Origin of the sequence: Cellulomonas iranensis NBRC 101100 = JCM 18110 (assembly GCF_001552375.1) — a bacterium.
GTDB classification, from domain to species: Bacteria; Actinomycetota; Actinomycetes; order Actinomycetales; family Cellulomonadaceae; genus Cellulomonas; species Cellulomonas iranensis.
In genome coordinates, this window is record NZ_BCRB01000001.1 from 1 (window position 1) to 103,775 (window position 103,775).

The 103,775-nt window shown below is 75.3% G+C and carries 90 protein-coding genes, 2 tRNA genes, 1 other RNA gene and 1 pseudogene; 57 read left to right on the top strand and 37 right to left on the bottom strand.

Translation table 11 applies throughout. The features are described 5' to 3' along the window. Positions 1-26 precede the first annotated feature (26 nt). The 3 genes from CS2_RS00005 to CS2_RS00015 form a co-directional block, all read right to left on the bottom strand. A complete protein-coding gene (locus CS2_RS00005) occupies positions 27-3,857 on the bottom strand; it encodes a multifunctional oxoglutarate decarboxylase/oxoglutarate dehydrogenase thiamine pyrophosphate-binding subunit/dihydrolipoyllysine-residue succinyltransferase subunit (RefSeq protein ID WP_070318363.1) in 3,831 nt (1,276 codons plus the stop codon). A gap of 197 nt (positions 3,858-4,054) precedes the next feature. Next, a complete protein-coding gene (locus CS2_RS00010) occupies positions 4,055-5,143 on the bottom strand; it encodes a HAMP domain-containing sensor histidine kinase (RefSeq protein WP_046527918.1) in 1,089 nt (362 codons plus the stop codon). Continuing rightward, entirely contained in the window at positions 5,140-5,889 is a 750-nt protein-coding gene (locus tag CS2_RS00015) for a response regulator transcription factor (protein WP_046527919.1), read from the bottom strand. Before CS2_RS00015 ends, CS2_RS00010 begins: the two co-directional genes overlap by 4 nt. 294 nt (positions 5,890-6,183) lie before the next feature. Between CS2_RS00015 and CS2_RS00020 the strand changes: the two genes are divergently transcribed. From CS2_RS00020 to CS2_RS00030, 3 genes are all read left to right on the top strand, one after another. Then, positions 6,184-7,503: a hemolysin family protein gene (locus tag CS2_RS00020; protein WP_206119950.1), complete on the top strand. Its 1,320-nt coding sequence runs from the start codon at positions 6,184-6,186 to the stop codon at positions 7,501-7,503. After that, positions 7,503-8,546, top strand: a complete 1,044-nt coding sequence (locus CS2_RS00025; RefSeq protein WP_046527920.1) for a hemolysin family protein — start codon at positions 7,503-7,505, stop codon at positions 8,544-8,546. The genes CS2_RS00020 and CS2_RS00025 overlap by 1 nt, the downstream gene beginning before the upstream one ends. A gap of 244 nt (positions 8,547-8,790) precedes the next feature. After that, entirely contained in the window at positions 8,791-9,624 is an 834-nt protein-coding gene (locus tag CS2_RS00030; RefSeq protein WP_134851091.1) for a M15 family metallopeptidase, read from the top strand. A 210-nt stretch (positions 9,625-9,834) separates the two neighbouring features. Here the strand turns inward: CS2_RS00030 and CS2_RS00035 are convergent, their stop codons facing one another. Beyond that, on the bottom strand, positions 9,835-10,743 hold the full coding sequence (locus CS2_RS00035; RefSeq protein WP_070318364.1) for an aldose 1-epimerase family protein: 909 nt from the start codon (positions 10,741-10,743) through the stop codon (positions 9,835-9,837). 265 nt (positions 10,744-11,008) lie between these two features. Between CS2_RS00035 and CS2_RS00040 the strand changes: the two genes are divergently transcribed. The 7 genes from CS2_RS00040 to CS2_RS00070 all read left to right on the top strand — a co-directional run bounded on the left by CS2_RS00040 (position 11,009) and on the right by CS2_RS00070 (position 15,647). Continuing rightward, complete coding sequence (locus CS2_RS00040) at positions 11,009-12,232, top strand: TadA family conjugal transfer-associated ATPase (RefSeq protein ID WP_070318365.1); 1,224 nt, start codon at positions 11,009-11,011, stop codon at positions 12,230-12,232. 2 nt (positions 12,233-12,234) lie between these two features. Continuing rightward, entirely contained in the window at positions 12,235-13,095 is an 861-nt protein-coding gene (locus tag CS2_RS00045) for a type II secretion system F family protein (protein ID WP_070318366.1), read from the top strand. Next, positions 13,092-14,021, top strand: coding sequence for a type II secretion system F family protein (locus tag CS2_RS00050; protein ID WP_070318367.1), 930 nt, complete (start codon positions 13,092-13,094; stop codon positions 14,019-14,021). Before CS2_RS00045 ends, CS2_RS00050 begins: the two co-directional genes overlap by 4 nt. Positions 14,022-14,084: 63 nt before the next feature. Further along, positions 14,085-14,297, top strand: coding sequence for a hypothetical protein (locus CS2_RS00055; protein ID WP_082739544.1), 213 nt, complete (start codon positions 14,085-14,087; stop codon positions 14,295-14,297). Between the two features lie 32 nt (positions 14,298-14,329). Next, the gene (locus tag CS2_RS00060) at positions 14,330-14,680 is read left to right on the top strand and encodes a TadE/TadG family type IV pilus assembly protein (protein WP_233421011.1); all 351 of its coding nucleotides are present in this window, start codon (positions 14,330-14,332) and stop codon (positions 14,678-14,680) included. After that, complete coding sequence (locus CS2_RS00065; protein WP_082739546.1) at positions 14,677-15,171, top strand: pilus assembly protein TadE; 495 nt, start codon at positions 14,677-14,679, stop codon at positions 15,169-15,171. Before CS2_RS00060 ends, CS2_RS00065 begins: the two co-directional genes overlap by 4 nt. Before the next feature lie 59 nt (positions 15,172-15,230). Continuing rightward, a complete protein-coding gene (locus tag CS2_RS00070; RefSeq protein WP_070318420.1) occupies positions 15,231-15,647 on the top strand; it encodes a pilus assembly protein TadG-related protein in 417 nt (138 codons plus the stop codon). 14 nt (positions 15,648-15,661) lie between these two features. On the opposite strand, the gene CS2_RS00075 is transcribed toward CS2_RS00070, so the two are convergent. Then, entirely contained in the window at positions 15,662-16,249 is a 588-nt protein-coding gene (locus tag CS2_RS00075; protein WP_070318368.1) for a TetR/AcrR family transcriptional regulator, read from the bottom strand. A gap of 173 nt (positions 16,250-16,422) precedes the next feature. On the opposite strand from CS2_RS00075, the gene CS2_RS00080 reads away from it, so the two are divergent. The 9 genes from CS2_RS00080 to CS2_RS00120 all read left to right on the top strand — a co-directional run bounded on the left by CS2_RS00080 (position 16,423) and on the right by CS2_RS00120 (position 25,412). Next, complete coding sequence (locus tag CS2_RS00080; protein WP_070318369.1) at positions 16,423-17,220, top strand: SDR family NAD(P)-dependent oxidoreductase; 798 nt, start codon at positions 16,423-16,425, stop codon at positions 17,218-17,220. A gap of 36 nt (positions 17,221-17,256) precedes the next feature. Further along, positions 17,257-18,144, top strand: coding sequence for a VOC family protein (locus CS2_RS00085; protein WP_070318370.1), 888 nt, complete (start codon positions 17,257-17,259; stop codon positions 18,142-18,144). After that, positions 18,141-19,754: an FAD-binding oxidoreductase gene (locus tag CS2_RS00090; protein WP_070318371.1), complete on the top strand. Its 1,614-nt coding sequence runs from the start codon at positions 18,141-18,143 to the stop codon at positions 19,752-19,754. Before CS2_RS00085 ends, CS2_RS00090 begins: the two co-directional genes overlap by 4 nt. Next, complete coding sequence (locus CS2_RS00095; RefSeq protein WP_070318372.1) at positions 19,729-20,961, top strand: acyltransferase family protein; 1,233 nt, start codon at positions 19,729-19,731, stop codon at positions 20,959-20,961. Before CS2_RS00090 ends, CS2_RS00095 begins: the two co-directional genes overlap by 26 nt. A 2-nt stretch (positions 20,962-20,963) precedes the next feature. Further along, positions 20,964-22,103, top strand: coding sequence for a sedoheptulose 7-phosphate cyclase (locus CS2_RS00100; protein ID WP_070318373.1), 1,140 nt, complete (start codon positions 20,964-20,966; stop codon positions 22,101-22,103). A gap of 41 nt (positions 22,104-22,144) precedes the next feature. After that, positions 22,145-22,837 carry a cupin domain-containing protein gene (locus CS2_RS00105; protein WP_169798606.1) on the top strand — a complete coding sequence of 231 codons (693 nt, stop codon included), beginning with the start codon at positions 22,145-22,147 and terminating at the stop codon, positions 22,835-22,837. Beyond that, entirely contained in the window at positions 22,834-23,187 is a 354-nt protein-coding gene (locus CS2_RS00110; protein ID WP_070318375.1) for a pirin family protein, read from the top strand. The genes CS2_RS00105 and CS2_RS00110 overlap by 4 nt, the downstream gene beginning before the upstream one ends. Continuing rightward, a complete protein-coding gene (locus CS2_RS00115) occupies positions 23,177-24,418 on the top strand; it encodes an MFS transporter (RefSeq protein ID WP_070318376.1) in 1,242 nt (413 codons plus the stop codon). Before CS2_RS00110 ends, CS2_RS00115 begins: the two co-directional genes overlap by 11 nt. 103 nt (positions 24,419-24,521) lie before the next feature. Beyond that, positions 24,522-25,412, top strand: a complete 891-nt coding sequence (locus tag CS2_RS00120) for a universal stress protein (RefSeq protein WP_070318377.1) — start codon at positions 24,522-24,524, stop codon at positions 25,410-25,412. Between the two features lie 13 nt (positions 25,413-25,425). Here CS2_RS00120 and CS2_RS18675 read toward each other — a convergent pair whose 3' ends face one another. Then, positions 25,426-25,593: a hypothetical protein gene (locus CS2_RS18675; protein WP_156441924.1), complete on the bottom strand. Its 168-nt coding sequence runs from the start codon at positions 25,591-25,593 to the stop codon at positions 25,426-25,428. Positions 25,594-25,674: 81 nt separating this feature from the next. Between CS2_RS18675 and prfB the strand changes: the two genes are divergently transcribed. The 6 genes from prfB to CS2_RS00150 all read left to right on the top strand — a co-directional run bounded on the left by prfB (position 25,675) and on the right by CS2_RS00150 (position 32,546). Beyond that, positions 25,675-26,790, top strand: a complete 1,116-nt coding sequence (gene prfB / locus CS2_RS00125; protein WP_070318378.1) for a peptide chain release factor 2 — start codon at positions 25,675-25,677, stop codon at positions 26,788-26,790. A gap of 188 nt (positions 26,791-26,978) precedes the next feature. After that, positions 26,979-27,668, top strand: a complete 690-nt coding sequence (ftsE, locus tag CS2_RS00130; RefSeq protein WP_046527935.1) for a cell division ATP-binding protein FtsE — start codon at positions 26,979-26,981, stop codon at positions 27,666-27,668. A gap of 12 nt (positions 27,669-27,680) precedes the next feature. Further along, on the top strand, positions 27,681-28,595 hold the full coding sequence (ftsX, locus tag CS2_RS00135; protein ID WP_046527936.1) for a permease-like cell division protein FtsX: 915 nt from the start codon (positions 27,681-27,683) through the stop codon (positions 28,593-28,595). A 2-nt stretch (positions 28,596-28,597) separates the two neighbouring features. After that, on the top strand, positions 28,598-30,016 hold the full coding sequence (locus CS2_RS00140) for a M23 family metallopeptidase (RefSeq protein ID WP_070318379.1): 1,419 nt from the start codon (positions 28,598-28,600) through the stop codon (positions 30,014-30,016). 137 nt (positions 30,017-30,153) lie between these two features. Next, the gene (gene smpB / locus CS2_RS00145; RefSeq protein ID WP_082131306.1) at positions 30,154-30,630 is read left to right on the top strand and encodes an SsrA-binding protein SmpB; all 477 of its coding nucleotides are present in this window, start codon (positions 30,154-30,156) and stop codon (positions 30,628-30,630) included. Next, positions 30,627-32,546, top strand: a complete 1,920-nt coding sequence (locus CS2_RS00150; RefSeq protein ID WP_070318380.1) for a DUF2207 domain-containing protein — start codon at positions 30,627-30,629, stop codon at positions 32,544-32,546. Before smpB ends, CS2_RS00150 begins: the two co-directional genes overlap by 4 nt. Positions 32,547-32,590: 44 nt before the next feature. On the opposite strand, the gene CS2_RS00155 is transcribed toward CS2_RS00150, so the two are convergent. Next, positions 32,591-33,940: an NAD(P)/FAD-dependent oxidoreductase gene (locus CS2_RS00155; protein WP_070318381.1), complete on the bottom strand. Its 1,350-nt coding sequence runs from the start codon at positions 33,938-33,940 to the stop codon at positions 32,591-32,593. Positions 33,941-34,160: 220 nt separating this feature from the next. Between CS2_RS00155 and CS2_RS00160 the strand changes: the two genes are divergently transcribed. Continuing rightward, on the top strand, positions 34,161-34,394 hold the full coding sequence (locus tag CS2_RS00160; protein WP_070318382.1) for a DUF6480 family protein: 234 nt from the start codon (positions 34,161-34,163) through the stop codon (positions 34,392-34,394). 301 nt (positions 34,395-34,695) lie between these two features. Beyond that, positions 34,696-35,478 (top strand): YwiC-like family protein, encoded by a 783-nt coding sequence (locus CS2_RS00165; protein ID WP_082739548.1) that lies wholly within the window; start codon positions 34,696-34,698, stop codon positions 35,476-35,478. On the opposite strand, the gene CS2_RS00170 is transcribed toward CS2_RS00165, so the two are convergent. Further along, the gene (locus CS2_RS00170; RefSeq protein ID WP_156441925.1) at positions 35,450-36,220 is read right to left on the bottom strand and encodes a hypothetical protein; all 771 of its coding nucleotides are present in this window, start codon (positions 36,218-36,220) and stop codon (positions 35,450-35,452) included. The genes CS2_RS00165 and CS2_RS00170 overlap by 29 nt on opposite strands. A gap of 97 nt (positions 36,221-36,317) precedes the next feature. Further along, positions 36,318-37,379: an ATP-dependent DNA ligase gene (locus tag CS2_RS00175; protein WP_070318384.1), complete on the bottom strand. Its 1,062-nt coding sequence runs from the start codon at positions 37,377-37,379 to the stop codon at positions 36,318-36,320. A 127-nt stretch (positions 37,380-37,506) separates the two neighbouring features. Here CS2_RS00175 and CS2_RS00180 point away from each other — a divergent pair, with 127 nt between their 5' ends. Beyond that, entirely contained in the window at positions 37,507-38,112 is a 606-nt protein-coding gene (locus tag CS2_RS00180) for a hypothetical protein (RefSeq protein WP_070318385.1), read from the top strand. Between the two features lie 100 nt (positions 38,113-38,212). Here the strand turns inward: CS2_RS00180 and CS2_RS00185 are convergent, their stop codons facing one another. Further along, a complete protein-coding gene (locus CS2_RS00185; protein ID WP_070318386.1) occupies positions 38,213-38,896 on the bottom strand; it encodes a hypothetical protein in 684 nt (227 codons plus the stop codon). A gap of 203 nt (positions 38,897-39,099) precedes the next feature. On the opposite strand from CS2_RS00185, the gene ssrA reads away from it, so the two are divergent. Continuing rightward, positions 39,100-39,466, top strand: a transfer-messenger RNA (tmRNA) gene (gene ssrA / locus CS2_RS00190). Positions 39,467-39,826: 360 nt separating this feature from the next. Here the strand turns inward: ssrA and CS2_RS00195 are convergent. The 3 genes from CS2_RS00195 to CS2_RS00205 form a co-directional block, all read right to left on the bottom strand. Next, the gene (locus tag CS2_RS00195; RefSeq protein WP_070318387.1) at positions 39,827-42,187 is read right to left on the bottom strand and encodes a hypothetical protein; all 2,361 of its coding nucleotides are present in this window, start codon (positions 42,185-42,187) and stop codon (positions 39,827-39,829) included. Positions 42,188-42,210: 23 nt separating this feature from the next. Beyond that, positions 42,211-42,282 (bottom strand) — tRNA-Asp (locus CS2_RS00200). Between the two features lie 5 nt (positions 42,283-42,287). Then, positions 42,288-42,359 (bottom strand) — tRNA-Arg (locus tag CS2_RS00205). A 551-nt stretch (positions 42,360-42,910) separates the two neighbouring features. Between CS2_RS00205 and CS2_RS00210 the strand changes: the two genes are divergently transcribed. Then, a complete protein-coding gene (locus CS2_RS00210) occupies positions 42,911-44,125 on the top strand; it encodes an amidohydrolase family protein (RefSeq protein ID WP_046527953.1) in 1,215 nt (404 codons plus the stop codon). 25 nt (positions 44,126-44,150) lie between these two features. Here the strand turns inward: CS2_RS00210 and CS2_RS00215 are convergent, their stop codons facing one another. After that, on the bottom strand, positions 44,151-45,116 hold the full coding sequence (locus CS2_RS00215; RefSeq protein WP_070318388.1) for a GGDEF domain-containing protein: 966 nt from the start codon (positions 45,114-45,116) through the stop codon (positions 44,151-44,153). A 192-nt stretch (positions 45,117-45,308) separates the two neighbouring features. Then, positions 45,309-46,319 (bottom strand): NADP-dependent oxidoreductase, encoded by a 1,011-nt coding sequence (locus tag CS2_RS00220; protein ID WP_070318389.1) that lies wholly within the window; start codon positions 46,317-46,319, stop codon positions 45,309-45,311. 442 nt (positions 46,320-46,761) lie between these two features. Here CS2_RS00220 and CS2_RS00225 point away from each other — a divergent pair, with 442 nt between their 5' ends. The 9 genes from CS2_RS00225 (at position 46,762) to CS2_RS00260 (ending at position 58,573) form a co-directional block, all read left to right on the top strand. Further along, positions 46,762-47,856 carry a response regulator gene (locus CS2_RS00225; protein WP_070318390.1) on the top strand — a complete coding sequence of 365 codons (1,095 nt, stop codon included), beginning with the start codon at positions 46,762-46,764 and terminating at the stop codon, positions 47,854-47,856. Continuing rightward, entirely contained in the window at positions 47,853-48,830 is a 978-nt protein-coding gene (locus tag CS2_RS00230; RefSeq protein WP_070318391.1) for an ATP-grasp domain-containing protein, read from the top strand. Before CS2_RS00225 ends, CS2_RS00230 begins: the two co-directional genes overlap by 4 nt. Continuing rightward, positions 48,827-49,555, top strand: coding sequence for a PHP domain-containing protein (locus CS2_RS00235; protein ID WP_070318392.1), 729 nt, complete (start codon positions 48,827-48,829; stop codon positions 49,553-49,555). Before CS2_RS00230 ends, CS2_RS00235 begins: the two co-directional genes overlap by 4 nt. Further along, entirely contained in the window at positions 49,552-51,042 is a 1,491-nt protein-coding gene (locus tag CS2_RS00240) for a glycosyltransferase family 2 protein (protein ID WP_070318393.1), read from the top strand. Before CS2_RS00235 ends, CS2_RS00240 begins: the two co-directional genes overlap by 4 nt. Then, entirely contained in the window at positions 51,039-51,212 is a 174-nt protein-coding gene (locus CS2_RS18680) for a hypothetical protein (RefSeq protein WP_156441926.1), read from the top strand. The genes CS2_RS00240 and CS2_RS18680 overlap by 4 nt, the downstream gene beginning before the upstream one ends. Continuing rightward, complete coding sequence (locus tag CS2_RS00245; protein ID WP_082739550.1) at positions 51,209-53,047, top strand: sensor histidine kinase; 1,839 nt, start codon at positions 51,209-51,211, stop codon at positions 53,045-53,047. The genes CS2_RS18680 and CS2_RS00245 overlap by 4 nt, the downstream gene beginning before the upstream one ends. Positions 53,048-53,105: 58 nt before the next feature. Further along, positions 53,106-54,683, top strand: a complete 1,578-nt coding sequence (locus tag CS2_RS00250) for a glycoside hydrolase family 43 protein (protein WP_233421012.1) — start codon at positions 53,106-53,108, stop codon at positions 54,681-54,683. Between the two features lie 184 nt (positions 54,684-54,867). After that, a complete protein-coding gene (locus CS2_RS00255; RefSeq protein ID WP_070318423.1) occupies positions 54,868-56,973 on the top strand; it encodes a family 43 glycosylhydrolase in 2,106 nt (701 codons plus the stop codon). 118 nt (positions 56,974-57,091) lie between these two features. Next, complete coding sequence (locus CS2_RS00260) at positions 57,092-58,573, top strand: glycoside hydrolase family 10 protein (RefSeq protein ID WP_070318394.1); 1,482 nt, start codon at positions 57,092-57,094, stop codon at positions 58,571-58,573. A gap of 100 nt (positions 58,574-58,673) precedes the next feature. Here CS2_RS00260 and CS2_RS00265 read toward each other — a convergent pair whose 3' ends face one another. From CS2_RS00265 to CS2_RS00290, 6 genes are all read right to left on the bottom strand, one after another. Continuing rightward, on the bottom strand, positions 58,674-59,654 hold the full coding sequence (locus tag CS2_RS00265; protein ID WP_082739566.1) for a DUF2891 family protein: 981 nt from the start codon (positions 59,652-59,654) through the stop codon (positions 58,674-58,676). A 20-nt stretch (positions 59,655-59,674) separates the two neighbouring features. Continuing rightward, complete coding sequence (locus CS2_RS00270) at positions 59,675-60,115, bottom strand: DoxX family protein (RefSeq protein ID WP_070318396.1); 441 nt, start codon at positions 60,113-60,115, stop codon at positions 59,675-59,677. Between the two features lie 148 nt (positions 60,116-60,263). After that, a complete protein-coding gene (locus CS2_RS00275) occupies positions 60,264-62,186 on the bottom strand; it encodes a glycoside hydrolase family 127 protein (protein ID WP_082739554.1) in 1,923 nt (640 codons plus the stop codon). A gap of 64 nt (positions 62,187-62,250) precedes the next feature. Next, the gene (locus tag CS2_RS00280; RefSeq protein ID WP_046527961.1) at positions 62,251-63,069 is read right to left on the bottom strand and encodes a carbohydrate ABC transporter permease; all 819 of its coding nucleotides are present in this window, start codon (positions 63,067-63,069) and stop codon (positions 62,251-62,253) included. Further along, a complete protein-coding gene (locus tag CS2_RS00285) occupies positions 63,066-64,007 on the bottom strand; it encodes a carbohydrate ABC transporter permease (protein ID WP_070318397.1) in 942 nt (313 codons plus the stop codon). Before CS2_RS00285 ends, CS2_RS00280 begins: the two co-directional genes overlap by 4 nt. Positions 64,008-64,077: 70 nt before the next feature. After that, a complete protein-coding gene (locus CS2_RS00290) occupies positions 64,078-65,373 on the bottom strand; it encodes a sugar ABC transporter substrate-binding protein (protein ID WP_070318398.1) in 1,296 nt (431 codons plus the stop codon). Positions 65,374-65,676: 303 nt separating this feature from the next. Between CS2_RS00290 and CS2_RS00295 the strand changes: the two genes are divergently transcribed. The 4 genes and pseudogenes from CS2_RS00295 to CS2_RS00310 all read left to right on the top strand — a co-directional run bounded on the left by CS2_RS00295 (position 65,677) and on the right by CS2_RS00310 (position 72,116). Next, positions 65,677-66,696, top strand: a complete 1,020-nt coding sequence (locus CS2_RS00295; protein WP_070318399.1) for a LacI family DNA-binding transcriptional regulator — start codon at positions 65,677-65,679, stop codon at positions 66,694-66,696. A gap of 50 nt (positions 66,697-66,746) precedes the next feature. Beyond that, positions 66,747-67,871: a 23S rRNA (uracil(747)-C(5))-methyltransferase RlmC gene (gene rlmC / locus CS2_RS00300; protein ID WP_070318400.1), complete on the top strand. Its 1,125-nt coding sequence runs from the start codon at positions 66,747-66,749 to the stop codon at positions 67,869-67,871. Positions 67,872-67,993: 122 nt separating this feature from the next. After that, positions 67,994-69,490, top strand: coding sequence for a 3' terminal RNA ribose 2'-O-methyltransferase Hen1 (locus CS2_RS00305; RefSeq protein ID WP_070318401.1), 1,497 nt, complete (start codon positions 67,994-67,996; stop codon positions 69,488-69,490). Positions 69,491-69,494: 4 nt separating this feature from the next. Beyond that, positions 69,495-72,116: pseudogene (locus CS2_RS00310) on the top strand (polynucleotide kinase-phosphatase). 81 nt (positions 72,117-72,197) lie between these two features. Here CS2_RS00310 and CS2_RS00315 read toward each other — a convergent pair. After that, on the bottom strand, positions 72,198-73,232 hold the full coding sequence (locus CS2_RS00315) for an LLM class flavin-dependent oxidoreductase (RefSeq protein WP_070318402.1): 1,035 nt from the start codon (positions 73,230-73,232) through the stop codon (positions 72,198-72,200). A 118-nt stretch (positions 73,233-73,350) separates the two neighbouring features. Between CS2_RS00315 and CS2_RS00320 the strand changes: the two genes are divergently transcribed. Continuing rightward, positions 73,351-74,091 carry an alpha/beta fold hydrolase gene (locus CS2_RS00320; protein WP_070318403.1) on the top strand — a complete coding sequence of 247 codons (741 nt, stop codon included), beginning with the start codon at positions 73,351-73,353 and terminating at the stop codon, positions 74,089-74,091. A 25-nt stretch (positions 74,092-74,116) separates the two neighbouring features. Here the strand turns inward: CS2_RS00320 and CS2_RS00325 are convergent, their stop codons facing one another. Then, on the bottom strand, positions 74,117-75,547 hold the full coding sequence (locus CS2_RS00325; RefSeq protein WP_070318404.1) for an NYN domain-containing protein: 1,431 nt from the start codon (positions 75,545-75,547) through the stop codon (positions 74,117-74,119). A gap of 75 nt (positions 75,548-75,622) precedes the next feature. Between CS2_RS00325 and CS2_RS00330 the strand changes: the two genes are divergently transcribed. Both CS2_RS00330 and CS2_RS00335 read left to right on the top strand, forming a co-directional pair. Next, the gene (locus tag CS2_RS00330) at positions 75,623-77,218 is read left to right on the top strand and encodes a PP2C family protein-serine/threonine phosphatase (protein ID WP_070318405.1); all 1,596 of its coding nucleotides are present in this window, start codon (positions 75,623-75,625) and stop codon (positions 77,216-77,218) included. Further along, positions 77,215-79,140 (top strand): threonine/serine exporter family protein, encoded by a 1,926-nt coding sequence (locus CS2_RS00335; protein WP_070318406.1) that lies wholly within the window; start codon positions 77,215-77,217, stop codon positions 79,138-79,140. Before CS2_RS00330 ends, CS2_RS00335 begins: the two co-directional genes overlap by 4 nt. Positions 79,141-79,146: 6 nt before the next feature. Here CS2_RS00335 and CS2_RS00340 read toward each other — a convergent pair whose 3' ends face one another. The 4 genes from CS2_RS00340 to CS2_RS00355 are packed head-to-tail and all read right to left on the bottom strand — an operon-like array spanning position 79,147 to position 83,026. Beyond that, complete coding sequence (locus tag CS2_RS00340; RefSeq protein WP_046527971.1) at positions 79,147-79,815, bottom strand: hypothetical protein; 669 nt, start codon at positions 79,813-79,815, stop codon at positions 79,147-79,149. A 40-nt stretch (positions 79,816-79,855) separates the two neighbouring features. Continuing rightward, positions 79,856-80,764 (bottom strand): ABC transporter permease, encoded by a 909-nt coding sequence (locus CS2_RS00345; RefSeq protein ID WP_082739557.1) that lies wholly within the window; start codon positions 80,762-80,764, stop codon positions 79,856-79,858. After that, positions 80,751-81,719 carry an ABC transporter ATP-binding protein gene (locus tag CS2_RS00350; RefSeq protein ID WP_201775249.1) on the bottom strand — a complete coding sequence of 323 codons (969 nt, stop codon included), beginning with the start codon at positions 81,717-81,719 and terminating at the stop codon, positions 80,751-80,753. The genes CS2_RS00345 and CS2_RS00350 overlap by 14 nt, the downstream gene beginning before the upstream one ends. A gap of 47 nt (positions 81,720-81,766) precedes the next feature. Next, positions 81,767-83,026 carry a LolA family protein gene (locus CS2_RS00355; RefSeq protein WP_070318407.1) on the bottom strand — a complete coding sequence of 420 codons (1,260 nt, stop codon included), beginning with the start codon at positions 83,024-83,026 and terminating at the stop codon, positions 81,767-81,769. 83 nt (positions 83,027-83,109) lie between these two features. On the opposite strand from CS2_RS00355, the gene CS2_RS00360 reads away from it, so the two are divergent. The 4 genes from CS2_RS00360 to CS2_RS00375 all read left to right on the top strand — a co-directional run bounded on the left by CS2_RS00360 (position 83,110) and on the right by CS2_RS00375 (position 86,810). Further along, positions 83,110-83,769, top strand: a complete 660-nt coding sequence (locus CS2_RS00360; RefSeq protein ID WP_070318408.1) for a response regulator transcription factor — start codon at positions 83,110-83,112, stop codon at positions 83,767-83,769. Beyond that, positions 83,766-85,166: a HAMP domain-containing sensor histidine kinase gene (locus tag CS2_RS00365; RefSeq protein WP_070318409.1), complete on the top strand. Its 1,401-nt coding sequence runs from the start codon at positions 83,766-83,768 to the stop codon at positions 85,164-85,166. Before CS2_RS00360 ends, CS2_RS00365 begins: the two co-directional genes overlap by 4 nt. A 67-nt stretch (positions 85,167-85,233) precedes the next feature. Then, on the top strand, positions 85,234-86,037 hold the full coding sequence (locus CS2_RS00370) for an alpha/beta fold hydrolase (RefSeq protein WP_143320409.1): 804 nt from the start codon (positions 85,234-85,236) through the stop codon (positions 86,035-86,037). Continuing rightward, complete coding sequence (locus tag CS2_RS00375) at positions 86,034-86,810, top strand: esterase/lipase family protein (RefSeq protein ID WP_156441927.1); 777 nt, start codon at positions 86,034-86,036, stop codon at positions 86,808-86,810. The genes CS2_RS00370 and CS2_RS00375 overlap by 4 nt, the downstream gene beginning before the upstream one ends. Positions 86,811-86,823: 13 nt before the next feature. On the opposite strand, the gene CS2_RS00380 is transcribed toward CS2_RS00375, so the two are convergent. From CS2_RS00380 to CS2_RS00410, 7 genes are all read right to left on the bottom strand, one after another. Next, a complete protein-coding gene (locus CS2_RS00380; protein ID WP_070318410.1) occupies positions 86,824-88,326 on the bottom strand; it encodes a DHA2 family efflux MFS transporter permease subunit in 1,503 nt (500 codons plus the stop codon). Between the two features lie 294 nt (positions 88,327-88,620). Beyond that, entirely contained in the window at positions 88,621-89,355 is a 735-nt protein-coding gene (gene mtnN / locus CS2_RS00385; protein ID WP_046530412.1) for a 5'-methylthioadenosine/S-adenosylhomocysteine nucleosidase, read from the bottom strand. Further along, on the bottom strand, positions 89,352-89,804 hold the full coding sequence (locus tag CS2_RS00390; RefSeq protein WP_046527977.1) for an S-ribosylhomocysteine lyase: 453 nt from the start codon (positions 89,802-89,804) through the stop codon (positions 89,352-89,354). Before CS2_RS00390 ends, mtnN begins: the two co-directional genes overlap by 4 nt. Before the next feature lie 77 nt (positions 89,805-89,881). Beyond that, entirely contained in the window at positions 89,882-90,772 is an 891-nt protein-coding gene (locus CS2_RS00395) for an NAD(P)H-hydrate dehydratase (protein WP_070318411.1), read from the bottom strand. Next, positions 90,765-91,502, bottom strand: coding sequence for a histidine phosphatase family protein (locus tag CS2_RS00400; protein ID WP_046527979.1), 738 nt, complete (start codon positions 91,500-91,502; stop codon positions 90,765-90,767). Before CS2_RS00400 ends, CS2_RS00395 begins: the two co-directional genes overlap by 8 nt. Further along, complete coding sequence (locus CS2_RS00405) at positions 91,499-91,741, bottom strand: hypothetical protein (RefSeq protein WP_070318412.1); 243 nt, start codon at positions 91,739-91,741, stop codon at positions 91,499-91,501. The genes CS2_RS00400 and CS2_RS00405 overlap by 4 nt, the downstream gene beginning before the upstream one ends. A 123-nt stretch (positions 91,742-91,864) precedes the next feature. Further along, positions 91,865-92,815 (bottom strand): DNA-3-methyladenine glycosylase family protein, encoded by a 951-nt coding sequence (locus CS2_RS00410; protein ID WP_233421013.1) that lies wholly within the window; start codon positions 92,813-92,815, stop codon positions 91,865-91,867. 75 nt (positions 92,816-92,890) lie between these two features. On the opposite strand from CS2_RS00410, the gene CS2_RS00415 reads away from it, so the two are divergent. Next, entirely contained in the window at positions 92,891-93,259 is a 369-nt protein-coding gene (locus CS2_RS00415) for an STAS domain-containing protein (protein WP_206119947.1), read from the top strand. Positions 93,260-93,263: 4 nt separating this feature from the next. On the opposite strand, the gene CS2_RS00420 is transcribed toward CS2_RS00415, so the two are convergent. Beyond that, positions 93,264-93,638 (bottom strand): RNA-binding S4 domain-containing protein, encoded by a 375-nt coding sequence (locus CS2_RS00420; protein WP_046527981.1) that lies wholly within the window; start codon positions 93,636-93,638, stop codon positions 93,264-93,266. Positions 93,639-93,876: 238 nt separating this feature from the next. On the opposite strand from CS2_RS00420, the gene CS2_RS00425 reads away from it, so the two are divergent. Further along, entirely contained in the window at positions 93,877-95,085 is a 1,209-nt protein-coding gene (locus CS2_RS00425; protein ID WP_082739561.1) for a cellulose binding domain-containing protein, read from the top strand. Between the two features lie 195 nt (positions 95,086-95,280). Here the strand turns inward: CS2_RS00425 and pgi are convergent, their stop codons facing one another. After that, positions 95,281-96,963, bottom strand: coding sequence for a glucose-6-phosphate isomerase (gene pgi, locus CS2_RS00430; protein WP_046527983.1), 1,683 nt, complete (start codon positions 96,961-96,963; stop codon positions 95,281-95,283). A gap of 116 nt (positions 96,964-97,079) precedes the next feature. Here pgi and CS2_RS00435 point away from each other — a divergent pair, with 116 nt between their 5' ends. Further along, positions 97,080-97,424, top strand: coding sequence for a hypothetical protein (locus tag CS2_RS00435; RefSeq protein ID WP_046530415.1), 345 nt, complete (start codon positions 97,080-97,082; stop codon positions 97,422-97,424). Here CS2_RS00435 and CS2_RS00440 read toward each other — a convergent pair. Continuing rightward, the gene (locus tag CS2_RS00440; protein WP_070318414.1) at positions 97,411-98,694 is read right to left on the bottom strand and encodes a pectate lyase; all 1,284 of its coding nucleotides are present in this window, start codon (positions 98,692-98,694) and stop codon (positions 97,411-97,413) included. The genes CS2_RS00435 and CS2_RS00440 overlap by 14 nt on opposite strands. Before the next feature lie 180 nt (positions 98,695-98,874). On the opposite strand from CS2_RS00440, the gene CS2_RS00445 reads away from it, so the two are divergent. The 4 genes from CS2_RS00445 (at position 98,875) to CS2_RS00460 (ending at position 103,696) form a co-directional block, all read left to right on the top strand. Beyond that, on the top strand, positions 98,875-99,828 hold the full coding sequence (locus CS2_RS00445) for a PfkB family carbohydrate kinase (RefSeq protein WP_070318428.1): 954 nt from the start codon (positions 98,875-98,877) through the stop codon (positions 99,826-99,828). A 219-nt stretch (positions 99,829-100,047) separates the two neighbouring features. Further along, positions 100,048-101,226 (top strand): ROK family transcriptional regulator, encoded by a 1,179-nt coding sequence (locus CS2_RS00450; protein WP_070318415.1) that lies wholly within the window; start codon positions 100,048-100,050, stop codon positions 101,224-101,226. Positions 101,227-101,359: 133 nt separating this feature from the next. After that, positions 101,360-102,646, top strand: coding sequence for an extracellular solute-binding protein (locus CS2_RS00455; RefSeq protein WP_046527986.1), 1,287 nt, complete (start codon positions 101,360-101,362; stop codon positions 102,644-102,646). Between the two features lie 96 nt (positions 102,647-102,742). Further along, the gene (locus CS2_RS00460; RefSeq protein WP_070318416.1) at positions 102,743-103,696 is read left to right on the top strand and encodes a carbohydrate ABC transporter permease; all 954 of its coding nucleotides are present in this window, start codon (positions 102,743-102,745) and stop codon (positions 103,694-103,696) included. Positions 103,697-103,775: the final 79 nt, after the last annotated feature.

Consider the following 103,775-nt stretch of genomic DNA (forward strand, 5'->3'; position numbering starts at 1 on the left):
CGTCCGCACGGGGGCCGAGGGGGCCGTCAGCGGCGGAAGGCCGCCTCGACGAGCTCCTTCTGCTCCACCGCGTGCTTCTTGGCCGAGCCCGCGGCCGGCGACGCCGACTCGGGCCGCGACACGACGCTCACCGGGCGCTCGACGACCTGCGGCAGGTGCGTCGACACGAACGTCCACGGGCCCTGGTTGCGCGGCTCGTCCTGCACCCAGACCAGCTCGGCGCCGTCGAACGGCGCGAGCGCGTCGCGCAGCGCGTCGGGCTCGAGCGGGTACAGCTGCTCGAGGCGCACGATCGCGGTCTGCTGGTCGCCCGACTGCACGCGGTGCGCCAGCAGGTCCCAGTAGACCTTGCCCGAGCACAGCAGCACACGGGTCACCTGGTCGGCCTTGGCCGACGCGAGGTCGTCGCCGATCACGGTGCGGAACGTGCCGGACGTGAAGTCCTCGACCGACGACGTCGCTGCCTTGAGCCGCAGCATCGACTTCGGCGTGAACACCACGAGCGGGCGGCGCGGGCGCTGGTACGCCTGACGGCGCAGCAGGTGGAAGTGCGACGCGGGCGTCGACGGCTGCGCGATCGTCATGTTGTCCTCGGCCGCGAGCTGCAGGAACCGTTCGATGCGCGCCGACGAGTGGTCGGGGCCCTGGCCCTCGTAGCCGTGGGGGAGCAGCAGCACGACCGACGAGCGCTGCGCCCACTTCTGCTCGGCCGACGAGATGAACTCGTCGATGACCGTCTGCGCGCCGTTGACGAAGTCGCCGAACTGCGCCTCCCACAGCACGAGCGCGTCGGGGCGCTCGACCGAGTAGCCGTACTCGAACCCGAGGGCCGCGTACTCCGAGAGCGACGAGTCGTACACCCAGAACTTCGCCTGGTCGGCCGACAGGTACAGCAGCGGCGTCCACTCGGCGCCCGTCTCCCGGTCGTGCAGCACGGCGTGCCGCTGCACGAAGGTCCCGCGGCGCGAGTCCTGCCCGGCCAGCCGCACGGGGGTGCCCTCGACGAGCAGCGAGCCGAACGCGAGGATCTCGCCGTAGCCCCAGTCGATCGCGCCCTCGCGGCTCATCTGCTCGCGCTTGGCGAGCAGCTGCGCCAGCTTCGGGTGCACCGTGAAGCCCTCGGGCGGGCTCACGTGCGCCTGGCCGATGCGCTGCAGCACCGACGCCGGCACGGCGGTCTGCCAGCCGACCATGACGCCCGCGTCCTCGTGCTGCGACTCGGGCCGCTCGAGGCCGGCGACGGTCTCGCTGTCCGCCGCGGGCGGCGTCCAGCCGTCCTCGCGGGTCTCGGTGAACACCCGCTCGAGCTGCGACTGGTAGTCGCGCAGCGCCTGCTCGGCCTCCTCGAGCGTGATGTCGCCGCGGGCCACGAGCGTCTCGGTGTACGCCTTGCGCACCGAGCGCTTGGCCTCGATGAGGTTGTACATCAGCGGCTGCGTCATCGACGGGTCGTCGCCCTCGTTGTGCCCGCGGCGGCGGTAGCAGACGAGGTCGATGATGACGTCGCGGTCGAACTGCTCGCGGTACTCGAACGCGAGCTCGGCGACCCGCACGACGGCCTCGGGGTCGTCGCCGTTGACGTGGAAGATCGGGACCTGCAGGCCCTTGGCCACGTCGGTCGCGTACTGCGAGGACCGCGACGACGACGGGCCGGTGGTGAACCCGACCTGGTTGTTGACGATGACGTGGATCGTGCCGCCCGTGCGGTACCCGCGCAGCTGCGCGAGGTTGAGCGTCTCGAACACCACGCCCTGGCCCGCGAAGGCCGCGTCGCCGTGGATGAGGATCGGCAGCACCGAGAAGCCGTCGCCGCCGAGGTCGATGCGGTCCTGCTTGGCGCGCACGATGCCCTCGAGCACCGGGTCGACGGCCTCGAGGTGCGACGGGTTGGCCGCGAGGTACACCGCGGTCGTCGCACCGGACTCGGCCGTGAACACGCCCTCGGTGCCGAGGTGGTACTTCACGTCGCCCGAGCCCTGCACCGACTTCGGGTCCTGGTTGCCCTCGAACTCGCTGAAGATCTGCCCGTACGACTTGCCGGCGATGTTCGCGAGCACGTTGAGCCGGCCGCGGTGCGCCATGCCGATGCCGACCTCGTCGAGCCCGCCGTTCGCGGCGCGCGACAGGATCGCGTCGAGCAGCGGGATGAGCGACTCGCCGCCCTCGAGCGAGAACCGCTTCTGCCCGACGTACTTGGTCTGCAGGAACGTCTCGAACGCCTCGGCGGCGTTGAGGCGCCGCAGGATGCGCAGCTGGTCCTCGCGCGGCGTGCGCGCGTACCCGGACTCCAGGCGCTCCTGCAGCCAGCGGCGCTGCCGCGGGTCCTGCAGGTGCATGTACTCGGCGCCGACCGTGCGGCAGTACGAGTCGCGCAGCAGGCCGAGGACGTCGCGCAGCGTGGCGCGCGTCTTGCCGGTGAACCCGCCCGTGGGGAACGTGCGGTCCAGGTCCCACAGCGTCAGGCCGTGGTTCTGCACGTCCAGGTCGGGGTGCTTGCGCTGGCGGTACGCGAGCGGGTCGGTGTCCGCCATGAGGTGCCCGCGCGAGCGGTAGGCGTGGATGAGCTCGGCGATGCGGGCCGGCTTGATCGCCTCGGCGTCCGGGTCGTGGTTCGCGTCCCGCACCCAGCGCACGGGCTCGTACGGCACCCGCAGCGCCGCGAACACGCGGTCGTAGAAGCCGTCCTCGCCCAGCAGCTTGCGCCCGAGGATCCGCAGGAAGTCGCCGGACTGCGCGCCCTGGATGATGCGGTGGTCGTAGGTCGACGTGATCGTCAGGACCTTCGAGACGCCCATGCGGTTGAGCTGCTCGTCCGACGTGCCCGCGAACTCGGCGGGGTAGTCCATCGCGCCGACGCCGACGATCGTGCCCTGGCCCTGCATGAGGCGCGGCACCGAGTGCACGGTGCCGATCGTGCCGGGGTTGGTCAGCGAGATCGTCGTGCCGGCGAAGTCGTCGACCGTGAGCTTGGCGTTGCGCGCGCGCCGCACGACGTCCTCGTAGGCCGTCCAGAACTGCGCGAAGTCGAGCGTCTCGGCCTTCTTGATCGACGGCACGAGGAGCTGGCGCGTGCCGTCCGGCTTGGCCAGGTCGATCGCGAGGCCCAGGTTGACGTGCGCGGGCTGCAGCACGCCCGGCTTGCCGTCGACGAGCGTGTAGGCCGCGTTCATGGCGGGCATCTCGCCGACGGCCTCGACGAGCGCGAAGCCGATGAGGTGCGTGAACGAGACCTTGCCGCCGCGGCCGCGCGCGAGGTGGTTGTTGATGACGATGCGGTTGTCGACCATGAGCTTGGCCGGGACGGCGCGCACCGAGGTCGCGGTCGGGACCTCGAGCGACGCCTCCATGTTGGTGACCACGCGGGCCGCGGGGCCGCGCAGCTTCTGCACGTCGTCGACGGGCTGCACGCCGTCGCCGGCGGAGCGGCGGGTCGCGACCTCGGCGTAGGGCGCGGTCGCGGGCTGCGCGGTCGCGACGGGCGAGGGACCCGTGGGCACCTCGGGCCGGGCGGGGGCCGCGGGCGCGTTCGCCGCCGCGGCCGGAGCGGGTGCGGCGGGAGCGGGTGCGGCGGTCGCCGGGTCGGACCCGCCCGTGGCGGCGTCCCCCGGCGGGGTGGCGGCCCCCTGACCCGGCGGCGTCGTCGCCGCGTCGGTCGTCCCGCCCGTCGTCGGGGCGGTGCTCGCGTCGCCGTTCGAGCCGGTGGACGACGTCTCGGGCTTGTAGCCCTCGAAGAAGTCCCACCAGGCCGGATCCACCGCGTTGCGGTCCTTCCGGTACTGCTCGTACAGCTCGTCGACGAGCCACTCGTTCGCGCCGAAGTCGGCACGGGGGGAGTCGGACTGCGCGTTCTGCGTCACGCTGGGATCGCCCACTTCCGGTGCGCGGTACCGGACCGCGCCGTCGCCAGTTCTGTTGATGACAACACTACGTGGTCGCCTGGGTCCCAGGCCCCTTGCGGACCGTGCGTGGCGGTATCTGCGCAGCCTCTTCACCCCGACGCCGCGCGTGCGTCAACGCCGGGGAAATCGCGGGGCAAGCGGGCGTGCTGACCGGCTCAAGCGCGGGTCGCGGGCGTGGCCGGCAGACGGACGCGCATGGTGCACCCCGACGCGGAGTCGGCGACCTCGACCGAGCCGCCGTGCAGCTCGACGGCCCACCGCACGATCGCGAGCCCCAGGCCCGTCCCGCCCGTCGAGCCCTGGCCCGTGAGCGCCGGAGTGTTGCCCCGCACGAACCGTTCGAACACGTGCGCGCGCTGCTCGCGCGCGATGCCCGGGCCGTGGTCGACGACGTCGATCTGCACGTCCTCGCCGACGCGGCGCGCGACGACCTGCACCTCGTCGTCCTCGGGCGAGTGGCGCGCCGCGTTCTGCAGCAGGTTCGCCACCACCTGGTGCAGGCGCTCGGGGTCCGCCGGGACGGTCAGGTCGGCCGGCTCGACGTCCACGCCGAACCGCAGCCGCTTGGCCGCGCCGACCAGCGACGCCTCGTCGGCGGCCTCGCCGAGCAGGTCCGCGAGCGGCACGTCCTGCGTGCGCAGCTCCATCGCGCCCGCCTCGACCCGCGACAGGTCGAGCAGCGACGACACCAGGCGCGAGAGCCGCTCGGTCTGCGCCAGCGCTGTCGCGAGCGTCGCCGGGTCGGGCTCGCTCACGCCGTCGACCATGTTCTCGAGCTGGGCCTGCAGCGCCGTCACGGGCGTGCGCAGCTCGTGCGACACGTTCGCGACGAGCTCGCGCCGGAACGTGTCGAGCTGCTGCAGGTCGTCCGCCATGGTGTTGAACGCCTCGGCGAGCTGCCCGACCTCGTCACGGCTGGTCGAGCGCACGCGCCGGCTGTAGTCGCCCGCCGCCATGGCGCGCGCGGCCACCGTCATCTCGCGCAGCGGCGAGGTCATGCCGCGCGCGAGCAGCTGCGTGAGGATCAGCGACAGCACGATCGCCAGCGGCAGCGTCCTGCTGGGCCCGAGCGAGCGCCCGTAGCCCCACCAGATGACGAACGCGGCGATCGTCACGGTCGACGCGACCAGCACGCCCAGCTTGATCTTGATGCTGCGCAACGGGTCCAGCGGGCGCACGTCGGGCAGGTGCCAGCGGTCGTCGCCGCGGACGTGCCGGGCGGGGGGCGACGACGGCGAGGTCACGACGCGTCGTCCGCCGGGGTGCCGTCGTCCGCGGGCTCGAACGCGTAGCCCACGCCGTGCACGGTGCGGATCAGGTCCGGCCCGAGCTTGCGGCGCAGCGCCTTGACGTGGGAGTCGACCGTGCGCGTGCCGCTCGCGTCGACCCAGTCCCACACGTCGGCGAGCAGCCGCTCGCGGGTCAGCACGGTGCGCGGCGACGACGCGAGCGTGAGCAGCAGGTCGAACTCCGTCGGGGTGAGGTGCACCTCGCTGGTGCCGCGCAGGACGCGGCGCTGCGCGCTGTCGATCGTCACGTCGCCGACGACGAGCGGCGGGTCGGGCTGCTGCACGGTCGCGAGCTCGGCGGCGCGCGCCGCGCGCTCGGTGCGGCGCAGCAGCACCTTCGTGCGCGCCACGAGCTCGCGCATCGAGAACGGCTTCGTCATGTAGTCGTCCGCGCCGACGCCGAGCCCCACGAGCATGTCGGTCTCGTCGTCGCGGGCCGTGAGCATGAGCACCGGCACGGGCCGCTCGGCCTGGATCTGCCGGCACACCTCGAGCCCGTCGATGCCGGGCAGCATGACGTCGAGCACGACGACGTCGGGCTGCAGCCGCGCGGCCGCCGCGACGCCGGCGTGGCCGTCGCCGACCGACTCGACCGTCCACCCCTCGGCGGCGAGGCGGTGCACGATCGCCTGCGCGATGGCGGGCTCGTCCTCCACGACGAGCACCGTGGTGGTGCCCGGGCGCGACACGGTGGTGACCATGGGGCCAGAGTGGCACACGGACCCGTGCGCGGGCCCGGCGAGCCACGCGGTCGTCCGGTCTGTCCGTAGGATGTCGCTCACCATGAGCAGCTCGAGTCGCTGCCGGCATCGCGTCCCCGTCGCGCCCAGCGCGCGCCCGGGCCGTCACGGGGGTCGGGCCCCCGTGCGACGCGAGCGAGCCGGCACCTCCTCGTCCCCCCGCACCCGCTCCCGACGTGCCGCCGCGCGGCACCACCGGGCGGGTCCGCCACGCGCCGGCACGTCCCGCGCCGGCACCGCGCACGTGGTCGCCGCGTGCTGACCGACTGGCTCCTCGTGGGCCTCGGCGTGCTCCTCACGGCCGGGACCGCGGTGTTCGTCGCCGCCGAGTTCTCGCTCGTGACGCTCGACCCCGGCCTCGTGGAGCAGCAGACCCCCGAGGACGACACGCGGGGGCGCTCGGTCCTGCGGGCGCTGCGGCACCTGTCGACGCAGCTGTCCGGCGCGCAGGTCGGCATCACGATCACGACCGTGCTGCTCGGGTACACGACGCAGCCGGCGGTCGTGCGGCTGCTGGGCGTGCCGCTGGAGGCCGCGGGCGTCGCCGGTGCCGCGGTCACCGCGATCGCCGCCGTCGTCGGCCTCGTCCTGGTCAACGGGTTCTCGATGCTGTTCGGCGAGCTGGTCCCCAAGAACTTCGCGATCTCGCGGCCGCTCGGCACCGCGCGGCTCGTCGCGCCCCTGCAGGCGGGCTTCACGTCCGCGCTGCGTCCCGTGATCGCCGCGACCAACGGGACCGCGAACACGATCCTGCGGCGCGTCGGCGTCGAGCCGCGCGAGGAGCTGTCCGGCGCGCGGTCCCCGGCCGAGCTCGCGTCGCTCGTGCGGCGCTCCGCCGAGCAGGGCACGCTCGACGCCGCGACCGCCACGCTGCTCACCAACTCGATCGACTTCTCGACGCTCACGGCGGTCGACGTCATGACCGACCGCACACGGCTCGTCGTCGTGCGGCGCGACGACTCCGCCGCCGACGTCATGGCGCTGTCCCGCCAGACCGGGCACTCGCGGTTCCCCGTGATCGGGGACTCGGTCGACGACGTCGTCGGGTTCGTGCACCTGCGCAAGGCGATGGCCGTGCCGCACGACCGGCGCGCCGAGGTGCCGGCCGCGGCCCTCATGGTCGACGCGCCGCGCGTGCCCGAGACCGTGGGGCTCGGGCCGCTGCTGGTCGACCTGCGCGGGCAGGGCCTGCAGATGGCCGTCGTCGTCGACGAGTACGGCGGCACGTCCGGCGCCGTGACCCTCGAGGACGTCGTCGAGGAGCTCGTCGGCGAGGTCGCGGACGAGCACGACCGCACGCGCAGCAGCCTCGCCCGTCAGGGCGACGGGTCCTGGGTGCTGCCCGGCGTCCTGCGCCCCGACGAGCTGCACGAGGCGACCGGGCTGCGCGTGGCCGACGACGGCCCCTGGGAGACCGTGGGCGGGCTGCTCATGGCGCGCCTCGGCCGCATCCCGGTCGAGGGCGACGAGGTCGTGGAGGGCCACGTGCGGCTGGTCGTCGAGCGCATGGACGGCCGCCGCGTCGAGCGCGTGCGCGTCAGCGACCTCACCGACGACGCGACGCAGGAGGCGTGATGGACAGCACGCTCGCGCTCACCCTGGCCGTGGTCCTGCTCGCGGCGAACGCGTTCTTCGTCGGCGCCGAGTTCGCGCTGATGTCGGCGCGGCGCTCGTCGATGGAGCCGCTCGCCGAGAGCGGGGACCGCCGCGCGGCGACCGTGCTGTGGGCGATGGAGCACGTCTCGCTCATGCTCGCCGCGGCGCAGCTCGGCATCACCATCTGCTCGACCAGCCTGGGCCTGGTGGCCGAGCCCGCGATCGCGCACGCGATCGAGGGGCCGCTGCAGGCGCTCGGCGTGCCCGGGTCGTTCACCCACCCGATCGCGTTCGTCCTCGCGCTGCTCGTCGTGGTGTACCTGCACGTCGTGCTCGGCGAGATGGTGCCCAAGAACCTCGCGGTGTCCGGCCCCGACCGGGCCGTGCTGCTGTTCGGCCCGCCGCTGGTGTGGGTCGCGCGGGTCATGCGTCCGGTGATCGTCGCGCTCAACTGGCTGGCCAACCACGTGCTGCGGCTGTTCCGGGTGGAGCCGCGCGACGAGGTCGCGTCGGCGTTCACGGCGCAGGAGGTGCAGTCGATCGTCGAGCGCTCGCAGGCCGAGGGCCTGCTGGCCGACGAGCAGGGCCTGCTCGCGGGGGCGATCGAGTTCTCGGACCGCACGGCCGCGCAGGTCATGGTGCCGCTCGACGAGCTCGTGACCGTCGACGCGTCGGGCACGCCGGACGACATCGAGCACCTGGTGGCCCGCACGGGCTTCAGCCGGTTCCCGGTCGTCGACGACGCGGGGCTGCCCACCGGCTACCTGCACATCAAGGACGTCCTCTACGCCGACGGGCAGACGCGGACGGCGCCCGTGCCGGCGTGGCGCGTGCGGACGCTCGCGGTGGTGACGCCGGACGACGAGGTCGAGACGGCGCTCGCGGCCATGCAGCGCTCGGGGTCGCACCTCGCGCGCGTCGACGACGGCGGACGCACGGCCGGTGTCGTGTTCCTCGAGGACATCCTCGAGGAGCTCGTGGGCGAGGTCCGCGACGCGATGCAGCGCGGCCAGCTGCACTGAGCAGCGCGGGGCGGCGACGGGCCGCGGGACGTCCGGCCCAGGCCGTGCCCGCCCCGAGGTTGTGACATGGCCCGTGAGAGATCGGTGAAGGCGCGGCGTGTCGAGCGGCGTGTCGCGAGGTGTGTCCGGATCGGGTCGGGCATGTGACCTGATCGGGTCTTGGAGCCGACGGCCGGGTGCCGTTATGGTTCCGTGACCGCATCGGGGGACCGATGGCAACCGGGGACGTCGGAACGGAGGTGTCGTGGGATCCCACCGAGCGGAACCTGCCGCACGTGTGCGCCGTTCTCGCGGCGTCCCCGCGACCCGCACCCCCGTCGACGCGCTTCCCGTCGAGGCCACCGCGGCCGCGCCGCGCCGCCGCTCCGCGACCGTGCTGGGCCGTGGCGGGGTGCTGACCGCGCTCGTCGCGGTGACCGTCGTGGTCCCCGTCTCGCAGGGCATGGCCGACGGCCAGGTCGTGGTGGGGACGGCCGCGAGCGCGTCCACCCGGGTCGACGGCCCGTCCACCGTGTCGGCGCTGACGGCGATGCCGCTGTCGGACCTGCCGCCCACCGCGCTGGTCTCCGCCGACGGCACGCCCCGCGTGCGCGAGCTCGTCGCGTCGCGCGGCGAGGAGCGCTCGGCGCTTCCCGGCTGCGACGGCTCGGTCCGCCCGTCGGGCGAGAACGGTCTGCTCGCCACCAAGGACCTGTGCACGCTGTGGGACGGTCGCACGCAGATGCGCGCCGACGCGGCGGTCGCGCTCGCGGAGCTCAACGAGGTGCACATCGCGAAGTTCGGCACGGACCTGTGCCTGAGCTCGGGCTACCGCACGCTCGCGCAGCAGAAGGCCGTCAAGGCCGAGAAGGGCGGCCTCGCGGCGACGCCCGGCAAGAGCAACCACGGCTGGGGGCTCGCCGTCGACCTGTGCGGGCTGCAGAACTCCTCGGTCAAGATGGCGTGGATGAACGAGATGGCCGGCACGTTCGGCTGGGAGAACCCGTCCTGGGCGCGCAAGGGCGGCTCGGGTCCGTTCGAGCCGTGGCACTGGGAGTACACCAAGGGCGTCAAGTCCGACGGCGAGTACTACGGCTGACGTCGTCCCGCCGGCACCCGCGAGGGTCGGCGTCGAGGCGTGCGCCGCGCTCGGCCTGACACGGCCGTCCTCCTGACGGAGCAGGCGTCGCGACGCGTCCGTCCCCGCGACGCGCACGGACGTCGGCCGTGCCCCGGCCCGTGCCGGGACGCCACGGGCGGGCCCGCCGCAGCGGACCCGCCCGTGCTCGTGCGCCGACGCGCGTCGTGCTCAGCGCAGCTGGAGGCCCCAGCGCACCTCGTGGGTCGTGCCCGGCTCGAGCTCGACCAGCAGGTCGCCCGTGCGGAACGCGTCGGCCACGCACGTCATGGGCTCGACCGCGACGCCGCGGCGCTCGATGCCGGGGATGCCGTCGCCCGTGCAGACCTGCCACGCGGGCAGGGTCGCGTCGGCCCACACGGCGACCGTGCGGCCGTCGGAGCCGGTGAGGGCCGCCCACGTGCGGCCCTCGGCGTCGGGCGTGACGTCGAGCCACGCGTCGTCGAGCGCGACGCCCGCGAGGGGCTTGCCCTCGCGCAGGTCGTAGTCGCCGGCGACCGCCTGCGTGCCGATCGGCAGGAGCCGGTCGTCGACCGTGACGCGGCGCGCCGCGTCGAGGCGCAGCGTGCTCGCGTCGACACCGCCCGGGCCGGGGGACAGCCACGGGTGGAAGCCGACCCCGTAGGGCGCCACGCCCTCGCCGAGGTGCGTCGTCGCGACCGTGACGGTCAGGCCGTCGTCGGCCAGGCGGTACGTCACGTCGAGGCGCAGCGGCCACGGGTAGCCGGGCGTGGGGACGAGGTCGTGGCGCAGCGTCACCGCGTCGTCCGCGGCCTCGACGACGTCGAACCGCGCGTACGCGACGAGGCCGTGCAGCGCGGTGAGGCGCTCGTGCTCGGTCAGCGGGACCTGGTACGTCACGTCGCGGAAGCGGTACGTCGCGTCGCGCAGCCGGTTGGGCCACGGCGCGAGCACCGCACCCGAGAAGGCCGGCGCGATCGTGCCGACGTCGAACGGCAGGAGCACGTCGCGCTCGCCGACCCGGTACTCGCGGACGCTCGCCGCGACGGACGTGACGACGGCGACCTGGTCACCGTGCCGCAGCACGTGCTGGTCACCCGTGGGAGGAGGAGTGTTCACGCTCACAACCTAGCGGCGCACGCGCGTCCGGCCACGGGACCGGCGGTGCGCGTCGCGCCCCGGCGCGCGGGGCGGCCCCGTCGGTCCGGCCGCCCGACCGGACCGCCGGGTGGATCACCCGGACAGGTGATCCGGGTCACCCGACGGGCCGTGCCTGTGGACGACCCGACCCGCCGCGCGGCGTGATGCCCTACCGTGACGCCCGAATCGGACGAACCAGACACCGGCGTGCGTCGGTGCAGGTGGCACGGCAGGGGGCGGCGGCATGGACGGGGTGGCGATCCTCGAGAGCGAGGTGCGCGAGCTCATCCGACGCCGCGGCGTCGACCCCGTGCGCGACCGCGCGGGCGTCGTCGCGCTCGTCCACGCGGCCATGGCCGACTACGACGAGCGCTCGCTGCTCGGAGCGGTCCCCGCGCTCGGCGACGCCGCCGCCGCGCACAAGGCCGTCGTCGACGCCGTCGCCGGCCTCGGGCCCCTGCAGCGGTACCTCGACGACCCCGAGGTCGAGGAGATCTGGATCAACAGCCCCTCGCAGGTGTTCGTCGCGCGGCGCGGCGAGCCCGAGCTCACCACGACGATCCTCACCGACGCGCAGGTGCGCGACCTGGTCGAGCAGATGCTCAAGGTCTCCGGCCGGCGCCTCGACCTGTCGAGCCCGTTCGTCGACGCGTCGCTGCCGGGCGGGGAGCGCTTGCACGCCGTGATCCCCGACGTCACGCGGCGGCACTGGTCGGTCAACATCCGCAAGTACGTGGTGCGCGCCACCAGCCTCGACGACGTGGTCGCCCTCGGGTCCCTCACGCCGCAGGCCGCGGCGTTCCTGCACGCGGCCGTGCGGGTCGGGCTCAACGTCCTCGTCTCGGGCGCCACGCAGGCCGGCAAGACGACGATGCTCAACGCGCTCGCGGGCGCCGTCCCGCCGCGCGAGCGCGTCATCAGCTGCGAGGAGGTCTTCGAGCTGCGTCCCGCCGTGCGCGACTGGGTCGCGATGCAGACGCGGCAGCCGAACCTCGAGGGGACCGGCGAGATCACGCTGCGTCGCCTCGTCAAGGAGGCGCTGCGCATGCGCCCCGACCGCCTGCTCGTCGGCGAGGTGCGCGAGGCCGAGGCGCTCGACCTGCTCATCGCGCTCAACAGCGGCGTGCCGGCGATGTGCACGATCCACGCGAGCTCGGCGCGCGAGGCGCTCACCAAGCTGTGCACGCTGCCGCTGCTGGCCGGCGAGAACATCTCCGACCGGTTCGTCGTCCCCACGGTGGCGTCGTCCGTGGACCTCGTGGTCCACCTCGAGCTCGACGCCCGCGGCCGTCGACGCACGCGTGAGGTCGTCGCCGTCCCCGGGCGGGTCGAGGCCGGCGTCGTCGAGACGGCCGACCTCTTCACCACGCGCGACGGCGTCCTGGTCCGCGGCGACGGCTTCCCGCCGCACCCGGAGCGGTTCGCGCGAGCGGGCGTCGACGTCGCGTCCCTGCTGCGGAGGTCGTGAGCGTGGGCGTCGTGGTGGGCCTGCTGCTGGGTGTCGGGCTGGCGTGCGTGTGGTGGTCGTGGTGGCCGCGCGCGGGCGGTGTCGTGGGTCGCTCCGGCGGCTGGGCGGCGCGCGTGCAGGACGTGCTCACGCAGGCCGAGGTGACGGGCGTGTCGCCGGGCGGGCTGGTCGCGGCGAGCGCCGCCGTCGGGCTGGTGGTCGCGGCGGCATCGTTCCTCGTGGTGCCGGTCCCGGCCGTCACCGGGTGCGTCGCGGCGTTCGCCGCGGGTGCGCCGTGGGCCCTCGTGCGGGGCCGTGCCCGCCGGCGCCTCGCCCGGGCGCGCGAGCTGTGGCCCGACGTCGTCGACCACCTCGCGTCGGGCGTGCGCGCGGGGCTCGCCCTGCCGGAGGCGGTGGCCCAGCTGGGCGACCGGGGCCCGGCCGAGCTGCGCGCCCCGTTCCGGGCGTTCGCCGAGGACTACCGCGCGACGGGTCGGTTCGCCGACAGCCTCGACGCCCTCAAGGACCGCCTGGCCGACCCGGTCGCCGACCGCATCGTCGAGGCGCTGCGGCTCACGCGCGACGTCGGCGGCACCGACCTGGGGCGCCTGCTGCGGACGCTGTCGTCCTTCCTGCGCGACGACCTGCGCACGCGGGGCGAGCTCGAGGCGCGGCAGGGCTGGACCGTGTACGCCGCGCGGCTCGCCGTCGCCGCGCCGTGGGTCGTGCTGGGCATGCTCGCGTCGCGCCCCGAGGCCATCTCGGCGTACGACTCGCCCGCCGGTGCCGTGCTGCTCGTCGCGGGTGCCGTCGTCACCGTCGTCGCCTACCGGCTCATGGTGCGCGTCGCGCGCCTGCCCGACGACCCGCGGGTCCTGCGGTGAGCCCGGCGCTCCTCGGCGGGCTCGTCGGCCTGCTCGGCGGCTGCGGCGCGGTCCTCGTCGTCGCGCGGCTGCGCGCGCGACGCATCACGCTCGACCAGCGGGTCGGCCCGTACCTGCGCACGCGCGGCACGTCGTCGCTGCTGCGCGCCGAGCCCGTGCGCGGACCGTGGGGGGTCGTCGAACGGATCGTCGCCCCGTTCCTGGCGGACGGGGTGCGCGTGGTCTCCCGGCTCGGTTCCTCCTCGGCCGAGCTGCGCCGCCGGCTCGCCCGTGCGGGCAGGTCCGACACGGTCGAGCAGCTCCGCGCGCAGCAGGTCGTCGCCGGGTCGCTCGGCCTCGCGGCCGGGCTCGCGCTCGCCGTCCTGCTCGCGGCCACGCGCGGCGGGGCGGTCGTGCCGCTCGTCGCACTGGTCGTGGTCGCGGGCCTCGTCGGCGCGCTGGCCCCGGACTGGTGGCTCGGCCGGCAGGTGGCCCGGCGCGAGGCGCGCCTGCTCGCCGAGATGCCCACGGTCACCGAGCTCCTCGCGCTGGCCGTCGGAGCGGGCGAAGGGGCGACCGGCGCGCTCGAGCGCGTCGTCCGGCAGACCCACGGCGAGCTGGCCGACGAGCTCGCGCGGACGCTCGCCGACGCGCGCGCCGGTGCGCCCCTCGCGAGCGCGCTGCAGGGTCTGGCCGACCGCACGGGCCTGCCCGCGCTCGCGCGCTTCGCGGAGGGGGTCGCCGTCGCGGTCGAGCGCGGCTCGCCGCTCGCGGACGTGCTGCGCGCGCAGGCGCAGGACGTGCGCGAGGAGGGGCGTCGGGCGCTCATGCAGACGGGCGGGCGCAAGGAGGTGCTCATGATGGTGCCGGTGGTGTTCCTGATCCTGCCGGTCACCGTCGTGTTCGCCGTCTTCCCCAGCGCGGTGGTCCTGCGGGTGGGGCTGTGAGCCCGCCCGCCGTGCACGAGGAGGCGTCGTCCGGCGTGCTCCTGACGACGACGGAGGTCGAGGATGAAGATCTGGCAGCGGACGTGGGACGCGTTCGTGCGGCGCACCGGACCGGCGGCGGGGGAGCGCGGCGACCGGGGCGACGTGCCCGGCTGGGTGCTCGTGACGCTCATGACCGCCGGGCTGGTCGCCGTGCTGTGGTTCGTCGCCGAGGACGCGCTGCGCGGCCTGTTCGTCGAGGCCGTGAACGGCGTCTCGCCGCGCTCCGGCGGCTGAGCGCCGCGCGGCGAGACGACGCCGGGGCCGCCGTGGTCGACTTCACGCTCGTCGGTGGTCTCGTGGTGGTGCTGTTCGTCGCGGTGGTGCAGCTCGCGCTGGTGCAGCACGTGCGCAACACGTGCGTCGACGCGGCGGCCGAGGGTGCCCGGTACGCGGCGCACGTCGGGCGCGCGCCCGCCGACGGCGCCGCTCGCGCGGGTGACCTGCTGCGCTCGTCGCTCGCCGCGTCGTACGCGAAGGACGTGACGGCGGACGAGGTCGTCGTCGACGGCCTGCGCCTGGTGCGCGTCACGGTGCGCGCCCCGCTACCGGTGGTCGGGCTGCTCGGCCCGGCCGGCGTCATGGAGCTGCGCGGGCACGCCCCCGTGGAGGACGCGTGAGCGCGGCGTCGCGCCGGTGGGTCGGCCGGCTGCGGCGGTGGGCCGCGCGACGGGTGCGCACCGGCGGTGACGACGGCAGCGCCCTCGTCGAGTTCCTCGGCGTCACGCTCGTGCTCCTCGTCCCGACCGTCTACCTCGTGCTCGTGCTCGGACGCGTCCAGGCCGCGACGTTCGCCGTCGAGGGTGCCGCGCGCGAGGCCGCGCGCGTGTACGTGGCGGCCGACGACGCGGCGCAGGGCGCCGAGCGTGCCGTCACGGTCGTCGGCGTCGCGCTCCGCGACCAGGGCTTCGACGACGACGCGGCCGGTGCGCTCGCGCTCACGTGCTCGGCGTCCCCGTGCCTCACGCCCGGTGCCGAGGTCGCGGCGACCGTGGAGGTGCGCGTGCCGCTGCCGTTCGTGCCCGCGTTCGTCGCAGACGCCCTTCCCCTCGAGGTCCCCGTGAGCGCGCAGCGCGTCGCACCGGTGGACGCCTACCGGGTGGCGCGGTGAGGACGCTCGCCAGGGCGGTCCGCGCACGCGCGTGGGGCGGGCCGGACGACGGTCAGGTGATGCTGCTGTCCCTCGGCTTCGCGGTGGTCGCGCTCGCGCTCGTCCTGGTCGTCGGTGCCGCGACGGGGGTGCACCTCGACCGCAAGCGGCTGCTCGCCACCGCCGACCTGGCCGCGCTCGCCGCGGCCGACCAGGTCAGCGAGCGGTACTTCGAGCCCGGCGGCGGGCGCGGGTCCGCCGGGGTGCCGCTCACCGACGCGTCCGTGCGGGCCGCGGTCGAGCAGTACCTGGCGGACCACCCCGACCCCGTCGCACGGTGGGACGGCGTGCGGGTCCTCAAGGCGTCGACGCCCGACGGCCGCACCGCGCGCGTCCGCCTCGGCGCCGTCACGCGGCCGCCGCTCGTCACGTGGGTGACGGCGCCGTGGTCGGACGGGATCGCGCTCGAGGTCGAGTCCGTGGCGCGCGCGTCGTGACCTCCGCGGACCGCTCAGGCGACCTTCCGGTGCGCGTGCGCCGCCACCTCCAGTGCGATCGTCGCGAGCTCCGCGATGTGCCGCAGGTCCTCGGCGGTCGCGCCGTCGCGCGCCTGCTGGCTCATGCCCTGCAGCGTCGCGCCCGTGAACCGGGCCATGGCCTCGGACACGTCGGGCCGCTGCGCCATCGCCAGGACGTTCTCACGGCGCATCGTCGCGAGCCGCTCCGCGACGTGACGGTTCGCCTCGGTCACGGTCACGGCAGCGCTGATGACGAGGCACCCGCCGGGGTAGTCGCGCGACGGGTAGTGCTCGGCCGCCTCGAACAGCACGCGCCGCAGCATCGCCAGGCCGTCCCGCTCCTCACGGATCGCCGTGCCGAGGAACGCCCCGTGCGTCTCGTTGTAGCGACGCACGACCGAGAAGAACAGCTCCTCCTTGGAGCCGAACGCCTTGTAGAGGCTCGGCGGGTTGATCCCCATCGCCTCGGTCAGCGACGCGAGCGACGCGCCCTCGTAGCCGTGCTCCCAGAACACGGCGAGGGCCGCGTCGAGCGCCTCCTCGACGTCGAAGCGCCGCCCCTGACCTGCGCGACCAGACATCGGTGTCCTTCCCGCCTCGTGCTCCCGGTCCACGTCGACCCGGTCCGGGCGGGGCCGAGGTCGCCGACGACCCCCGCCGTCCTCGTCACGAGCGTAGTCGCGGGGGCGGACCTCCCGAACCGGTACGAGATCGACTCTTGTAGTGATCACTACACGTATGCCACTCTACCCGCATGAGCCACGAGAGCACAGCACAGGGCATCGAGCAGGAGGCCGCGAGGGTCGCCGTCGTGACCGGCGCGAGCCGCGGGATCGGCCGTGCGATCGCCACGCGCCTCGCGCGGGACGGGTTCGCGGTCGGCGTCCACTACGGGTCGAACCCCGAGGCCGCGGCCGAGACCGTCGCCGCGATCCGGCGCGACCACGGCACCGCCTACGCCTTCCGCGCCGACCTCGCGGCGGACGACGTCGCCACCGCCTTCTGGGACGCGCACGACAAGGCGGCCGCCGAGGCCGGGATCGACGCGCACCAGATCCACACGCTCGTGAACAACGCCGGCGTGACGCTGCGCGGCACCATCGAGGACTTCGACCCGGCCGACCTCGAGCTCCAGCAGCGCATCAACGTGACCGCGCCGTACCTCCTGGTGCGCGAGGCGCTCGGCCGCCTGCGCGACGGAGGGCGGATCGTCAACATCTCGTCCGGCGTCACGCGCATCGCGTTCCCCGAGATCATCGGCTACGCCATGACCAAGGGCGCGATCGAGGCCTTCACCCTCACGCTCGCCAAGCACCTCGGCGCGCGGGGCATCACGGTGAACGCCGTCGCGCCGGGCGTCATCGACACCGACATCAACGCCAGCTGGTTGCGCGACAACCCCGAGGCGATCGCCCAGGTCGCCGCGAGCACCAGCCTCGGGCGCGTCGGGCGGCCCGACGACGTCGCGGGCGCCGTCGCGTTCCTCGCGTCCGACGACGCGCGGTGGGTCACCGGGCAGGTCCTCGACGCCACCGGGGGCACCCAGCTCTGACCGACCAGCACGGCCACGACACTGACAGGGGGGCAGATGTCGCACGCACCGACACGGGGGATCGACCACTTCGGGCTCACCGTCGCGAACCTCGACGACGCGGTCAGGGACCTCGGGGACGCGCTCGGCGCAGGGCTCTGCTACGTCGAGGGGCCCCTCGACGAGCCGTACCCGGGGTGGATGACGGAGAAGCTGGGCGCCCGGGGGGCGTTCACGCTGCGGGTCGCGGCCGTGAACGCGCGCGCCGTCAACCTCGAGCTCTTCGAGTACGCCGGGGACGGGCCGCGCCGTCCCGGTCCGCTGCCGGGTCAGGCGGGCGGCTTCGCGCTGCTGCAGCGCACGCCCGACCCGACCGCCGCCGCGCGCGAGCTCGCCCGCGTGGCGGCCGTGCGCCCGGCGCACGCCCCGGGCGGGTTCGAGGTGCTGCTGCCGTCGGGGATCGCGCTCGCGCTGCAGCCCGGGAAGGACGAGCTGCTCGGCGCCCTGTTCGTGCATCGGGGAGACGTCGCGCCGTTCGTCCACGAGCTGCAGTCGGTGCTCGGGCTGCGGCGGACCGGCGGCGTCGACGCGTTCGGCGCCCGCGGCGTCGTGCTCGCGGGGGAGTGCGGCGCGGCCGTCGCGGTGCTCGACGCCCCCGGTGCGGGACCGCGTCCCGCCAACAGCGACGTCGGCGGGCACCACGTGGCCTTCCACGCCGACGACGTCGACGCGGCGCGCGCGGCGCTCCTCGAGGCGGGGGGGTTCGTGCCGCTCGGCGAGCCCGAGACGATCACGGACGGCCCGATCGCGGGCGACCGCTGGAACTACGTGCTGTCACCCACCGGGGTGCAGCTCGAGCTCATCAACCTCCCCGACGGCACCCTGCCGTACGAGGACGGTGCGGCGCACACCCGCACCCCGATCGCACGGAGGGTCCCCGCATGACCACCACCTCACGACGCGCGTTCCTCGGCGCGGGCACGGCGACGCTCGGGGCTGCGGCGCTCGCCGGGTTCGGGCTCCGGGGCCTCGACGCGCCGCCCGAGGACGCGCGTCCGCCCGCGCCGGGTCCGTACCGGGTCGTCACCCCGGCCTCCGAGCAGTGGGAGGACCTGCGGCAGGGCACCAACCTGCGGTGGATCGGGTCGCCGCGACGGATCGCCTTCCCGCGGGACGCGAGCGAGGTCGCGGCCGAGATCCGGACGATCCAGCGGCTAGGGCTGAGGCCCGCCGTCCGTAGCGGCGGCCACGGGTACGAGAGCTTCGTCTCGAACGACGACGTCACCGCGATCATCGACCTCGCGGCGATGAACCAGGTGCGCTGGGACCCGCGCCGGCGCGCGTTCGAGGTCGGTGCGGGGGCCCAGCTCGGCGCCGTGTACCAGCTGCTCTACAAGCAGTGGGGCGTGTACGTCCCGGCAGGCAACTGCCCCACCGTGGCGGCCGGTGGACACATCGCGGGCGGCGGCTACGGCAGCATGAACCGCCGCGACGGCCTCGTCGTCGACCACCTCGCCGCGGTCGAGGCCGTGCACGTGCGCGCGAACGGCACGGTGCGGACGTCCGTCGGGACGCGCGACCCCCGCAGCCCCGACCATGAGCTGTGGTGGGCCTACACGGGCGGTGGCGGCGGCAACTTCGGCGTCGCGACGCGGTACTGGCTGCGGTCGCCGGCGGCCGCGGGCGACCGGCCCGAGGCCGCCCTGCCCACCCCGCCGCGGCACGTGATCCTCTCGACCGTCGCGTGGCGGTGGGACGACCTCGACGAGGCGAGCTTCGGGCGGCTGCTCGCGAACCACGGGCGGTGGCACGAGGAGCACAGCGCGGCCGGCACGCCGGAGGCCGGCCTGTTCTCGCAGCTGAAGACCTGGCACCGCGCCAACGGCACGATCACCCTGGACACGGTCGTCGACGCGGGCGTGCCCGACGCGGACGGCGTCCTCGACCGTCACGTAGGAGCGCTCTCACAGGGCATCCCGGTGCCGACCGTGCTGCAGCGTCGACGCGTGCCCTGGCTGCAGGGGACGCAGTGGACCGGCTTCACCGGACCCGACCCGACGCGCAGGTTCGACGGCAAGTCCGCGTACCTGCGTCGCACCTGGACCCCGACCGCGGTCGCGGCGGCCTACCGCGCCCTGACCGACCCGTCGTTCTCCCACCCCGGCGCGCTGCTCATGATCGCGTCCTACGGCGGGGCGGTGAACACCGTGGCCCCCGACGCGACCGCCGTCGCGCAGCGTGACTCGATCATCAAGTTCCAGGTGGTGTCCATCTGGGACGACCCCGAGGACGACGCCGCGAACCTGGCGTGGACCCGCTCGACCTACGCCGCCATGTTCGCGGACACCGGCGGCGTCCCCGTCCCGAACGCCGACACCGACGGCGCCTTCGTCAACTACGCCGACACCGACCTCGACGACCCGGCCCACAACACCTCGGGCCTCAGCTCGCTCGACCTCTACTACAAGCACAACCTCCCGCGCCTCGTCCGGGCGCGGGCGGCCTACGACCCGAAGGGACTCTTCAGCCATGCACAGAGCCTCCCGGTCAGCTGACCAGCCCGCAGGCGCGCCGCACGGTCGCCTCGACGCGCTCACCGGCCTGCGCTTCCTCGCCGCGCTGGTCGTCGTCGTCTTCCACCTGTCCCTCAACCGCTTCTTCCTCGACGCACCCGCGCTCGTCGACCCCCTGCAGGGCGTGCTGCGCAACGGTGGCTGGCTCGGCGTCACGTTCTTCTTCGTCCTGTCGGGCTTCGTCCTCACGTGGTCCGCGCGTCCGGGGGACACCCCCGGCCGGTTCCTGTGGCGCCGCGTCGCGAAGATCGTGCCCAACCACGTGGTGACGTTCGCCGTGGCCCTGGCCGTCGCAGGCCTCGGGGGTGCGCTCGTGTGGGAGGCGGGCGCCAACCTGCTCCTGCTGCACTCCTGGGTGCCGCGCGACACGGCCTTCTTCAGCATCAACCACCCGAGCTGGTCGCTGTCCGCCGAGATGGTCTTCTACGCGCTCTTCCCGGTCACCCTGCCGCTCGTCGCACGCGTGCCGCGGCGCCACCTGGTCACGGCCGGGGCGGCCCTGGTCGTGGTCGTCGTGCTCCTGCCGCTGGTGGCCCGGCAGCTGCCGGTCGGGGCGGTCTTCGGCCCCGCGCACGCCCAGTCGCCGCTGCTCGGTGCCTCCGTGCTGCAGGTGTGGTCGGTGTACGCGTTCCCGCTGGTCCGGTTCCTGGAGTTCGCGCTCGGGATGCTCGCGGCCCGCGCGGTGCGGGAGGGTGCGCTGCCCCGCGTGCCCGTGGTCGTGGCGCTCGGGCTCGTCGCCGCCGGCTACCTGCTCAGCCTGGTCGTGCCCGTGCTGTGGACGCTCGACGCCGTGTTCGTGCTGCCCGTGACGGCGCTGGTCGTCGCGGTCGCGCAGGCTCCGACGCCGCCCGCCGTGCTCACCACGCCCCTGGCGGTCCGGCTCGGCGAGATCTCGTTCGCGCTCTACATGGTGCACGACATCGTGCTCACCGCCACGCGCCGCTTCGTCCCCGCGGCAGGCCTGCCGCCGCTCGGGGCGGCCCTGCTGGTCGCGCTCGTCCTCGCCGTCAGCCTCGGCGCCGCCTGGGCCCTCTGGCGCTGGGTCGAGACGCCCGCCAACACGCGCCTGCGGGCGTTGCGGCTGCCGTCGCGAGACGCACGCCGCCGACCCGCAGCCCCCGCAGCACCCGCCGTTCCCGCCGTCGTCCCGCTCACCGTCCCCGCCACCGCGTCGTCACAGGAGGTCTGATCATGACCATCGCCAGCGCCTGGACCGTGTCCGCCCACCAACCCGTGGAGTACCGCGTCGAGACCACCACCGACGTGCTCCACCCGGACAACCCCGCCCTGCTCGACGGTGAGCGCGGCGCGCGTCGCCTCATCGTCACCGACAGCACGGTCGACGAGATCTACGGCGACCGCATCCGGGCCTACGCGCGGACGAACCTGCGCGATCACCAGGTCCTCGTCCTCCCGCACGGCGAGGCCAGCAAGCAGTGGTCCGCCGTCGAGACCGTCCTGGAGGCGGTCGACGCGTTCAAGCTCGACCGGCGCCGTGAGCCGATCATCGCGATCGGGGGCGGTGTGCTCACGGACATCGTCGGCTTCGCCAGCAGCATCTACCGCCGGAGCACACCGTTCGTCCGGGTGCCGACCACGCTCATCGGGATCGTCGACGCGAGCGTCGGGGTCAAGACCGGCGTCAACTTCCGGACCGGGAAGAACAAGATCGGGACCTACTTCGCGGCCTCGCGCAGCGTCCTCGACACGACGTTCCTCGCGACCCTCGACGCCCGGCACGTGTCCAACGGGCTCGCGGAGATCCTCAAGATCGCGCTCATCAAGGACGAGCGCCTGTTCGACCTGCTCGAGGCCCACGGATCCACCGTGCTGCGGTCGCGCTTCCAGTCCGGCACCCCCGTCGAGCGGGAGGTCCTCGAGCGGGCGATCGGCGGCATGCTCGACGAGCTCCGCCCCAACCTCTGGGAGCACGTGCTCGAGCGCGTCGTCGACTACGGGCACACGTTCAGCCCCACGATCGAGATGCGCGCGCTGCCCGAGCTCCTGCACGGCGAGGCGGTCGCGCTCGACATGGCGCTCACCACGGGCATCGCGCTGCACCGTCGGCTCGTGACCCCGGAGCAGGCCGACCGCGTGTTCACGACGCTCACGGGTCTCGGGCTGCCGACCACGCACCCGGCGATGCGGCTCGACGACCTCGTCCGTGCGCTCGAGGACACGACGCGGCACCGCGACGGGCGGCAGCGCCTGCCGCTGCCCGTCGGCATCGGCGCCGCGACGTTCGTCGACGACGTGACGCGCGAGGACATCGCCGCGGGCCTGCAGGCCGTCGCGGTCCTCTCGACGGCCGGGCTCGAGGCGACGGCGTGAACGTCACCGGTCTCCCGGCGCCGCCGCCGCGGACCCCTGCCGTGCACGCCGTGATCCACGGCGTGCACGGCAGCCCCGGCCGCACCGGATGGAAGGCGTTCTACACGCGACGCCACCTGCAGTCGCCCACCGAGGCCGTCGAGTGGGCCACGCTGCCGCCCGACGCGGTGAGCGGAGAGCACCGCCACACCCGGACCGAGGAGATCTACCTGGTCCTCGACGGCGAGGGCGAGTTCTTCTTCAACGGTCGTCCGCACGCGGTCCGTCGCGGGTCGCTCGCGCTCACGCCGCCGGGCAACACGCACGGCCTGCGCAACACGGGCGACCACGACCTCAGCTGGTGGGTCGTCGAGACGCTCGCCCCGGCCACGCAGGCCGCCCTCGCCGCCCCGGCACCGCCGGGGCCCGTCACCCCCCGGAGCCGCCCCGTGCCCGTGCACCTCACCGACCTGACCGTCACGCCCCACGTCGACACCACGACCGTCTTCGACGGCCCGCTGGTGGCCGTCGACCGCCACGTCCTGCTGGCGGGGGAGGAGCTGGTGACGGGGGCCGACAGCAGCGAGATCGCGGGGTTCGTGAACGCCGGCTCCGCGGTCCTCGACCTGCCCGGCGCGACCAGCAGCGTCACGGCGCCCGCCGCGTTCCTCGTCCCGGCCGGGACGCGCGGGCGGCTGACGGCCGCCGAGGAATGCGAGCTGTTCACGGTCGAGCTGCGCGTGGGGCCGGCATGATCGTCACGCGCGTCGACCCCGACGACACGTGGACGTGCCTCGTGCGTCGCGGCATGCTCCACAGCGAGACCGAGTCGGTCGAGCACCACCGGCTGGGTGCCGGCGAGCGGCTCTCCTTCGACGCCCCGCACGGCGTCGACGAGCTGGTCGTGGTCCTGTCCGGCGAGGTGGACGTCGACGGCGGCACCGCCGGCCCGGGGAGCGTCGTGCTCGTGCCGGAGGGCGCCGGAGGCGAGCTGACGGCCCGCGTGCCGACCGCGGTGCTGAGCGTGCGGGGGCTCGCGGCCCGCGTCACGGCGGCGCTGCCGCCCCGCGTGCCCGAGCTGCCGGTGGCCGAGCGTGCCGTCTGACCTGCGGGACGCGGCCGCGCGCGCGGCTCTGCCCGTCGCCGTGTTCTTCGCCGTGACCGTCGAGATGGCGCCGGTGGGAGCCGTCTCGACGATCGCGCGCGACCTGGGCGCGGGCGTCGAGCGCGTCGCGCTCGGGTCCACCGCGTACGCCGCGGCGACCGCCGTGGTCGCGGTCCCCGGCGCGCTGCTGCTGCGCGCCGCGCCCCTGCGGCGTGCGGTCGTCGTCGCGGGCGCGGTGTTCGCGGCGGCTGCCGCGCTCAGCGTCGCCGCTGCGGACCTGCCGGCGTTCCTCGTGACGCGTGCGCTCACCGGCGTCGCGCACGGGTGCTTCTTCCCGCTCGCGCTCGCGCTGGCGGCACGCTCGTCGGGGCGGCCCGAGCGGGCGGTGGCCCACGTGCTGCTGGGCAACGCGGGTGCCCTCGCGCTCGGCGTCCCGGTGGTCGAGGCGCTCTCGACGTGGTCGTGGCGCGTGCCGCTCCTGGTCGCGGCCGTGGCCGTCGCGCTCGCCGCGGCCGGTGCGCCACCCGAGCGCGTGCGTGCCGCGGCCGCCGACGGTCGTGCTGGCGGCGCGCCGCCCGGTGCGGTGCTGGCGCTGGCCGCGGCGTTCGCGCTCGCGCTGGCGGGGCACTTCACCTTCTACACGTTCCTGACGCCGCTCGCGGAGAGCGCCAGCAGCTCCGCGACGGCGGCGCTGGGCGCGTACGGCGTCGCGGTCGTGGTGGCCGCGCTCGTCGCGGGTCCGCTGTCCGGACGGTCCCGACTGCCGCGGGCGTGCGCCGTGGCCGCCGTGGAAGGTGTGCTGCTGGCGGCGCTCGCGGCGACCGGTGCGCCCGTGGCCGTCGTCGCGGCGGGCGTCGTCGCAGGGCTGTGCTTCGGTCTGCTGCCCGCCCTCGTGCAGTCGGAGATGCTCGCGATCGCGGGCGACCGCGCGACGCTCGCCTCGGCGGTCGCCGTCGTCGCGTTCAACGTCGGCATCGCCGCCGGTGCCGCCCTGGGCGGTGCGGCGTCGTCGCGCGGACCGGGCGCGCCGCCGCTCCTGGGCGGTGCGCTGCTCGTGGCCGCGGCGGTCGCGATCGCCGCGTGCGCCGTCGTGCAGCGGCCGGCACGGCGGTCTCCCGGGCACGGGTCTCCCGGGCACGCGGGCGGCGGCGTCCCCGCGGTGCCCGGCAGGTGGGGCGCACCGGCGCGGGACGGCGACGGGGCCCGGCGACTCGTGCGGCGCGGGGGGTAGCAGACCCGCGCCGTCGCGCCGCAGGCGGTGTCGGGCCCGCGCCTTGCCGCACCCGGCACCCCGCGCGACGATCGGAGCACGGCCGAGCCTCGGGGAGGGCGCGATGGGCACGCACGTGGTGGTCGGGTACGACGGGTCGCCGGAGGCGGTCTCGGCGGTGCGGTGGGCGGCGGTCGCGGCCCACCGGCTGGGCGCGGAGCTGCGGGTCGTGCACGTGTGGGGGCTGCAGGGGCAGCTCGACGTGCCGCCGCTGCGCACCGCGTCGGCGTACGTCCGGCAGGGTGCGCAGGAGGTCGCGGACGAGGGCGCGCAGGTCGCGCGCGAGCAGTCGCCCGGGCTCGCCGTCACCGCGGTCCTCGACGACGGCCCGCCCGCGCGCACGCTCGTCGGGCTCGCGCAGGACGCACGGCTGCTCGTCGTCGGACGGCAGGGCGCGGGGCGGCTGTCGGGCGTGCTGCTCGGGTCGGTGTCGCTCGGCGTGCTGCAGCACGCGCCGTGCCCCGTCGTGGTGGTGCCCCGCACGCAGGTCGCGCCGCAGCCCACCGGGCACGTCGTCGTCGGCGTCGACGGGTCGGCGGCCTCGTTCGCCGCGGTCGACGCCGCCGTCACGGGCGCCGACGCGATCGCCACCAGCACCGCGACCCGGCTCACCGTCGTCGCGTGCTGGCAGGAGCCTCCCACCAACCGCTCGCTCGTGTCCTGGCTCGCCGAGCAGCCCGGCACGTCGCCGGCCGACCTCGCGCGGCAGGCCGCCGAGCGGGCGCTCGACGCCGCGCTCGTGCGGCTCGCGGGCGCCGAGGGCGTCACCGTGGACGGCGTCGTCGCGGAGGGGCCGGCGGCCCGCGTGCTCGCGCAGCACGCCGAGCGCGCCGACCTGCTCGTCGTCGGCACGCGGGGCCTCGGCGGCCTGGGCGGGCTCGTGCTCGGCTCGGTCAGCCAGTGGCTCGTCGCGCGTGCGGCGTGCCCCGTCCTCGTCGCGCGCGGCGCCGCCTGAACCCCGCCGCGCCTCAGACGGGCCCGGGTGGCGTGCCGCCGCGCACCACCGGCCGGGCGGGCACCACGGCCCGGCCGCCCGCGCCGACCACGGGCGGGGCGACGGGCAGGTCGCGCGCGTGCCGGCGGGCGCCGACGGACGCGCCGCGGACGAGCCGGGCCGCGTCGTCGCGACGCGTCACGACCCGGTGTCGCCCCCGCGTCGTCCGGGCGCGTCGCCGCACGCCCGTTCGTGCGGCGCGGAGCGGGTAGCCTGGACCGCCGTGGCCACCACCGACTTCCCCGCCGAGCTCCGCGACCTGCGCACCACGCTGGACTCCATCGAGTCGGTGAGCGACCCCACGGCGCTGCGGGCGAAGATCGCCGAGCTCTCCGAGCAGGCGTCCGCCCCCGACCTGTGGGACGACCCCGAGGCCGCCCAGAAGGTCACGAGCGCGCTGTCCGCCGCGCAGTCCGAGCTCGACCGCGTCACGCGCCTGCGCGGCCGCATCGACGACCTCGAGACGCTCGTCGAGATGGCCGCCGAGGAGGACGACGAGGACACCCTCGCCGAGGCCGAGGCCGAGCTCGTCGGCATCCGCAAGGACCTCGGCGAGCTCGAGGTCCGCACGCTGCTCGCGGGCGAGTACGACCAGCGCGAGGCCGTCGTCACGATCCGCGCCGGCGCCGGCGGCGTCGACGCCGCCGACTTCGCCGAGATGCTGCTGCGCATGTACCTGCGCTGGGCCGAGCGCCACGGCTACCCGACGACCGTGCTCGACACGTCGTACGCCGAGGAGGCCGGGCTCAAGTCCGCGACGTTCGAGGTCAAGGCGCCCTACGCGTTCGGGCACCTGTCGGTCGAGGCCGGCACGCACCGCCTCGTGCGGATCTCGCCGTTCGACAACCAGGGGCGACGTCAGACGTCGTTCGCCGCCGTCGAGGTCATCCCGCTCATCGAGCAGACCGACTCCATCGAGATCCCCGAGTCCGAGATCAAGGTCGACGTGTTCCGCTCGTCCGGCCCCGGCGGGCAGTCCGTCAACACGACCGACTCCGCGGTCCGCATGACGCACATCCCCACCGGCATCGTCGTGTCGATGCAGAACGAGAAGTCGCAGATCCAGAACCGCGCCGCCGCGCTGCGCGTCCTGCAGTCGAGGCTCCTGCTCGTGCGCAAGGCCGAGGAGGACGCCAAGAAGAAGGAGCTCGCGGGCGACATCAAGGCGTCCTGGGGCGACCAGATGCGCTCGTACGTGCTGCAGCCGTACCAGATGGTCAAGGACCTGCGCACCGAGCACGAGGTCGGCAACCCGGCCGCGGTGTTCGACGGCGACATCGACGACTTCATCGAGGCCGGCGTGCGCTGGCGCCGGGCGCAGCAGGTCGCGGACGCCTGAGCCCGCCGACCCGTCCCGGACGCACGTCCGGGACGGAACGGGACGAGTCGGGCGTCGCGCGTGATTCACAGGCGACGGGGCGGCGTGTCCTGCGCCCGAGCGGGTGAACGCCTTCCTACCCTCGATGGGGCTCGCGGACCGCGGGCCGTCGGGGGCGTGCCCCCCGAGAGGACGAGGCGAGGTCGGTCGTGATCCGGTTCGAGAACGTGACGAAGGTCTACGCGCGCGGCGCACGGCCCGCGCTGGACCGGGTGACGCTCGACGTCGAGCGCGGCGAGTTCGTGTTCCTCGTGGGCGCGTCCGGGTCCGGCAAGTCGACGTTCCTGCGGCTCGTGCTGCGCGAGGAGCGCGCGTCGGCCGGCAAGGTGTTCGTCGCCGGCAAGGAGCTCGGGACGCTGTCCGGCTTCAAGGTCCCGCACCTGCGCCGGCAGATCGGCGCGGTCTTCCAGGACTTCCGCCTGCTGCCCAACAAGACCGTCTTCGAGAACGTCGCGTTCGCGCTGCAGGTCATCGGCAAGCCGCGTCACCACATCCTCACGACCGTGCCCGACGTGCTCGACATGGTCGGGCTCGCCGGCAAGGAGAAGCGTCGCCCGCACGAGCTGTCGGGCGGTGAGCAGCAGCGCGTCGCGATCGCGCGCGCGTTCGTCAACCGGCCGTCGATCCTGCTGGCCGACGAGCCCACCGGCAACCTCGACCCGACGACGTCCCTGGGGATCATGCGCCTGCTCGACCGCATCAACCGCACCGGCACCACGGTCGTCATGGCCACGCACGACGACGAGATCGTCGACCAGATGCGCAAGCGCGTGGTCGAGCTGTCGACCGGTGAGCTCGTGCGCGACCAGTCGCGCGGCGTCTACGGCTCGGACCGCTGAGGGGATCGGGAGATGCGCGCCCAGTTCATCCTGTCCGAGATCGGCATCGGCCTGCGCCGCAACCTGTCGATGACCGTGTCGGTCGTGCTCGTGACGTTCGTGTGCCTGACCTTCCTCGGTGCCGCCGCGCTGCTGCAGACGCAGATCGGCAAGATGAAGGACGACTTCTACGACAAGGTCGAGGTCTCGGTCTTCCTGTGCCCCGAGAACTCCGCGGCGCCCACGTGCGCGGCCGGTGAGGTGACGCAGGAGCAGCGCGACGACATCCTCGCGGCGCTCGACGCGCCCGACGTCGCGCGCTACGTCGAGCAGATCTTCACCGAGTCGAAGGAGGAGGCGTACGAGACGTTCAAGCGGCAGTGGGGCGACCAGTTCTGGGCGTCGGCCGCCACCGCCGACGACATGAACTCGTCGCTGCGCATCAAGCTCACGGACCCCGAGCAGTACCAGGTCGTCGCCGACGTCGTGTCCGGCCGCCCGGGCGTCGAGTCGGTGCAGGACCAGCGGCGGCTGTTCGACAACCTCTTCCTCGTGCTCGACCGCGCCACGTGGGCCGCCGGCGGGCTCGCCGCGATCATGCTGCTCGCGGCCGTGCTGCTCATCACCACCACGATCCGGCTGTCCGCTCTCAGCCGCCGCCGTGAGACCGGCATCATGCGCCTCGTCGGTGCGTCCACGCTGTTCATCCAGCTGCCGTTCATGCTCGAGGGCGCGATCGCTGCGACGCTCGGCGCGGGGCTCGCGATCGGCGGCCTGTGGCTCGGGGTCGAATACCTCGTCACCGACTGGCTCGGCAAGTCCGTGACGTGGATCCCGTACGTCGGGACGTCGGACGTCCTGACGATCGCACCGCTCCTGGTGCTCGTCGCGTTCGTGCTCGCCGCGATCTCGTCCCTCGTCACCCTCAGCCGCTACACGAAGGTGTGAGCATGCGCCGACCCGACCGTCCCTCCCGCACCCGCCGCGCGCTGCACGCAGGCGTCGCGCTCGTCGCCGCGCTCGCGGTCGCCGTCCCGGCGCTCGTCGCCGGCTCGGCGCCGGCGCTCGCCGACGACCTGTCGAACAAGCGCGCCGACGTCGAGCGCCGCCAGGCCGAGGCCGACCAGCGCGCCGCGGCCCTCGAGGAGACGCTCGAGGAGCTCGGCGGCGAGCTCGCGGACGCGGTCGCCCGGCTCGCGGAGGTCGAGGCGCAGCTGCCCGCCGCGCAGAGCAGGCTCGACGAGGCCGTCGCCGCCGCGCAGGCCGCGCAGCGCGAGGCCGAGATCCTCGCCGCACGGCTGCAGGCGGCGCGCGACGAGGAGGCGTCGATCGGCGACCAGATCGTCGTCGACGGCGAGCGCGAGCAGGAGATCCGTGCGGCCATCGGCCAGATGGCGCGCAGCGCCTACCAGGGCGGGCGTGACGTCTCCAGCATGAGCGTGATGCTCGACGCGGAGAGCTCGCAGGACTTCGTCCGCAAGTACGGGCTCGTGTCCACGGCGATGCGCACGCAGACGCAGGTGCTCGACGAGCTCACCGAGCTCGCGGCCCGGAACAAGAACGCGCAGGCGCGGCAGCAGGCGGTGCGCGAGAAGGTCGACGAGCTCAAGGCCGCGGCCGACCAGAAGCTCGCCGAGGCGCAGCAGGCGCAGGCCGAGGCGGCCAGCGCCAAGCAGGCGCTCGACCAGCTCGTGGCCGAGCAGCAGGAGCGCCAGGCGGCCATCGCGGGCCGCAAGGCCGAGGTCGAGGCGCAGGCCGCGGCCGCGGACGCCGAGCGGGGCAAGCTCGCGGGCGAGCTCGCGCAGATCGTCGAGCAGCAGCGTCAGCAGCGCGAGGCCGAGGAGGCTGCGCGGCGCGCGGCCGCCCAGAACAACAACAACAACGGCGGCGGTGGCGGCGGTACGGGTACCGGTGGCGGGGGCGGCGGCACGAGCCCGCAGCCCGGCGGTGCGCGCCCCGGCGCGAAGTTCGGCAACCCCACCGCGCACAACCCGATCTACGTGACCTCCGAGTACGGCATGCGCATGCACCCCGTGCTGGGCTACATGCGCATGCACGCCGGCATCGACCTGCGCGACCGGTGCGGCGAGCCCGTCTACGCGGGCCGCGACGGGACCGTGCAGTGGGCCCGGTTCCGCAGCGGGTACGGCAACCAGGTGATGGTCGACCACGGCTGGGTCGACGGGTCGTCGCTCATGTCGAGCTACAACCACATGTCGTCGTTCGTCGTCGGCGCCGGGGCGCGCGTGAGCGCCGGCCAGCTGCTCGGCTACGCGGGAAACACCGGCACGTCGGCGGCCTGCCACCTGCACTTCGAGGTGTACGTCAACGGCTCGACGACCAACCCGCGGCCGTACCTGGGGCTGTGACCTGCGCGTCGTCCGCGGATTCCCGTGGGACGACGCGGGTGGGCGCCGGTAGTGTCGGACGTCGGCGGTCGTGAGGACTGCCGCGACGACCGCCCGCGAACCGGGCACGGGACAGCACAGGGACGGAGGGCCGCGCGGTGGCGAAGGCGAAGGTGGACGGCCGCACGATGGTCGCCGCCAACCGCAAGGCGCGGCACGACTACCTGATCCAGGACGTGTTCGAGGCCGGCCTGGTGCTCACGGGCACCGAGGTCAAGGCGCTGCGCGCCGGCCGCGCGTCGCTGGTGGACGGCTGGGGCGAGATCGAGTCGGGCGAGGCGTGGCTGCACGGCGTGCACATCCCCGAGTACTCGCAGGGCACGTGGACCAACCACGCGCCGCGGCGCAAGCGCAAGATGCTGCTGCACCGCGAGGAGATCGAGCGGCTCGAGGCGCGCACGCGCGAGAAGGGGCACACGATCGTGCCGCTCGCGCTGTACTTCCTCGACGGCCGCGCCAAGGTCGAGATCGCGCTGGCGATCGGCAAGAAGGACTGGGACAAGCGCCAGGCCCTGCGCGAGCGGCAGGACAACCTCGAGGCGCAGCGAGCGATGAGGGAGCGACGCGACCGGTGACCGACGTGCGTCCGGACGGATCCGACCCTGTTCTGGCGCGTGCGGTGCGGCGGCTCGCCGTGCTCGCCCTCGTGCTCGTCGTGGCGCTGGGGGTGATCCTGCTCGCGCCGCCCGTGGCGCTCGCGGCGCCCGCGCCCGGCGACCTGTCCAGCGGGCGGGAGATCACGCGCTACGACGTGACGGCCGACGCGGCCGTCGACGGCAGCGTCGACGTGCGCATCGAGCTCGACTTCGACTACGGCGACGACCCGGGGCACGGGCCGTACCTCACGTTCCCGACGCGGGTGTCCTACGACGACGAGCAGGACCGCGTGTTCGAGTTCAGCGACGTGCGGGCGTCGAGCCCCACGGGCGCGCCGGCCGGCGTGGACCGCGAGGACGAGACGTCGGCGATGGTCCTGCGCATCGGGGACGAGGACGTCGACGACGTCACGGGCGTGCAGACGTACGTCGTGACCTTCACCGTCGACGGCTGGATCAACCCCGCGAACGCGCAGCACTCGGGCGACGAGCTGTACTGGAACGTCATCGGCCCCGGGTGGGAGATCCCGCTGTCGCAGCTGTCGGTCACCGTGTCGGGGCCCGCGCCCGTCGAGGGCGCCGCGTGCTTCGTGGGCCCGTACGGCTCGACGACGCCCTGCCGGTCGGTGACGACCGACGGGGGGACGGCGTCGTTCACGCAGGACGTCGTGACGGTCGGCGACCAGCTGACGACCGTCACCGGGTGGCCCGGCGGCACGTTCCCGGGCGTGCAGCCGATCCTGCGCCCCAAGCCCGACCCGACGCTGCCGCTCGCACCGGCCAACCCCGCCGGGGCGTTGGCGGGCGCGCTGCTGCTGGTCGGCAGCGGCCTGGTCGTGCGGCGCGTGCGCCGCACGGGCCGGGACCGCGCGTACCTCGGCCTGACGCCCGGGCTGCGCCCGGCCGACGGCCAGGAGGTCGCGACGGGGTACCGCGACCGCCGCATGCCCGTGAGCGTGCAGTTCCAGCCGCCGCAGGACGCGCGGCCGGGGGAGATCGGCACGCTCGTCGACGAGAAGGCCGACCCCGTCGACGTCACGGCGACCATCGTCGACCTCGCGGTGCGCGGCTGGCTGCGCATCGAGGAGGTGCCGCGGTCCAACCCGAAGAAGAAGCCCAAGGACTGGACGCTGGTGCGCCTGCGCGCCGGCACCGAGGGTCTGCTGCCGTTCGAGGCGTGGCTGCTGTCCGACCTGTTCGAGGAGGAGGACCGCGTCCAGCTGTCCGACCTGAGCACGACGTTCGCGTCGTCGCTCGCCAAGGTGCAGGACATGATGTACGAGCACGTCGCGAGCGTCGGCTGGTTCCGCGGCAACCCCAAGAAGGTGCGCAACGCGTGGCTCGCATCGGCGTTCGGGATCATGGGGCTCGGCGTCGCGGTGGCGCTCGTCGCGATGGCGATCGAGACGGTCCCCGGGCTGGCGCTCGTGGGCATCGCGATCACGCTGGTCGGGGTGCTGGTGCTCGCGGTGTCCAACCGGGCGCCCGCGCGCACGGCCGACGGCACCGCGGTGCTGGCCCAGGCCCTCGGGTTCCGCCGGTACCTCGCGACGGCCGAGGCGAACCAGCTGCGGTTCGAGGAGGGCGAGGACGTCTTCAGCCGGTACCTGCCGTACGCGATCGTGTTCGGCCTGACCGACCGGTGGGCGCGCGTGTTCGCCGAGCTCGCCGCGCAGGGGCGCGTGCTCGAGCAGCCCGGCTGGTACGTCGGGTCGTACGCGCCGACCGCGCACGCGTTCTGGGCCACGGGGTTCGTGGGCGCGCTCGACCGCTTCGAGTCCGTCGCGACGTCGGCCATCACGGCACCCACGCCGGGGTCCTCGGGCGGGTCCGGGTTCAGCGGCGGCGGGTTCTCCGGCGGTGGCGTCGGCGGCGGGGGCGGCGGGGGCTGGTGAGCCCGCGCCCGTGACGCGTGCCGCGGCCGGTGCGGCCGGTCGGGTCAGCCGGCCGCGTCGCGTGCGCCGAGCGCGGCGTCGCCCGTGCGGCGCAGCACGTTGCGCGCCACCACCTGCTGCCACGTCGACGCGCGCTCGGCGCGGCCCCGCCCGACGAACGACACCGCCCAGTGCAGCAGGGTCGTCAGCCGGTTCTTGAAGCCCACCAGGTACACGAGGTGCACGCCGAGCCACAGCGCCCACGCGGCCACGCCCGCGGTGCGCACGGGCCCCACCTGCGCGACCGCGAAGAACCGCGACACCGTCGCCATGCTGCCCTTGTCGCGGTAGACGAACCGCTGCCCCGTCGGCTCGCCGCGCACGCGCGCCGCGATCTGCCCGGCCGCGTGCTGCCCGCTCTGGATCGCGACCTGCGCGACGCCCGGCAGGTCGTCGAGGCTCATGAGGTCCCCGACGACGAACACCTCGGGGTGGCCCGGCAGCGTGCAGTCCGGCGCGACGCGCACGCGCCCGGCCCGGTCGGTCTCGGCGCCCGACCGCTCGGCGAGCACGCGCCCGAGCGGCGCGCCCGCGACACCCGCCGCCCACACCTTGCACACCGTCGGGATCTCGCGGCGGCGGCCGTCGGCGTCCTCGACCGTCACCGACCGGGCGTCGAGCTCGACGACCTTCCAGCCCGTCCACAGCTCGACGCCCAGCCGGTCGAGCTCGCGCGCCGCGGCCGACGCGAGCCGCTCCGGGTACCCGGGCAGCACGTGCTCCACCGGGTCGACGAGCAGCACGCGCGCGCGGGCCGGGTCGGCGCGGCGGAACTGCCCGGGCAGCACGCGGTGCGCGAGCTCGGCGACCTGCCCCGCCATCTCGACGCCCGTCGGCCCGGCGCCGACCACGACGAACGTCAGCAGCCGGTCCGCGACCTCGGGGTCGTCCGTGAGCTCGGCCAGCTCGAACGCCCCCAGCACGCGCGCGCGGACCTCCATCGCGTCGTCGAGGCTCTTGAGACCGGGCGCGTGCTCGGCGAACTCGTCGCGGCCGAAGTACGACTGCCCGGCGCCTGCCGCCACGACCAGCGAGTCGTAGCGCGTGCGGACCTCGCCCAGCGGTGAGCGGTGCACGACCTCGCGCGCGTCGAGGTCGACGTCCTCGACCACGCCCAGCAGCACGCGGGCGTTGCGCTGGCGCCGCAGCACGTCGCGCGTCGCGGGTGCGATCTCGCCCGACGACAGGATGCCCGTCGCCACCTGGTAGAGCAGGGGCTGGAACAGGTGGTGGTTGACGCCGCTGATGACCGTGACGCGCACGCCGGGCACGTCCGCCAGCGCGCGCGTCGCGAACAGGCCGCCGAACCCGGACCCGACGACGACCACGTCGTGCGGGCGCTGCGTCGGTGCCATGGCGGCCTCCTGGTCGCGGTCGGGGGTCGTGCCTCGACGCTACGGGCGCCGCGCGCCGGACGCGCGTCGGTGGGCGGTTCGGACGCCCTGCGGACCCGGTGCGTCCGGCGCCCCGCGGCGGCAGGACGTCGTGGGCGCCGTCACGGGCGTGGGCGCCGTTCAGGTTGCCGGCGTGGCGTCCTCGGGCGAGCGTGGAGGGGACGCCGACGAGAGGACCCGCATGACGGCCAGCACCCCCGACCCGGATCCCGACACCACGCCCGGCCTCGAGCCCGGCGGGTCGGTCGCGCCCGGGGACACGCCGCCGGTGGAGTCGTCGACGTCGGGTGCGTCGGACCGGCAGCCGCCGACCGGGTCGACCGGGGCCAACTGGGTCGCCTACGCCGTCGTCGGGGTCGCCGTGGTGCTCGTGGGTCTGTTCTTCGTCGGGTACGTGGTGGGCCTCGCGGACTGACGCGACCGGCCACGGGTCGCGAGGCGCGGGCGTGACGCGTGCGTCGACGGCGGTGGCCGGTGCGACGTCGGTCGGGGCGCCCGGGCGGTCCGGCGTCGGAGCGGGTCCCCCGGCGCGGGGAGTGTGTGGCGTTGCGGCTGTCAGGTGGCCGCAACGCCGCACGGCATCGACGGTCGTCGGCGACAGCGGGGCTCGGTCACGCGCTCGGCAGGGCGCCAGGACGGCGAGCCGCCGGGCACGGCTCCGCGCGAGGGACCACCGTCCCGGGTACGCGACGTGGGCCCACCGTTAGCGTGACCCGATGACCGCACCGCCGACGTCCGTGACGGCGACCGTGCCGCGAACCCCGCGACGCCGCCGGCCGTCGCAGGGCTGGGTGCCGCGGCAGCACGGGGCGTGGGCGATGCTCGTGGTCCCGCCGGTGGTCGGCGCCACGATGGCCGGCTGGACGTGGCGGCACGCGCTGCTGATGGCGGCGTGGCTCGTCGGGTACCTCGCGTACCACGCCGCGGGGATCTGGCTCCGGTCGGGACGCCGCGCACGGTACGTGCGCCCGGTCCTCGTCTACGGGGGCGCCGGTGTCGTGCTGCTGGCCGCGCTCGTGGCGTCGGCTCCGCGGCTGGTGCTGTGGTCGCCGGCGTTCGCGGTGCTGCTCGGCGTGAGCCTCGTGGCGTCGCTGCGGCGGGCCGACCGGTCGTGGTGGAACGACACCGTCACGATCCTCGCGGCGGCCCTGCTGACGCCCGTGGCCGCCGGGCTCGGTGCGTCGGTGGTCGCACCGGGCCGACTGTGGACCGCCACGGCGGTACTCGCCGCGTACTTCTTGGGCACCGTCCCGTACGTGAAGTGCCTCATCCGCGACCGCGACGACCCGCGCGTGCGCCGCGTGTCCGTCGCGTACCACGTCGTGGTCGCGGTGCTCGGGGCGCTGCTCGACCCCGTGCTGGGTGCGGTCGGCGTGCTGCTCGTGCTGCGTGCCGTCGTCGTGCCGTGGCGGTGGACGCGGCTGCGTCCCGGACCGATCGGCGCGGGCGAGGTCCTCGCGACCGTGGTCGTCACGGTGGCGGTGCTGCTGCGGGTGTGACGTCGCCGGCCCGGGGAGGGACACGGAAGCCGAGCAGCATCGTGACGATCCCGGCGAGCGCGGTGATCGACCCGGCCCGGACGGTCATCGGCCCCGGGCCTGGTCGCGTCCACGCGTCGACCAGCAGCGGGAGGAGGCCGCGCGTCGCGCCGTCGCGGGACTCGGCGGCCGTCACGGCGTCGACCGCGCCGCCGCCGATCAGCAGGGCGAGTCCCGCCACGATGACCACGACGCCGATCGCCACGACGCGGTCGCCGCCGACGGACCGCGCCGCGACCCGGGCGAGCAGCGCGATGCCGCCCAGCAGCATCGCCGGGACGCCCACGGCCAGCGCCACGACGGGCCACACGAGGTGGACGCCCGTCGCGACGAGCAGCGCGTCGCCCCACGGCGACTCGAAGCCGACAGTCGCCGCGACGACCCCCAGCAGGCAGCCGTGGACCAGGCTGAGGCCCAACGACCACCACACGGACGTGACGGTCGTGTCGTAGCAGCGGGCCCACCGCGGGCCCGACGTCCGGCGCCACGTGCCGACGAGCATCACGACGACGGCCGACGCCGTGACCAGGGCCGAGACCAGCGAGCCGGTGTCGCCCGACGGTCCCAGGGTGCGTGCCGTGAGGGACACGACGAGAGCCGTGACGGGCGCCCACCAGGGCAGCGAGCGCCACGGGACACCGGCGGCGCGTGAGACGACCCGGGGGTCGAGGTCCGGGGAGCCCTGATCTCGTGCGCCTGCCACGGCCGACACCGTAGTGACGCGGCGGTGCCCCGGGTGTGCGGTTGGTGGGCCACCCGGACACGAGACGTGCGCTGCACGACGTGCGAGCCCTGGTGCGTCAGGTGCCGAGGATCTCCGCGAGGTCGAACCGTACGGGCTCGTCGAGCTGCGCGTACGTGCACGAGCGCGGGTCGCGGTCGGGGCGCCAGCGGCGGAACTGCGCGGTGTGCCGGAACCGGTCGCCCTCCATGTGGTCGTAGGCCACCTCGACGACCAGCTCGGGGCGCAGCGGCACGAACGACAGGTCCTTGGTGGCGTTCCAGCGGCTCACCGCGCCCGGCAGGCGCTGCCCGGCGTGCGTCTGCTGGTCGGCCCAGCCGCCCCACGGGTGCGCGGCGAGGTCGACGTCGCGGTACGGCCCGAGGTCGTCGAGCAGCGTGCGACGTCGTGCCATCGGGAACGACGCGCTCACGCCGACGTGCTGCAGGTGGCCGTCGTCCGCCCACAGGCCCAGCAGCAGCGACCCGACCACGTCACCCGACTTGTGCCACCGGAAGCCCGCCACGACGCAGTCCGCCGTGCGCTCGTGCTTGATCTTGAACATCGCGCGCTTGTCCGGCTGGTACGTGCCGTCGAGCGGCTTGGCGACGACGCCGTCGAGGCCCGCGCCCTCGAACTGCTCGAACCAGCGTCGCGCCTCGGCGAGGTCACCGGTCGCGGGCGTCACGTGCACGGGCGGACGCGCGTCGGCCAGCGCCTCGACGAGCAGCGCGCGACGCTCGGCGAACGGACGGCCCGTGAGGTCATCGTCGCCGAGCGCGAGCAGGTCGAACGCGACGAACGACACCGGTGTCTGCTCGGACAGCAGCTTCACGCGGCTCGCCGCGGGGTGGATGCGCTGCTGCAGCGCGTCGAAGTCGAGCCGGTCGCCCGTGACCAGGACGATCTCGCCGTCGACCACGCACCGCTCGGGCAGGTTCGCACGCAGCGCCTCGACGAGCTCGGGGAAGTACCGCGTCATCGGCTTCTCGTTGCGGCTGCCCAGCTCGACCTCGTCGCCGTCGCGGAACACGATCGTGCGGAACCCGTCCCACTTCGGCTCGACGTGCCCCACGTCCGGGATCTCCTTGACGGACTTCGCGAGCATCGGCGCGACGGGCGGCATCACCGGCAGGTCCATCCGCCCATCGTGCGGCACGCCACCGACACGTGCACAGGTGGCGCGTAGGTCCGCCCCAGCCCGCGTCCGGGACCGTGCTGTTGCCTGGTGGCAGCGGGCGCCGCAGGGGCGCCGACAGGAGGACACCATGGACGACCGAACGACCCCGCCGGGCACGCCGGCGAACCCGAACCCGAACCCCGACCCGACTGCCGCCGCCGGGGCTCCGACGGGCGCAGGTGGCTCCGGCGCGGCCGCCGCGTCGTCCGGCGCCCCCGGGCAGGCGGGCCCGGGAGCTCCCGCCCCGGGTGGGCCCGCGCTGCCCGCGCCCGGCTACGTGCAGCCGGCGTACGTGCCGCCCGCAGGTGCCGGGGGACCGGCGGTGCCCGGTGCCGCGCCGGCCGTGCCCGCTGCGCCCGCCCGCCCGCGGCGGACCGTGAGCGCGGTCGTCGCGGCCGTGCTCGCGGCGGCGGCGCTCCTGGTCGGCCTCGTGGTGGGCGGCGGAGGTGTCGCCCTCGCCACCTTCGGGCACGGCGTCGGGACCCACCGCGGCCCCGGCGCGTTCGCGGGCGTCCCCGACCACGACGGTGACCGCGACGGACGGCTGCCGGACGGCGGTGACCGGCCCGGCCGTGCGCTGCCCCGGGGCTCCGACGACGGATCGTCCGCGCCGCGCGACGCGCTGCCCGGTGGCGCGGGGGACGACGCGCAGCCCGGCGGGCAGGGCGACGGCGGGTCGTCCGAGGGCTCCTGAGCTCACCCGGGCGCACGCACCGGGGCCGCTTCCCGGCCCCGGTGCAGGGCCGTCGTCGGGCGCAGGTCGCGCGGCCCCGTGGGGCGGGAGCTCGAACCCGCTAGTACGACTCGCTGCGCTCGACGACACCCACCCCGTGCGCCTGGCCGTACCGGTGGAGCGTCTGCGAGAACGCGGGGTAGGCGTCCTCCGCGACGAGGCGGAAGGGCAGCACGAGCTTGGCGCCCTTCACGGTCGCCGCGGGCGACCCCGTCGCGGCGAGCCGGGACCGGAGCAGCGCCGCGTCGCGGGCCTCGAGCTCGATCCGGCCGGTCAGCCCTTCGGCGTTCTGCGCGGCCGCGGCGACCTGCTGGCCCACCTGCGTGTTCCCCCGCGCGTGGTTGTCCGCCTGCTTCTTGGCACGGAGCACGACGATCACCCGGGACAGCTCCTCCCACGCCAGCTCGACGCCGTCGCGCGTGCGCAGCCCGGACGGCCCGGCGGTGACGAACGGCGGCCTCGTCGCCTCCCGGGCAGCGGTTGCCACGCGCCTGCCGCGGAGCACCACGAACAGCGCGAACAGCACGCCGACGCCGAGCAGGAACCACCCGGCACCGGCGCCGCCGGCGGGGCCGCGGAACGCCAGGACCGCCACCGCGAACGCGCCGACGCCGATCGCGGCGAGCAGGATCAGCATGCCGAGGTTCCGGCTCCGGTACGTCGTCGCCTGCCGCGCGCTGGCGGCGAGCGCGACGCCGTCCGTCGGGGTGCCGGGGGGAGTGGTGAGGTCGTCTCCGGTCGCCATGGCCCGATGGTAGGGAGGCCCGCCACGACGCGACAGGGGTGCTCCACCACGCGGGACACGACCGCGCAGGTGGCCAGGGCGGTCCGGGCCGCCCACGCCCGCGGGAATCACGGAGACGCCCCGGTGGTTGTGACGTAGGCTTGACCTCGTCGGACGCGCCCCCGGGTGCGTGCGGCGACTGCTTGACAACTGAACACACCCATGGGGGTGATCGGTTTCGACGGTGATCGTCGAGCCAGGTGAAGCGGGTCGAGGATGCACGGTTATCTCGTAAACGCTCCGTGCGACTCATAGGTGCCGATTCCAAGCGCACCGACTTCGCCCTCGCCGCCTGAGCGAGCCTCGAAGTCCGTCGGCCTAGACATGCTCTCGGTCTAGTTCCCGGCGTCATCTAGAGAGCCACTGCTGTCCGTCCTCGTCGGTGGGGCGGGCGGGACTCTTAGCCGACTGAGCCCGTCCACGTCTTGTCCGCGTGATCGTGGGGGCTGAGAAAATCTACTGCGGACTGCACCCGGAGAAGCCCTGGTCCCACGTCATCGGACGCGGGTTCGATTCCCGCCACCTCCACCATGAAGTGTTTGCAGGCTGCGCGCGATGTCTTTGCACATCGTGTGTCGCGGCTGCAAGCAGCGAATGACGAACGGCCCTGTACCCTCGACGGGTGCAGGGCCGTTCGCATGCTCACGCCGGTCGCCTGCGGTGGTCGGCCGGGTTCGTCTCCTCGGTCGCCTCCGCCTGCTCCCGGTGAGGTGCGCGCACCCGTTGTCGACCGGCTCCGGCGGCAGGCGCTCCTGTTCCGCGGACGGCGTCGGGCGCACAGGGGCGGTCGACTTCTGAGGCGAGTCGAGGCGACGTCGTCACCCCACGCGACGGCCTGGTCGCCGTGCTCGCGGATGTCGCGGGTGGGAGGCGGGTCCTTCGCTCACGGGATCAGGCGCCCCTGGGCGGCACCAGCCAGTGTCCACCGACGGACCAGCCGAGCAGCCGTCGTCCCGTGCCGCCCTCGGCGACTCCGAGCTCGTCGAAGCGGCCGCCGGCGAGCACGTGCGCCAGGCCGTCGACGACCGGCCGCAGCTGCGAGGCGTTGCCGGTGGCCGTCGCGTCGTGGAGCCGTCGCACCGCCGAGGCCTGGGACGGCTCGTCGCAGAAGCTCAGGAGGTAGATCGCCTGGCGCCACCCGTAGGCGATGTTCTTGACGGCCTGCAGCGCGGCGTGGTGCTGGTCCGGGAGGTGCGCGTGTGCGTGGAGCATCCAGGAGAACACCCGCTCGGCCAGCTCGGGGGCACGTTCGCGAAGCGTCGGCTCCAGGTCGAGCGCGAAGGTCAGGACCGCGAGATTGTGGGTCGTCAGGATCTGGCTCTGCTCGAGCACTGCCCCGTTCGCCGCCACGCTCCACGAGCGGCCGACGGCGCCCGCCTCGCGTGCCCGCGTGCGGCACAGCGTGGCGAAGTCGTCAGCCGTCTCCTTGCCCCAGCGCCTGCGAGCCTTCCGCGCCCAGCCGCTCGGCGGAGGAGCAGCCGCCCAGGTCTCCGGGCCCGGCAGGTCGTAGTAGCGGGCGTAGAGCGATCCGTGCAGGCCCTCGCTCGCCGCGCGGGCAGCGGTCCGCCACTTCGTTGTGAAGGTCCCCATGAAGATGTCCGCTGCGACCTCGTCGACCAGTGCAAGGCGCACGTCGGCCACGCTTGCGAGCGCGCCGAGCTCACGCACCAGCGGGTTGGGCAGGATCGTCTCCGGGAATGAGTCCAGCGCGAGCAGGACTGATCTGGTCAGGGCCTGCCGAGCGGGTCTCGACGAGCTGCTGCGGTCGCGGAAGCCAGACACCGCGGCGACCCACGGCAGCTCGTCAAAGCTCACCTGGTGCTCGAGGTCCAGCAGCAGCAGGCTGCGCCGACGCCGGAACGCCGAGTAGGTGCGCGCATGCAGACCTGCGAGCACCGGGTCGGCGATGCCCGCCGACACGTACGGAGCCGTCACCTGAGGCAGGACCGTGGCGAGCACCTCACCGGAGCCGATGACCCCGCGGGCGATGAGCTCCTCGACGGGCGCCTCGAGGGCACGGCTGACCTTCCGCACCACGGAGGGCGGCACAGGTGCATCTTCAGAGAGCGCCGGCTCCTCCGCACGGGAGATGGCCGCGACGACCCGATCAAGGTCGGGCAGGCCGCTCTCGGCCGGGAACTGGTCGAGTCGGTTCGCCACGAGGTGCGCCAGAGCGGCGTGCGTCGGCCGAGCCGCAACCACGGCCTGCACCGCACGCAGCGCCGCGCGCGCCTCACTGCCCGGCGCGCCGTGCCGGGTGATCGTGTTGGCCAACGCCCGACGAACCCAACCCACGTCGCGGCCGGAGAGGCCGGCGCCGTCGTCCCCGGCCGCCGCGAGCGCGCGACGGAGCCTGCTGAAGTTGCTCTTGGAGTGCTGGTGCCGGCTCGACACCGCGGCCCGCTCGACCGTCTCGACGTAGCGGGCCAGCCACGCCGCGCGCCGCACCGCCCAGTCGTCCGGGTACCGTCTGGCCGGCCAGCCACCCTCCACGCGGGTGGTGCCGTCGCCGTCGACGAGGCGTGGCAGTTCGCCATCGACAGTCGCGGCCCACAGCGCGACGAGGTCGTCGTACAGCGGGTCCCACAGCGTGAGCGTCTCTCGCATCGCGACGATCTGCGCCGGGGGCGTGGACGACCGCAGCCCCGACCGGATCGCCCCGACGGTCTCCAGGTGGACACCGGTTCCGGTGGGCACCGCCCGCTCGGTGAGATGGGGGGTGAACCGCAGCCGACTCAGGAACGGGCCGATCTCTGCCAAGAGGTCCAGTGCGGCCTCGACGTTCCCGTGATCGACCAGGAGGGCGATCACGGCGAGCGCCGCGTGCTCGGGAAGGTCGATGCGGTAGCGGTCATGTGCCAGTGCGGCCAGCAGCTCCGACTGTCCGGCGTCGCTGAGGTACCAGAAGTTCAGCCGCTCGCGCGACGTCGAACCGGGTCCTGGAGGCAACGCGGCGAGTCGCGACGTCTCCGCTTCGTCGAGTGGTTGCTCAGCCAGCAGGCGTCCGGTCGCGAAGCCGCCGGTCACGACCTCCAGGGTGACCCAGGCGGGCATGCCCGCCACAGGCGTACGCGAGCCGACCCCCAGCTCGCCGCCTGCCATTCCGTCGAGCACCGCGCGCCAGCGGTCAGCTCTGGCCGTGGCGCGGGCCCGCGTGGCGGCGTCCTTGCTCGTGGCCGCCGTGCGCAGGGCGGCCCGTAGTCGACCTGCCGCGTACCAAGGCGAGGCTTCGGCCTGAGGCTCGTCGTGCATGAGACTCCTCGAACGGGAAAGGGACCTGAAGGCGAGAGTCGAACTCGCACCCTCCCGGGTGACAGCCGGGTGCTCTTCCGGTGAGCTACTCCAGGACGAGACATGGAGGCAGGATTCGAACCTGCACCCTCCCGGTCCGGAGCCGGGCGATCTGCCATTGATCCACTCCATGCAGCGTGCGACGCCACGGTAGATGCTCGCGCTGGGCACGTCACGCCGATTCAGGTCGCGGATCGGCCGGGCGTCCGGATCGCCCTGAGATGCCATGCGGGTCGTGTGGAGAATGGTGGGCGGACGGCGTTCTGTGCGCTCGACCGTCAGTGGCGCGGCGCTCGTCGACCTACGTCGCCGGGGCGTCGTAGGGCGAGATCCATGCGGTTCTGTGGATGAACTTGCTGTCGACGACATGCATGAGACCCGTCGACTCTCAAGCGCGCTCGTGCAGATCGGGCCCGACCAGGACCTGGTCGTCTGCCACCTGTTCGTCGTCGACGAGGATCACCGTGGGCAACATCATTCCGCCACCACCCCACCATGACGCTCTCGCTCACGTTCTTTCGTGGACGAGCAGCGGTCCAGGAAGCGAGCAGACAACGAGCCCGCCGGCGACGGCGGGCTCGTCGTGCGTCCGGGCCCCGTTCCGCGCCGCGGTAGGCCCGGCCGGCGACACCGCGGCTGCACGCGTCGCGCGGGGCACCGTCACCCCGCTGGCACGATGGTCCGGTGGCACACGACGACGCGACGCTGATCATCCGGGACGTGCGGCCGTGGGGCGGTGACCCGTCCGACGTGGGCGTCGCGGGGGACCGCATCGTCTGGGTCCGGCCCACGCAGGACGGGACGACGACGGAGGCCGAGGTCGTCGACGGGCGCGGGCTGCTTGCGCTGCCCGGCCTGGTGAACACCCACGCGCACGCCGACAAGAGCTGGTGGGGTCTGCCCTGGCAGTCCTACGGCGGCGAGGGCGGCACGCAGGGGCGGATCGCGCACGAGCGCGCCCGCCGTGACGAGCTCGGCATCCCGAGCGCGCCGGTCGCCGAGCGCGTGCTGCGCGAGTACCTGCGCACCGGCACCACGCGCGTGCGGACCCACGTCGACGTCGACCTCGGGGTGGGGCTGCGCGGCATCGACGCGGTGCGCGAGGCGGCTGCCGCGCTGGACGGCGCGATCGAGCTGACCGTCGTGGCGTTCCCGCAGGACGGCGTGCTGCGCCGACCGGGCGTCCTCGAGCTGCTGGACCGGGCCGCCGCCGCGGGTGCGGAGCACGTGGGTGGTCTCGACCCGGCGCTGATCGACCGGGACCCGGTGGGGCAGCTCGACGGGCTGTTCCGGATCGCCGCGGAGCACGGCTGCGGGCTGGACATCCACCTGCACGAGCCCGGCGACCTGGGCGCGTTCGAGATCGAGCTGATCCTCGACCGCGTGGAGCGGGACGGGATCGCGCCCGGCAAGGTCAACGTCGCGCACGGGTTCGCGGTCGTCGACGTCGACGCGGCGCGGCGTCGTGACCTGCTCGACCGGATGGGGGCGCTCGGCGTCACGATGACGACCGTCGCGCCGGTGCGCATGCGGCAGCTCCCGCTGGCGGAGATGGACGCGACCGGGGTGCGGTTCGGGTTCGGCACCGACGGCATCCGGGACCTGTGGAGCCCCTACGGCGACGGCGACCTGCTCGGCATCGCGTGGCAGTACGCGCGCGCCGGCGGCGTGGTGCGGGACGAGGACCTGCGCCGGGTCGTCGAGATCGCGACCCGTGACGGCGCGCCGTTCGTGACCGACGAGGTGCACGACCTGGTGCCCGGTGCGCGCGCGGACGTCGTGCTGCTCGACGCGGAGAACCCGATGGACGCGCTGGTCCGGAGGGTGCCGCGCGCCGTCGTCGTCGCGGGCGGGCGCGTGGTCGACCTGGCCGCGCTCGCCGCGCGACCGTGGGAGTGACGAGCCGCACGAGCGAGCGTGCGCCTCACGCCGGGTGCTGCTCGCGCGGCGCGCCGGCCCGGGCGTGCTTCGTCGCGTAGAGCGCCGCGTCGGCGCGGCGCAGCAGGTCCGGCACCGAGTCGTCGGGGGTCGCGACGGCGATCCCCGCGCTCCACGGGGCGGGGGAGACGGCGCGCGTGCGCTCGACCCACGCGGTGGCGCGCGCCTCGTCGTACCCGGGGAGCGCGACGACGAACTCGTCGCCGCCCGTGCGCCCGATGACGGCCGCGGACCCCCGGAGCGCCGAGCGCCACGTCGCCACGAGCGAGGCGAGGACCTCGTCGCCCGCGTGGTGGCCACGCGTGTCGTTGACTCCCTTGAAGTCGTCGACGTCCGCCGACACGAGCGCCAGGGGCGCACCCGAGCGCCGGGCGTGCCGCAGCAGGACGCCCACGCGGGCGAACAGCGTGCGGCGCGTCAGCGCGCCGGTGAGGTCGTCGGTCGTGGCGTGGTGCCGCAACCAGTGCGTCACGTAGCCCAGCAGCGACGTCGACGCGACGGTCACGACCATCACGGACAGCCAGGACATCGGGTGGAACGGCGCTGCCGCGTTGGCCATGCCGACGGTGGTCACGGCGAGCGCGAAGCCGACCAGCGGCACGGCCTGCCGCGCGGGGAAGGCGAACGCGGCGAGCTGCGCCGCGGTGATGAGGCCGAGCGACACCGAGATCATGCCCTCGGCGGTGCGGCAGCACGCCACGAGCACGCCCAGCCCGACCATGCCCGTCGCGAGGAGCGCGGGCTGCGTCCACCGGCGGTCGGGCAGCACCAGCGTCAGCCCCGACAGCGCCGCGAGCAGCGCCGCGACCGTGACCCACGGCACCACCGACGCCTGCGGGTTCACGGACCAGCCGAGCGCGACGAGCACGATCACGGCCATGACGCCGAACATGACCGCGAGCAGGCCGCGGCCGCCGTGCAGCCGCGGCATCGACTCGTCGACCAGACCCATGCTCGGATTATGAGTCCGGCGCGCCGCGGTGTGACGACGCCGGACGGGTGAGACCGCGCACCGGGCGGGTGCCTGCCGCGCTCGCGCGCCACGACCGCGCGCGGGAGGCCCGCACCCGGGCGGGTGCGGGCCTCCGTCGGTCGGGCCGTCGCGCGTCGTGTCGCGCGGTCCCGGTCCTCGACTCGTGCGGGCTCAGCCGTCGACGCGGACGAGCATCTTGCCGGTGTTGGCGCCGCGCATCATGTCGAGGAACGCGTCGACGGTGTGCTCGATGCCGTCGACGACCGTCTCGTCGTAGGCGATCGTGCCGGCGCCGAACCAGCCGGTCATGGCCTGCGTGAACTCGGGCGCGAGGTGCAGGTACCCGGCGAGCGTGAAGCCCTGGAGCGTGAGGCCGCGCGTGATGACGTTCGCGAGGTTGTCCGGCCCCGGGGCGCGGGTGGTCGTGTTGTAGCCGGAGATGGCGCCGCACAGCGCGGCGCGGCCGCCGTCGTTGAAGGCGTCGAGCGCGGCCTCGAGGTGGTCGCCGCCCACGTTGTCGAAGAACACGTCGATGCCGTCGGGTGCGGCGGCGGCGAGCTGGCCGCGCACGTCGCCGTCCTTGTAGTTGAACGCGACGTCGTAGCCGTAGCGCGACGTCAGCGCGTCGACCTTCTCGGCGCTGCCGGCGGACCCGATGACGCGGCCCGCGCCGAGGAGCTTGGCGATCTGCCCGACGCTCGACCCGACGGCACCGGCCGCGCCGGACACGAACACCGTGTCGCCCTCGCGCAGGCCGGCGATCGCGGTGAGCCCGACGTAGGCGGTGAGGCCGGTCATGCCGAGCACGTGCAGGTGCACCGAGAGCGGCACGCCGGGGATCTCGGCGACGGCGCGGAACGTCGAGGCGGGGGCCTGCACGGCGTCGCTCCAGCCGTGCTGGTGCAGCACGGCGGTGCCGACGGGCAGCGACGGGTCGGCGGACTCGACGACCCGGCCGACGGCACCGCCCGTGACGGTCTCGCCGAGCGCGTACGGCGCGACGTAGCTGCGGGTGTCGTTCATGCGGCCGCGCATGTAGGGGTCGACCGAGACGAACGCGTTGCGGACGCGGACCTCGCCGTCCTGCAGCGGGCCGTGCGTGACCTGCACGGTGCGGAAGTCGTCGTGGGTCGGCCAGCCCTGCGGGCGGGCGGCGAGCTGGATCTGGGTGCTGACGAACATGCGGTGCTCCGATGCTGTGCCGGTGGCGCGGAGCGGGCGCGTCGCGGGCGGTGGCCCGGACGCGGCGGGGTGCGCGGGGGTCGGGTCGACGGGCGCGCGCTCGCACCACCAGTTCTGAACTGACCGGTCCACTATATAGTGGACCGGTCGGTCTGCAAGCTGGCTCGCGTCCGGACGTGGCGCCGCACGGGCGCGCGTGGCCGCGCTCTGCACGGTGCCCGTCGCGGTCGCGCCGGTGGTCGCGCGACGTCTCGCGGCGGCCGCGCGGAGCCGACCGTGACGGCTTTCACCCGCCCGGCGGGACGTCGCGCAGGGCGGTGCGTCCCGATGCGCCCGGTTCGTCCCGCTCGCTCCGTGACGACGCGCGAGACGCGGCACGACGGACGCCCCCGGAAGCCGTAGCGTGACCACGACGCTGCTGGTGGGGGCTAGGAGGTCGGCAGTGGCCGAGCAACGCACGAAGGTTCTCGTGGTCGAGGACGACGGTGACACCGCGGGGTTCTTCCGCACGGTGCTGGAGCGACGCGGCGGCATGGACGTCACCGTGTGCGGGGACGCCGTCTCGGCGCTCGCGGAGGTTGCGCGGCAGACGCCCGACGTGATCCTCACCGACATCCAGATGCCCGGCATGAGCGGGCTCGAGCTGCTCGGCGAGCTGCGCGCGCAGGCGCCCGGCGTGCCCGTCGCGGTGATGACGGCGTTCGCGTCCGTCGACTACGCGGTCGAGGCCCTGCGCCGCGACGCCGACGAGTTCCTCGTCAAGCCCGTGACCGCCGCGCAGCTGCTCGAGAAGGTCACCGGGCTCGCCGCGGAGGCGCGCCGCCGCCGCGACGCCGCGGGCGCGCGCGACGTCGTGCTCGCGATCGGCGCGCACCCCGACGACGTCGAGATCGGCGTGGGCGCGACGCTCGCGTCGCACCGCGCCGCGGGCGACGCCGTCGTCATCCTCACGCTGTCCGGCGGCGCGGTCGGCGGCGACGCCGACGTCCGACGCCACGAGGCGCTCGCCGCTGCGGGCGTCATCGGTGCGCGCCTGTACCTGCACGACTTCGAGGACACCCGCATGGACCCCGCGAACGGTCTCATCACCGTCATCGAGGACACCGTGCGCGAGGTGCAGCCCACCGTCGTGTACACGCACTCGTCGCACGACCGCCACCAGGACCACCGCGCCGTCCACGAGGCCACGATGGTCGCGACGCGGCGCGTGCCCGCCCTCGCGTGCTTCCAGAGCCCGTCGTCGACCATCGACTACCGGCCCAGCCGGTTCGTGCCCGTCGACGGGTTCGTCGAGACCAAGCTGCAGATGCTCGCGGCGTTCGCGTCGCAGGCGCACCGCGACTACATGGCGCCCGACGCCGTGCGGGCCACCGCGCGCTACTGGTCGCGGTTCGGCACGGGCACGTACGCCGAGCCGCTCGAGACGGTGCGTGCCGCCGCGATGCTGTCGGGGCTCGCGGCCACCACGTCCACGGCGGGCATCGCCGCCGCCGCGACGCTGCCCGAGCAGACGGCAGCAGGGGAGGGGACCGCATGACCCGCACCACCCGCGTGCTCGTGACCGGGGCCGGCGGGCCCGCCGGCGTCGCCGTGATCCGCTCGCTGCTGCGCCGCGGCGACGTCGAGGTCCTCGCGGCCGACATGGACCGGTGGGCCAGCGGGCTCTACCTGGTCCCCGCCGACGCGCGCCGCCTCGTGCCCGCGGGCCGGGCCGACGACTTCGTCGACACCGTGCGGCGCGCGTGCGCCGACGACCGGGTCGACGTCCTGATCCCCACCGTCGACGTCGAGCTGCCGCGGCTGGCCGCGGTGCGCGACGAGCTCGCCGCCGCCGGGACGCTGCTCGCCGCGCCGTCGCTGCGCACGCTCGACACGTGCCTCGACAAGCTCGCGCTCGCGCACGCCTGCACCGGTGCTCTGCGGGTGCCCCGCACCGAGCTGCTCGGCACGCCGCAGGCGCTGTCCGGGTGGCAGTTCCCCGTGATCGTCAAGCCGCGCCGCGGCGCGGGATCGCGCGGCGTGCGGACCGTCGCCTCCGAGCGCGAGCTCGACGCGGTGCACGACGAGGACGACCTGCTGGTCCAGGAGCTCCTCCCCGGCCAGGAGTACTCCGTCGACGTCTTCGCCGACTCGACCGGCCACGTCGTCGCCGCGGTGCCGCGCGCACGGCTGCGCGTCGACTCGGGCGTCGCGGTGGCGGGTGTGACGCTGCACGACGACGAGCTCGTCGCGACCGCGGCCGCCGTGGCCCGCGCCGTCGGCCTGACCTCGGTCGCGAACGTCCAGCTCAAGCGCGACGCCGACGGCGTGCCCGCGCTGCTCGAGGTCAACCCCCGGTTCCCCGGGGCGATGCCGCTCACGATCGCCGCCGGGGTCGACATGCCGTCGCTCCTGCTCGACGACGTCCTCGGACGCGCCGTGCCGCGGCACGTCGCGCACACCGAGATCGCGAACGTCCGCTACCTCGAGGACGTGTTCCTCGGCGTGGACGAGGTGCTGCCCGCCCCATGACGCAGCCCCGCCTCGACGGCGACCACCACGTGCACTCGACGTTCTCGGACGACGCCCGCAGCACACCGGCCGAGAACCTCGCCGCCGCGCGCCGGGCCGGGCTCCGCGAGATCCGCATGGTCGACCACGTCCGCGCGTCGTCGACGCACGTGCCCGCCATGCTCGCCGCGGTCGCCGCGCTCCCGGCCGTCGAGGGGCTGCGCGTGCTCACCGGCGTCGAGGCGAAGATCCTCGACGTCGCCGGGACGATCGACGCGCCCCGTGACGTGCTCGCCGCGCTCGGGACGCCCTCGGGCGCCGACCGCGTGCTGCTCGCCGACCACCAGGTCCCCGGGACGGACGGGCCGTGGAGCCCGTCGACGACCCTGTGGCTGCTCGACGAGGGTCGCGTCACGCGCGCCGACGTCGTCGAGCTCGTGGTGACGGGCACGCTGCGCGCCGTCGAGCGCGCCGGGCGCGCGCAGCTCGCGCACCCGTTCTCGATCCTGCCGAAGGTCGGGATCGCCGAGGACGACGTCCCGGACGACCTGCTGGACGCGCTCGCGGGCGTGCTCGTCGCGACCGGCACGCCGGTCGAGGTCAACGAGAAGTGGCGCTGCCCGGGTCCGCGCGTCGTCGCGCGCCTGCGCGCCGCGGGCGTCGCGCTCGTCGCGTCGACCGACGCGCACCACGCGGACGACGTCGGCGTCTACCGCTGGCTGCGCGGCGCGCAGGGGACGGCGTGAGCTGGCCCGCGGTCGGGCACGACGTGCTCGTCACGTTGCTCGTCGTGCTCGTCGTCGTCGGGATCGTCCCCGCGCTCGCGGGCGTCTACCAGTACCTGCTCGTACCGGTGCACGGCCTGCGCAACCACCTGCGGCGCGCGGCCTCGCACCTGCCGCGCGTCGCCGTCGTCGTGCCCGCCTGGAACGAGGGCGCCGTGCTCGCGGCGTCGCTCGAGCGGCTCATGCGCCTCGAGTACCCGGCGGACCGGCTGCGCGTGTACGTGGTCGACGACGCGAGCACCGACGACACGCCCGACGTCGTGCGCGCGAAGGCCGCCGAGCACCCGGGGCGCATCCACCTGCTGCGGCGTGAGCAGGGCGGCCAGGGCAAGGCGCACACGCTCAACCACGGCATCGAGCACCTGCTGCGCGACGACTGGATGCAGGCGCTGCTCATCATGGACGCCGACGTCATCTACCGGCCCGACTCGTTGCGTCGCATGACCCGGCACCTCGCGGACCCGCAGGTCGGCGCCGTGACCGCGTACATCCGCGAGGGCAGCGGGCGGCCCGGCGCCGTCGCGCGGTTCATCGGCTACGAGTACGTCACCGCGCAGGCGTGCGCGCGCCGCGCGCAGAACGTCATGGGCGCCGTCGCGTGCCTCGCGGGCGGTGCGCAGCTGCACACGCGCGCCAACCTCGAGGCGATCGGCGGCCGCATCGACACCTCGACGCTCGCCGAGGACACGTTCTCGACGTTCCTCACGCAGCTCGACGGCCGCACGGTCGTGTTCGACGGCCAGGCCGTCGTGCTCGCCGAGGAGCCGGACTCGGTGCGCGCGCTGTGGAAGCAGCGCGTGCGCTGGGCGCGCGGCAACGTGCAGATCACCGCGCGGTTCCGCCGCACGTGGTTCCGGCCCGCGCGCGGGCACCGGCTCGGGCGGCTCGACTTCGGGCTCGTCTGGTTCTCGGTGTTCGCGCTGCCGTTCACGCTCGTCGCGGCGTCCACGGGGTTCATCGGCCTGTACTTCGTGTCGCCGGGCACCGCGCAGACCCTGTTCGGGCAGCTGTGGTGGTTCGGGCTCGGCACGTACCTGTTCATCACGATCACGACGCTGCTGGTCGACCTCGACACCGCGCGTCGCTCGTGGTTCGAGGGCCTGCTGTTCCCCGGCGTGGGTGCGCTCGTGCTGGTCGTCGCGTCGGCGACGCCCGGGTTCTGGCTCGACACCGTGCCCGCCTGGCTCGGGATCACGCTGACGCCCGCGGGCGTCGAGGCGTGGACCCTGCTGCTCTACTCGTGGCCGGTGCTGTCGATGGTGCTCGCGCGGCTGATCCGCGACGTCGAGGGCACGCGGCTGCTCGGCTGGGCGTCGCGACCCCTGCTGTACCTCGTGGGTTACGGACCGCTGCTGTGCGCCATCACACTGGACGCGTACGTGCGGGAGTGGCGCGGAGCGGCGCAGACGTGGGACAAGACCGAGAAGACGGGCAGGGTCACGGCATGAACGCACACCGGCACGCCGACGGACCGCAGGCGTGGGCGCGCCTGACCGACGACGCCCTGCGCCACGAGATCGAGGCGAACCGGCGCGCGGAGCGCTGGTTCACGGTGGCCGGCGCGTGCGCCGCGCTGCTGACCGTCCTGGTCGTCCTGGTCGTCGCGGCCGTCCGATGAGCCCGTCCCGCCGCGACGCCGTCGACGCGGCAGCCCTCGAGGACGCCGCGCCGCGCGAGGACGAGAAGGCCTCGACCGCCTCGCCGCAGCCGGAGCTGCGCTACCTCGGCCCGGTCGCGCGGTACCTCGGCTCGGGCGCGTCCGTGGTCGAGCGGCAGCTGCCGTTCGCGATCCTCATGACGCTCGCGCTGCTGGCGCTGCTCTCGCCGGGGCTCGAGGCGACCTCCGGCTCGGCGGTGGTCCTCGCGGCCGCCGTCACCGTCGCGTGCCTCGTGCTCGCGGCCTTCGTGCCGTGGGAGCGGCTGCCGGAGTGGGCGCCCGAGGCGCTGGCCCTCCTGCAGTTCGTCGCGGTCGCGGCCCTGCGGCAGGGGTCCGGCGGCATGACGTCGCCGTTCGCGGGCATGGTGCTGCTGCCCGCGCTCGCGCTCGCCGCGCGCGCCGGCATGGTCGGCGTGCTGCTCGGCACGCTGGGCGCGGCTGCGACCGTGCTGCTCGGGCTCGCGCTGAGCCCCTCGACGCACGCCTCCCAGACCGTCGTCGTCCGCAGCCTGTTCGTCGCGGCCATCGCCCTCATCATCGGGCTCGTCGTGCAGGAGTCGACGGCGCGCCTGCGGCAGCGCAACAAGGTGCTCGCGCGGCTGCAGGCCGAGCAGGCGGACGCGCTGCGCCGGACACGGGAGGCGGCCGCGTCGCTCGGCAAGTCCGTGTCGCTGCGCCGCGCCGCGCACCAGCAGCTCGTGTCGGTGATCGACTCGGCCACCGAGCAGGCGATCATCGCGACCGACGCCGACGGGATGGTCGAGGTGTTCAACGCGGGCGCCGAGCGGCTGCTCGGGTTCGCGCAGGGCGAGGTCGTGGGGCGGCGGTACCTCACCGAGTTCCACCTGCTCGACGAGCTGCTCGAACGCGACCCGCAGGACGGTGCGCCGCCCGCGGCGTCCGACCACCCCACGCTGCTGCGGTCGGTCCTGGCGCCGCGCGCGGCGGCCGGCAAGGACGTACGGGACTGGACGTACGTGCGTCGCGACGGCTCGCACGTCACGGTGCACCCCGCGGTGACGCGCCGCACCGACCACGACGGGGCGGTCGTCGGCTACGTCGTCGTCGCGACCGACGTGACGGCGGACCGCGAGGCCGCGCGGCTCAAGGACCAGTTCGTCGGGCTCGTGAGCCACGAGCTGCGGACCCCGCTGACGGCCGTGCTCGGCTACGTCGAGCTGCTGCTCGACGAGACCGAGGAGCTGACGGAGGACCAGCGCGAGTACCTGCAGATCATCGACCGCAACGCGCGCCGTCAGCTGCGCCTCGTGAGCGACCTGCTGCTGACCGCCCAGATGGACGCGGGCACGTTCTCGATCTCGCCGCAGCCCGTGGACCTCGCGACGATCGCCGCGGCGTCGCTCGCGACCGCGGCGCCCGCGGCGGCCGCCGCCGGGATCACGCTCGAGAGCGACCTCGCGCCGACGCCCGCGCACGCCGACCCCCTGCGGCTCGGGCAGGCGGTCGACAACCTCGTGGCCAACGCGCTGAAGTTCACCGACCGCGGCGGCACGGTGCGTCTCGTGGTGCGCCCGCAGGCCGACGGCGGCGGGCGGCTCGCCGTGAGCGACACCGGGATCGGCATCCCGCCCGACGAGCTGACCCACCTCACGGAGCGCTTCTACCGCGCGAGCACGGCGACGCGGCGGGCGGTGCCCGGCGTGGGCCTGGGGCTCGCGATCACGCGTGCGGTCGTGGAGGCGCACGGCGGGCACGTCGGCGTGACGAGCGCGGTCGGCGAGGGCACGACGTTCACGGTGACCCTGCCGCCCGCGCCGTCGGCCGCAGGGGCGTGACGCGGGCGCGCCGGGTGCCCTGCGCCGGGCCCGCGCGCGGCCGGGGCAGAATGCCCGCGTGGCCGACGACGTCCTGACGACACCCCCGCCCGCCGACCGGCAGCCCGCCGGGGACCGCCCGGAGGCGGCGCCCCCGGCCGAGGGGGTGTTCACCAACCCGGTGGTCTGGCAGGACTTCGCCGACGGCGACGTCATCCGCGTCGGCGACGTCTACTACTACTCGGCGTCGACCATGCACTACTCGCCGGGCGCGCCGATCCTGCGGTCGTACGACCTCGTGCACTGGGAGCACGCGGGCCACTCGGTGCCGCGTCTCGACTTCGACGACGAGCGCTACGGCCTGGTCGGCGGGCACCGGTACGTCAAGGGCATCTGGGCGTCGACCCTGGGCTACCGGCCCGGCGACGCGACGTTCTACTGGTACGGGTGCGTCGAGCAGGACCGCACGTACCTGTTCACGGCGCCCGCGGTCGAGGGGCCGTGGACGCGCCGCGCGCGCCTCGAGACGCCGTACTACGACGCGGGGCTGCTCGTCGACGACGACGACACGCTGTACGTCGCGTACGGGAACACCACGATCAGCGTCGCGCAGCTCAGCGCCGACGGGACGCGCGAGGTGCGTTCGCAGGTGGTGCTCGAGACGCCCGCGAGCATCGGCGTGCTCGAGGGCGCCCGGTTCTACAAGGTCGACGGGACGTACTACGTCTGGCTGACGCGCCCCGCGAACGGGCAGTACGTGCTGCGCTCGGCGTCGCCCTGGGGGCCCTACGAGCTGCGCGAGGTGCTGCTCGACCTGCCGGGGCCGGTCGAGGGCGGCGGCGTGCCGCACCAGGGCGGGCTCGTGCGCACGCCCGCGGGGGACTGGTGGTACATGGCGTTCACCGACGCCTACCCGGGCGGTCGCATGCCGACGCTCGCGCCCGTGACGTGGGAGGACGGCTGGCCGGTGCTCGGCACGGTCGACGGCCGGTGGGGCACGACGTACCCGCGTCCCGCGCTCGGGCCCGGGCCCGGGGTGGAGCCGCTCACGGGGGCGGACACGTTCCCCGGTCCGCGGCTCGCGCCGCGCTGGGAGTGGAACCACGACCCCGACGTCGAGCGGTTCACGGTGGGCGACGGCCTGCACCTCACGACCGCGACGGTCACCGACGACCTGTACGCGGCGCGCAACACGCTGACGCACCGGCTGCAGGGACCGACCTCGACCGTCACGGTCGAGCTGGACCTGGCGGGCACGCTGCCCGGCGACCGCACGGGGCTCGCGATGCTGCGCCAGACGTCCGCCTGGGTGGGCGTGCGGCACGAGGCGGACGGCTCACGCCGGGTCGTCATGACCGACGGCCTGACGATGGACGCGTCGTGGGACACCGTGAGCACCGGGACCGAGCGCGCGGCGGCGCCGCTGACGGGGGCGCGCGTGTGGCTGCGCGTCGAGGCCGACGTGCGGCCCGGCGGTGCGGGGGCGGCCTTCGCGTGGAGCGCCGACGGCCGGACGTTCGCGCCGCTGGGCCCGTCGTTCGCGCTGGACGCCGACTGGCGGTTCTTCATGGGGTACCGCGTCGGGATCTTCCACCACGCGACCGTCGCGCTCGGCGGGACCGCGACGGTGCGGCGGTTCGAGCTCGCGACGCCGTGAGGTCCGTCCGTGCCGTGACCCCGCACGTGTGGTGAAACGCTTCGACACCGCGTGAGGTCTTGTCGGCGGCGGCGCGCCGTGGGCAGCATGACGCCATCCCGCCGTGCACGACACCGACGTCGTGCGACATGGTGTGAACGATCACACGACGTCGTCGGCGGTGCGCCCGCCCGAGGAGCACGCCATGTCCCTCCCTCGCCCCGCCCGCCCCCGACGCGCGCTCGGCGCGCTGCTCGCGCTCGTCACGGCGGTCTCCGCCGGCGTCCTCGCGACCGTCGCGGCCACCCCGGCGTCGGCCGCCACCCCGGACACGGGCGCGACGTACGCGCTGGTCAACCGCGGCAGCGGCAAGGCCCTCGACGTGTACGGGTTCGCGACGAACGACGGTGCGCGCCTCACGCAGTGGACCCGCTCGGGCGGCACCAACCAGCAGTGGCGGTTCGTCGACGCCGGCGGCGGCTGGTACCGCGTCGTGTCGCAGCACTCGGGCAAGGTCCTCGACGTGACCGGTGCCTCCACGGCCGACGGCGCCCGCGTCGTGCAGTGGTCCGACAACGGGGGAGCGCACCAGCAGTGGCGCCTGCAGGACGTCGCGGGCGGGTACGTCACGCTCGTCAACCGGAACTCGGGCAAGGCGCTCGAGGTGCAGAACGCCTCGACGGCCGACGACGCCGAGATCGTGCAGTACACGAGCTGGGGCGGTGCCAACCAGCAGTGGCAGCTCGTGCGCGCCGACGGCGGCACGACCCCCACCCCGACCCCGACCCCCACCCCGACGACGCCGCCGGCCGGCGGGTCGTTCACCAACCCCGTGGTGTGGCAGGACTTCGCGGACGGCGACATCATCCGCGTCGGCGACGCCTACTACTACTCGGCGTCGACCATGCACTACTCGCCGGGCGCCCCGATCCTGCGCTCCTACGACCTCGTCAACTGGGAGTTCGCGGGCCACTCGGTGCCTCGCCTCGACTTCGACGACCAGCGCTACGACCTCGTCGGCGGGCACCGCTACGTCAAGGGCATCTGGGCGTCGACGCTCGGCTACCGGGCCAGCAACCAGACGTACTACTGGTACGGCTGCACCGAGTTCAACCGCACGTACGTCTACACCGCGTCCGCGGTGGACGGCACGTGGACCAAGAAGGCCCGCATGAACCAGTGCTACTACGACGCCGGGCTGCTGGTCGACACCGACGACACCATGTACGTCGCCTACGGCAACGGCACCATCAGCGTCGCGCAGCTCAACGCCGACGGCACGCAGCAGGTGCGCGCGCAGCAGGTGTACCAGACGCCCTCGAACGTCGGGACGCTCGAGGGCGCGCGGTTCTACAAGAAGGACGGCTACTACTACATCTGGCTCACGCGGCCCGCCAACGGCCAGTACGTGCTGCGCTCGACCTCGCCGTGGGGCCCCTACGAGCAGCGGCAGGTGCTGCTCGACCTGCCCGGACCGATCACCGGCGGGGGCGTGCCGCACCAGGGCGGGATCGTGCAGACCCAGAACGGCGACTGGTGGTACATGGCGTTCACCGACGCCTACCCCGGCGGACGCATGCCGACCCTCGCGCCGATCACGTGGAGCAACGGCTGGCCGTCGGTCCAGACCGTCAACGGCCGCTGGGGCGCGGCCTACCCCCGCCCGAACATCACCACGACCCGTACCGTCAAGCCCCTCACCGGCACGGACACGTTCGCCGGCACGCGGCTCGGCCCGCAGTGGGAGTGGAACCACAACCCCGACACGTCGCGGTTCACGGTGTCCGACGGGCTCACGCTGCGCACGGCGACCGTCACGCGCGACCTGTACGCCGCGCGCAACACGCTGACGCACCGCGTCCAGGGCCCGTCGTCGACCGCGACCGTCGAGCTCGACGTCGCGGGCATGGCGAACGGCGACCGCACGGGCCTGGCGATGCTGCGGCAGTCCTCGGCGTGGATCGGCGTGGTCCGGGGCTCGGACGGGGCGCGGCGGGTCGTCATGACCGACGGCCTGACGATGGACTCGTCGTGGAACACCACGGGCACGGGCACCGAGCGGGCCTCGGCCGCGCTGCCGGGCACGCGGGTGTGGCTGCGGGTCACCGCCGACATCCGGCCCGGCTCGGGCCGCCAGGCGACGTTCTCGTGGAGCACCGACGGTCGCACGTTCACGCCGCTGGGCCCCGCGTTCACGCTCAACGCCGACTGGCAGTTCTTCATGGGCTACAGGTTCGGCATCTTCAACCACGCGACGCAGGCCCTCGGCGGCGCCGTCACCGTGCGGCGGTTCGACCTCACGGCGCCCTGACCCCTCGACCCGGCCGGTGCCGGCGGCGTGCGCCGCCGGTCCGGTCCGGCGCGCCCGCACGCGGCGCGTCACCCCCCGGCGCGCCCGCGCGTCGACCCACCCACCCAGAGGAGATCCGGTGAGCACGACACCACGCACCACGGGCCGGCGCAGGGCGGCGGCCCTGCTGACCGCCGGCGTCGCCGCGGCCCTCACGCTGACGCTGTCGGCGCCCGCGGTCGCGGCCGGCAGCACGCTGCACGCCGCGGCCTCCGAGAAGGGCCGCTACTTCGGGACCGCGATCGCGGCCGGTCGCATGAACGACGCCACGTACATGGGGATCGTCGACCGCGAGTTTGGCATGATCACGGCCGAGAACGAGATGAAGATGGACGCCACGGAGCCGAACCGGGGCCAGTTCAGCTACACCAACGGCGACCGGATCGTGAACGACGCGCTCGGCAAGGGCAAGAAGGTGCGCGGGCACACGCTCGCGTGGCACGCGCAGCAGCCCGGCTGGATGCAGAGCATGTCCGGCAGCGCGCTGCGGCAGGCGCTGCTCAACCACGTGACCCAGGTCGCGACGCACTACAAGGGCAAGATCTACGCCTGGGACGTCGTCAACGAGGCCTTCGCCGACGACGGCCGCGGCTCGCGCCGCGACTCGAACCTCCAGCGCACCGGCAACGACTGGATCGAGGCCGCGTTCCGCGCCGCCCGCGCCGCCGACCCGGGCGCCAAGCTCTGCTACAACGACTACGGCACCGACTCGATCAACCCGAAGTCGACAGCGGTCTACGACATGGTCCGGGACTTCAAGGCGCGCGGCGTCCCGATCGACTGCGTCGGCTTCCAGTCGCACTTCGGCACGACGATCCCCAGCGACTACCGCGCCAACCTGCAGCGGTTCGCCGACCTGGGCGTCGACGTGCAGATCACGGAGCTCGACATCGAGCAGGGCTCGAACCAGGCGAACGCCTACCGCCAGGTCGTCGAGGCGTGCCTCGCCGTGAGCCGCTGCACCGGCATCACCGTGTGGGGCGTGCGGGACACGGACTCGTGGCGCACGGGCAAGAACCCGCTGCTCTTCGACGGCAACGGCAACAAGAAGGCCGCGTACACGTCGACGCTCAACGCGCTCAACGCGGGCAGCAGCAACGGCGGCGGGAACAACGGCGGCTCGACGTCGATCGACACCAGCGCCTGGTACGTCCTCGTCAACCGCAACAGCGGCAAGGCCCTCGACGTGTACAACCTGTCGACCGCGGACGGCGCCGACATCGTGCAGTGGTCGCGCAACGACGGCAACCAGCAGCAGTGGCAGTTCGTCGCGTCCGGCAACGGCGGCTACCGCCTCAAGTCGCGGCTGTCCAACAAGGTGCTCGACGTGTCCAACTTCTCGACCGCGAACGGCGGCGAGGTCGTGCAGTGGCCCGACCTCAACGGCACCAACCAGCAGTGGAACGTGACGATCAGCGGCGGCTACGCGACGCTGCAGAACCGGAACTCGGGCAAGGTGCTCGAGGTGCAGGGTGCGTCGACCGCCGACGGAGCGAACGTCGTGCAGTACGACGGCTGGAACGGCGCCAACCAGCAGTGGCAGCTGGTGCGCGTCGGCTGACGTCGAGAGACAGCCGCCCCCGCACCGGGTCGACGGTGCGGGGGCGGCCCCACGTCCGGGGGCGCGCGTCGTCGGGCCGCAGCGTCCGCGCGGACCCGCGTCAGCGGCTCGTCGTGGCGTCCCACGCGAACGACGCGAGCCAGTGCGTCGCCACGAAGTCGTCGTTCGCGAGCGACGTCAGGCCCGCGGCGAGCAGCCGGTCGCCCGCATCGCGCAGCGCGCTCTCGTCGAGCGCGCGGGCGAGGCGGAACAGCGCACCGGCGCGCGAGAGGTTGAGGCCGTCGAGGTGCACGGCGTGCCCGTCGGTCGGGTCGACCACGCGCGCGGGTGCGGTGAGCTCGTCCGGCCGCGGCAGGAACGCCGCGAACCACGGGGCGAGCTCGTCGGGCGGCAGCACGCGGGCCATGAGGTCGGCCTCGGCGAGGCCGGGGGACAGGAAGTCGTGCCCGCTGCGCTCCCACGCGGCGGGCCAGCCGCGGTCGGCGCCGTACAGCCGGCGCGCGTGCGTGCGCAACGCGTCGGCGGCGTCGTCGTGCCCGAGGTCGTCGGCCGCCGTGAGCAGCAGCGCGAGCCCGAACGCGGTGTTCGAGTGCACGCCGTGCCGCACGGGGTGCTCGGTGCGCGCCACCCACGGCACCACGAGGTCGAGCACCGTGCGGGCCAGCGGGGCGGTCGCCTCGGCCCACGCGGCCGCGGCGGGGTCGCCGGCCGCGCCGGCCGCCGCGCACGACGCCGCGAGCCGCGCGGCCCACGCCCAGCCGTACGGCCGCTCGAACGCGGGGTGCGCGCGCAGGTACGCGACCTCGCCCGCGACCCGCTCCGGGGTGAGGTTCGCCGACAGCAGCGCACGCAGCGCGTCGTCCTCGTGGCCCGCGGCGAGCACCTCGACGCCCAGCCAGTGCATGTGGACGCACGAGTGCCAGTCGAACGACGTGTGGAACGCGGGGTACAGCTCGGCGGGCGTGCGCACGTCGGCGGGCGACCCCGCGAGGTGCACGAGGTGGTACGGCCACGGCGTCGTGAGGTTCGCGCGGACGACGGCGGCGTAGCGGTCGGGCGGGGGCGGGGCGGGGTGCGTCACGCACCCAGCCTCTCGCGAGGTCAGCGCCGCGGGTGCGCGCGCCACGCGCGCCACGCGCCGGTCGACCACAGCGCCCACACCACGAGCAGGCCCTGGAACGGCAGCCGCGCGAGGCGCTTGGCGTCGGTGTCGAGCCCGAAGCCGTCCTTGCCCTCGAGGTACTGCGCGACGTTGCCCGGGAAGATCGCGACGAAGAACGCCGCCGCGGCCGCGCCGACCCACGGCCGGTAGCGGCGCGGCGCCACGACCAGGACCGTGCCGAGGGCGATCTCGACGATCCCCGACCCGACGACCACGGCGTCGGTGCCCACCGGCACCCACGCGGGCACCTGCGCCTGGAACTCCTCGCGCGCGAACGTCAGGTGGCTCGTGCCCGCGAACGCGAGGAAGCCGCCGAGCGCCACGCGCCCGATCGTGCGGGCGACGCCGCCAGCCGTGCGGTCGCCGTCGTGGGTCGCCATGCGCGTCCTGCCTCGGGGTCGGGCTCGGTCCGACCGGGCGACCGGGCCGGTCCCAGGCTACGGCGGCGGTCGCGGCGCGGCAGGTCGTGCGCGCGCCGACGCCCGCGGTGCGCCCGGGTGGGGCGGCGCCGCGGGCGTCGGGGACGCGTCAGACGGTCGGCAGCCAGACCCGCATCGTCGACGGCCCGCGCTCGGCCCACGCGTGGTACGGCACGAGCGGCACGAGCCGCGGCGCGTCGGGTGCGGGCGCGGGGTCGTCGCCGAACGGCCACGTCACGTCGGGCAGCGGGCGCGTCGCGACGGGGACGAGCACCGCGCCGTCGCGCTCGACGGGTGCGGCGTCGGTCGTGACGACGGCCGCGGCCACGTCCTGCCCGAGGTCGGTGGACTCGAGCGCGAGGACCAGCGGCCCGCGCTCGACCGCGACCTGCCCGCGCACCGCGTCGACGCGCGGGTCGGCGAACGTCCAGCGCGCGCGCACCGGCAGGTCGAGCACGACCTCCTGCCCGGCGGCCGGCCCGGGGACCGCGACGTACCCGGGCGCCGCCGCCTGCGACGTGCCGTCGGCGAGCGTGACGCTCGCGCCCTGCGCCCACGCCGGGACACGCAGCGTGAGCGTCCAGCCGCCCGCGGGCGCCTCGACCGCGCGGACCGTCACGCGACCGTCGTGCGGGTAGGCCGTCGTCACCTCGAGGGCCGCCGTGCGGCCCGCCGTCAGCTCGGTGCGCACCGTCGCCGGCGCGTACTGGTGCAGCTGCACGCCGTCGTCGTCGACCGTCGCGACGTACGTGCCGAGCGTCGCGACCGTGCGCGTGACGTTGGTCGGGCAGCACGACACCGCGAAGAACGGCGCGCGCAGGCTCGACGCCGCGCGGGGGCTCACCTCGTCCGGCGCGACCTCACGGCCGGGCACGCGCTGGTGCAGCGTGTTCGTGTAGTAGAACGCCCGGCCGTCCTGCGCGGGCGACGTCGCGACGACGTTGTAGAGCGTGCGCTCGACCGCGTCGGCGTGCCGCGCGTCGCCGTCCTGCAGCAGCAGGCGGTGGTTCGTCATGACCGACGCGATGCCCGCGCACGTCTCCGAGTACGACCGGTCCGGCGGCAGCTCGAAGTCGGCGCCGAACGACTCGCCCTCGTGGTGCGCGCCCATGCCGCCCGTCAGGTAGGTGCGCCGCGCGAGCGTCGTGAGCACCTGCCCGGTGACGGCCGCGAGCAGCTCGTCGTCGCCGTCCTCGACCGCGAGGTCCGCGGCGCCCGACGCGAGGTACAGGGCCCGCACGGCGTGCCCGTCGAGCACGGTGGCCTCGCGCACCGGCACGTCGTCCTGGAAGTACTGCGGGCCGAAGTCGATCTCGCCGAGCACGCCGTGCCCGCGCCGCTCGACGAACAGCCGCGCCTGGTCGAGGTACCGACGCTCACCGGTCACGCGGTACAGCTCGACCAACGCGACCTCGATCTCGGGGTGGCCGCACACGCCCTGCTGCGGGCCGTCGGCGCCGAACTCGCGGCACACCAGGTCGGCCGCGCGGATCGCGACGCGCACGATCTCGTCGTCGCCGAACGTGCGGGCCCGGGCCACGCCCGCCTGCACCAGGTGCCCGATGCAGTACAGCTCGTGGCCCCACTCGAGGTCCGACCACCGCGGCTGCTGCCCGGGGCGGCCGAACATCGTCGAGACGTAGCCGTCGGGCTCCTGCGCCGCGGCCACGCGCGCCGCGATCGACCGCAGGCGCCGGTCGAGGTCGGCGTCGCCCGTGCGTCCGACCTCCCAGGCCATCGCCTCGAGCAGCTTGTACGTCTCGGAGTCGGAGAACTCCCGACCCCGGCGGTCGCGCGGCAGCCGCCCCTCGACGGCGGCGTCGAAGTTGCCCGTCCAGCCGAGCCGCTCGAGCCAGCCCTCGACGTGCGTGATCATCGTGCGCGCGTTGAGCGCCTGCAGGTCGCCCCAGAAGCCGCCCGTGATCGTGACCTCGTCGAGGCCGAGCGGGCGCCAGCGGGCGCGGGACGGGACGGCCGGGCGGCCGTGCTGGTGGGGGCCGACGCGCAGGTCGACGGTCTCGGACGAGGGCATGACGAGCTCCGGGGGTGGTTCGGTCCGGCGGTGCCGGGGCGGGCGGTGGGGGACGGGGCGCGGGCTACTTGACCGCGCCGACCGTCAGGCCGTCCTTGAGCTGGCGGTAGGTGAGGCTGAAGACGACGAGGATCGGGACGGACGTCAGCACGGCCAGGGCCATGAGGCCGGGCCAGTTGATGCCGAACGCCGAGACCTGCTGCGCGAGCAGCGCGCTGAGCGGGTAGCTGCCGGGCGTGAGGTAGAAGTTCACGGCGTAGAGGAACTCGCCCCACGCGAGCAGGAAGATCAGCGTCCCGACGGTGAAGACGCCGTTGCGTGCGACGGGCAGCACGACCTGCCAGAACGTCCGCAGGATCCCGGCGCCGTCGATCGACGACGCCTCCTCGAGCTGCGGCGGGACGGCCCGGAAGAACGGGCGCAGCAGCAGCGTCGCGAACGGGATCAGCAGGGCCGCGTCGGCCAAAATCACCGCGGCCGTCGTGTCGAGCAGGCGCCAGCTGCTGAAGATCTGGAACAGCGGGATGACGGTCGCGGTCTGCGGCATCATCTGCAGCACGATCAGCATGCCGAGCCCGACGGTCGGCAACCAGCCGGTCGTGCGCGCCAGGCCGTAGGCGGCCGGCACGGCGATCGCCAGGACGAGCGCGGTCGCGCCGACGGCGATGGTCGCGGACTGCCCCATCGCGCGCCACAGCGTCGGCGTGATCGCCTCGCGGTAGGCGTCGAGGGTGGGGGAGAAGACGAACGTCGACGCGCGGTCGAACACGTCGCCCGAGCTCTTGACCGACGTGAGGAGGATCCACAGGATCGGCACGCCGTACATGAGCGTGAGGAGCAGCTTGGTGGCCACGGCGACCGGGCCGGCCTTCACCTGGTTCATCCGTGCGCCTCCTCCTTGCGGATGCTGCGGGCGTACAGGACGGCCAGCACGAGCACGCCGAGCACGGCGACGACGGACGTCGCGGCGCCCAGGCCGTAGTCGTAGCGGACGAACGCCTGCAGGTAGCCCAGGAACGGCAGCGTGTTGGTGGCGGTGCCGGGCCCGCCGTAGGTCATGACGTAGATGAAGTCGAAGCTGCGGAACCCGTAGACGAGCGTGAGGATCAGCAGCACGAGCGTCGTGGGCCGCACCGACGGGACCATGATGTGGCGCACCTGCTGCGACTTGGTCGCGCCGTCGAGCTGCGCGGCCTCGAAGACCTCGGGGTCGATCGTCAGCAGGGCCGCGCGGTACACGAGCGCGTTGAACGGGATGACGGCGAACGAGTTCACGAACGCCACGGCACCGAGCGCCCAGTACTGGTCGTAGAGGAACGGCACGGGCGTGTCCCGCAGCCCGGTGGCGAGCAGCACGGTGTTGACCAGGCCGGAGTCGGCGAGCAGGAACTTCCACACCGACCCGTTGACGACCGGGGGCAGCGCCCACACGAACACCATGAGGGCGAGCAGCGCGCCCGACCACCGGCCCGACGTGCGCAGCGCGATCGCGCCGCCCAGGCCGAGCCCCATGCCGAGCACCGTGACGACCACGACGAACACCGCGGTGCGCGACAGCGCCGCGGTCGTGTCGCCGGACTCGAACCCGGCGCGCAGGTTCTCCAGGCCCGTGTACGCCCAATCGGCGTTGAGGGTCGCGGCGGTGACCTTCGAGACGGCCATCCGCAGCAGCGTGACGAGCGGGTAGATGCTCAGCAGGCCGAGGAACACGGCGGCCGGGAGCAGGAACAGCATCCGGGTCTGCCGCGGCGGGCGGCGCCGCGGCCCAGGGGCCGGGCGGGTCACGGCCCGCCCGGCCGCCGGCGCGAGCGAGGTGGTCATGGGGACCTCCAGGGGGTGTCGCGCCGGACGACCGGGCGCGGGCGGACGGGGTGGTGGGTGGGGCTGCGGCTCAGTCGAGCAGCGGGCCGAGCGCGGCGATCGCGTCGTCGGCGGCCTGCTGCGGCGACTTCTGACCGCCGACCGCGGCGCTCCACGCCTGGCCGAGCGTGAGCTGGACGTCGGCCACGGACTGCGCGGGGATCACCGAGGCCGGGTAGTTCGCCCCGAACTGCGTGATGGTCTGCGCGAACGGCTCGAGCAGCGCGTTGCCGGTCACGGCCTCGTCGGCCGCGGCGTCGGTGCGCGAGGGCAGCGAGCCGACGATCTCGGCCGGCAGCAGCTGGCCCTTCGCGTCGAGGTACGTCGCCGTGAGGTACTCCCACGCGAGGTCGGGGTTCTTGCTGAACGCGCCGATGCCCTCGCCCTCGCCGCCGAGGTAGACGCCGCCGGTGCTGGACAGCGGCAGCGGGACGACGCCGTACTCGAACTGCGCGTCGGACTTCGCGGTGCCCATCTGCCAGTTGCCGTTCGCCGCGAACGCGGTCTTCCCGGCGGCGAACTGCTGGAACGGCACGGTCTGGTCCCACGTCACGGACTCCTGCGACAGCCAGCCGTTCTCGACCCAGCCGCGCACGCGGGCCAGGCCCGCGGCGAGCGCGTCGGCCTGCGGCTCGTCGTAGCTGAAGCCCTCGGACGTGATCCAGGGGTAGGCCTGCCACTCGCCCTGCGACTGCGGCAGCGCCGACAGCGTGATGCCCGCGTAGCCGGCGTCCTTGGCCTTGGCCATCGCGGCCTCGAGCTCGTCCATCGTGGTGGGCGGCTCGACGCCGATCTCGGCGAGGATGTCGGCGTTGTACCAGAGGCCGAGCAGGTTCACGTAGCCCTGCACGGCGTAGGTGGTGCCGTCGACCTGGTGGATGACGGACGGCGAGACCTTGTCGGCGTCGGCGAAGTCGGCCCAGTAGTCGTCGAGGGGCGCGAGCGCGCCGCCGAGCGCGAGGGTCGAGGCCTCCGCGCCGTTGAACACGACGACGTCCGGGCCGGTCTTGGCGCCCGCGGCGGAGACGAGCTTGGAGTTGAGCTGGTCGTAGGGGACGAAGACGTTCTCGACGGTCGCGCCGTCGTGCTCGGCCTCGAACTTGTCGGCGAGCTCGTCCATGAGGCGGACCTGGTTCTCGTCCGAGAAGTAGTGCCACACCGTGACGGTGTCGCCGCCGGCCGATCCGCCGGTCGCGTCGCCGCCGCCGGCGGACGTGCCGCCCGTGCAGGCGGCGAGCAGCAGGCCGCTCGCCGCGGCGAGGGACGCGAGCGTCAGCCACCTGCGGCGGCGAGGGGTGGGCCGTGCGTCGTTGCCGTTGATGTCCATCAACCGGGCTCCCGTTCGTCAGGACGAGGTCGGTGGCGCGGGTGGGGTGCCCGGCCGGTGCGGGTGGGGTGCCCGCTCCGCTCCTCGTCGATGCGTGATGACCTGCCGGGCGCCCGACGCCGCGTCGCTGCGGCGGACCGGTGAGACCACCGTCGGCCGAAAGCGACCGAAACCCGTTTCGGGACGCTAACACTGGGAAGATGCGTCGGTCAACCGGGTGTGCAGGATGCCGTTTTCGGGCATGATGAGGTCCGCAGCGCGTCGGTCCGGCCGGTCGCGGGCAGGGAGCGACGGAGGGTGACCATGACGACCACGGACGGCAGGCCGCGGCCCGTGACGCTGCGCGACGTCGCGCAGCTCGCCGGCGTCTCGGTGGCCACCGCCTCCAAGGCGCTCAACGGCAAGGCCGAGGTCCACCCCGACACGCGCCGCCGCGTGCAGGAGATCGCCGACCGGCTGTCCTTCACCCCGAACTCGCTCGCGCGCGCCATCACCGCGGGGCAGACCGGCACGGTCGGGCTGCTCACGCACGACCTCGAGGGCCGCTTCAGCCTGCCCATCCTCATGGGCGCCGAGGACGCGTTCGGCGCCGGCAGCACGTCCGTCTTCCTGTGCGACGCGCGCGGCGACGCGATCCGCGAGCAGCACCACCTGCGCGCGCTGCTCGGCCGCCGCGTCGACGGCCTCATCGTCGTGGGCTCGACCACCGACCCGCGGCCGTCCCTCGGCACCGACGTCCCGGTCCCCGCGGTGTACGCGTACGCGCCGTCGGTCGACCCGCGCGACGCGTCGGTCGTGCCCGACAACGTCACCGCCGGGCGGCTCGCGGCCGAGCACCTGCTGGCGCTCGGGCGTCGGCGCATCGCGCACGTCTCGGGCGACGCGACGTACGCGGCCGCGCAGGACCGCGCCACGGGGGTCGCGCAGGCGCTCGCGGACGCGGGCGTCGAGCCGGTCGGCCCGGTGCGCTACGGCTCCTGGAGCGAGGCATGGGGCCGCGCGGGCGTCACCGCCGTGCTCGACGCCGACCCCGCGGTCGACGCCGTGGTGTGCGGCAGCGACCAGATCGCGCGCGGCGTGCTCGACGCGCTGCGCGAGCGCGGCGTGCGCGTGCCGGCCGACGTCGCCGTCATCGGGTTCGACAACTGGCAGCCCATGATCGCCGGTTCCCGTCCCGCGCTGACCAGCGTCGACATGAACTTCGAGACCATGGGCCGGCGTGCCGCGACCCGGCTGTCGGCGCTCGTCGCCGGCCAGCAGGACGCCGGGGTCGAGACGATCGAGCCGCGCGTCGTGGTGCGCGCGTCGACGGCCGGGGACTGACGGCGAGCGCTCCCTGCGAGGCCGCGGGCGACGCCCCGTAGGCTGGTGACGTGCGCTGCGGGTACTTCGACGCGGGCGTGTGCCACTCGTGCACGCTCCTCGCGCAGCCGTACCCCGAGCAGGTCGACGCGCAGCAGCGGCACGTGCGCACCGTGCTCGGGGACCCGGCGGGCGTGACGTGGCTCCCGACCGTCACGAGCGCCGAGGCGGGGTTCCGCAACAAGGCCAAGATGGTCGTCGCCGGCACGGTCGACGCCCCCACGCTCGGGATCCTCGACGCGCACGGCCACGGCGTCGACCTGCAGGGCTGCCCGCTGTACCCGCCGGCCGTGAGCGCCGCGCTGCCGCCGCTCGCCGCGTTCGTCACGCGCGCGGGCCTCGTGCCGTACGACGTCCCGACGCGCCGCGGCGAGCTCAAGCACGTGCTCGTCACCGGGTCGCCCGACGGCGAGCTCCTGGTGCGGTTCGTGCTGCGCAGCACCGAGGCGCTCGCGCGGATCCGCAAGCACCTGCCGTCGTTGCAGGCGGCGCTGCCGTCGCTCGTCGTCGCGTCCGTCAACGTGCAGCCCGCGCACGCCGCGGTGCTCGAGGGCGACCGCGAGATCCTGCTCACCGAGCGTGGCACGCTGCGCATGCGGGTCAACGGGCTCGACCTGCACCTGCGGCCGCGGTCCTTCTTCCAGACCAACACCGACGTCGCGGCCGCGCTCTACCGGCAGGCGGTCGCGTGGGCCGACGAGGCCGAGGTCGCCTCGGCGTGGGACCTGTACTGCGGCGTCGGCGGGTTCGCGCTGCACCTCGCGCGGCCGGGCCGCACGGTCGTCGGGGTCGAGACGAGCGCCGAGGCCGTCGCGAGCGCCGAGCAGACCGCGCACGACGCGGGGCTGCCCGGCACCCGGTTCCTCGCGGGCGACGCGACCGCGTTCGCGCTCGCCGCGCACGACGTGCCCGACCTCGTCGTGGTCAACCCCCCGCGGCGCGGGCTCGGGGAGCCGCTCAGCCGCTGGCTCGAGGGCAGCGGCGTGCCGCGCGTCCTGTACTCGTCGTGCCACTCCGGCTCGCTCGCGCGCGACCTCGCGCACATGCCGTCGCTGCGGCTCGTGCGCGCGCAGGTCCTCGACATGTTCCCGCACACCGGGCACCACGAGGTCCTCACGCTGCTCGAGCGCCGCTGAGCGGGGCGCCGCCGAGCGGGGAGCGTCGCAGAGCTCGGCACGTCGCCGAGCCGGGTGTGCACGCGGGCGCGTCACCGCCAAAGCCCTGGGCCGGCCCGCCACCACCTGGCACGATCACGCGCGTGCTGCTCACGCTGACCGCCGACGCCCCCGACGCCGCCACCCCGGCGTCCGACCTGGGCCACCTGCTGCACAAGCACCCCGACCGCGTGCAGACGTTCGACGCGGGCGTCGGCACGGCGCACGTGCTCTACCCGCGCGCCGACGCCGAGCGGTGCACCGTCGCGCTGCTCGTCGAGGTCGACCCCGTCGGCCTCGTGCGCGACCGCGCGGGCCGCGGCGACGGACCGCTCGCCGCCTACGTCAACGACGTGCCGTACGCGTCGGCGTCGGTGCTCGCGGTCGCGCTGCGCCGCGTGTTCGGCACCGCCATGACGGGGCGCTGCGACCGGCGCCCCGAGCTGGCGTCCCGCGCGCTGCCGCTCGAGGTCCACGTGCCCGCGGTCGCGGTGCGCGGCGACGTCGCGCTCGTCGCCGAGCTGTTCGCGCCGCTCGGCTGGGACGTCGCCGCGACGCCGCTGCCGCTCGACCCGCGCGTGCCGGCCTGGGGCGACTCGCGCTACGTCGACCTACGGCTGCGCGGCACGCTGCGGCTCGCGGACGCGCTGTCCCACCTGTACGTGCTGCTGCCCGCGCTCGACGGCGAGAAGCACTACTGGGTCGGCGAGGACGAGGTCGACAAGCTGCTGCGCGCGGGGGAGGCGTGGCTCGCCGACCACCCGCGCCGCGACGTCGTCGTGGACCGCTACCTGCGGCGCAGCCGCCCGCTCGCGGCGTCGGCGCTCGAGCGGCTCGCCGAGGTCGAGCACGTGCCGGCCGACGCGCTCGACGACGCGGTCGCGGCACGCCCGGAGGACGTCGACGACACGTCCGCGGCGACGTCCGCGACCACCGGCACCCCCACCGGCACCCCCGCCGACACCGACGCCGACGCAGTCGCCGACGACGGGCCGCGCACGCCGGCGCTCGCGCGGCTCCGCGTCGAGGCCGTGCACGCCGCGCTGCGCGCCGCCGGCGCACGCACGGTCGTCGACCTCGGCTGCGGCGAGGGCGTGCTGCTGCGCGAGCTGCTGGCCGACGCGTCGTTCGACCGGCTGCTGGGCGTCGACGTGTCGCACCGCGCGCTGCAGGTCGCCGCGCGCCGGCTGCGGCTCGACCGGCTGCCCGAGCGGCAGCGCGCCCGCGTCGACCTCGCGCAGTCCGCGCTCACGTACCTCGACGACCGGCTCGTCGGGTTCGACGCGGCCGTGCTCATGGAGGTGGTCGAGCACGTCGACCCGCCGCGCCTGCCCGCGCTGGAGCAGGCCGTGCTCGGGCACGCGCGCCCCGGCGCGCTCGTGGTCACGACCCCGAACGTCGAGCACAACGCGCGCTACGGGCTGGACGCCGGCCACCTGCGGCACCACGACCACCGCTTCGAGTGGACGCGCGCGCAGTTCCGCGACTGGGCGCGCGCGGCCGCGGCCGCGCATGGCTACGACGTCACGTTCGGCGGCGTCGGCGACGAGGACCCCGACGTCGGTCCGCCCACGCAGCTCGCCGTCCTCACCCGGAGGTGACCGCATGACCCGCCTGGAGATCCCCGCGACCTGCCTCGTCGTGCTGGTCGGCACGTCCGGGTCCGGCAAGTCGACGTTCGCGGCCCGGCACTTCGGGCCGTTCGAGACCGTCTCGTCCGACTAGTGCCGCGGCGTCGTGTCCGACGACCCGACGTCGCAGGCCGCGACGCCCGAGGCGTTCGCGCTGCTGCACCACCTCGTCGGCGTCCGGCTGCGCGCGGGGCTGCTCACGGTCGTCGACGCGACCAACGTGCAGCCCGACGCGCGCCGCCAGCTCGTGGCCGTCGCGCGCGAGCACGACGTGCTGCCCGTCGCGATCGTGCTCGACGTGCCCGAGGACGTCGCCCAGGCCCGCAACGCGGCGCGCCCCGACCGCGGCTTCGGCACGCACGTCGTCCGCCGGCAGGCGCAGCAGCTGCGACGTTCGGTGCGCGGGCTCGCGCGCGAGGGCTTCCGCACGGTGCACGTGCTCGACGGCGTCGCGGCCGTCGAGGCCGCCGAGGTCGTGCGCGTGCCGCTGCGCAACGACCTGCGGGGCGTGACCGGCCCGTTCGACGTGGTCGGCGACGTGCACGGCTGCCGCGCCGAGCTCGAGACGCTGCTCGGCCGGCTCGGCTACGTGCTCGTGCGCGACGCCGAGGGGCGCCCGGTCGACGCGACGCACCCCGAGGGGCGGCGCGCGGTGTTCGTCGGCGACCTCGTCGACCGCGGCCCGGACAGCCCGGGCGTGCTGCGGCTCGTCATGGGCATGGTCGAGGCGGGGCACGCGCTGTGCGTGTCCGGCAACCACGAGGCCAAGCTCGTGCGCGCGCTCGCGGGGCGGCAGGTCAGCACGTCGCACGGGCTCGCCGAGACGCTCGCGCAGCTCGCCGCCGAGCCGCCGGAGTTCCGCGAGCGGGTCCGGGCGTTCTGCGACCGCCTCGTCGCGCACTACGTGCTCGACGAGGGGCGGCTCGTCGTCGCGCACGCGGGCCTCAAGGAGGCGTACCACGGGCGCGCGTCGGGACGCGTGCGCTCGTTCGCGCTGTTCGGGGACACGACCGGCGAGACCGACGAGTACGGCCTGCCCGTGCGCCTGCCGTGGGCGGAGGACTACCGCGGCAGCGCGACGGTCCTCTACGGCCACACGCCGACGCCCGCGCTCACGTGGGTCAACGACACGCTGTGCCTCGACACCGGGTGCGTGTTCGGCGGGCGGCTCTCGGCGCTGCGGTACCCCGAGCGGGAGGCCGTGCAGGTCACCGCCGAGCGCGTCTGGTGCGACCCGGTGCGGCCGTTCCCGCGCGCCGAGCCGACCGACGGCGCGCCCGTGGTCGTGGGTCGGTCCGGCGCGCCCGGCGGCGGCCCGGACGGTGACGTCGTGCGCGGCGCACCGGACCGCCTGCGCCTCGACGACGTCGCCGGCCGGCGCGTGGTCGAGACGCGGCTCATGGGTCGCGTGTCGCTGCGTCCCGAGGACGCGGTCGGTGCGCTCGAGGTCATGAGCCGGTTCGCGCTCGACCCGCGCGTGCTGCTGCACCTGCCGCCCACCATGAGCCCGTGCGCGACCGCGCGCGAGGGCGACCTGCTCGAGCACCCGCGCGAGGCGTTCGCGCAGTACGCGCACGACGGCGTGGCCGACGTCGTGTGCGAGGAGAAGCACATGGGCTCGCGGGCCGTCGTGCTCGTGTGCCGCGACGCGACGGTCGCCGCGGCGCGCTTCGCGCTGCCCGCGGGTGCGACGGGCGCGGTGTGGACCCGCACGGGCCGCGCGTTCTGGCAGGACGCGGCGCGCACGCAGGCGCTCGTCGACACGGTGGCGTCCGCCGTGGCGGCGGCCGGCGCGTGGGACGACCTGCTCGCCGACGGCGACGACGCGTGGCTGCTGCTCGACTGCGAGCTGCTGCCGTGGTCGGCCAAGGCGGGCGAGCTGCTGCGCACGCAGTACGCGGCCGTCGGCGCGGCGGCGCGCGCGGTGCTGCCCGCGGCGGTCGACGCGCTCGCGGCCGCCGGCGACCGGGGCCTCGACGTCTCCGAGCTGCTGACGCGCACGCGCCGCCGCGCGGACGACGCCGAGCGGTTCACGGCCGCCTACCGCCGCTACGTGTGGGACGTCGACGGCCTCGACGGCGTGCGCCTCGCGCCGTTCCAGGTGCTCGCGGCGGGCAGCCGCACGTTCACCGACCGCGACCACCTGTGGCACCTGGGCGTCGCGGACCGGCTGGTCGCGGCCGACGCGTCGGGCGTGCTGCTGGGCACGCGCCGCCTCGTGGTCCGCACGGGCGACCCCGCGTCGGTCGCCGAGGGCACCGCGTGGTGGCAGGCGCTCACCGACGACGGCGGCGAGGGCATGGTCGTCAAGCCGCTCGCGAACCTCGTGCGCGGACCGCGGGGCCTCGTGCAGCCGGGCGTCAAGGTCCGGGGCCGGGAGTACCTGCGGATCGTGTACGGCCCCGAGTACACGTCGCACCTGCCGCGCCTGCGGCAGCGGTCGCTCGGGCGCAAGCGGTCGCTCGCGCTGCGGGAGTACGCGCTGGGCGTCGAGGCGCTCGAGCGGTACGTCGCGGGGGCGCCGCTGTGGCGCGTGCACGAGGCGGTGTTCGGCGTGCTCGCGCTGGAGTCGGCGCCGGTCGACCCGCGGTTGTGACGGCAGCCGTCGGGCCGGGGAGCACCGGCCCGACGGGCGTGGGTCCGTGCCCGTCCGTCCGGACGGGCCGGCACGGCCGGCTCAGGCCAGGGCGTCCGCCAGCAGGCGCAGCGTCCGCTCACGTGCGGGCGACGCGTCGGCCGGCGTGCCGCGCGTCGCACCCGCGACGGGCGCGACCATGACCTCGTCGGCCCCGATGCGCCCCGCGAGCTCGCGCAGCTCCGCGGCCGCGGACGCCGGGTCACCGACGACCCACGACGCCGTGAGCGCCGCGACGCCCTCGTCGGCCGCGGCCGGCAGGGGAGCGGCCTCGGCGTCCTCGACGAGCTCCTGCGCCTCGAGCGGCAGACCGCTGCGCAGCCGCCACATGGTGCGCACCTGCGGCAGCACCAGGCGCCGCGCCTCGTCCGCGGTCGGGGCGACCGCGACGTTCGCGACCGCGATCGTGCGCGGCTCGGGCAGCGCGTCGGACGGCTGGAACGTGCTGCGGTACAGCGCGACCGCCTCGGCGGTGCCGCGCCCCGCGAAGTGGTGCGCGAACACGTACGGCAGCCCGAGCCGCCCCGCGAGCTGGGCCGAGTACGTCGACGAGCCGAGCAGCCACAGCTGCGGTGCCGACGTCGCGCGCGGCGTCGCCCGCAGCGGGTACGACGTCGACCCCACGCGCACGTCCACGCCCTCGGGGCGCACGAGCGCCGCGAGGGCCGCGACGTCGTCGTCGAACGTGTCGACGCCGTCGCCGCTCGCGCCGCGGCGCAGCAGGTGGCTCGTCACCGGGTCCGAGCCCGGCGCACGGCCGATCCCGACGTCGACGCGGCCCGGGAACGCGGCCTCCAGCAGCGCGACCTGCTCCGCGACCACGAGTGGCGAGTGGTTCGGCAGCATGACGCCGCCCGACCCGACCCGCACGCGCGACGTCGCGGCGGCGATCAGCGACATCAGCAGCGGCGCGTTGGTCGCGGCGACCGCCGGCATGTTGTGGTGCTCGGCCACCCAGTAGCGGCGCGCGCCGAGCTCGTCGGCCACCCGCGCGAGCGCGAGCGTCGCGGCCACGGCGTCCGCCGTGGTCTGGTCGGAGCGGACGGGGACGAGGTCGAGCACGGAGATCGCTGTCACGTCAGGGGCAACCCGCGCACCCCCGGGACCATTCCGGACGGGCGGTGTGCGCAGCCGCACAGCCGGGCCACAGCCCGCGCCCGCGCGGCTCCCGGTCGGGCGTCCTAGTGTCGGCGTCGTGGACGTCGCCCCGACCGTGCAGCGCCTCCCGGCCCCCGGCGGCCGGGTCGGCCCGCTGTGGGTCGTCACCAGGGGCGAGGGACGCCCGCTGGTGCTGCTGCACGGCAACGGCGAGGACCACCACGTGTTCGACCGCATGGTCGAGCCGCTCGGCGCGGGGCGCCTGCTCGTGGGCCTCGACTCGCGCTCGCACGGCCGCAGCCCGCGCGGCGCCGGTCCGCTGCGCATCGCGGCCATGGCCGACGACGTCGCGGCGGTCCTCGACCGGCTCGGACTCGCGCACGCCGACGTGCTGGGCTTCTCCGACGGCGGCAACGTCGCGCTCGAGCTGGCCGTGCGTCACCCCGACCGGGTGGACCGCCTCGTCGTCGTCGGCGCGAACCTCTTCCCCGAGGGGCTCACGATGCGCGCGCTCGTCGAGGTGCAGCTCGCGCACGCCGTGGTGGCGTCGGTCGCCCGGCTCGTGCCGCCCCTGCGCGGTCCCGCCGAGCGGCTCGCGCTCATGGTGGACGACCCGAGCATCGACCCGGCCGACCTCGCGCTCGTCACCGCGCCCACGCTCGTCGTGGTGGGCGAGCGGGACGTCGTGCGCCCCGAGCACACGCGCCTGATCGTCGACGCGCTGCCCGACGCCCGGCTCGCGGTCGTCCCGCGCGCGGGGCACATGCTGCCCGTGTGCGCGCCCGACCGGCTGGCCGCCCTGGTCGTCGACTTCCTCGCGCAGGCGCCCGCGCGCTGACCGCGGGGGCGCCCGCGCGGCGCCGTCAGGCCGGCACGAGCCCGCCGCCCACCCAGGCGCGGATCGCCGCCGCGTCGCCGTTCGTCAGCTCCATGCGCGCACCGCGGCACAGGCCGATGACGTTGTCCGCCCACGCCGCCGCGACCTGCTCGGCCGACGGACCGTCGGCCAGCGACAGCCCCGTGTAGAGCACGCCCGAGATCACGAAGTTCACGGTCGAGCGCCCGACCTTGGTGCCCGACTGCTGGCACGCCTCGTGCACGCGGCGCGACGTCGCGACGCGCTCGAACGTGTGCGCCCGCACGTCCGCCGCGAGCGTCTCGAGCAGCACGCGGTACTGCGCCTGGCTCAGGCCGGGCGTGTCGGTGACCGAGATGACCTGGCGCTGCAGGTCGCTCGGGTCGGTGTCGGCGACGGCCCCCGGCAGGTCGGCCTCGCCGAAGCGCTCCGGGTCCCACACGTGGCCCGGCGGGCGCGTCGACACGTCGAGATCGGGCAGCACGCGCGTGAGCCACGCCGTGAAGCCGCCCGCCCCGGCCCACTGCGACGTGCCCAGCCCCGGGTACGCGTCGAGCGCGACCTGCGCGGCCGCACCCAGCGGCAGCGGTGCGTCCGCCTTGCGGACCGCACGCCGGACCGCGCGCCGCGCCCGGGCCTCGCCCTCGTCGACGACCCGCTCGGCGGCGCGGGCCTTCGAGGTCGTGCGGGCGGGCGCCGCCTCCGCGCGGTTGTTCGTGCCGGAGGCGGTCGTCTCCGTGGCGGCCGCCGGCTCGGTCGCGGCCGAGGATCCCGCCGGGGCGCCCGCGGGGCGCGACGCCGAGCGCGAGCCCGCCGCCTTCGACGTGGCCGGCGCCGCGGCGGGTGCGACCGCCTCGGTCGCGGCCTCGGGCGCCACGACGGGCTCGGAGTCGAGCGGCGACGCGGTCTGCGTCACGAGGTCGGCCAGCGCGTCGGCGCCGATCACGGTGTCCGCGACCGCGCGGTACGCCGACGCCGCGGGCGAGGCCGTGATGATCGTCACGCGCCGGTCGTCGGCGCGGCAGCGCTGCGCGAGCGGCGTGAAGTCGGCGTCGGCGGACACGATGACGAACTCGTCGTACCGCGTGGGCGCCGCGAGCGCGTCGACCGCGTCGAGCACGAGGTTGATGTCGGCGCTCGACTTGCCCTGCTGCGTGAGCGACGGGCAGTCGACGACGCGGAAGCCCGCGCGCGTGAAGTTCGGGCGGAACCGCGAGTACACCGACGGGTTGAGGTAGCAGGCCCGGACCAGGAAGCGGCGCGTCAGGTCGCCGTCGACGTCCGACCCCTGGCCGAGCTCGGACAGCCAGTGGCCCGGGTCCGTCGCGAACGCCTCGGCCGCGCGCGGGTCGAGGCGCTGCAGGCCGATGTACACGTTGTCGAAGTCGAGGAACAGCGCCGAGCGCAGCCGGCGGGCGGGCTCGTGGGTGGTGGTCACGTCACCCATCCTGCCGTGCCGCGGGGATCACGCCCGCCCCGAGGTGCGCCGCGCGCCGCGGGTAACCTCGGACGAATGAGGTCGCCCTGGTTCCTGCGCGCGACGGCGCGCGGCGCCATGGGGGCCGCCGTCCGGTCCGTCGACTGGGCGGCGACGCCGCTGGGCCCGCCCGCCGCGTGGCCGCTGCCGCTGCGCGCCGCGGTCGAGCTGTGCCTCGGCACCGAGTTCCCCGTGCTCGTCACGTGGGGCCCCGAGCTCACGATGATCTACAACGACGGCTACCGCGAGATGCTCGGCACCGACAAGCACCCGGGCGCGCTCGGCTCGCCCCTGGCCGCCGTGTGGGCCGAGGTCTGGGACGCGATCGAGCCCTCGGTGCGCGAGGTCGAGGCCGGGCGGCCCACGTGGGTCGTCGACCAGCGCCTCGTCATGCACCGCTCGGGGTTCGACGAGGAGACGTTCTTCACGTACTCCTACAGCCCGCTGCTCGACGTCGACGGGCAGGTGCGCGGGCTGCTCGACATCGCGACCGAGAGCACCGCGCAGGTCGTCGAGCGGCGCCGCGTGGGGCAGCTGTCGCTGCTGCAGTCGCGCCTCCAGGCGGCCGGGCCCGACGTCGGGGCCGTGGTCGCGGCGGCCGCCGCGACGCTCGCCGACGGGCCGGACCTCACGCTCGTCGGCGCCGCGCTGGGCCCGCGCGGCGGGCTGCGGTGGGTGCACGGGCCGGCCGACGACGTCGACGCCGCGCTCGTCGAGCGCGCCGCGCGGACCGCCACCGTGCAGCAGGCCGGCCGCCTGCTCGTCGTGCCGCTCCCGCTCGTCGCGATCGACGACCGCGAGGGCCTGCTCGCCCTGCGCGCGGGCGCGCTGCGCCCCGTCGACGACCAGCTGCGCACGTTCGCGCGGCTCGTCGCCGACGCCGTCGCGGGGGCCCTCACCGGCGCGCTGCGGCACGAGCGCGAGGTCGGCATGCTGGAACGCGTGTCCGACGTCCTGCAGAGAGCGATGCTCGAACCACCCGTCGACCGCCCGGGCGTCGCGACCCGCTACGTGCCGGCCACGCGCGGCCTCGCGGTCGGCGGCGACTGGTACGACGTCGCGGACCTGCCGGGCGGGCGCGCCGGGATCGTCGTGGGCGACCTCGTGGGGCACGGCCTGGAGTCCGCGTCGCGCATGGGTCAGCTCCGCAGCGCCGCGCGCGCCCTGCTGCTGCGGACCGACGCACCGGCGCCGGCGGTCGACGGCCTCGACGCGTTCGCGCGCACGCTGCCCGGCGCCGAGTACGCGACCGTGCACTGCGGCGTCCTCGACCCGGCGGCGGGCACCTACACGTACACCAGCGCGGGCCACCCGCCGGCCGCGGTGCTGCGCACCGACGGCACCGTCACGTGGCTGACCGGTGCGCGCGGCACGCCGCTGACGGTCGCTCGGGAGCCGCGCCCGCACGACGTGGTCGCGGTCGCCGCCGGCGACGTCGTCGTGCTGTGCACCGACGGCCTGCTCGAGCGCCGGGGGTCCGACCTGCGCTCGCGGCTCGCGGCGCTCGAGCGCCTGCTCGTCGGCCTGGTCGGCGCCGACCCCGACGCGATCGCCGACGGCGTCCTGGCCGGGATGACCCCCGAGGGCTCGCTCGACGACACGGCCGTCGTCGTGCACCGGGTCGAGGGATGAACGTGCCCGCCGTCCTCGTCGTGCCCGCGTCCGCCGCCGTGCCGGACGCGCCCGCGCCCGACGCCCCGGTGGTCGACCCCGGGCAGGGCGTCGTCGGTCCCGAACCCGGTGCGACGGACGCGCCGGCCCCGAGCCCGACCCCGACCGACGGCGCCACGCCCGCACCGACCCCGACCCCGGGTGCGACGCCCGCACCGACGCCGACCGACGCGACGCCGGGGCCGACGCCCGAGCCGACCCCCTCCGACGAGGCCACGACCACGCCCGAACCGACCTCGACGCCCGGGCCGTCGCCGACCGTCGCGACGCCCGACCCCACGCCGACGACCACGTCGACCGTGCATGTGCCCGTGTGGCCCTCGCAGCCGGCCGTCGCCGAGTCGACCGTGCCGTGGGCGGTGGTGCTCGGCGCGCTGCTCGTGCTCGTCGGCGCCGCCGTGGGGCTGTGGTGGTGGTGGCGCCGCGTCGGGGCGCCGGCCGCCGCCGCGCGCGCGGGCGCCGCCCCGGTGGACGGTGCGCCGACCGCCGCCACGTCGCCGGCGGTCGCGACGCCCGCCGGCGACGCCGCGACGACCCTCGTGCTGCCACCCGTGACCGACGCGCCGACCGCGGACGGCGCCGTGCCCGCCGTGCCGGACGCAGCCGTGACCGACGCCGCCGCGACGGCCGACCCGCTCACCGCGCGCGGCGACGAGGCCGTGCGGTTCCTCGTGCGGCTCGGCGAGGCGATGGTCGACGCCGGCGCGCCGATCGTCCAGGTCAACACGACGCTGCAGCGCGTCGCTGCCGTCAACGGGCTGCCCGAGGCGTCGGTCGTCACGTTCCCGACCGCGGTGATGGTCTCGGTGCCCGGGCACGGCACGGTGCAGACGGCGGTGTCGAGCGCGGGCAGTCGCGTGCTGCGCCTCGACCAGGTGGGCGACGTCCTCGACCTCGCGCACGCCGCCGAGCGCGGTGACGTCACCCCTCGGGCGGGCCTCGACGCGCTCGCGGCGGTGGTGCTGTCGCAGCCGACGTCGACCGTGCCGCGCCGCGCCGCCGGCTACGTCGCGATGGCCGCGGGCCTCGCGCTCGTGCTCGGCGGCGGCGGCCTCGACGTGCTCGTCGCGGCCGTGCTCGGCGGCGGGGTCGCGCTGCTGACGACCGCGACCCGGCGCGTGCCCGCCCTCTACCAGGGTCTGCTCGTGGGCCTGTGCGCGTTCGCGGTCGCCCTGCCGGTGCTGCTGCTGGTGCGCACCGGCTGGTCGGTGGGCCTCCTCGCGCCGCTCGTCGCGCCGCTCGTGACGTTCCTGCCCGGTGCGCTGCTGACCACCGGTGTCATCGACCTCGCGACCCGGCAGATGATCGCGGGGTCCGCGCGGCTCGCCGCCGGTGTCATGCAGCTCGTGCTGCTCGCGCTCGGCATCACGGTCGCCGCGGGGCTCGTCGGCGTCCCCGCGGCCGAGGTCGGGTCGGCCAGCAGCCAGCCGCTCGGGTGGGCGGCGCCGTGGGTGGGCGTGCTCGTCTACGCGGTCGGCGTGGTGCTGCACAACGACGCGCACCGCGGCACGCTGCCGTGGATCACGCTCGTGCTGCTCGTCGCGTACGCCGGTCAGGTGCTCGGCGGCGTGCTGTTCGGCGCCGTCGTCTCGTCGTTCGTCGGCGCGCTCGCGATGACGCCCGTCGCGATGCTCGCGGCCACGCGCCGCGAGGGCCCGCCGTTCCTCGTGACGTTCCTGCCCGGGTTCTGGGTGCTCGTGCCCGGTGCGCTCGGCCTGGTCGGCGTGACGTCCGTGCTCGGGCACTCGACCGACCAGGCGGTCACGACGATCGTCACCACCGGGGTGTCGATGGTCGCGATCAGCCTCGGCGTGCTCGCGGGCCTCGCGCTCGGCGCGGGCCTGCAGCGCCGGCTCGCGCCCGACGCGCCCCGCATCGTCTGACCCGCGTCACTCGTCGCGGCGCACGACCGCCGCGGCGCGCGCCGCGAGCAGCCCGCCGACGCCCGTCCGACCCGCGCGCAGTCGCGTGAACGCGTCCGCGTCCGGGCCGCCGGGCACGCGCCGCGGCAGCGAGTCGACCGCGACCAGCCACTGCGGCCACCCCAGCAGACGGCACACCGCCATGAGCCGCTCCGACTCGGCGTCGGACTCGCCGCGCTCGTCCGACAGCAGCGTCGTGAGCTCGTCACCCGCGTCCGGGCGCCCGGCGAGCGCCGCGAGCGTGCGCGCCCCGTGCGCGCCCTGCGGGCCGAACGCGTCCTCGTCGTCGGGGAACGCGAGGTGCGCGTCCGACAGGTACGTCACGACCTCGGCGCCGTCGTCGTGCGCCCACACCTGCAGCAGCAGGTCGCGCGCCACGACCACCGTGACGACGACGGCGTGCAGGTCGCCCGACACGAGCTCGCCGACGTCGGGCAGGTAGCGCCGCCGCGCCGCGACGTGACCGCGCGGGCGGTCGGCGACCGCGACGACCCAGCCGTCCTGCGCCGGCCCGACCCACCCGGAGAAGCGCTCGCGCACCAGCACGCGCAGCACGTCGTCACGCGTGGCCCGCACCAGCAGCAGGCCGTAGGTGAGGCCGTCGGGGCGGTAGGTCTCGTCGTCGTGCTCGCTCACACCGGTGAGTGTGGCACCGTCCGGCGCCGGTGCGCGCCGGTCAGGACGTGACGTCGGCCGTCGTGAACCGGGCCCACGCGAGCGCGCCGAACACCACGACCCAGCCCGCCTGCACCGCCAGGCCCTGCGCGAGGACGTCCGCCGACGGCACGACGCGCAGCATCTCGGCGAAGTCGAACCAGTGGTGCGTGAGCAGCGCGGGGTGGATCGCGGCGAGCTGCGGCAGCTGGTCGAGCACGCTCGACACCACCGCGACCACGACGGTCGCGGCCATCGCCCCGATCGGCACCTCGGTGAGCGTCGAGAAGAACAGCCCCACCGCGACCAGCCCCGTCATCGACAGGCCGACGTACGCCACGACGCCCGCGACGCGCAGCACGCCGTCCGCGAGCGGGACGGTGGATCCCGACAGCAGCGTGAGGTCACCCACCCCGAACAGCGCCGCGCCGACCACGAGCCCCACCACGGCGATCGCGAGGACCGCGGCCGCGGCGAACACGAGCGCGCCGAGCGCCTTGACCGCGAGCAGCCGGCCGCGCCCGACCGGGACCACGAGCAGGTACCGCAGCGTGCCGGCCGACGCCTCGCCCGCGATCGCGTCGCCCGACGCGATGCCGATGGTCAGCGGCAGCAGGAACGGCGTGCACAGGAACAGCGACGCGACGACGAGGAACAGCCCGTTGCCCGTCACGCGGGACACGAAGGGCGGTCCCTGCCCGGCGAGCGCGGTGTCCTGCGCGAGGTACAGCACGACCCCGAGCAGCAGCGGCACGAGCGCGAGGCCCACGAGCAGCACGAGGTTGCGGCGGCGGCCCAGCACGAGCGCGAGCTCGGCGCGCACGAGGCGCGCGAGCGCGCCGCGGTGGCGCACGGGTACGTCGGCGCCCGGCGCGGGCACGGCGGCGGCCCCCGCGGGCGTGGCAGGTGCCGTGGTGTCAGCGGGCGACATCGAAGCCCTCCCCGGTGAGCTCGACGAACACGTCCTCGAGCGAGGGTCGACGCACGTCGAGACCCACGACCGGGACGTCGGCGCGCACGAGCGCGGCCGTGACGTCCTGCGGTGCCGGACCCGTGTCGTCGCGCACCGCCGCCCACACGGTCACGGTCCCGTCGGCGACCGCGCGGTCGGCGGTGACGTCGTCCAGCGCGAGCCGGCGCAGCTCGGCCACGGCGGCGTCCGCGCTGGCGGCCGGCGTGCGGACCGCGATCCGCGCGGCGCGCCGCGCGGTCAGCTCGGTGCGCGGGCCCTGCAGCAGCAGGTGCCCGCGGCCCATGATCCCGACGTGCGTGCACACCTGCTCGATCTCGGCCAGCAGGTGCGACGACACGAGCACGGTCGTGCCGGCGTCCGCGAGCTCGCGCACCAGGTGCCGCACCTCGCGCGTGCCCTGCGGGTCCAGCCCGTTGGTCGGCTCGTCGAGCACCAGCAGGTCGCGCGGCCGCAGCAGCGCCGCGGCCAGGCCGAGGCGCTGCTTCATGCCGAGCGAGTACTGCCGGTACCGCTTGTCCGCCGCCGCGGTCAGGCCGACGCGCTCGAGCGCGGCCTCGGCCCGTGTGCGCGCCGTCCTCGGGTCGGTCGACGCGTCGACCGCGTCGAGCCGCGCGAGGTTCGCGCGGCCCGACAGGTACGGCTGGAACGCGGGCCCCTCGACCAGCGCCCCCACGCGCGGCAGCACGTGCGCGGCACGCTGCGGCACCGGCTCGCCCAGCAGCTCGACCCGCCCCGACGTGGGCGCGACCAGCCCGAGCAGCATGCGGATCGTCGTCGTCTTGCCCGAGCCGTTGGGCCCCAGGAACCCGTACACGGCGCCGCGCGGCACCGCCAGGTCGATGCCGTCGACCGCGACCTGGCCCGTGCGGAACCGCTTGGTCAGCGCGTGCGTGCGGATGGCGTCGTCGGTCACGGCACCAGCGTGCGGCACGGCCGGCGCCGCGGCGCGCAGCGTGGCCGTCACGCGCCGGCGACCGCGCGCAGCGTGTCCACCGGCACGGCGCCGGCGAGCACGCGGCCGTCGTCGAGCACCAGCACCGACAGCAGCGACGACTGCAGCGCACGCCCGCCCTCGACGGGTGTCGTCAGCTGGTCGTACAGCGTCGCGGTGTCGAGGTCGACCGGCGGGCCGTCGCCCTCGCCCATGAACTGGTCGAAGAGCTGGTTCGCACCCTCGCCGCCGCCGAACGACTTCTCGACGTCGGGCAGCGACGCGACCGCCGACGGGTCGCCCGCGAGCAGGGCCGCGACGTCGACGTCGCTCACCTCGACGACCGCGTCCCAGCCGGTGCCCGTGACGGTCACGCCGTCGGGCAGCGGCGCGTCCGCCGGGTCGTCGGGCAGCGTCGACGGCACGTCGCCGTGCGCCGCGAGCGTCGCGTCATCGGGCAGCGGCACCGTGACCTCGCGGACCTGCGCGCCCGGCGGCGTCGTGAACGTCAGCACCGAGTCCGCCGGCGCGGCGAACGTCACGTCCGTGAACCCGACCTCGAGCGCCGGGGTCTGCGCGTCGTCGCTGCTCCACACCTGCACGCGCAGCGGCGTCCACGTCCGGGCGTCGACCGCGACCACGATCCGGCCGACCAGCGTCGTCGTCGAGGTCGGCGTCACGACCACCTGGTAGGCGTCCCGGCCGGCCACCTTCGTGGCGGCGTCGACGCTCACCGTCGCGTCCTGCTGCGCCCGCTCGAGCGCCTGACGTCCCAGCTCGGCGGGCGTCGGCAGGTCCGCCGGCGGGGTCGGCGGGTCGTCGCGCAGCGCCTGCGCACGGGCCGCGTCCTGCGGCGAGAGCGCGTAGTGCACGACCTCGTCGTCCGACGACGAGTACGTCCACGCCTGCGTGCCGTCGGTGACCGCCGAGTACTCCGACGCGGTGCCCAGCAGCGACACGCGCGAGCGCGCCTCGCCGTCGGTCCACACGCGCAGCGTCGTCGACCCGCCCAGCAGGCTCACAGGGTCCGCGCCGCCCACCTGCACGAGCGACAGGTCCGGCAGGCCGAGACGCGCGGTGTGCACGACCGTGCCCGACAGCGCCTGCGGCTCGGCCTCCAGCACGCGCGTCACGAGCTCGTCGGGCTGCACGGTCGGCAGACCGGCAGTGTCGGCGGACGCCAGCAGCGGGGGAGCGGCGAACGCCGCGCCCACGGCGACGACGGCGACGGCGGGCACCGCCCACGCGGCGCGGACGCGGGACCGGGGGGTGACGGGGGTCGTGTCCATGGGACCCACCGTGCGCCCCGGTGCCTGAGCGGAACCTGAGCGGCGTGCCACCCGCGCCCGGACGCGGGTGGGATGCTGCCGGGGTGCGCGTGCTCGTGGTCGACGACGAGGTCGGGCTGGTGCGCGCCCTGCGCCGCGGCCTGACCGCCGAGGGGTTCGCGGTCGACGCCGCGCACGACGGCGAGACGGGCCTGCGGATGGCCGTCGACGGCGAGTACGACGTGCTCGTCGTCGACGTCATGCTGCCGCGGCGCAACGGCTACGACGTCGTCACCGCGCTGCGCGCGCAGGACGTGTGGACGCCCGTGCTCATGCTGTCCGCGAAGGACGGCGAGCACGACGTGGCCGACGGGCTCGACGTCGGCGCCGACGACTACCTCACCAAGCCGTTCTCGTTCGTCGTGCTCGTCGCGCGGCTGCGCGCGCTCGTGCGCCGGCCCGTCGCCCCGCGTCCCGCGGTGCTGCGCGTCGGCGCGCTCGAGCTCGACCCCGCGACGCGCGCCGTCACGCGCGACGGCGCACCGGTCGAGCTCACGGTCCGCGAGACCGCCCTGCTGGAGTACCTGCTGCGGCACGCCGACCGCGTCGTCGGCAAGCTCGAGCTGCTCGACCACGTGTTCGACACGCGGGGCGACGACCCGAACGTCGTCGAGGTGTACGTCGGGTACCTGCGCCGCAAGCTCGGGCGCGACGCCGTCACGACCGTGCGCGGCGCCGGGTACCGCGTCGGCGGGGCCGCGTGAGCCGGGCGCGGGACGCGTGGTGGCGCCGCACGTCGTTGCGCGCGCGCCTCACGCTCGTCGCGACCGCGTCGGTCGCCGTCGTGCTCGTCGTCGGCGCGTTCGCGCTCTCGGGCGTCGTGGGCGTCGCCCGCACCGCCGCCGTCGACACCGCCGTGCGCGAGCGGTCCGCGACGCTCGCCGCCCTCGTCGCCGACGACCGCGTGCCCGACGCGCTGCCCGTCACGCAGCCGGGGGAGGTCGCGCAGCTCCTCGACGCCTCCGGCGCCGTGCTCGCGACCTCGACCACCGCGAGCCGCACCCTGCCGGTCGTCGACGCGGCCACGCTGACGGCGTGGCGCGAGCGCGCGGGCGGCCGCGTGCTCGTCGTCGGCACCGAGGCCAGCGCGTACGACCGGGTCGCGCGCGCGGCCGTGCGCGCCGTCACCTACCGCGGCGAGCCGGCGACGCTCGTCACGACCGTCCCGCTCGCCGACGTCGAGGGCGTGGTGCGCGCGCTGCGCGTCGCGCTGCTGCTGGTCGTGCCCGTGCTCACCGTCGGGTTCGCGCTCGTGCTGCGCGCACTGCTGGGGCGCGTGCTCGCGCCCGTCGAGGACCTGCGGGCCGCGGCCGACCGGGTCGCGCTCGCGGGCGGGCCGGGGTCGCTGCCCGTGCCCGCCGCCGACGACGAGCTCGGCGCGCTGGCCCGCACCCTCAACGCGATGCTCGACCGGCTCGAGACCGCCGCGGCACGCCAGCGCACGTTCGTCGCCGACGCCGCGCACGAGCTGCGCTCACCCGTCGCGGCCGCGCGGGCCGCCGTCGAGGTCGCGGCCGCCCACCCCGAGGCGTACCCGGTCGCCGACCTGGTCGCCGACCTCGCGCCCCAGGTCGCGCGCATGCAGGCCCTGGTCGACGACCTGCTGGTGCTCGCGCGCGTCGGCGCGACACCGGCCGCGCGCGGGCCCGTCGACCTCGCCGAGGTCGCGGCCGAGGCCGCCGCGTCCGTCGTGCCGACCGCCGACGCGCGCGGCGTCGAGGTCACCGTGACCGGTGCCGCGACCGCCCTGGGGGCCGCCGGGCCCACGGCGCGCGCCGTGCGCAACCTCGTCGACAACGCCGCGCGGCACGCGCGCTCCGCCGTCGCCGTGCGGGTCGAGCGGCGCACGGGCGACGCCGGCGTCGACGACGCCGTCCGGGTCGTCGTCGACGACGACGGCCCGGGCGTGCCGCCGGGCGACCGTGAGCGCGTGTTCGAGCGGTTCGTGCGCCTCGACGCGGCGCGCGAGCGCGACGCCGGCGGCACGGGCCTCGGTCTCGCCATCGCCCGCGAGGTCGCGCGCGAGCAGGGCGGCGACGTCACGCTCGACGAGTCGCCGACCGGCGGCCTGCGCGCCGTGCTCACGCTGCCCGCCGGCTGACGCCGTGCGACGATCCTGCTGGTCCGCGCGCCGCGCGGGCGCAGCAGGACCACCGGGGAGGGTGCACGTGCCGCAGACGGTCCGGGCCTCGCAGGCGCCGAACGGGCTCAACGTGCGCATCGACCGCGTGCGGATCGGCGGCCTCGCGCTGCGCACGTGGACGACGTGGATCCAGGAGACCGACGACGTGCCCGTCGCCGACCGGCGCGACATCGTGCTCGTGCACGGCCTGGGCGTCAGCTCGGAGTACTTCGAGCGGCTCGCGGTGCACCTCGGCCGCGTCGGGGCCGTGCACCTGCTGGACCTGCCCGGGTTCGCCGGCGTCCCGCGGCCCGACCGCCACCTCGAGATCGACGACTTCGCGCGGCTCATCGCGCGGTGGGTCGAGCACGTCGGCCTCGAGCGGCCCACGTTCCTCGGGCACTCGATGGGCTCGCAGATCGTCACCGAGGTCCTCGCGAGCCACCCGGGGATCGCGTCGCACGCCGTGCTGATCGGTCCGCCGGTCAACGCGCAGGAGCGCTCCGTCCCGCGGCAGGCGCTGCGGCTGCTGCAGAGCTCGGTGCACGAGTCGCCGCGCACGCGCGGCATCGCCCTGCGCGGGTACGTCGAGTGCGGGCCGCACTGGTTCGCGCAGGTGCTGCCGCGCATGCTGCGCTACCCGATCGAGGACCGGCTCCCGGCGGTCGACGTGCCCGTGCTCGTCGTGCGCGGCGAGCACGACCACGTGGCGCCGCGCGCGTGGGCGCAGCTGCTCGCCGACGCCGCGCCCGACGGCCGCTGGGTCGAGATCGCCGGGGCGTCGCACGCCGTGATCTACGAGCACAGCCGCCAGGTCGGCGACCTCGTGCTGGAGCACGTGCGGCGATGAGCACGACGCCGGGCGGGCCGAGGGCCCTGGGGCGACGCGTGGCGACCGCGCGGCACCGCGCGCGTCAGGGGGTCGCGTGGGCCCGGGACTACGCGTGGATCGTCGGCGCGCAGCTGCGGGCGCTGCGGCCGGTGCGGGCCGACGCGTGGGCCGCGGGGGACCGGGCGCCCGTGCTGCTGCTGCCGGGCATCTACGAGCGCTGGCCGGTCATGGCGGACCTCGCGCGTGCGCTGCTCGCGGCGGGTCACCCGGTGCACGTCGTGCCCGGCCTCGGGCTCAACGGCCGCCCGCTCGCGGCGTCGGCGCGCGTCGTCGCGGCGCGCGTCGAGGAGCTCGGTCTGCGCGGCGTCGTGCTGGTCGCGCACTCCAAGGGCGGGCTGATCGGCAAGCTCGTGATGGGCGACCCGGACGCCGGGCGGCGCGTCGCGGGGCTCGTCGCCGTGAACACGCCGTTCGCCGGGTCGGTCTACGCGCGGTGGTTCCCGGTGCGGTCGGTGCGTGCGCTGTCGCCGCGCGACCCGCACGTGCGGGCGATCGCGCGCGAGGTCGCCACGCACGCCCGGACCTGGTCGCTGTACGCCCGGTTCGACCCGCACGTGCCGGCGGGCGGCGAGCTGCCCGGCGCCGTCAACGTGCGGCTGCCGCTCGACGGCCACTTCCGCCCGCTGGGCGACCCCCGCCTGCACGCGGCCGTGCTCGACGCCGTCGCCCACCTGGCCGGGACCGCACCCGGGCCGGACGCCGCCCGCGACGCCCGGCCCGCGGCGGGGTGATCGGTCCGTCGGCTCAGTGGTGGGCCGGTGCGGCGGTGCCCGCAGGGGCCGGGCGCACGGCGAACGCCGCGGCGATCGCGGGGAGGGTCAGCAGCGCACCGCCGAGGAACGCCGCGTGCACGCCGCCGGCGGTCGCGGCGGCGGTGGACGCGCCGCCCGCCGCCAGCCCCGCGGCCGTGGCCGAGAGCACCGTGACGAAGAGCGCGGTACCGGCCGCACCGGCGACCTGCTGGACGGTGCCGATCACGGCGCTGCCGTGCGAGTACCGCTCGGGCACGACCGACCCCAGCGCCGACGTGAACAGCGGCGTGAAGACCAGCGCGAGGCCCGCCGACATGGTCAGGTGCGCCACGACGACCATCCACGGCGCGCTGCCCTCGCCGAGCAGCAGCGCCATGCCCCACGTGGCCGTGCTCACCAGGATCGTGCCGGGCACGAGCAGCGGGCGCGGGCCGACCTTGTCGTAGGCGCGGCCCACGAGCGGCGCGAGCAGACCCATGAGCAGACCGCCCGGCAGCAGCATGAGGCCCGTGCGCAGCGTGTCGAGCCCCAGCACGTCCTGCGCGTAGATCGGCAGCATGATGATGACGCCGAACAGCGCCATCATCATGACGGCCATCATCGCGACGCCCACCGCGAAAGTCCGCGAGCGGAACGTGCGCAGGTCGAGCAGCGCCGCGTCGGTGCGCTGCAACCAGACCTGCCGCGCGACGAACAGCGTGAGGCCGGCCGCGCCCGCGAGCAGCGTGGCGGCCGTCACGACGCGCGACCCGCCGTGCGCGGCCTCCCCGACGCTCGACAGCCCGAACACGAGCCCGCCGAACGCGACCGCGGACAGCAGCACCGACAGCACGTCGACGCGCGCCTGGCGCGGCTCGGTGACGTTCGGCAGGCGCAGCGCGCCCAGCACGAGCGCGACCGCGGCGATGGGCAGCACGAGCCCGAACATCCACCGCCACGACAGCACCGACAGGATCAGACCCGAGATCGTCGGCCCGAGCGCGGGGGCGACCGAGATGACGATCGAGATGTTGCCCATCGTGCGGCCGCGCGACGCCGGCGGCGTCACGGTCATCACGGTGGTCATGAGCAGCGGCAGCATGACCGCGGTGCCCATGGCCTGCACGACGCGGCCCGCGAGCAGCACCGGGAACCCGGGCGCGAGCGCGCAGATCAGCGTGCCGAGACCGAACAGGCTCATGGCCGTGAGGAACGCGCCACGGGTCGTGGTGCGCTGCAGGAAGAAGCCGGTCACGGGGATGACGACGGCCATGGTCAGCAGGAACGCGGTCGTCAGCCACTGCGCGGTGCTCGCGGTGACGTCGAGGTCGTGCATGAGGCGCGGCAGCGCGACGCCCATGATCGTCTCGTTGAGGATCACGACGAACGTCGAGACCAGGAGCAGCGCGATCGCGAGCCGGTCGCGCGCGGAGAGCGTGGTGGGGGCCTCGACGGCGTCGGAGGTCCGGGCGGACGGCTCGACGACGGTCGTCGGCTGGTCGGTGCGGTCGGTCACGGGGGTCGCCTGTCGCGTCGGGCCCCGGGGCGGGGCGTGCGGGTCCGAGGGGCCGTCGGGGCCGGGTGGGGGTCGCGGGCGTCGTCACCGCGCGCCGCCAGTCTGTGACGCCAACCCGTGCCGGGTCGACGTCATTCCCTGCAGACCGGTGCCGCGCGGCGAACTCGTCGGGCGGCACGGCGGCGTCACGACGCGGACGAGCCGCGCGGCAGGGCGACGCGCGCACCGATGCCGGACGCGCCGACGGGTCCGGTGCGCGTCGGCGCCGGACCCGTCGTGCAGCGCGGGGTGCGCTCAGGCGTCGGCGAGGACGCCGTCGAGCAGCCCCAGGACGATCGTCGCGGACCGCTCCGCCGCGTCGTCGACGTGCGCCGAGAAGTCGACGCCCGCGATCGGGCCGCACAGGTCGGAGATGCCGCGCACCGACACGAACGGCACGCCCGCGAGGTGCGCGGTGTGCGCGAGCGCGGCCGACTCCATGTCGCACGCGAGCGCACCCGGGAACGCCTCGCGCATGCCGACGACGCGCTCGGCGTCGACGAACACGTCGCTCGACAGGATCGTGCCGGTCCGGACCGTGAGCCCGCCCGCGTCGACGCCCGCGACCGCGGCGAGCAGCGCCGGGTCGGCGTCGTACCGCGCGGGCATGCGCGGCACCTGCCCGAGCTCGTACCCGAACACGCGCGCGTCGGCCGCGCCGTACACGGTGTCGGCGCCGACGACGACGTCGCCGACGCGCACGTCGAGGCCCATGCCGCCGGCCGAGCCCGCGCTCAGCACCGCGCGGGCCCCCGATCCGTGCAGCGCGAGCGCGGCAGCGGTCGCGGCGTTGACGAGCCCGATGCCGCAGGTCACGAGCAGCACGCGCGGGCCGCCGAGGTCGAGCACGCGGCGCGCGGCACCCGCGACGTCGACCTCGTCGCCGACGGCGGTCGCCCGGTCGAGGAACGGCGACGCCTCGACGCCCATGGCCGTGACGACGACCGCGTCGACCCGCACGCCGGGTGCGGCGGACAGGTCGGTGCTCACGCGGTGACCGTGGCCCACGCGTCGCGCTGCGCGAGGAACGCGCGCGCGGCGTCCTGCGCACCGGTCAGCGTGTGGTTCGCGCCCCAGCCGCACTGCACCTCGTTGGCCGCGGGGACCTCGGTCGCGTCGAGCACGTCCGTGAGCGTCGCGGCGACCAGCTCGGCGACCTCCTCGGTGCTCCAGCGACCCTCGAGCATGAGGTAGAAGCCCGTCTGGCAGCCCATGGGGGAGAAGTCGAGCACGCGGTCGGAGTGGTTCCGCGAGTGCTCGGCGAACAGGTGCTCGAGCGAGTGCACGGCCGGCATCTCGAGGTGCGCGACGTTGGGCTGCGTGAAGCGCACGTCGAACTTGGAGATGACGTCCCCGTGCGGCAGCTGCTTGAGGTCCGCGAGCCGGAGGTACGGCGCGGCGACGGTCCGGTGGTCGAGGTTGAACGACTCGACGTTCATGCGAGGTGTGTCCACGGCACCAGTCTGCGCCATCGGGGGCCGGTCGCGCCGGGGCGTCCGGGGCGACCGGGCCGGGGTCAGCGGGAGCGCAGCTCGACCAGCACGCGCGGCAGCTCGTCGAGCAGCTCGCGGGCCAGGTAGCCGAGGGGTCCGACGGCGGCCGCGAGGCGGTCGCCCGCGAGCCCGTGCGCCTCGACGCCGAAGCACGCGGCCTGCGCCGGGTCGGCGCCGCGCGCGAGCAGCCCGGCGACGGCGCCCGCGAGCACGTCGCCGCTGCCGGACGTGCCGAGGCCCGAGTGCCCGGTCGACGAGCGCCAGCGCCGGCCCCCGGGCTCGGCGACGACGCCCGCGCACACCACGACCGTGCCGTAGGCGTCGGCCAGCCGGGCCGCGACGGGCTCGTCGCCGTCGTCGTGCCCCTCGTCGGGCGCCGCGTCGGACGACCCGAGCAGGTAGGCGGCCTCGGTGGAGTTCGGCGTCAGCACGGCCCGCCCGCGCACGGCCTCGCGCACGTCCGACGCGTCGCGCAGCACGCCGAGCGCGAACGCGTCGAGCACGAGCGGCGTCGTCGCGGGGGCGTGGGCGAGCACGGCGCGCAGCAGCGCGAGCGTCCCGGCCGGCGCGTCCAGCCCGGGGCCGACCACGACGACGTCGGCGCGCGCGAGCTCGGCGTCCAGGACGCCGTCGCCGGGCCCGGCGACGGCGCCGTCGGGGCGCTCGGGCAGTCCGAGCACGCCGGCCTCGGGCACCGCGACCGCGAGCGGCCCTGCGACCGACTCCGCGACGGCCAGGGACAGCCGCCCCGCGCCGACCCGCAGGGCCGCGAGCCCCGCGAGCAGGACGGCGCCCGGCGTGCCGCGCGCACCGCCGAGCACGAGCACGCCGCCGCGCGCGTCCTTGCCACCGGTCGGCTCCGGCAGCGGGTGCTCCCGCAGCAGCGTGGGGCTCAGGACGGCGGTGTCACCCATGCGTGTCCTCCGTGCCCTCGTGCTCGGTGATCGGCGCGTCGAGCTCGGCCAGGTGCGCGACGTCGTCGAACGCCGCGAGCCGCCACGCGCCGTCGACCCGGTCGAGACGCGTGACGGACGCGTTGTGCACGCTGCTGCCGCGCACGATCGTCATGAGCTCGTCCTCGGTGAGCTCCTCGAGCACGTAGCGCAGCAGCATCACGACCGCGTCGTGCACGACGACGAGCACGCGCCGGCCGGCGTCCCGCTCCTGCAGGTCGCGCAGCGCCGCGCGCAGCCGCAGCGCGACGTCGGCCCACGACTCGCCGCCGGGCGGGCGGTGGTACATCTTGCCGAGGTGCCGGCGGCGCTCGGCCTCGGCCGGGTGGTGCTCGAGCACGCCGCGCCACGTGAGGCGGTCGAGCACGCCCAGCTCGCGGTCGCGCAGCCGCTCGTCGAGACGCACCGGCAGGTCGAGGCCGGCGGTCTCGAGCGCGATCCGCGCGGTCTGCTGCGTGCGCACGTACGGCGAGCACCACACGACCTCGGGCACCTCGCCGGCCGGGAGGTCCGCGAGCCACGCGCCGAGCGCCTTCGCCTGCTCACGGCCGCGCTCCGACAGCGGCGTGTCGGCGTCCCGCGTCGCGACGTCGACGACGAGGGCCTGCGTGCGCTCGGCGTGCGTGGCCGCGACGTTGCCGACGCTCTCGCCGTGACGCACGAGCACGAGGCTCGCGGGGGCGGGCGTCACCGGCGGTCGCGCTCCTCGAGCGCCGGCAGGATCGTCGTCGGGATCGCGAACGCGAGGCCGAAGGCCAGGATGCCCGCGGTCGCCACGAGCGCGCCGGTGGTGCCGTCGCTGCTGCTGAAGCCGATGGTGAGCAGCGCGAACGCGCCGACGAACAGCACGAGGCACAGCACGCCGCTCAGGGCGCGCGTGGGCGCCTCGGGGGCCGGGTCGGTGCTGCGGGCGCCGGTGTCGTTGCTCATCGGGGTCCTCCTCGAGTGGTGCGACGGTGAGCGGCCAGTATCCCGGCGCGGCGCGGCGGGGGCACGCCCGCGCAGCCCCTCGGCGTGCCGCGCGCCCCGCGACCCGCCCGCCGGCGCGGCCCGTCAGCGCATCGGCAGGGCGCGCCGCCCCCGCGGCCCGTACGCGGGCATGGCGCCGCGGTACGCGACCTCCAGCAGCACGAGCACGCGCTGACGGTGCCCGGCCCACGGCGCGAGCAGGTGCAGCATGCCGGCGTCGTCCGCGCGTCGCCCCGTCAGCGCCCACCCGACGAGGTGCGGGAGGTGGGCGTCCCCGACCTGCACGGCGTCGGGGTCGCCCAGCGCGCGCGACGTGACCTCCGCCGCGGTCCACGGGCCGATGCCGGGCACGGTCTGCAGGCGCCGCCCGAGCTCGGCGGGCGCGAGGTCGGGCGTCAGCCGGTGCGCCACGGCGGCGGCGCGCCGGACCGCGTCGGCGCGGTGCGCGTCGACGCCCGCCTGCCGCCACTCCCACACCGGCAGGGCTCCCCACGCCGCGGGCGGCGGCGCGACGCGCAGGCCCGCCGGCGCGGGCCCGGGAGCAGGGTCGCCGTGCCGCGCGACGAGACGGCGCCACGACGCCTTGGCGTCGGTCCCGACGACGCGCTGCTCGAGGACCGACGTCACGACCGTGGACCACACGTCGCCGCCGCGCGCGAGCCGCAGCGACGCGTGCGTGCGGTGGGCGCGCGCGACCGCGGGGTGCAGGTGCGCCGCGAACCCGGTCGGGTCGTCGAGCAGGCCGAGCAGACCGGGCACGTCGGCGAGCACGTCGGCCGCGCCGGGCCCCCACGCGTCGGCGCGCACGCCGCCCGGGACGCCGGTGAGGCGCAGCGTCGCGGGCCCGGACGCCCGGCGCGTCGCGTGCCAGACGGCGCCGTCGACGGTGGCCCACGTGGGGTCGCCCGCGCCGCGGCGCAGGCGACCGACCGTGCGTCGCGGGTCGACGTGCCCCGGGCACGCGACGACCGTACCGACGTCGCCGGTCGCGTGCGGGGCGCGCGGCGGTGCGGTCACGGGGTGGGCGGCGGTCACACCTCCAGGATGCACCCGGGCGCCGACGCGCCCGTTCGGCGTGCCGCGCCCGGTGACGCGCGGCACACTCGGCGCGTGACGACGGGACCGGGCGTGCGCGACGGCGGGCTCGCCGTGCGCCGCGAGGGCGCGGTGCTGCGCGTCGTGCTCGACGGCGCGGTGGACCTGGCGGTGCGCGAGCGGGACACGCCGCCGCTGTGGGCGGCGCTCGCGGAGCCCGACGTCACGGGCGTCGAGGTCGACGCGGGCGCCGTGACGTTCCTCGACTCCAGCGGCCTGTCGGTGCTCGTGCGCCTCGCGCGGGACGCCGACGAGCGCGGCGTCCCGCTGCGGCTGACGGCGGTGAGCCCGCGCGTCGCGGACCTGCTCGACGCGACCGGTGTGCGCGACTGGATCGCGGGCCTCGGGGCGGGTCCCGGCCCGACGGGCGACGCGGCGCGCTGACGCGTCAGCGGCCCCGCAGCCGCTCGATCGCCCGGCGGTCGCGCTTGGTGGGCCGGCCCGCGCCGCGGTCGCGCTGCGCCGCGACCGCGACCTGGGTGCGCGGCACGGGGGCGGGGGAGCGGTCGAGGTAGGAGGCCTGCGCGATCTCCGCGGACACGCGCTTGACCAGCAGCCGGTGCACGACGACGAGCCGTTCGCGGCCCGCGCCGCGGATCTGCACCTCGTCGCCCGGGACGACCTGCGTCGCGGGCTTGGCGCGCTCGCCGTTGACGCGCACGTGGCCCGCGCGGCACGCGGCCCCGGCGGCCGAGCGCGTCGGGAACAGCCGCACCGCCCACGCCCAGGCGTCGACGCGGACCCGGCCCTGCGGCTCGGCCACGGTGCACCTCCCGTCCGGCTCCCGACGCCGTGCGCGTCGTCGGGGCCAGCCTGCCACGCGGCGGCGTGCGGGTCGTCGGCGAGCGAGCGCGAGGCCGCGTGACCGCCCGACGGCGACGCGGTCGACGGTGAAACGCTTCGACGGTCCCGCGCGCGGCGGGTCCGCGCGACGCTCGGCCCCGTGGGCGTGCGCCGCCCGCCCGCGCCGCGCGCGGACCCGCGTCGAAGGAGCCGTGAGCATGGCCACCAGCCCTCCGTCCCGCCCCGTCCGTCGTCGGCGGCTCCGCGCGCTCGCGACCGTCGTCGGTCTCGCGCTGCTCGTGCCGGCCGGTGCCGCGACCGCGCCGGGTGCGCTCGCGGCTCCCGGGGCGGCCTCGGTCGCCCCGTCCGTCGCGGCCGACGCCGAGCCCGTCCGCGTCATGGCGCTCGGCGACTCCATCACGGGCTCGCCCGGCTGCTGGCGCGCGCTCCTGCACCGCGACCTCACCGCCGCCGGGCACCGCGTCGACATGGTCGGCACGCTGCCGCCGCAGGGCTGCGGCATCGCGCACGACGGCGACAACGAGGGGCACGGCGGGGCGCTCGTGACGAACGTCGCCGCGTCCGGCGAGGCGGCCGCGTGGTTCGCGGCCACGCGCCCGCAGGTCGTGCTCATGCACTTCGCGACCAACGACGTGTGGAGCGCACGGACGCCGCAGCAGGTCCTCGACGCGTGGACGACGCTCGTGCGGCAGATGCGCGCGGTCGACCCGCACGTCGTGGTCGTGGCCGCGCAGATCATCCCCGTCGCGCCGCCGTCGTGCGCGCAGTGCCCGGCTCGCACCGAGGCGCTCAACGCCGAGGTCCCCGCGTGGGCCGCCGCGACGTCGACGCCGGGCTCGCCCGTGCTGGTCGCCGACCACTGGACCGGCTGGGACCCCGCGCGCGACACGTCGGACGGCGTGCACCCGAACGACGCCGGCACGGTGCGCATGGCCGCGACCTGGCTGCCCGTGGTCGAGCGGGCGCTCGCGCTCGTCGAGGGCACGGCGCCGACGCCCGGCCCGTCGCCCACCGTCACCCCGACGCCGACGCCGACGCCCACCGCGACCCCGACCCCGACGCCGACCTCGACGTCGACGCCCACGTCGACACCCACGCCCACCCCGCCCGCGGGCGCGGCCTGCACGGCCGTCCTCACGGTCACGAGCCGGTGGCCGGGCGGCTTCGTCGCGACCGTGCGCGTGACGAGCAGCGGCACGTCGGCCACGTCCGGCTGGCAGGTCGCGGTGCCGCTGCCGGCGAACCAGGTCGCGCACGCCTGGAGCGCCACCGTGTCGGGCTCGTCGTCGGTCACGTTCGACGCGGTCGCGTGGAACGGCGCGCTCGCACCCGGCGCGGCGGCCGAGCTCGGCTTCCAGGGCACCGGCGAGCCGCCTGTCGGCGCGGTCACCTGCACGGCACGCTGACGCGGGCCTGACGGGTCGCCGCCGTCGACCGTCGTGTCGCAGGTGCCGCGCCCTCGGCCAGGACCCGTCCGCGGCCCGCGCACGCGTCCCGGACGCACGACGGCCCGCGGTCCGCACGACCACCCCGCTCGGGGAGCCGTGCCGACCGCGGGCCGCGGTGCGTGCGCCGTCGCCGTGCCGCGACGGCCGCGCGGGTCAGTCCCGCAGCTCGAGGTACCTCGCGATGAGCGACCGGGTCGACGGGTCCTGCGCGTCGAGCGCGGCCGCGTCGCCCTGCACCGCGGGGGCGATCTCGAGGGCGAGCTTCTTGCCCAGCTCGACGCCCCACTGGTCGAACGAGTCGATGCCCCACACGACGCCCTGCGCGAACGTGATGTGCTCGTACAGCGCGATGAGCTGCCCCACGACCGACGGCGTGAGCGCCGGTGCGAGGATCGACGTGGTGGGGCGGTTCCCCGAGAACACGCGCGCGGGCACGATCTCCTCGGCGGTGCCCTCGGCGCGCACCTCGTCGGCGGTCTTGCCGAACGCGAGCGCCTTGGTCTGCGCGAAGAAGTTCGCGAGGAACAGCGCGTGCACGTCGGTCTCGCCGTCGCGCAGCGGGTACGCGGGGTTGGCGACCGCGATGAAGTCGGCCGGGATGAGGCGCGTGCCCTGGTGGATGAGCTGGTAGAACGCGTGCTGGCCGTTGGTGCCGGGCTCGCCCCAGAAGACCTCGCCGGTCTGCGTCGTGACGGGCGTGCCGTCCCAGCGCACGGACTTGCCGTTGGACTCCATGGTGAGCTGCTGCAGGTACGCCGGGAAGCGGTGCAGCTGCTGCGCGTACGGGAGCACGGCGTGCGTGTGCGCGCCGAGGAAGTTGACGTACCAGACGTTGAGCAGGCCCATGAGGAACGGCACGTTGCGCTCGAACGGGGTCGTACGGGCGTGCTCGTCGACCGCGTGGAAGCCCGCGAGCAGCTCGCGGAACGCGTCGGGGCCGATCGCGATCGCGAGGGACGTGCCGATCGCGGAGTCGACCGAGTAGCGCCCGCCGACCCAGTCCCAGAACCCGAACGCGTTGGCCGGGTCGATGCCGAACTCGGCGACCTTGTCGAGCGCCGTCGAGACCGCGACGAAGTGCTGCGCGACCGCGCCGCGCCGCGCCTCGTCGGTGTCCTCGATGCGGCCCTCGCCGACGAGCCGCTCCCACAGCCAGGCGCGCGCCAGGCGCGCGTTGGTCAGCGTCTCGAGCGTCGTGAACGTCTTGGACGCGACGATGAACAGCGTGGTCGTCGGGTCGAGGTCGGCCGTCTTCTGCGCGAGGTCCGTCGGGTCGATGTTCGAGACGAACCGCACCTCGAGGTCGTCGGCGACGTACGGCGCGAGCGCCTCGTAGACCATGACGGGCCCGAGGTCGGAGCCGCCGATGCCGATGTTGACGACCGTGCGCACGCGCTCGCCCGTGACGCCGGTCCACGCGCCCGAGCGGACCTTCTCGGCGAACGCGGACACCTCGGCCAGCACGCGCTGCACGTCCTCGTCGACCTGCTGCCCGTCGACGACCAGGGGAGGCTGCGCGCCCGCGGGGCGGCGCAGCGCGGTGTGCAGCACCGCGCGGTCCTCGGTGACGTTGATGCGCTCGCCCGCGAGCATCGCGGCGAACCGGTCGGTGAGCTGCACCTCGTCCGCGAGACGCGCCAGCAGCGCGATCGTCTCGTCGGTCACGAGGTTCTTCGACAGGTCGACCGTGAGGTCCGCGAGCGGCAGCGTGAGGCGCTGCGCGCGCTCGGGGTCCTGCGCGAACCACGTGCGCAGGTCGGGGCGCAGCGTGCTCTCGTGCTCCGAGAGCGCCTGCCAGGCGCTCGTGGTCGTCGGGTCGATGGGCGGCGTGGGCACGGGGTTCTCCAGGGTTCGACGAGCGGGGTGCGACTCGCGCACCCGCCCACCGTAGGGCCGGTGGGTGCGTTCTCGCACGGGACGTCCGGTCGTGCGCCGCGGCTACCGTGGGCGTCATGTCCCGCGTCCCCGTCGCGGCGGTCGCCGCCACCGGTCTCGTCGTCGCGTTCGCGCTCGCCCAGGGCACGGGCGTGCGCTGGCTCGGCGGTCTGGTGCTGCTGGTCACGGCCGCGTGGTGCCTGCGCGTGGCGGTGCCGCGCGTCGGGTGGTGGCGGCCCGTCGTCGTGCTCGTGGTGGGGCTCGCGCTGTTCGTCGCGTCGCACGTCGCGGCCGACGTCGCCGGGCCGTGGCCGGCCGTGCTCACGGCCGCGGCCGTGCTCGGTGCGACGGCCTGGGGGCTCGTCGACCGGGCACGGCCGCGCGCGCGTCGGACCGGTGCGGGGTCCGTCAGCGGTACGTGATGCCGGACGGGCTGTAGCCGCACGCGGCGCTGGGGCCGGTCGCAACCTTCGTCGGCTCGCCCGACGTGACCCCGCGGTACTCCTCGCAGATCGCGATCTTGCGGGACGGGTCGTTGACGACCGTCACGCCGGTGATCGTCGCGCGGTCCCCGAGGTTGGGGTTGATGCCGACGAGCGCCTTGCCCGGGGCGGTCACGAGCACGTTCTGCACCTGCACGGTGCGGGCGTGCTGGGTCGAGCAGTTGCCGCACGAGCGGTAGAGCTTGCCGAAGTCGCTGACCTGGAAGTTCTTGATCACGAACGTGCCGGGGCCGTTGTGCTGGAACACCTTGTCGGACGCGAGGCGCGCGCCGCCGCCGTCGACGGTCATGGTCTGGGACGCGGACGTGCCCTTGAACGTCGCGGCGTCCTCGCCGACGTCCTCCCACCAGACGTTCTGCAGCGTGCAGGTGCCGCGGCAGTGGATGCCGTCGCCGGCGCCGGTCCCGAGGATGACGTTCTTGAGGACGGCGCCGTCCGCGAGCTCGAACATGGGGGGCTGGCCCTCGTCCTGGCCGCCCGGCGCGATGCCGTAGTAGCGGACCATGCCCATGTCGCGCGTGCCCTGGATCTTGATGGTCGCCGACACCTTCTGCTGCCCCTGGGCGGTCGGCCACGCCGGGAACGCGCCGGGGGCGGCGGTCGGCTGGGGCGTCGGCTGCGTGGGCGCGCCGCTGCCGACCTTCACGAGCTGCCACTGCTGGTTGTACTGGTTGTTGTCCGTGAGCTGCGTGACGGTCGCGCCGTCGGCCGTGGACCGGTCGGTGACCGTGACGACCTTGGACGAGTGCCGGTTGACGAGCCGGACGTACGCGCCGCTCGCGGAGTCGACGAGCTTGAACTGCTGGTTGGTCGCGCCGAGGTCGGTGTACTGCCGGAACCCGGCGCCGTCGGCGGTGGACCACTCCCACAGGTCGAGGACCTTGCCCGAGTGCCGCGACTTCAGGCGGTACCAGCCCGACCCCGAGTCGACGAACTGCCACTGCTGCCACGCGCCGTCGTTGCGCGGCCACTGCTGGATGACGGCGCCGTCGGCGGTCGACGTGTCCCGCACGTCCATGACCTTGCCGGACTGCCGGTTGACCAGGACGTACCAGGCGGTGGTGTCGACGCTCGCGGCGGACGCGGCCGGCGCGGTCGTCAGGGCCAGCGTGCCGCCGAGCGCGAGCACGAGCGCGGCGGTGAGCACGGCGCGCAGCGGCGGCCGGGCGGTGCGGGGTCTGCGGTGCATGGGGTCCTCCCGGGACGTGGGCACGGGCGTGCGGGGAGCCAAGCACGGTCGTGCGGCCCGCGAGAAGGGCGCCGGGCACGGTGAAACGTTGAAGGTGTGAGCGTTCACACGGTCGTGGTCCGGGCGCGCGCCGTGGCTGGTGCGCCGCGGCTGCGCGCGCGCGTCTGGGACGATGCCGCGATGAGCACGCGACTGGTCTGCTGCGGCCTGACGACGCTCGACGTCACGCAGGTGGTCGACCGGCTGCCGGGTGCCGACGAGAAGGTCGTCGCCGACGGCCTCGACGTGACGTTCGGCGGGCCCGCGGCGAACGCGGCCGCCGTGGCGGTCGCTCTGGGCGTGCCGACGACGCTCGTGACGGTGCTGGGCGCCGGCCCGCTGGCGGACGTGGCCCGCGCGGGTCTGGCGGCCGCGGGCGTGGACGTCGTGGACCTCGCGCGGGGTGCCGAGGGCGTGCTGCCGGTCTCGACGGTGCTCGTGACGCGCGGCACGGGGGAGCGTGCGGTCGTGTCGGTCAACGGCGCGCGGGCGCCGCACGTCGCGGCGGACGTGCGCGTGCTCGACGGCGCGACCGCGCTGCTGGTCGACGGCCACCACGCGGGCGCGGCGGTGCCCGTGGCGCGCGCGGCACGCGCCGCCGGGCTGCCCGTGCTGCTGGACGGCGGGTCGTGGAAGCCGACGACGCCGGACCTGCTCGCGGTCGTGGACCACGCGGTGCTCTCGGCCGACCTGCTGGTCCCGGGCCTCGCGGACCCGCGCGCGGCGACGGGCGCGGAGCAGGAGGCCGCCGTGGCGGCGGTGCTCGCCGCCGTGGCCGCGCACGGCCCGCGGGTCGTCGCGCGCAGCGCCGGCGCGGGTGACGTGCGCGTGCGGCGCACGGTCGCCGGGGGTGGCGTGGTGCACGAGCGCGTGCGCCCCGCGAGGGTCGGCGCGGGCGACGTCGTGGACACGCTGGGGGCGGGTGACGTGCTGCACGGCGCGACGGCCGCGGCGCTCGCGCGGGGGAGCGGCTCGCTCGACGCGCTCGTCGAGGGAGTCCGGTGCGCGACCGTGTCGGTACGGCACGCGGGTGCGCGCGGGTGGCTCGCCGCCGCCGACGAGGGCGTGGTCCCCGAGGTGCTCACCGGCGCCTGACCCGCGCGCGTGCCACGCCCGCCCTGCTCCCGTCAGCGTCGCTGTCCTGGCCCGGTCCTGGCTCTGCCCCGCGTTTGACCTGCAGCGACGTCGTGCGACGAGGCCCGTGTTACCGCCGCGTCGCCCGCCGGGCGCACCCGTGTGAACGCCCGATCACGATGTGATCACGGTCACTCACGACCCTTGACGGCGATTAATAAGGAAGGTGTACTAACAAACATGTCCACGACGACGAGGTCCGGGACGGGCCGCCCGGGAGGCCCGGTCCAGCGCCAGCTGCGACCGACCGCCAAGGTGCTCCCGGAGCACGCGCGGGCCCACAACCGGGCGCTCGTGCTCGGGCACCTCTTCCACGAGGGCCCGTCGTCCCGCGCCGACATCGCGCGCAGCACGGGCCTCACGCGCGTGACCGTCTCCGACCTGGTGGCCGCGCTGCTCGCCGAGGACCTCGTCGCCGAGCTCGGCGTCCGCTCCGAGGCCCGCGTCGGCAAGCCCGCGACCCTCGTCGGGCTGCGCGCCGACGACCACCACGTCGTCACGCTCGACCTCACCGACGACGACACCGTGCACGGCGCCGTCATGACGCTCGTCGGGGAGGTCGTGCGCCGCGAGCGCGTCCCCACCGGCGGCGCGACCGGCGAGGCCGCGCTCGCGCTCGTCGAGGACGTCGCGCGTCGGCTCGTCGCCGCCGCCGCGCGGCCCGTCGTGGGCGTCGGCATCTCGTCGCCCGGCGTCATCGACGACGCGGGCCGCGTCGTCGAGGCGCCCAACCGCGGCTGGTACGACGTGCCGCTCGCGTCCCGGCTCTCCGCCGCGCTGGGCGTGCCCGTGCACGTCGCCAACGACGCCAACACGCGCGCGCTGGGGGAGTACACCTACGGCGGCGCCGACCCGAGCACCATGATCGTCACCGTCGGCCAGGGTGTCGGCGCCGGGCTCCTCGTGGACGGCGCGCTCGTGCGCGGCCGCGGCCACGCGGCCGGCGAGATCGGGCACGTCACCGTCGTCGACGACGACACGCCGGGCGAGGCGCCGCAGCCCTGCGCGTGCGGCCGCGCCGGCTGCCTCGAGACCGTGCTGAGCGCGCCGGCCCTGCGCCGTCGCACCGCCGGTCTCGCCCCCGAGGACGCCGACGCCGCGCTGGCGTCGGTCGGACGGACGCTGGGCCGCTGCCTCGCGCCCGTCGTCAGTGCGCTCAACCTCGCCGAGGTCCTGCTCTCCGGTCCGGACGAGCTGCTCGACGGACCCCTGCGGGAGGCGGCGACCACCATGCTCCGCGACCGGACGATGCCCGTGATCGGGCACGACCTGCGGTTGCGGATGGCCACGCTCGACGAGGACGCGGCGCTCGCGGGTGCCGCCGTGCTCGTCCTGTCCGGGCAGCTCGGGATCACGTGACGGTCCCGAGCCGCGCACCGGGGCCGGCCCGAGGTCACGTGACGACCTCGAGCCGACCGTCCAGCAGGTCGGCAGCACCACCCCCGGCGGTCGTCGTGGCGACGACCGCCTCGCTCAGGGAAGGGACCCCAACGTGAAGATCCTACGTTTCGGCGCCGCCGGTCTCGCGGCAGCGCTCCTGCTCACGGCGTGCTCCAGCGGCGACACGGCGGGCGGTGGCGGCACCGGCGGGTCGTCGGGCGGCTCCGACGGCGCCGAGATCCGCGTGTGGCTCGTCGGCACCGACACGCCCGACAAGGCGCGCGAGTACCTCACGACGACCTTCGAGGACGAGAACCCCGGCTCGACGCTCACGATCGAGGAGCAGTCGTGGACGGGCCTGGTCGACAAGCTCACGACCGCGCTGTCGTCGTCCGACTCGCCCGACGTGGTCGAGGTCGGCAACACGCAGGCCGCGACGTTCACGTCCGCCGGGTTCTTCGCGCCGCTCGACGACATCGAGGCCGACCTCGGCGGCGACGACCTGCTGCCCGGCTTCGTCAAGGCCGGCACGTGGGAGGACACGTTCTACGCGGCCCCGTACTACGCCGGCTCGCGCATCGTCTTCTACAGCCAGCAGCTCCTCGGCAGCACGGCGGTGCCCACGACGCTCGACGAGTACGTGAGCACGGCCGAGCAGGTCACGACGCCCGAGCGCTCGGGCGTGTGGTTCCCCGGGCAGGACTGGTACAACGCGTTGCCGTTCGTGTGGGAGAACGGCGGCTTCATCGCCGAGCCGCAGGACGACGGCACCTGGAAGGCCGGGTTCTCCTCCGAGGGCGGCATCGCGGGGCTCGAGCAGGTCCAGCAGCTCATGACGAAGGCGTCCAACGCCCCCAAGGACGGCGACGAGTCCGAGCTGCAGGTGCCGTTCTGCGCCGGGCAGACCACGTTCCTGTCCGCGCCGAACTGGCTGCGGGGCTCCATCGAGGCCGCGGCCGACGCCGAGATCCCGGGCTGCGCGGACACGTACGGCTCCGACCTGCACGCGTTCCCGCTGCCCGGCAAGGAGGCCGGCACCACCGCCAAGGTGTTCGCGGGCGGCTCGAACGTCGCGGTGGCCACCAAGTCGAAGAACGTCGACCTGGCCAAGAAGGCCCTGACGATCATGCTCTCCGACGAGTACCAGACGATTCTCGCCGAGAACTCGATGATCCCGGCGAAGAAGTCGCTCGCCTCGGCGCTGCCGGACGACGAGTTCACGCAGGCGTCCGCCGCGGCGGCCGCCAACGCCGAGCTCACCCCCGCGTCGCCGAAGTGGGGCGATGTCGAGGCGCAGCGCGTCATCCAGGACGCGCTCGTCCAGATCGCGCAGGGCGGCGACGTGCCGACCGTCGCGAAGCAGCTCGACGCGACCATCGAGTCGATCCTCAACGGCTGACCCCGCGTCCGCCGGGCCCGCGCCGCCGTGCGCGGACCCGGCGGGCGGGTGCCCCGTGCGCCCGCCCGGCCCCCGCCCGTCCGTCGGAGGAAGTCGATGAGCACCACCACGCTCCAGGCCGCGCCGCCCAGCGCGCCGGCCCCGCGCGCGTCGCGCGCGATCACCCCCGCCCGGCTGCTGCCGTGGCTGTTCCTCGCGCCCAGCCTCGCGGTGCTGGCCGTCATCACCGGCTACCCGCTCGTCCGCATGCTGTGGCTGTCGGTCCACGAGTACGAGCGCGCGCAGCTGCTGGGCGTGCCCGCGCCGTTCGTCGGGCTCGACAACTACACGGCCACGCTCACCGACGGCCGGTTCTGGACCGTCACGGCCCGCAGCTTCGCGTTCATGGTCGTGTGCGTCGCCCTGACGATCACGCTCGGCACGCTCGTCGCGCTGCTGCTCATGAAGCTCGGCAGGGCGCTGCGCCTCGTGCTGTCGGTCGGGCTGCTGCTGGCGTGGGCGATGCCGCCGCTGGCCGCCATGCTCGTGTGGGGCTGGATGTTCGACACGCAGTACGGCGTCGTCAACCACCTGCTCACCCGGCTCACGTCGACCAGCTGGACGGGCCACCCCTGGCTCATCGACCCGCTGTCCTTCTTCGCGGTGGCGGCGCTCGTCGTCGTGTGGGGCGCGATCCCGTTCGTCGCGTTCACGCTCTACGCGGGCTTCACGCAGGTCCCCGGCGAGGTGATCGAGGCGGCGCAGCTCGACGGCGCGAGCGCGCGGCAGCGGTTCTTCGGGATCCAGGTGCCGTACGTCCGGTCCATCTACGTCGTGCTGGTCGTCCTGTCGATGATCTGGGACCTCAAGGTCTTCACGCAGATCTTCGTGCTGCAGGGCATCGGCGGCATCAAGTCCGAGACGAGCACGCTCGGCGTCTACATCTACGAGATGGGCATGGCGCAGGGCCACTACGGCGCCGCGAGCGCGATCGCCGTGATCTTCACCGTCATCATGCTCGTGATCTCGGCGTACTACGTGCGCGCGACGGTCAAGGAGGAGGAGCTGTGAGCCTCGCACCCGCCGGCCCGGCGCCCGCGACGCCGCCCGTGGCCGCCACCGCCGCGCCCGCGGGCGCGCGGCCCGTCGC

Excerpts from the sequence above, each read along its gene's own strand:
- CS2_RS00075 (WP_070318368.1), bottom strand. The coding sequence starts at position 16,249 with ATGTCTGGTCGCGCAGGTCAGGGGCGGCGCTTCGACGTCGAGGAGGCG.
- CS2_RS00155 (WP_070318381.1), bottom strand. The coding sequence starts at position 33,940 with ATGGCACCGACGCAGCGCCCGCACGACGTGGTCGTCGTCGGGTCCGGG.
- CS2_RS00175 (WP_070318384.1), bottom strand. The coding sequence starts at position 37,379 with ATGGACCTGCCGGTGATGCCGCCCGTCGCGCCGATGCTCGCGAAGTCC.
- CS2_RS00280 (WP_046527961.1), bottom strand. The coding sequence starts at position 63,069 with ATGAACCAGGTGAAGGCCGGCCCGGTCGCCGTGGCCACCAAGCTGCTC.
- CS2_RS00180 (WP_070318385.1), top strand. The coding sequence starts at position 37,507 with ATGGACGACCGAACGACCCCGCCGGGCACGCCGGCGAACCCGAACCCG.
- CS2_RS00160 (WP_070318382.1), top strand. The coding sequence starts at position 34,161 with ATGACGGCCAGCACCCCCGACCCGGATCCCGACACCACGCCCGGCCTC.
- CS2_RS00040 (WP_070318365.1), top strand. The coding sequence starts at position 11,009 with ATGGACGGGGTGGCGATCCTCGAGAGCGAGGTGCGCGAGCTCATCCGA.
- CS2_RS00120 (WP_070318377.1), top strand. The coding sequence starts at position 24,522 with ATGGGCACGCACGTGGTGGTCGGGTACGACGGGTCGCCGGAGGCGGTC.
- CS2_RS00070 (WP_070318420.1), top strand. The coding sequence starts at position 15,231 with ATGCTGCTGTCCCTCGGCTTCGCGGTGGTCGCGCTCGCGCTCGTCCTG.
- CS2_RS18680 (WP_156441926.1), top strand. The coding sequence starts at position 51,039 with ATGAACGCACACCGGCACGCCGACGGACCGCAGGCGTGGGCGCGCCTG.
- CS2_RS00165 (WP_082739548.1), top strand. The coding sequence starts at position 34,696 with ATGACCGCACCGCCGACGTCCGTGACGGCGACCGTGCCGCGAACCCCG.
- CS2_RS00405 (WP_070318412.1), bottom strand. The coding sequence starts at position 91,741 with ATGAGCAACGACACCGGCGCCCGCAGCACCGACCCGGCCCCCGAGGCG.
- CS2_RS00345 (WP_082739557.1), bottom strand. The coding sequence starts at position 80,764 with ATGTCGCCCGCTGACACCACGGCACCTGCCACGCCCGCGGGGGCCGCC.
- CS2_RS00330 (WP_070318405.1), top strand. The coding sequence starts at position 75,623 with ATGAGGTCGCCCTGGTTCCTGCGCGCGACGGCGCGCGGCGCCATGGGG.
- CS2_RS00275 (WP_082739554.1), bottom strand. The coding sequence starts at position 62,186 with ATGCCCTCGTCCGAGACCGTCGACCTGCGCGTCGGCCCCCACCAGCAC.
- CS2_RS00185 (WP_070318386.1), bottom strand. The coding sequence starts at position 38,896 with ATGGCGACCGGAGACGACCTCACCACTCCCCCCGGCACCCCGACGGAC.
- CS2_RS00215 (WP_070318388.1), bottom strand. The coding sequence starts at position 45,116 with ATGGGTCTGGTCGACGAGTCGATGCCGCGGCTGCACGGCGGCCGCGGC.
- CS2_RS00395 (WP_070318411.1), bottom strand. The coding sequence starts at position 90,772 with ATGGGTGACACCGCCGTCCTGAGCCCCACGCTGCTGCGGGAGCACCCG.
- CS2_RS00095 (WP_070318372.1), top strand. The coding sequence starts at position 19,729 with ATGCACAGAGCCTCCCGGTCAGCTGACCAGCCCGCAGGCGCGCCGCAC.
- CS2_RS00220 (WP_070318389.1), bottom strand. The coding sequence starts at position 46,319 with ATGTTCGTCAGCACCCAGATCCAGCTCGCCGCCCGCCCGCAGGGCTGG.
- CS2_RS00255 (WP_070318423.1), top strand. The coding sequence starts at position 54,868 with ATGTCCCTCCCTCGCCCCGCCCGCCCCCGACGCGCGCTCGGCGCGCTG.
- CS2_RS00450 (WP_070318415.1), top strand. The coding sequence starts at position 100,048 with ATGTCCACGACGACGAGGTCCGGGACGGGCCGCCCGGGAGGCCCGGTC.
- CS2_RS00375 (WP_156441927.1), top strand. The coding sequence starts at position 86,034 with ATGAGCACGACGCCGGGCGGGCCGAGGGCCCTGGGGCGACGCGTGGCG.
- CS2_RS00460 (WP_070318416.1), top strand. The coding sequence starts at position 102,743 with ATGAGCACCACCACGCTCCAGGCCGCGCCGCCCAGCGCGCCGGCCCCG.
- CS2_RS00085 (WP_070318370.1), top strand. The coding sequence starts at position 17,257 with ATGTCGCACGCACCGACACGGGGGATCGACCACTTCGGGCTCACCGTC.
- CS2_RS00290 (WP_070318398.1), bottom strand. The coding sequence starts at position 65,373 with ATGGACATCAACGGCAACGACGCACGGCCCACCCCTCGCCGCCGCAGG.
- CS2_RS00080 (WP_070318369.1), top strand. The coding sequence starts at position 16,423 with ATGAGCCACGAGAGCACAGCACAGGGCATCGAGCAGGAGGCCGCGAGG.
- CS2_RS00025 (WP_046527920.1), top strand. The coding sequence starts at position 7,503 with ATGGACAGCACGCTCGCGCTCACCCTGGCCGTGGTCCTGCTCGCGGCG.
- CS2_RS00055 (WP_082739544.1), top strand. The coding sequence starts at position 14,085 with ATGAAGATCTGGCAGCGGACGTGGGACGCGTTCGTGCGGCGCACCGGA.
- CS2_RS00295 (WP_070318399.1), top strand. The coding sequence starts at position 65,677 with ATGACGACCACGGACGGCAGGCCGCGGCCCGTGACGCTGCGCGACGTC.
- CS2_RS00195 (WP_070318387.1), bottom strand. The coding sequence starts at position 42,187 with ATGCACGACGAGCCTCAGGCCGAAGCCTCGCCTTGGTACGCGGCAGGT.
- CS2_RS00245 (WP_082739550.1), top strand. The coding sequence starts at position 51,209 with ATGAGCCCGTCCCGCCGCGACGCCGTCGACGCGGCAGCCCTCGAGGAC.
- ftsX (WP_046527936.1), top strand. The coding sequence starts at position 27,681 with ATGCGCGCCCAGTTCATCCTGTCCGAGATCGGCATCGGCCTGCGCCGC.
- CS2_RS00445 (WP_070318428.1), top strand. The coding sequence starts at position 98,875 with ATGAGCACGCGACTGGTCTGCTGCGGCCTGACGACGCTCGACGTCACG.
- CS2_RS00230 (WP_070318391.1), top strand. The coding sequence starts at position 47,853 with ATGACCCGCACCACCCGCGTGCTCGTGACCGGGGCCGGCGGGCCCGCC.
- CS2_RS00015 (WP_046527919.1), bottom strand. The coding sequence starts at position 5,889 with ATGGTCACCACCGTGTCGCGCCCGGGCACCACCACGGTGCTCGTCGTG.
- CS2_RS00235 (WP_070318392.1), top strand. The coding sequence starts at position 48,827 with ATGACGCAGCCCCGCCTCGACGGCGACCACCACGTGCACTCGACGTTC.
- CS2_RS00140 (WP_070318379.1), top strand. The coding sequence starts at position 28,598 with ATGCGCCGACCCGACCGTCCCTCCCGCACCCGCCGCGCGCTGCACGCA.
- CS2_RS00425 (WP_082739561.1), top strand. The coding sequence starts at position 93,877 with ATGGCCACCAGCCCTCCGTCCCGCCCCGTCCGTCGTCGGCGGCTCCGC.
- CS2_RS00285 (WP_070318397.1), bottom strand. The coding sequence starts at position 64,007 with ATGACCACCTCGCTCGCGCCGGCGGCCGGGCGGGCCGTGACCCGCCCG.
- CS2_RS00355 (WP_070318407.1), bottom strand. The coding sequence starts at position 83,026 with ATGGACACGACCCCCGTCACCCCCCGGTCCCGCGTCCGCGCCGCGTGG.
- CS2_RS00335 (WP_070318406.1), top strand. The coding sequence starts at position 77,215 with ATGAACGTGCCCGCCGTCCTCGTCGTGCCCGCGTCCGCCGCCGTGCCG.
- CS2_RS00435 (WP_046530415.1), top strand. The coding sequence starts at position 97,080 with ATGTCCCGCGTCCCCGTCGCGGCGGTCGCCGCCACCGGTCTCGTCGTC.
- CS2_RS00270 (WP_070318396.1), bottom strand. The coding sequence starts at position 60,115 with ATGGCGACCCACGACGGCGACCGCACGGCTGGCGGCGTCGCCCGCACG.
- CS2_RS00100 (WP_070318373.1), top strand. The coding sequence starts at position 20,964 with ATGACCATCGCCAGCGCCTGGACCGTGTCCGCCCACCAACCCGTGGAG.
- CS2_RS00090 (WP_070318371.1), top strand. The coding sequence starts at position 18,141 with ATGACCACCACCTCACGACGCGCGTTCCTCGGCGCGGGCACGGCGACG.
- CS2_RS00110 (WP_070318375.1), top strand. The coding sequence starts at position 22,834 with ATGATCGTCACGCGCGTCGACCCCGACGACACGTGGACGTGCCTCGTG.
- CS2_RS00390 (WP_046527977.1), bottom strand. The coding sequence starts at position 89,804 with ATGAACGTCGAGTCGTTCAACCTCGACCACCGGACCGTCGCCGCGCCG.
- CS2_RS00440 (WP_070318414.1), bottom strand. The coding sequence starts at position 98,694 with ATGCACCGCAGACCCCGCACCGCCCGGCCGCCGCTGCGCGCCGTGCTC.